This window comes from Agrobacterium tumefaciens (genome assembly GCA_025559845.1).
Lineage (GTDB): Bacteria > Pseudomonadota > Alphaproteobacteria > Rhizobiales > Rhizobiaceae > Agrobacterium.
Genome location: CP048469.1, coordinates 2567071 through 2682413 on the forward strand (window position 1 = coordinate 2567071; position 115343 = coordinate 2682413).

At 57.6% G+C, this 115343-nt stretch carries 98 protein-coding genes, 1 tRNA gene and 1 pseudogene (2 of these 100 only partly in view); 48 read left to right on the plus strand and 52 right to left on the minus strand.

The genetic code is table 11. The annotated features are described in order from the left end of the window. Window positions 1–1125, minus strand: partial view of a hypothetical protein gene (locus tag FY156_13010; GenBank protein ID UXS02320.1) — the beginning only. The gene continues 1161 nt to the left of window position 1, outside the view; the window shows 1125 of its 2286 coding nt (coding positions 1–1125); it begins with the start codon at window positions 1123–1125; the stop codon falls past the left edge of the window. Between the two features lie 70 nt (window positions 1126–1195). Further along, on the minus strand, window positions 1196–2494 hold the full coding sequence (locus FY156_13015) for an adenylosuccinate synthase (GenBank protein ID UXS02321.1): 1299 nt from the start codon (window positions 2492–2494) through the stop codon (window positions 1196–1198). Between the two features lie 245 nt (window positions 2495–2739). Between FY156_13015 and FY156_13020 the strand changes: the two genes are divergently transcribed. Further along, the gene (locus tag FY156_13020; GenBank protein ID UXS03143.1) at window positions 2740–3627 is read left to right on the plus strand and encodes a DMT family transporter; all 888 of its coding nucleotides are present in this window, start codon (window positions 2740–2742) and stop codon (window positions 3625–3627) included. 55 nt (window positions 3628–3682) lie between these two features. On the opposite strand, the gene FY156_13025 is transcribed toward FY156_13020, so the two are convergent. Beyond that, a complete protein-coding gene (locus FY156_13025; protein ID UXS02322.1) occupies window positions 3683–4216 on the minus strand; it encodes a transglutaminase in 534 nt (177 codons plus the stop codon). Between the two features lie 317 nt (window positions 4217–4533). Between FY156_13025 and FY156_13030 the strand changes: the two genes are divergently transcribed. Then, complete coding sequence (locus FY156_13030; GenBank protein ID UXS02323.1) at window positions 4534–5331, plus strand: creatininase family protein; 798 nt, start codon at window positions 4534–4536, stop codon at window positions 5329–5331. Between the two features lie 10 nt (window positions 5332–5341). Here FY156_13030 and FY156_13035 read toward each other — a convergent pair whose 3' ends face one another. Further along, on the minus strand, window positions 5342–6301 hold the full coding sequence (locus tag FY156_13035) for a LysR family transcriptional regulator (GenBank protein ID UXS02324.1): 960 nt from the start codon (window positions 6299–6301) through the stop codon (window positions 5342–5344). A gap of 186 nt (window positions 6302–6487) precedes the next feature. Here FY156_13035 and FY156_13040 point away from each other — a divergent pair, with 186 nt between their 5' ends. The 7 genes from FY156_13040 (at window position 6488) to FY156_13070 (ending at window position 13556) form a co-directional block, all read left to right on the plus strand. Then, a complete protein-coding gene (locus FY156_13040; protein ID UXS02325.1) occupies window positions 6488–7504 on the plus strand; it encodes an ABC transporter substrate-binding protein in 1017 nt (338 codons plus the stop codon). A 65-nt stretch (window positions 7505–7569) separates the two neighbouring features. Next, window positions 7570–8394, plus strand: a complete 825-nt coding sequence (locus FY156_13045) for an ABC transporter ATP-binding protein (protein UXS02326.1) — start codon at window positions 7570–7572, stop codon at window positions 8392–8394. After that, complete coding sequence (locus tag FY156_13050; GenBank protein UXS02327.1) at window positions 8394–9239, plus strand: ABC transporter permease; 846 nt, start codon at window positions 8394–8396, stop codon at window positions 9237–9239. Before FY156_13045 ends, FY156_13050 begins: the two co-directional genes overlap by 1 nt. After that, the gene (locus FY156_13055) at window positions 9239–10552 is read left to right on the plus strand and encodes a cytosine deaminase (GenBank protein UXS02328.1); all 1314 of its coding nucleotides are present in this window, start codon (window positions 9239–9241) and stop codon (window positions 10550–10552) included. Before FY156_13050 ends, FY156_13055 begins: the two co-directional genes overlap by 1 nt. A 1-nt stretch (window position 10553) precedes the next feature. After that, a complete protein-coding gene (locus FY156_13060) occupies window positions 10554–11969 on the plus strand; it encodes an FAD-binding oxidoreductase (protein UXS03144.1) in 1416 nt (471 codons plus the stop codon). A 222-nt stretch (window positions 11970–12191) separates the two neighbouring features. Next, complete coding sequence (locus FY156_13065; GenBank protein UXS02329.1) at window positions 12192–12773, plus strand: NAD(P)H-dependent oxidoreductase; 582 nt, start codon at window positions 12192–12194, stop codon at window positions 12771–12773. Window positions 12774–12971: 198 nt separating this feature from the next. Further along, window positions 12972–13556 carry a transglycosylase SLT domain-containing protein gene (locus tag FY156_13070; protein ID UXS02330.1) on the plus strand — a complete coding sequence of 195 codons (585 nt, stop codon included), beginning with the start codon at window positions 12972–12974 and terminating at the stop codon, window positions 13554–13556. Window positions 13557–13622: 66 nt separating this feature from the next. On the opposite strand, the gene FY156_13075 is transcribed toward FY156_13070, so the two are convergent. The 6 genes from FY156_13075 to FY156_13100 form a co-directional block, all read right to left on the minus strand. After that, window positions 13623–14006: a RidA family protein gene (locus tag FY156_13075; GenBank protein UXS03145.1), complete on the minus strand. Its 384-nt coding sequence runs from the start codon at window positions 14004–14006 to the stop codon at window positions 13623–13625. A gap of 89 nt (window positions 14007–14095) precedes the next feature. Then, complete coding sequence (locus FY156_13080; GenBank protein UXS02331.1) at window positions 14096–14710, minus strand: alpha/beta hydrolase; 615 nt, start codon at window positions 14708–14710, stop codon at window positions 14096–14098. Window positions 14711–14840: 130 nt separating this feature from the next. Then, window positions 14841–15785, minus strand: coding sequence for a ring-cleaving dioxygenase (locus FY156_13085; protein UXS02332.1), 945 nt, complete (start codon window positions 15783–15785; stop codon window positions 14841–14843). A 157-nt stretch (window positions 15786–15942) separates the two neighbouring features. Further along, a complete protein-coding gene (locus tag FY156_13090; protein ID UXS02333.1) occupies window positions 15943–17013 on the minus strand; it encodes a siderophore-interacting protein in 1071 nt (356 codons plus the stop codon). A gap of 78 nt (window positions 17014–17091) precedes the next feature. After that, window positions 17092–17805: a uracil-DNA glycosylase gene (ung, locus tag FY156_13095; GenBank protein ID UXS02334.1), complete on the minus strand. Its 714-nt coding sequence runs from the start codon at window positions 17803–17805 to the stop codon at window positions 17092–17094. Between the two features lie 15 nt (window positions 17806–17820). Next, window positions 17821–18216, minus strand: a complete 396-nt coding sequence (locus FY156_13100; protein UXS02335.1) for a lactoylglutathione lyase — start codon at window positions 18214–18216, stop codon at window positions 17821–17823. Between the two features lie 191 nt (window positions 18217–18407). On the opposite strand from FY156_13100, the gene FY156_13105 reads away from it, so the two are divergent. After that, window positions 18408–18770 (plus strand): DUF454 domain-containing protein, encoded by a 363-nt coding sequence (locus FY156_13105; protein ID UXS02336.1) that lies wholly within the window; start codon window positions 18408–18410, stop codon window positions 18768–18770. 26 nt (window positions 18771–18796) lie between these two features. On the opposite strand, the gene FY156_13110 is transcribed toward FY156_13105, so the two are convergent. From FY156_13110 to FY156_13120, 3 genes are read right to left on the minus strand one after another with little or no spacing between them, the layout of a single operon-like run. Beyond that, window positions 18797–19579: a heme ABC transporter ATP-binding protein gene (locus tag FY156_13110; protein UXS02337.1), complete on the minus strand. Its 783-nt coding sequence runs from the start codon at window positions 19577–19579 to the stop codon at window positions 18797–18799. Next, the gene (locus FY156_13115) at window positions 19579–20664 is read right to left on the minus strand and encodes an iron ABC transporter permease (protein ID UXS02338.1); all 1086 of its coding nucleotides are present in this window, start codon (window positions 20662–20664) and stop codon (window positions 19579–19581) included. Before FY156_13115 ends, FY156_13110 begins: the two co-directional genes overlap by 1 nt. Further along, window positions 20661–21554, minus strand: a complete 894-nt coding sequence (locus FY156_13120; GenBank protein ID UXS02339.1) for a hemin ABC transporter substrate-binding protein — start codon at window positions 21552–21554, stop codon at window positions 20661–20663. The genes FY156_13115 and FY156_13120 overlap by 4 nt, the downstream gene beginning before the upstream one ends. A 188-nt stretch (window positions 21555–21742) precedes the next feature. Between FY156_13120 and FY156_13125 the strand changes: the two genes are divergently transcribed. The 4 genes from FY156_13125 to purU all read left to right on the plus strand — a co-directional run bounded on the left by FY156_13125 (window position 21743) and on the right by purU (window position 24617). After that, window positions 21743–22090 (plus strand): antibiotic biosynthesis monooxygenase, encoded by a 348-nt coding sequence (locus FY156_13125; GenBank protein UXS02340.1) that lies wholly within the window; start codon window positions 21743–21745, stop codon window positions 22088–22090. Between the two features lie 10 nt (window positions 22091–22100). After that, the gene (gene hutX, locus FY156_13130) at window positions 22101–22625 is read left to right on the plus strand and encodes a heme utilization cystosolic carrier protein HutX (GenBank protein UXS02341.1); all 525 of its coding nucleotides are present in this window, start codon (window positions 22101–22103) and stop codon (window positions 22623–22625) included. Window positions 22626–22761: 136 nt separating this feature from the next. Beyond that, window positions 22762–23538 (plus strand): META domain-containing protein, encoded by a 777-nt coding sequence (locus tag FY156_13135; GenBank protein UXS02342.1) that lies wholly within the window; start codon window positions 22762–22764, stop codon window positions 23536–23538. A 194-nt stretch (window positions 23539–23732) separates the two neighbouring features. Next, entirely contained in the window at window positions 23733–24617 is an 885-nt protein-coding gene (purU, locus tag FY156_13140) for a formyltetrahydrofolate deformylase (GenBank protein UXS02343.1), read from the plus strand. A gap of 12 nt (window positions 24618–24629) precedes the next feature. Here purU and FY156_13145 read toward each other — a convergent pair whose 3' ends face one another. Continuing rightward, a complete protein-coding gene (locus FY156_13145; GenBank protein ID UXS02344.1) occupies window positions 24630–26024 on the minus strand; it encodes a sensor histidine kinase in 1395 nt (464 codons plus the stop codon). Further along, a complete protein-coding gene (locus tag FY156_13150; protein UXS02345.1) occupies window positions 26021–26701 on the minus strand; it encodes a response regulator transcription factor in 681 nt (226 codons plus the stop codon). The genes FY156_13145 and FY156_13150 overlap by 4 nt, the downstream gene beginning before the upstream one ends. Before the next feature lie 83 nt (window positions 26702–26784). On the opposite strand from FY156_13150, the gene FY156_13155 reads away from it, so the two are divergent. The 10 genes from FY156_13155 (at window position 26785) to dps (ending at window position 36099) form a co-directional block, all read left to right on the plus strand. Continuing rightward, window positions 26785–27852 (plus strand): ABC transporter substrate-binding protein, encoded by a 1068-nt coding sequence (locus FY156_13155; protein ID UXS03146.1) that lies wholly within the window; start codon window positions 26785–26787, stop codon window positions 27850–27852. Between the two features lie 299 nt (window positions 27853–28151). After that, entirely contained in the window at window positions 28152–29096 is a 945-nt protein-coding gene (locus tag FY156_13160) for a tripartite tricarboxylate transporter substrate binding protein (GenBank protein ID UXS02346.1), read from the plus strand. Continuing rightward, on the plus strand, window positions 29093–29587 hold the full coding sequence (locus FY156_13165; GenBank protein ID UXS02347.1) for a tripartite tricarboxylate transporter TctB family protein: 495 nt from the start codon (window positions 29093–29095) through the stop codon (window positions 29585–29587). The genes FY156_13160 and FY156_13165 overlap by 4 nt, the downstream gene beginning before the upstream one ends. 87 nt (window positions 29588–29674) lie before the next feature. After that, window positions 29675–31192, plus strand: a complete 1518-nt coding sequence (locus FY156_13170) for a tripartite tricarboxylate transporter permease (GenBank protein ID UXS02348.1) — start codon at window positions 29675–29677, stop codon at window positions 31190–31192. 132 nt (window positions 31193–31324) lie between these two features. Beyond that, a complete protein-coding gene (locus FY156_13175; protein ID UXS02349.1) occupies window positions 31325–31579 on the plus strand; it encodes a hypothetical protein in 255 nt (84 codons plus the stop codon). A 156-nt stretch (window positions 31580–31735) separates the two neighbouring features. Next, entirely contained in the window at window positions 31736–32674 is a 939-nt protein-coding gene (locus FY156_13180; GenBank protein UXS02350.1) for a siderophore ABC transporter substrate-binding protein, read from the plus strand. A gap of 75 nt (window positions 32675–32749) precedes the next feature. After that, entirely contained in the window at window positions 32750–33709 is a 960-nt protein-coding gene (locus FY156_13185) for an ABC transporter permease (protein ID UXS03147.1), read from the plus strand. Continuing rightward, on the plus strand, window positions 33702–34670 hold the full coding sequence (locus FY156_13190; GenBank protein ID UXS02351.1) for an iron chelate uptake ABC transporter family permease subunit: 969 nt from the start codon (window positions 33702–33704) through the stop codon (window positions 34668–34670). The genes FY156_13185 and FY156_13190 overlap by 8 nt, the downstream gene beginning before the upstream one ends. Further along, entirely contained in the window at window positions 34667–35425 is a 759-nt protein-coding gene (locus tag FY156_13195) for an ABC transporter ATP-binding protein (protein UXS02352.1), read from the plus strand. The genes FY156_13190 and FY156_13195 overlap by 4 nt, the downstream gene beginning before the upstream one ends. A 185-nt stretch (window positions 35426–35610) precedes the next feature. Beyond that, complete coding sequence (dps, locus tag FY156_13200) at window positions 35611–36099, plus strand: DNA starvation/stationary phase protection protein Dps (GenBank protein ID UXS02353.1); 489 nt, start codon at window positions 35611–35613, stop codon at window positions 36097–36099. 218 nt (window positions 36100–36317) lie between these two features. On the opposite strand, the gene FY156_13205 is transcribed toward dps, so the two are convergent. Further along, window positions 36318–36539, minus strand: coding sequence for a hypothetical protein (locus tag FY156_13205; GenBank protein ID UXS02354.1), 222 nt, complete (start codon window positions 36537–36539; stop codon window positions 36318–36320). Between the two features lie 308 nt (window positions 36540–36847). On the opposite strand from FY156_13205, the gene FY156_13210 reads away from it, so the two are divergent. Continuing rightward, window positions 36848–36922: transfer RNA gene (locus FY156_13210), tRNA-Gly, on the plus strand. A gap of 124 nt (window positions 36923–37046) precedes the next feature. Here FY156_13210 and FY156_13215 read toward each other — a convergent pair. Both FY156_13215 and FY156_13220 read right to left on the minus strand, forming a co-directional pair. Beyond that, window positions 37047–37880: an aldo/keto reductase gene (locus FY156_13215; GenBank protein ID UXS02355.1), complete on the minus strand. Its 834-nt coding sequence runs from the start codon at window positions 37878–37880 to the stop codon at window positions 37047–37049. 76 nt (window positions 37881–37956) lie between these two features. Then, window positions 37957–39138 (minus strand): MFS transporter, encoded by a 1182-nt coding sequence (locus tag FY156_13220; protein ID UXS02356.1) that lies wholly within the window; start codon window positions 39136–39138, stop codon window positions 37957–37959. A 156-nt stretch (window positions 39139–39294) separates the two neighbouring features. On the opposite strand from FY156_13220, the gene FY156_13225 reads away from it, so the two are divergent. Next, complete coding sequence (locus FY156_13225; protein ID UXS02357.1) at window positions 39295–40194, plus strand: LysR family transcriptional regulator; 900 nt, start codon at window positions 39295–39297, stop codon at window positions 40192–40194. A gap of 5 nt (window positions 40195–40199) precedes the next feature. On the opposite strand, the gene FY156_13230 is transcribed toward FY156_13225, so the two are convergent. Beyond that, window positions 40200–41099: a LysR family transcriptional regulator gene (locus FY156_13230; protein ID UXS02358.1), complete on the minus strand. Its 900-nt coding sequence runs from the start codon at window positions 41097–41099 to the stop codon at window positions 40200–40202. A gap of 141 nt (window positions 41100–41240) precedes the next feature. Here FY156_13230 and FY156_13235 point away from each other — a divergent pair, with 141 nt between their 5' ends. The 4 genes from FY156_13235 to FY156_13250 all read left to right on the plus strand — a co-directional run bounded on the left by FY156_13235 (window position 41241) and on the right by FY156_13250 (window position 47096). Then, the gene (locus tag FY156_13235; protein ID UXS02359.1) at window positions 41241–42038 is read left to right on the plus strand and encodes an alpha/beta hydrolase; all 798 of its coding nucleotides are present in this window, start codon (window positions 41241–41243) and stop codon (window positions 42036–42038) included. Window positions 42039–42091: 53 nt separating this feature from the next. Beyond that, a complete protein-coding gene (locus tag FY156_13240) occupies window positions 42092–43282 on the plus strand; it encodes an efflux RND transporter periplasmic adaptor subunit (protein UXS02360.1) in 1191 nt (396 codons plus the stop codon). A 124-nt stretch (window positions 43283–43406) separates the two neighbouring features. After that, window positions 43407–46601 (plus strand): efflux RND transporter permease subunit, encoded by a 3195-nt coding sequence (locus FY156_13245; protein ID UXS02361.1) that lies wholly within the window; start codon window positions 43407–43409, stop codon window positions 46599–46601. 291 nt (window positions 46602–46892) lie between these two features. After that, the gene (locus tag FY156_13250; protein UXS02362.1) at window positions 46893–47096 is read left to right on the plus strand and encodes a hypothetical protein; all 204 of its coding nucleotides are present in this window, start codon (window positions 46893–46895) and stop codon (window positions 47094–47096) included. A gap of 35 nt (window positions 47097–47131) precedes the next feature. Here the strand turns inward: FY156_13250 and FY156_13255 are convergent, their stop codons facing one another. Further along, window positions 47132–47977, minus strand: coding sequence for an endonuclease/exonuclease/phosphatase family protein (locus tag FY156_13255; protein UXS02363.1), 846 nt, complete (start codon window positions 47975–47977; stop codon window positions 47132–47134). Window positions 47978–47990: 13 nt separating this feature from the next. Further along, window positions 47991–49451 carry a cardiolipin synthase gene (locus tag FY156_13260; protein UXS02364.1) on the minus strand — a complete coding sequence of 487 codons (1461 nt, stop codon included), beginning with the start codon at window positions 49449–49451 and terminating at the stop codon, window positions 47991–47993. Window positions 49452–49670: 219 nt separating this feature from the next. On the opposite strand from FY156_13260, the gene pdxY reads away from it, so the two are divergent. Then, window positions 49671–50546 carry a pyridoxal kinase PdxY gene (pdxY, locus tag FY156_13265; GenBank protein UXS03148.1) on the plus strand — a complete coding sequence of 292 codons (876 nt, stop codon included), beginning with the start codon at window positions 49671–49673 and terminating at the stop codon, window positions 50544–50546. Window positions 50547–50618: 72 nt separating this feature from the next. After that, on the plus strand, window positions 50619–51260 hold the full coding sequence (locus FY156_13270; protein ID UXS02365.1) for a carbonic anhydrase: 642 nt from the start codon (window positions 50619–50621) through the stop codon (window positions 51258–51260). Window positions 51261–51284: 24 nt separating this feature from the next. Here FY156_13270 and FY156_13275 read toward each other — a convergent pair whose 3' ends face one another. Together FY156_13275 and FY156_13280 are read right to left on the minus strand one after the other, a co-directional pair. Continuing rightward, window positions 51285–52100, minus strand: a complete 816-nt coding sequence (locus FY156_13275) for a lytic transglycosylase (GenBank protein ID UXS02366.1) — start codon at window positions 52098–52100, stop codon at window positions 51285–51287. A 197-nt stretch (window positions 52101–52297) separates the two neighbouring features. After that, window positions 52298–53332: an aspartate-semialdehyde dehydrogenase gene (locus FY156_13280; protein UXS02367.1), complete on the minus strand. Its 1035-nt coding sequence runs from the start codon at window positions 53330–53332 to the stop codon at window positions 52298–52300. Between the two features lie 507 nt (window positions 53333–53839). On the opposite strand from FY156_13280, the gene FY156_13285 reads away from it, so the two are divergent. The 3 genes from FY156_13285 (at window position 53840) to FY156_13295 (ending at window position 58937) form a co-directional block, all read left to right on the plus strand. Further along, window positions 53840–55723 carry an MHS family MFS transporter gene (locus FY156_13285; GenBank protein UXS02368.1) on the plus strand — a complete coding sequence of 628 codons (1884 nt, stop codon included), beginning with the start codon at window positions 53840–53842 and terminating at the stop codon, window positions 55721–55723. Window positions 55724–55911: 188 nt separating this feature from the next. Next, window positions 55912–57483: a Re/Si-specific NAD(P)(+) transhydrogenase subunit alpha gene (locus FY156_13290; protein ID UXS02369.1), complete on the plus strand. Its 1572-nt coding sequence runs from the start codon at window positions 55912–55914 to the stop codon at window positions 57481–57483. Window positions 57484–57503: 20 nt separating this feature from the next. Continuing rightward, window positions 57504–58937, plus strand: coding sequence for an NAD(P)(+) transhydrogenase (Re/Si-specific) subunit beta (locus tag FY156_13295; GenBank protein UXS02370.1), 1434 nt, complete (start codon window positions 57504–57506; stop codon window positions 58935–58937). Between the two features lie 65 nt (window positions 58938–59002). Here FY156_13295 and rutF read toward each other — a convergent pair whose 3' ends face one another. The 7 genes from rutF to FY156_13330 form a co-directional block, all read right to left on the minus strand. Next, window positions 59003–59527, minus strand: a complete 525-nt coding sequence (gene rutF, locus FY156_13300; GenBank protein UXS02371.1) for a pyrimidine utilization flavin reductase protein F — start codon at window positions 59525–59527, stop codon at window positions 59003–59005. Window positions 59528–59553: 26 nt separating this feature from the next. Then, window positions 59554–60144, minus strand: a complete 591-nt coding sequence (locus FY156_13305) for a malonic semialdehyde reductase (protein UXS02372.1) — start codon at window positions 60142–60144, stop codon at window positions 59554–59556. A gap of 16 nt (window positions 60145–60160) precedes the next feature. Further along, complete coding sequence (rutD, locus tag FY156_13310) at window positions 60161–60949, minus strand: pyrimidine utilization protein D (GenBank protein UXS02373.1); 789 nt, start codon at window positions 60947–60949, stop codon at window positions 60161–60163. A gap of 14 nt (window positions 60950–60963) precedes the next feature. Beyond that, window positions 60964–61350 carry a pyrimidine utilization protein C gene (rutC, locus tag FY156_13315; GenBank protein ID UXS02374.1) on the minus strand — a complete coding sequence of 129 codons (387 nt, stop codon included), beginning with the start codon at window positions 61348–61350 and terminating at the stop codon, window positions 60964–60966. 27 nt (window positions 61351–61377) lie between these two features. Further along, window positions 61378–62118, minus strand: a complete 741-nt coding sequence (gene rutB, locus FY156_13320; protein ID UXS02375.1) for a pyrimidine utilization protein B — start codon at window positions 62116–62118, stop codon at window positions 61378–61380. Next, entirely contained in the window at window positions 62115–63206 is a 1092-nt protein-coding gene (gene rutA / locus FY156_13325) for a pyrimidine utilization protein A (GenBank protein ID UXS02376.1), read from the minus strand. Before rutA ends, rutB begins: the two co-directional genes overlap by 4 nt. 257 nt (window positions 63207–63463) lie before the next feature. Then, complete coding sequence (locus FY156_13330; protein UXS02377.1) at window positions 63464–64075, minus strand: biliverdin-producing heme oxygenase; 612 nt, start codon at window positions 64073–64075, stop codon at window positions 63464–63466. Window positions 64076–64302: 227 nt separating this feature from the next. Between FY156_13330 and FY156_13335 the strand changes: the two genes are divergently transcribed. From FY156_13335 to FY156_13375, 9 genes are all read left to right on the plus strand, one after another. Beyond that, a complete protein-coding gene (locus FY156_13335) occupies window positions 64303–65187 on the plus strand; it encodes a dihydrodipicolinate synthase family protein (GenBank protein UXS02378.1) in 885 nt (294 codons plus the stop codon). A gap of 12 nt (window positions 65188–65199) precedes the next feature. Continuing rightward, window positions 65200–65856, plus strand: a complete 657-nt coding sequence (locus FY156_13340) for a GntR family transcriptional regulator (protein ID UXS02379.1) — start codon at window positions 65200–65202, stop codon at window positions 65854–65856. A 54-nt stretch (window positions 65857–65910) separates the two neighbouring features. Then, the gene (locus tag FY156_13345; protein UXS02380.1) at window positions 65911–67239 is read left to right on the plus strand and encodes a sugar ABC transporter substrate-binding protein; all 1329 of its coding nucleotides are present in this window, start codon (window positions 65911–65913) and stop codon (window positions 67237–67239) included. Continuing rightward, window positions 67239–68177: a sugar ABC transporter permease gene (locus FY156_13350; protein UXS02381.1), complete on the plus strand. Its 939-nt coding sequence runs from the start codon at window positions 67239–67241 to the stop codon at window positions 68175–68177. Before FY156_13345 ends, FY156_13350 begins: the two co-directional genes overlap by 1 nt. Next, window positions 68177–68998 (plus strand): carbohydrate ABC transporter permease, encoded by an 822-nt coding sequence (locus tag FY156_13355; protein ID UXS02382.1) that lies wholly within the window; start codon window positions 68177–68179, stop codon window positions 68996–68998. The genes FY156_13350 and FY156_13355 overlap by 1 nt, the downstream gene beginning before the upstream one ends. 106 nt (window positions 68999–69104) lie before the next feature. Next, window positions 69105–70166 carry a sn-glycerol-3-phosphate ABC transporter ATP-binding protein UgpC gene (gene ugpC / locus FY156_13360; protein ID UXS02383.1) on the plus strand — a complete coding sequence of 354 codons (1062 nt, stop codon included), beginning with the start codon at window positions 69105–69107 and terminating at the stop codon, window positions 70164–70166. 77 nt (window positions 70167–70243) lie between these two features. Continuing rightward, complete coding sequence (locus FY156_13365; protein UXS02384.1) at window positions 70244–71206, plus strand: sugar kinase; 963 nt, start codon at window positions 70244–70246, stop codon at window positions 71204–71206. A gap of 156 nt (window positions 71207–71362) precedes the next feature. Next, window positions 71363–72421 carry a P1 family peptidase gene (locus FY156_13370; protein ID UXS02385.1) on the plus strand — a complete coding sequence of 353 codons (1059 nt, stop codon included), beginning with the start codon at window positions 71363–71365 and terminating at the stop codon, window positions 72419–72421. A gap of 20 nt (window positions 72422–72441) precedes the next feature. After that, window positions 72442–73308: a D-amino-acid transaminase gene (locus FY156_13375; GenBank protein UXS02386.1), complete on the plus strand. Its 867-nt coding sequence runs from the start codon at window positions 72442–72444 to the stop codon at window positions 73306–73308. Window positions 73309–73397: 89 nt separating this feature from the next. Here FY156_13375 and FY156_13380 read toward each other — a convergent pair whose 3' ends face one another. The 7 genes from FY156_13380 to FY156_13410 all read right to left on the minus strand — a co-directional run bounded on the left by FY156_13380 (window position 73398) and on the right by FY156_13410 (window position 81008). Beyond that, the gene (locus FY156_13380) at window positions 73398–74291 is read right to left on the minus strand and encodes a LysR family transcriptional regulator (GenBank protein ID UXS02387.1); all 894 of its coding nucleotides are present in this window, start codon (window positions 74289–74291) and stop codon (window positions 73398–73400) included. Window positions 74292–74380: 89 nt separating this feature from the next. Beyond that, window positions 74381–75892 (minus strand): beta-lactamase family protein, encoded by a 1512-nt coding sequence (locus tag FY156_13385; GenBank protein UXS02388.1) that lies wholly within the window; start codon window positions 75890–75892, stop codon window positions 74381–74383. Between the two features lie 37 nt (window positions 75893–75929). After that, window positions 75930–76670 carry an ABC transporter ATP-binding protein gene (locus tag FY156_13390; GenBank protein ID UXS02389.1) on the minus strand — a complete coding sequence of 247 codons (741 nt, stop codon included), beginning with the start codon at window positions 76668–76670 and terminating at the stop codon, window positions 75930–75932. Next, window positions 76667–77497 carry an ABC transporter ATP-binding protein gene (locus FY156_13395; GenBank protein UXS02390.1) on the minus strand — a complete coding sequence of 277 codons (831 nt, stop codon included), beginning with the start codon at window positions 77495–77497 and terminating at the stop codon, window positions 76667–76669. Before FY156_13395 ends, FY156_13390 begins: the two co-directional genes overlap by 4 nt. 3 nt (window positions 77498–77500) lie before the next feature. After that, window positions 77501–78403 (minus strand): ABC transporter permease, encoded by a 903-nt coding sequence (locus tag FY156_13400; protein ID UXS02391.1) that lies wholly within the window; start codon window positions 78401–78403, stop codon window positions 77501–77503. After that, window positions 78400–79413, minus strand: a complete 1014-nt coding sequence (locus tag FY156_13405; GenBank protein UXS03149.1) for an ABC transporter permease — start codon at window positions 79411–79413, stop codon at window positions 78400–78402. Before FY156_13405 ends, FY156_13400 begins: the two co-directional genes overlap by 4 nt. A 2-nt stretch (window positions 79414–79415) precedes the next feature. Further along, entirely contained in the window at window positions 79416–81008 is a 1593-nt protein-coding gene (locus FY156_13410) for an ABC transporter substrate-binding protein (GenBank protein ID UXS02392.1), read from the minus strand. A 238-nt stretch (window positions 81009–81246) separates the two neighbouring features. On the opposite strand from FY156_13410, the gene FY156_13415 reads away from it, so the two are divergent. Then, window positions 81247–82287 carry a membrane dipeptidase gene (locus tag FY156_13415; GenBank protein ID UXS02393.1) on the plus strand — a complete coding sequence of 347 codons (1041 nt, stop codon included), beginning with the start codon at window positions 81247–81249 and terminating at the stop codon, window positions 82285–82287. A 62-nt stretch (window positions 82288–82349) separates the two neighbouring features. On the opposite strand, the gene FY156_13420 is transcribed toward FY156_13415, so the two are convergent. Next, window positions 82350–82643 (minus strand): hypothetical protein, encoded by a 294-nt coding sequence (locus FY156_13420; GenBank protein ID UXS02394.1) that lies wholly within the window; start codon window positions 82641–82643, stop codon window positions 82350–82352. 280 nt (window positions 82644–82923) lie between these two features. On the opposite strand from FY156_13420, the gene mprF reads away from it, so the two are divergent. Then, on the plus strand, window positions 82924–85524 hold the full coding sequence (gene mprF / locus FY156_13425; protein ID UXS02395.1) for a bifunctional lysylphosphatidylglycerol flippase/synthetase MprF: 2601 nt from the start codon (window positions 82924–82926) through the stop codon (window positions 85522–85524). Continuing rightward, window positions 85521–86891, plus strand: coding sequence for a virulence factor family protein (locus FY156_13430; protein ID UXS02396.1), 1371 nt, complete (start codon window positions 85521–85523; stop codon window positions 86889–86891). The genes mprF and FY156_13430 overlap by 4 nt, the downstream gene beginning before the upstream one ends. Window positions 86892–86914: 23 nt before the next feature. Here FY156_13430 and FY156_13435 read toward each other — a convergent pair whose 3' ends face one another. The 5 genes from FY156_13435 to FY156_13455 form a co-directional block, all read right to left on the minus strand. Next, complete coding sequence (locus FY156_13435; GenBank protein UXS02397.1) at window positions 86915–90562, minus strand: tandem-95 repeat protein; 3648 nt, start codon at window positions 90560–90562, stop codon at window positions 86915–86917. Between the two features lie 81 nt (window positions 90563–90643). Continuing rightward, window positions 90644–91957 (minus strand): HlyD family type I secretion periplasmic adaptor subunit, encoded by a 1314-nt coding sequence (locus tag FY156_13440; GenBank protein UXS02398.1) that lies wholly within the window; start codon window positions 91955–91957, stop codon window positions 90644–90646. Continuing rightward, on the minus strand, window positions 91954–93729 hold the full coding sequence (locus FY156_13445) for a type I secretion system permease/ATPase (GenBank protein UXS03150.1): 1776 nt from the start codon (window positions 93727–93729) through the stop codon (window positions 91954–91956). Before FY156_13445 ends, FY156_13440 begins: the two co-directional genes overlap by 4 nt. Before the next feature lie 124 nt (window positions 93730–93853). Further along, window positions 93854–95449 carry a hypothetical protein gene (locus tag FY156_13450; protein ID UXS02399.1) on the minus strand — a complete coding sequence of 532 codons (1596 nt, stop codon included), beginning with the start codon at window positions 95447–95449 and terminating at the stop codon, window positions 93854–93856. Between the two features lie 56 nt (window positions 95450–95505). Next, window positions 95506–96846 carry a UDP-glucose/GDP-mannose dehydrogenase family protein gene (locus FY156_13455; GenBank protein ID UXS02400.1) on the minus strand — a complete coding sequence of 447 codons (1341 nt, stop codon included), beginning with the start codon at window positions 96844–96846 and terminating at the stop codon, window positions 95506–95508. Between the two features lie 539 nt (window positions 96847–97385). Here FY156_13455 and FY156_13460 point away from each other — a divergent pair. Beyond that, window positions 97386–98426 (plus strand): hypothetical protein, encoded by a 1041-nt coding sequence (locus FY156_13460; GenBank protein UXS02401.1) that lies wholly within the window; start codon window positions 97386–97388, stop codon window positions 98424–98426. A 21-nt stretch (window positions 98427–98447) separates the two neighbouring features. On the opposite strand, the gene FY156_13465 is transcribed toward FY156_13460, so the two are convergent. From FY156_13465 to FY156_13505, 9 genes and pseudogenes are all read right to left on the minus strand, one after another. Further along, window positions 98448–99746, minus strand: a complete 1299-nt coding sequence (locus FY156_13465) for a sel1 repeat family protein (protein UXS02402.1) — start codon at window positions 99744–99746, stop codon at window positions 98448–98450. Between the two features lie 43 nt (window positions 99747–99789). After that, on the minus strand, window positions 99790–102675 hold the full coding sequence (locus FY156_13470) for a sel1 repeat family protein (GenBank protein UXS02403.1): 2886 nt from the start codon (window positions 102673–102675) through the stop codon (window positions 99790–99792). A 32-nt stretch (window positions 102676–102707) separates the two neighbouring features. Further along, complete coding sequence (locus FY156_13475) at window positions 102708–103379, minus strand: hypothetical protein (GenBank protein UXS02404.1); 672 nt, start codon at window positions 103377–103379, stop codon at window positions 102708–102710. Window positions 103380–103384: 5 nt separating this feature from the next. After that, complete coding sequence (locus FY156_13480; GenBank protein UXS02405.1) at window positions 103385–104773, minus strand: hypothetical protein; 1389 nt, start codon at window positions 104771–104773, stop codon at window positions 103385–103387. After that, entirely contained in the window at window positions 104754–107708 is a 2955-nt protein-coding gene (locus FY156_13485; GenBank protein ID UXS02406.1) for a sel1 repeat family protein, read from the minus strand. The genes FY156_13480 and FY156_13485 overlap by 20 nt, the downstream gene beginning before the upstream one ends. Continuing rightward, window positions 107708–108778: pseudogene (locus tag FY156_13490) on the minus strand (alginate lyase). Before FY156_13490 ends, FY156_13485 begins: the two are co-directional and overlap by 1 nt. 83 nt (window positions 108779–108861) lie before the next feature. Continuing rightward, entirely contained in the window at window positions 108862–112692 is a 3831-nt protein-coding gene (locus FY156_13495) for a right-handed parallel beta-helix repeat-containing protein (GenBank protein ID UXS02407.1), read from the minus strand. A gap of 190 nt (window positions 112693–112882) precedes the next feature. Next, window positions 112883–113968 (minus strand): PilZ domain-containing protein, encoded by a 1086-nt coding sequence (locus FY156_13500; protein UXS02408.1) that lies wholly within the window; start codon window positions 113966–113968, stop codon window positions 112883–112885. Window positions 113969–113986: 18 nt separating this feature from the next. Beyond that, window positions 113987–115343, minus strand: partial view of a glycosyltransferase family 2 protein gene (locus FY156_13505; GenBank protein ID UXS03151.1) — the 3' portion only. It continues 149 nt past the right edge of the window; only the last 1357 of its 1506 coding nucleotides appear in the window; the start codon falls outside the window, past its right edge; the stop codon is at window positions 113987–113989.

The following is a 115343-nucleotide window of genomic DNA, read 5'->3' on the forward strand; positions in this document are numbered from 1 at the left end:
ATCATCCCAAGGGGTGCGCTCTTTATTGTCCTTGCCGTCCTTCGGTGCTTCGAAGGGATCATCATTGGCGCGCGGCATTGCCGACGTGCGCTCTGCCGGAAGGTCGATATCCGTGTCCTGGAAGTAGGTAGAGAAATCCTCCACCACGGCAGCTTTTTTCGGCGGCGTTTCAGGCTCATGCCGCGTTTCGGTATAGTCTTGACGTCCACCGAAGACCGGATCGTGATCGACATCGGCACGATGATCGGCGTAGCCGTGCTCGTCGCGCTTCTCGGGCTCGAACGCGACGACCGGTGCTGCAGCATAGGGGTGATGCCCAGCCTGGTTACGATCTTCGTATTCGTCCTCAGGCAAGTCTTCGGCGCCGTGAGGCTGCTGATCATCCTCAGTCGCCTCGTCAAGCTTGCGCCAGTCGTCCTCGTCAACGGGTTGCGCCCAATGTGCCGGAACGGATTCGTCAACAGGCGTGACCGCAGGCTCAGCCTCGACGGGATGATGATGCGCCTCTTCATAACGGTCCTCTTCCGACGCGTAGGCGGGCTCCTCATCGGAACGGGTGAAATAGGTGCCGATGACTTCCTGCTGCGGTTGCTCCTGCTCGGCAACGGCATGAACAGGTTCTGGAGCGTCATAAAGCTCTTCCGGCTCCTCGTAAGGAGCTTCGTTGGAGACCTCGGCGTGAGCGTGCTCTTCCTCAACCGGTGCTTCATCGGCGGCAGCGACCGGCGCGGCCTCAACCGGATGAGGCTCCTCGTAGACTGGCTCGACCCGATCCGCTTCGTATTCTTCAGCGTCAGCGGAATGCGCTACCGGTTCAGCGGCGACTTCTTCTTCCGGCTCTTCATAAGAAGGTTGATGCGCCGGCTCTACAGCCGGCGCAAAGCCTTCGTCTTCCTCTTCCAGCGCAGGCAAAGCTTCGGCGAATTCGCTTTCCACCTCAGCAATGGCGCTGTCGAGTTTGGTGATTTGCCGGCGCAGCAGTTCTTCCGGCGGGCGCGGCTTCATGTTTTCAAGCTGGCGCACGACGGCACCACGCGCCTTTTCGTAAACCTTCGCCCGGTTTTCGGGAGTATTGTTCGCCAAGCCATCCACGGCTTTGCGAATGACCGCTACAAAATCCGCCATAAGCACTTTCTCGTCGCGGCCGGCGACGTACCGGCCCGATATGGTTTATGAAACTTGATCGCTGAGGACATTAATCCTCAAACGGATCAGTCACAAGTATGGTGTCGTCACGCTCGGGGCTTGTGGACAGAAGCGCAACCGGCGCTCCGATCAGTTCCTCCACCTGACGGACATACTTGATTGCCTGAGCAGGCAAATCCGCCCATTTTCGGGCACCGACAGTGGATTCTTTCCAGCCTTCCAGCGTGATGTAGATCGGCTCGACACGGGCCTGAGCGCCCTGGCTTGCCGGGAGATGATCGATTTCCTGGCCGTCTAGCTTGTAGCCAACGCAGATTTTCAGCTCATCCAGACCGTCGAGAACGTCGAGTTTCGTGAGCGCGATACCGGTGATGCCGTTGGTCGCAACCGACTGGCGAACCAGTGCAGCGTCGAACCAGCCGCAACGGCGCTTACGACCGGTCACGGTGCCGAACTCATGACCCTTTTCTCCAAGGAACTGGCCGATTTCATCGTTCAGTTCGGTCGGGAACGGACCTTCGCCAACGCGCGTCGTGTAGGCCTTGGTGATGCCGAGGATGTAACCGAGCGAACCCGGACCCATACCCGAACCGGCAGCGGCCTGACCGGCAACCGTGTTGGACGAAGTAACATACGGATAGGTGCCGTGGTCGATATCGAGCAACGAACCCTGCGCGCCTTCGAACAGGATGCGCGCGCCAGCGCGACGCTTCTTGTCGAGCAGCAACCATACGGTTTCGCTGAACGGCAGAATCTTGTCGGCGATCGACGTCAGTTCTTCCATGATCGTTTCATGGGAAATTTCGGCCGCACCGAAGCCGCGACGCAGCGCATTGTGGTGCGTCAGAATGCGGTCAACCTTGACCGAAAGCGCTTCGAGATCAGCAAGATCCATGACGCGGATCGCACGACGACCAACCTTGTCTTCATAGGCCGGACCGATACCGCGACGGGTGGTGCCGATCTTCGTGCCACTATTGGAGGCCGCGTCTTCGCGCATGCCGTCCAGTTCGCGGTGCAGAGAAAGAATAAGTGTCGCATTGTCGGCGATACGCAGATTGTCGGTCGTGACCTTGACGCCCTGCACTTCCAGACGGCCGATTTCGGCAATCAGCGCATGCGGATCGACAACAACGCCGTTACCGATGACAGCCAATTTTCCAGGACGTACGACGCCAGAAGGCAGCAGCGAGAGCTTGTAGCTCACGCCATCGATGACGAGCGTGTGACCGGCATTGTGACCGCCCTGATAACGCACGACGACATCTGCCCGCTCGGACAACCAGTCTACAATCTTGCCTTTACCTTCGTCGCCCCACTGCGAGCCGACCACCACAACATTCGTCATTTCTTGCTTTCCTGCTGATGACGCTTACGCGCCCGGTAATTCGATGGGAAACCCAAACCCGCGAATGTATACTGTGTTGTCTTGCGGAAAGCGACCCTGTTTCTTGCGGCGAAATTTGCTTTTTCCGTGACAAAATGCGGATTTCGGCTTTATCTCCGCCGGCGGGAATGATCTCGCCGATGCAACCGGCGCGATTCTCACGCGTCGTTTCCGCGCACTCCACCGTCTCCAGCCGAAAGATCAGCGTGTCCTCGAAAGCTTACATCGCCCTCATCATCGCCACGCTCTGCTGGGGCGGCAACACTGTCGCCGGAAAACTGGCAATCGGCCATATCAGCCCTATGGCATTCACCTTCTTGCGCTGGGTATTTGCGGTCGCGATGATTTTCGCGATATCGCTGCCGCAGCTTATTCGCGATTGGCCCATCGTGCGCCAACGCCTGCCGTATTTCTTCGTGCTTGGCAGCGTCGGTTATACCGCGTTCAACGTCTTTCTTTATACAGCGCTCAAACACACCTCCGCCATCAATGCCGCTGTCATTCAGGCCGGTATTCCGATGGTCATCTTCGTCCTGAATTTTATGCTGTTTCGCACACGCGTTTTCGTCGGCCAGATCGCCGGCTTTTGCCTGACCATCGCAGGCGTTGGTCTGCTCGCCTCTCATGGCGACCCAATTTCGCTGCTGCAGCTCGACATGAATGTCGGTGACGCCATCATGCTGCTCGCCGTGCTGGCTTACGCAATCTATACCGTGATCCTGCGCTGGAAACCGGCAGTCGACTGGCGCACGCTGATGGCAATTCCGGCCTTTTTCGCGCTCGTCAGCTCTGTTCCGTTGATTGGCTGGGAAGTTTCGCAAAATACCGTGCTGTGGCCGGATCAGACCGGATGGGTTCTCGTTTTTTATGCCGCCATTTTCGCATCTCTGGTTGCGCAGATCCTGTTTATCAGGGGTGTGGAGCAGATTGGCGCCAACCGCGCAGGCCTGTTCATCAACCTCGTGCCCGTTTTCGGAACCCTTCTTTCAGTGGCCGTATTGGGCGAAACGCTGCACACTTATCAGCTCATCGCACTCTTCCTGACACTTGCCGGAATTGCTGTCGCCGAACGAAAAAAAACGCCGGCGTCCTGATCCTCTATCGGATCGGGAAAACCGGCGCAGTCAGGCAGGCATGAAACTGGATGGGTTAGAGCGCCGTTTCGCGCTCCCTGGATGTGAAAGCGGCGTTGCCGAGAACGATGTCACCCTTGTCGGTCGACACAATCAGAACCTTTTCAAGCGATCCATCGTCATTGAGAGCAAAAGCGATCCGGAGCGCATTCGACGACCAGCCAGCGCCCACCAGAGCAGAACGCTTGATCGTGGCGCAATCACCGCAATTGTCGGCGCCAACAGGCTGAATGGCTGGAACGTCGCTTCCAAAACCGGAAAAATAATCATCAAGCGCGCCCATCGTGCCGTTGATGTCACGGTTGACATTCAAAAGCTGGTCGCGGCGCTTTTCCGTCAAACGCATGGCAGCGGAGGAAACGCACTGACCCGCAACAAGCGTGCAGCCATCGAAACGATTGGAGGCGGAGATATCGATCTTCGCAAGCGCAGCCTTTTCAGCCGTGGCGAAACCGCGCGCAAAACCGGCGGCACCGGCTGCATCCGCATGGGTGGACATGGAAGCGACGACAATGCCGCAAATGGCGGCAGCAATAATCTTCTTCAGCATTTTCATACCCCGTTTCGGTTTCTGCCAGCTTTGTGCCGGTCTTGATCTGCGTTGCTTTTAATGAGGCGCTCTTTTTTGTTTTGGAGCGCTCCTTCGTCTGTAGTCCCACAATGGCACAGCACTCTTTTCAGCCGCTTTAAGCCGATAGCTACAATTTTATCTGTTTTCGATTTTTTGACATGCCACGCATTTTTCTTGCCCAGGCAATCTGAACGCGCACTGAAAAAGAGATCGGCATGTGCACAAATTGATGCTTTTCGCGCTCTACCGAAACGCCTACTCCGGTAAGGAACCACGACAACGGAGCGACAGACATCATGGCGACGGCTTTCTACTGGAACGAACTGAACACGCTGGATTTTGCAACGCTCGACCCGGAAAATACCGTTGCCATCCTGCCGATCGCCTCGACAGAACAACATGGTCCGCATTTGCCCGTCGCCACCGACGTCGCAATCGCCGAGGGCATGCTCTCGGAGTTTCGTGTCCAGAAACCTGCCGATTTGGCGGCACTGGTTCTGCCCACACAGCAGATCGGCAAGGCAAACGAACATATCTACGGACCCGGCACGCTTTCCTTCGATGCAGACCTTCTGATCCGCATGTGGACCTCAATAGGTCAGAAGGTTTCGGAAGCGGGCGTCAAGAAGATGGTCATCGTCAATTCCCATGGCGGTAATGTCGACATCATGAGCATCGTCGGGCGAGAACTGCGTGTGCGATACGGCATGGCAGTGGTCGGCACCCAATGGGGGCGCTTCGGCCATCCGGAAGGGCTGATTGGTGAGCATGAAATGAAATTCGGCATTCATGGTGGCGAGGTCGAGACATCACTGATGCTGCATTTTCGTCCTGAACTGGTGCGAATGGAAAAGGCGCAGAATTTCACATCGAAGGCCGAGTGGCAGAAAGAGCGCTCACGTTTCATCCAGCCGCTGCCACCACATGCCCTGGCCTGGATCGCCCACGACCTGAACGACAATGGCGTTGTCGGCGATGCATCGAAGGGAACCGCAGCCAAGGGCGAAGCGATCTGCAAACATCAGGTTTCCGGCTTCATCGAACTCTTGCGCGATCTCGCGAGTTACCCACTTTCGGCGCTCTATTCCCGCTAAAACAAGGTCTTCAACCCGCCTGTTCGCGTTGTTTGTCCTGCAAGGGCACATGTCCCTGCTTTTGCAGATCGGCAACCAGCGCCGAAAGCTCGGACAACAGGAATTCCACATAAAGGCTCGCCGCTGTATCGAGCGTCGAGCGTGAGCGGGCAAACAGCTTCATCGGCTGATGGCGCATGTGCGGTGTCGAAAATGGCCGAAACACCAATTCCCCACGCTTGCATTCGAGATAGACATCGAGCGGGTTGAGAAGTGTCAGCCCGGAGCCCGAGCGCACAAGCTGCTTCATCAACTCCACCGAATTGGTTTCCAGCAGCGGCTCAACCTGCATTGGCAACGGAGCCAGCACAAGATTGATGACATTGCGAAGGCTCGTGCCCGGCTGCGACAGAACCATCTTTTCGTGCACGATATCGGTGAGATCGAGGCTCTGGCGTTCGGCCAAAGGGTGATCGGGCGGCAGTACCACACCAACGGGCACATCGAACAAGGCAAGTGTGCGCAGTCCCGGTGCGGCCGGAATGTTGAAACCAAGGCCGATATCCGCCTCCCCCGTCAACACCGGATTAACAGTCGGCGTGCCGCTGTCATTGTGAAGCAGAACCCGTACGCGCGGATGTTTTTCGAGAAAATTGTGCAGGATCGCCGTTAACGGGCCGGCGGCAAGACCGGTAGTCGCCACCATTGTCACTTTTCCCGCCTGCGGCATCTTGAGACCGCGAATGCGGGTCTCAAGCCTTTCATAATCCTTCAGCACCTCGCGGATATGTTCGATGCACAACTCGCCTGCAGCCGTCAGTTTAAGGCCGCGTGGCAACCGTTCGAAAATAGGTGCACCGAACTCCTCTTCGATCGCGAGGATCTGCCGGTTAACGGCCGAGGACGCAACGTTGAGACGTGCTGCCGCCTTGCGGATGGAACCGCAGCGCACGATCTCGTCGATATATTGCAGCTTGCGCGAATGAAGCACGGCGGATCAACTCTGCATAAATTTTGACCGTATCGCATCATTTGTACGCTGACATTCAAACGATGCTTTTAAGGCATCAATGTGCACGAATTTTGATGCTTTTCAATGCGCGATACGCACGATCAAATGAAGACAACAAAACAGGCTCTCACGATGCCGCAAGGTTTAACAGGGGAACAACAAGACATGACCAATGGATTGACGAAAAACGTGTTTCTGGCGGGCATGGCGCTTTGTGGCTCCATTGCCGCAACGGCGCCGGCACTGGCGCTGGACGAAGTTTCCTACGGCACCAACTGGCTGGCACAGGCGGAGCACGGCGGCTTTTACCAGGCCGTTGCCGACGGAACTTACGAGAAACACGGCCTGAAAGTCACCATCGTTCAGGGTGGCCCGAATGCCGCCAACCGTTCACTGCTGATCGCCGGCAAGGTGACCTTCTACATGGGCGGCCAGCTTGGCGATATGGACGCGGTGAAGGAAGGCATCCCGCTGACCAGCGTCGCCTCCATTTTCCAGAAAGATCCGCAGGTGCTTCTCGCCCACCCGGATGCCGGCGTCGAGAAATTCGAAGATCTTGCCAAGCTCGACACCATCTTCATGGGTAAGGAAGGCTATGCCACCTATTTCGAATGGATGAAGAAGAACTACCCCGGCTTCAAGGACGAGCAATACAAGCCCTATACCTTCAATGCCGGCCCCTTCATCACCAACAAGGCATCCGCACAGCAGGGCTATCTGACGTCTGAGCCACACGAAATCGAAAAGCAGGCGGGCTGGGCACCAAAAGTCTTCCTGCTGGCAGATGCGGGCTTCACGCCCTATTCGACGATGATTACCGCGCAGACCAAGACGGTCGAAGAAAACCCCGAGATGGTGCAGCGCTTCGTCGATGCCTCGCTCGAAGGCTGGTACAACTACCTCTACGGCGACAACAAGGCTGCCAACGACCTCATCAAGAAAGACAATCCGGAGATGACGGACGAGCAGATCGCCTTCTCCATCGCCAAGATGAAGGAATACGGCATTCTTGAATCCGGCGACGCGCTTGAAAAGGGCATCGGATGCATTACCGACGACCGGTACAAGGCTTTCTTCGATGCAGTCGTGAAAATCGGCCTGGAGCCTGCCGATCTGGACTACAAAAAAGCCTACACGACGAAATTCGTCTGCAAGGGCGTCGGCATGGCGCTGAAGAAATAAGACTAGCCTGACCCGCCGCGTCCCAACGTGGCGGGTCTGTCCGGCATCACAATTCCAGAGTGAAGATGAGCGTTTCGTCCCCAGCCGCCACAAGCCTTCCGGCAGAATCCCGCAAGCGGCCTCTGGTCGTCATGAAGTCCGTTTCGAAGACCTTTTCCTCGGGTACAGTGGCCCTGTCCCATATGGATCTGACGGTTGAAGGCGGTGAATTCGTCAGCCTGCTCGGCCCATCCGGATGTGGCAAATCGACGGCGCTGCGCATCATCGCCGGTCTTGGTGACGTTACCACCGGTTCGATCGACTGGCCAAGCTCTCGTATCAACTCAAGGGGTTTGCCGGAGGGCGATATCAGCTTCGTGTTTCAGGAACCGACGCTGATGCCCTGGCAGACGGTATTCGGCAACGTGTATCTGCCGCTGAAACTACGTGGCGTGTCCAAGGCCGCCGCCCGAGAAGAAATCATGAAAACGCTGGCGACGGTCGGCCTGCAGGACTTTGCCGACGCCTACCCTCGCGAACTTTCCGGCGGCATGAAAATGCGGGTTTCCATTGCCCGCGCACTGGTGACCAAGCCCAAGCTGCTGCTCATGGACGAGCCCTTTGCGGCACTGGACGAGATCACCCGCCAGAAATTGAATGACGACGTGCTGAGGCTTTGGCGTGAGACCGGCATCACCGTCATCTTCGTTACCCATTCCGTTTATGAGTCTGCCTATCTGTCCAACCGCATCGTGGTGATGAAAGCTCGCCCCGGCCGCGTTCATGCCGATTTTCCGCTGGTGACAGCCATGGAGCGCGACGCCCATTACCGCACCTCGGAAGACTATCGCCTCGCCTGCGAAAAGGTTTCCACCATGCTTCTCGAAGCCATTGGCAACGGAGAACACTGATGTCCGCAACGCAGGAAGCGGCATTGCCGCAAGCAAAAGAAAAAAGCTTCCTTGAACGGCGTGGTGAACTCATTCTGCGAACGCTGGTCCCGATCGGTGTCGTCGCTGTGCTGGTTCTTGTCTGGTATGTGGGCGTCAAGGTCAGCGGCGTACCACCCTATATTCTGCCAGGCCCGGCGGCCGTCGTCGCCTCGCTCTTCAATGACTGGGGAACACTCGCCCCTGCCTTCTGGGTCACAACGAAGATCACCATGGCCTCGCTCGCACTGGCGCTGGCCGGCGGGGTCGGTATCGCCATCTTCCTGGTGCAATCGCGCTGGATCGAGATCGCCTTTTACCCGATTACCGTCATTCTTCAGGTAACCCCCATCGTTGCGATCGCACCGCTGATCCTGATCTATGCACCGAGCACCCAGGTCGCGCTGTTGATCTGTGCTTTCCTGGTCGCGTTTTTCCCGATCCTCTCCAACATGGTGCAGGGCTTGAAAAGCGTCGACCACAATCTTCTGAACCTCTTTGACCTCTACGGCGCATCCCGCTGGCAGACATTGCTTTATCTGAAACTGCCTGCTTCCCTGCCCTACTTCATGACGGGCCTGAGGATCGGCGGTGGACTGGCGTTGATCGCTGCCGTGGTTGCCGAGTTCGCGGCCGGATCGGCTGGTGCAGGTTCAGGGCTGGCCTTCCGCCTGCTGGAATCGCAATATCGCATGAATATTCCGCGCCTCTTCGCGGCACTTCTTCTGCTTTCCTGTCTTGGCGTAGCGATTTTCGCCATCACCTCCTTCATCTCATGGCTTTCATTGCACCGGTGGCATGAAAGCAGCCTGAAACGGGAAAACTGATGACTGCCGCCTTCATGACATTGCCCGATGCATCAGCCTTCGCTCTGACCAACGCCACCTTGCCTGCCGTGACGGTAGAAGGCTTCGAAGCGCGCGAGCGTGAGGGCCTTGTAAGCGCCGACCTGGTCATCGACGGGGGAAAGATCGCGGCAATCCTTCCGCCTGGCATGACGCCCGCCGATCTGCCGAAAGCCGATCTGCGCGACGGCATGGTCTGGCCCTGCCTTGTCGAGATGCACACCCATATCGACAAAGGTCATATCTGGGATCGCCGTCGCAATCCTGATGGCACGTTCATGGGTGCGTTGGACAATGTGCGAGCCGACCGTGAGGCAAACTGGTCTGCCGAAGATGTGCGAACCCGTATGGAGTTTTCGCTGCGTTCGGCTTATGCGCATGGCACAAAGCTGTTGCGCACCCATCTTGACAGTATAGCGCCCCAGCACCGTATTTCCTTCGAGGTTTTCGCTGAAGTGCAGGATGACTGGAAGGACCGGATCGCGCTTCAGGCCGTAGCTCTGTTTCCGACCGACCAGATTTTCGACGAGCGCTACTTCAACGATCTTGTGTCTGTGGTGAAACGTCACGGCGGCCTGCTTGGCGGTGTGCCGCAGATGTCTCCTGATCTCGACGCACGCCTCGATCTCCTCTTCCGCACGGCTGCTGACAACAGCCTCGATATCGACCTGCATGTGGACGAGACAGAAGACAGGCAGGTTCTGGCACTGAAAGCTGTGGCCGAGGCAAAACTTCGCAACGGCTTCGAGGGGGCGGTCACCGTTGGTCATTGCTGCTCGCTGGCGCGACAGGACGACGACGTCGCGAAAGCCGTAATCGACAAGGTCGCTGAGGCTGGCCTGAATGTCGTGTCGCTACCGATGTGCAACATGTATCTGCAGGATCGCCATGAAGGCCGCACACCTCGATGGCGCGGCGTGACCTTGTTCAAGGAGCTGGCTGCGGCCGGTGTCAGAACCGCCGTTTCCTCCGATAACACGCGCGACCCTTTCTATGCCTATGGCGACCTGGACCCGGTGGAGGTGTTCCGTGAAGCGGTGCGCATCCTGCATCTCGACCATCCGCTCGACGATGCCGCGCGTATTGTCACCACCTCGCCTGCCGACAGTCTCGGCCGCGCCGATATCGGTCGTATCCGCGTAGGCAGCCCCGCCGATCTCGTATTGTTCAGCGCGAGGCGTTGGAGCGAATTTCTTTCCCGTCCGCAGGCTGACCGCATCGTGATGCGGAATGGCATGGGCATCGACCGTCGCCTGCCGGATTACCGTGACCTTGACCCTATACTGGACCGATAAGATGGTAGACTACGCCAAGATCAAGCAGGAGCTGGAAGGCATCGCCGTTGAGGACAACCCAGCGCTGGTGAGACAGAAAAGCCGCGATTTCTACTGGTATTCACCGGTGCTGAAAGCCCAGCTCGACAACGTGATCGGCGACCTCATTGTCACCCCGACAAGCGAGGAGGAGGTGATCCGCATCCTGAAAGTGGCCTTCGCACATGGCGCACCGGTCACGCCGCGCGGCACGGGAACGGGCAACTACGGTCAAGCCATGCCGCTCTCCGGCGGTATCGTCCTGAACATGGCGGGCATGAACAAGATCAAGGAAATCAAGCCGGGTCGCGTCATTTGCGAGCCTGGCATCGTGATTGCCGAACTCGACAAGCAGACGAAAGCGCATTCCGGCCAGGAGCTGCGCTTCCACCCATCTACAAAGCAGACAGCCACGATCGGCGGTTTCATTGCTGGCGGATCGGGTGGCGTTGGCTCGATCACCTGGGGTGGGCTGCGCGACCTTGGCAATATCCTGCGCCTGCGGGTCGTGACCATGGAAGCCGAACCACGCGTACTCGATCTCACCGCCTGGGATCTGCAGAAGGTCAGCCACGCCTATGGCACCAACGGCATCATCACCGAAGTCGAGATGCCGCTTGCCACCGCCTATGACTGGGTGGACGTGATTGTCGGTTACGACGACTACATGGACGCGGTAAAATTTGCCGACGCGCTGGCTCATAAGAACGGCATTCTTCTCAAGGAAATCGCGCCGATCGCAGCCCCAATTCCTTTCGACTATTTCAATCGCCACAAGCCTTGGCTGAAGGAGGGGCAGTCGGTGGTGGTGCTCATGGTAGCACCGCATTCCATCGAGCCGTTCGTTGCCTTTACCGAAAGAATGAAGGGCGATATCCGTTTCCGCTCGGACACGGTCGAGAGCATGAAGGGCATTCCGCACGCCTATGAGCTGGCCTGGAACCACACCACGCTACGCGCCCTGAAGATCGATCCGTCCTGGACCTATCTGCAAGTGCAGTATCCTGGTCCGGATCACGTGGAAAAGGTCCGCAAAATGACTGAGATCTTCGGCGACGAAGTGATCGGCCATCTGGAGTTCATCAAGTTCGACGGCCACATCCAGTGCTCCGGCCTGCCATTGGTCCGCTACACCACGGAAGAACGCCTGGAAGAGATCATTCGCATCCATGAACAGAATGGCTGCCCGATCTTCAATCCGCATCGTTACACGCTGGAAGAAGGCGGCATGAAGCAGACGGACAAGGTGCAGCTTGCCTTCAAGAAGGAAACTGATCCCAAGGGCCTTCTGAACCCTGGCAAGATGATCGCCTGGGAAAATCCGAACTTTGATTTCAAGGCTGGAACCAATTACCTTTTCCCGGGACTTTCCGCCTTTGCGGAAGCACAGGAGGCCTGAGAAACAGGTAACGGCAACCACATATATTTCTTCCGAAGGTACTCCCGAACCCTCGCTCAACAGGCGCGGGTTTCGCACCTGACAAATGGTGGGGTGAACGGCGATGCGAAAAGAGCAAGATGCTCGAACAGCGGATCGTCATTTATCAGGAAAACGGCGCGGAAAAGTTTTCAACCTCATGCCGGGACGATGTTCGCCCGGCTGATGACATGGAGCTTTGTCATGCGCGTTCTCGTACTGCATTCACACCCGCTGGAAGAGAGTTATGGGCGGGCGCTTTTTCACCAGACTTGCGAAAGCCTGAAAAAAGCGGGCCACGATGTCGATGCCTGCAATCTCTATGAGGAGCGTTTTGACCCTGTTCTGTCCGCACACGACCGGCGCGTCTATCATGACGTTCCTCAAAACGCCGATCTGGTGCGGTCCTATTGCGAAAGGCTGCTTGCGGCCGAAGGGCTGGTGATCTGCACACCGGTCTGGAATTTCGGTTTCCCGGCAATGCTCAAAGGCTATTTCGATCGCGTATGGCTGCCAGGTGTATCCTTTGCGTTGCAGGATGGCAGGCTGACGCCAACGCTCCGACATATCCGCAAACTCGCAGCTGTCATGACCTATGGCGCCACACCCATGCGCGCCTTTCTGGCCGGCAACCCACCCAAACGCATCGTCAAGCGTGTACTTCGCGGGCAGATAAAGCTCGGCGCCCCGGTCAGATTTCTCGCGCACTACGACATGAACAATTGCACCGCCGAGACCCGCTCTGCCTTCATGGAAAAGGTCAAACGGGAAATGGAGCATTTCTGACGGAGCGGAGGAGACCGCTATCGGGAGCGTGAAAGAAGGCAGATGTAACCTCGCACTCCACGCTTTCGCCCTTTCCCCGACACAAGGATTTTCAGATGGTTAACAGATCCTCGATGCGCGGCATTTGAATTAACCTTGTCTTAAAACCCCACGTTAATCGTTACCAATTTAAAAACGACGGAACGAAAGGGTTCCGTGATGCGTGGCGTATTTGCCGTTGTTCTGCTGATGACTGTTCTGGCTGGCTGCGCGACAGCGCCGTCCCAGATCACCAATGCCTGTGCAATCTTCGAGCAGCGGAACGGCATCTTCAACAACTGGCAACGAGACGCGAAAGCCGCAGAACGTGAGTTCGGTGTACCAGTCCCGGTCATGATGGCGACGATTTATACCGAATCCAGCTTCCGGCCTTATGCTCGCCCGCCACGCACCAAGCTTCTTGGCTTCATTCCGTGGAAACGCCAATCGACAGCCTACGGATACGCACAGGCACTGGATGGTACGTGGGAAGTCTACAAGCGCGAGACGGGACGCTGGTCCGCCAGCCGCACCGATTTTACCGATGCCATTCACTTTGTCGGCTGGTATCACGCCAAGAGCCGCCGTGAGAACGGCATCGCGCTGAACGATCCCTACAACCTCTACCTCGCCTATTATTCCGGTCATGCCGGCTATTCGAAGGGAAGCTGGCGCAATAATTCCGGCGTCCAGAAAGCCGCTCGCCGTTCCGCCAATATGGCGATGCGTTACGAGTCCCAACTGCAGAAATGCGGCTATCGTTGATAGCAGCAGGGCGATCGTGTTGTGATCGCGAGGGCGGCTTGCGCCCTCAACGCTACGGCAAATTGATCAAACGACCTTGGCGGCCGTAACCTCCACTTCGACCAGAAACTCCGGGCGGGTAAATCCCGACACGATGATCAGCGTGGATACCGGCTTGGGGTCGAGCGTATAACGATCACGCACTGCCATATAGGGTGCAAAATCTTCTCGCTTCGTCACAAAACCAGAAATACGGATGACATCCGCAAAGGTCATGTCTGCGTCTTCGAGGATCGCCTTGATCGCTTCGAAACAAAGTTCGGCCTGAGCCGAGACATCAGCGGGAACGGCATCATCCAGACCAATGCCGAGTTGCCCGGAAGTGACCAGCAGCGACGCGCCAGGCGGCACCAGAAGACCATGATTGTAATTGCCGAAGGGCTTGCGCACGGACGGCGGATTGAAAGTCATTTTGCTCATGAAAAACTACCGGAACAGGGGGAGGAACTGTTCCGGCAGTATCGGCAAGGCGGGAGATCGTCGCAAGCCGAATATGAGTGTCAGGCCGAATAAGGCGCCACGAAATCGCGGATTGCGTCGATCTCGTTCGAACGGATCTCATGTCCGCCCGGATGCCAGATCGTTTCAACCGAACCACCCTGCGCTTTCAGATAGGTTTCAAGTGACTTTGTCAGAGGAACCGGGCAGATCGGATCACGCTCGCCGGCTGTCAGTAGTACCCGACGTGATGGTTTGGCGGCAGCCGGTTTTGGCGCGAACGGGATCAGCGGATGCATCAAAACCGCAGCATCGAAGAGATCGGGGTCTTCAATCAGCACATTGGCAAGAATGTTCGCACCATTCGAAAATCCGAGACCGATGACCGGTCCGGCCTGGTAGTGGTCACGGTTCGCTCTTACGAAATCAGCAAGTTTGGTCGTCGCACGCTGCAGGTCAATCATATCGTAGACGCCCTCTCCGGTTCGCCGGAAAAAGCGCGCCGCGCCATGTTCGGAAACATCTCCGAGTGGCGAAACAACCGTGGCCTGTGGCAAAAGCCGACTGCCAAAATCGAAAAACTGGTTTTCATCGCCACCCGTACCGTGCAGCACGATAAAAAGTGGTTGGCCCGCAGCCCCTGCCCGAGCTTTGTGAAAATAAGTGTCCTGGCCCATAAATAATATCCTTCCGTTTCCCGCCCCGATCGCTCAGGCTTGGCCACCCGTCCAGATGGCGCGCAGGCCCTCGGCCTAACCCGAGGGCGACGGTTTTCGTGTTTGTTTCCAACGATCGAAAAGCCGGTCCTTATGCCTCTTTTTCGTCGCCCAGCGGTTCGAGATGCTCTTCCAGAACGGAACGCAGATGCGCGTGCTGGGTCGGCAACTTCAGTGCTTCACCGAGATGGGCCGTGTCTTCGTCACGATCGAAACCCGGCTCGTTCGTTGCCACTTCGAACAACACACCGCCTGGTGTGCGGAAGTAGATGGCCCAGAAGTAATCGCGATCGATAACAGGCGTGACCTGATACCCCGTGTCCATCAGTGCCTTACGGACCTCGAGTTGCTTTTCGCGATTTTCGACAGCGAAGGCGATGTGATGCACCGAGCCCGCGCCGAGTTTGGCGCCGGAAATATTCGGCATGGTCTCGATATCGATGAAATCCGCACCATTGCCGCCGGGCATACCAAGACGCAACACGCCATCCTGACGATCAACTTCCTGATAACCCATGAACTTCAACAGCTCAGCGGTCGCACCTTCATCGCGCAGTCGAAGCGAGGCACCCTGGAAACCGCGGATTGCCTGATCTTCTCCGACGCCGTTGCCTGTCCACTGTGGACGCGCATCGTCGCGAACCTCAACAAGGGCAAAACCATCGCCATCAGGACCAGCAAAATGCAGGCGCCTGTTGCCGAAGGCCTCATCAGCCTTCAAGCCGTCAACACCAGCCTTGGAAAGGCGGTCCTGCCAGTATCCAAGTGAACCCTCGGGAACAGAAAACAGCGTGGTACCAACTTCGCCGGTGCCCGGACGTCCGCGAGCGATATGCGGGAACGGGAAATAGGTCATGACCGAGCCCGGCGTGCCGACTTCGTCACCGTAGTAGAGGTGATAGACATCCGGCGCGTCAAAGTTGACGGTCTTCTTGACCCGGCGAAGGCCAAGCGTATCGGTAAAGAAGCTGTTGTTCTGGCGCGCACTCGCAGCCATTGACGTGACGTGGTGCAAACCTTTGATCTGGTCAATCATAATAAACCCCTTTGGCTCACTGGCTCCCGAAACGGAGCCGTCCGTGTTTCATGAGCCAAAGATGGGGCAAGACGATCGGATCGTATAGAGAGAACAATCCGAACGGATTGTTCACAAAATAGCACCAAGCCGTAGCAGCAGTCTTGAACGCTGCCGTTCAGTGGTCGTCAGACGCACCCATCGTCCAATATCCGACAGACCGCAACGAGGCTTTGGGAATACCGACTTCATCCGTCAGAAATGCTTTGGCAGCACGTGCTTCGCTTTTTTCGCAGGCAACGAAAACATGCTGACCATCGTGGTTCTCTGCGAAGGCATGGCCGCGCAGAGCCTGCTCGATCAGACCCGATGTTCCCGCCGGCTTGCCACGACGATAGAGCCAGGTCCATTCGACGTCGGCAGCGCAGACGACATCCTGACGCTCTGCCTCGTTGTCAATCTCCGCATAGACGCTGAGCTTTTTACCAGCCGGCATCTCCGCCGCCATCCGCAACATCACCGGCAGCGCCGTCTCGTCACCAGCAAACACATAACGGTCGGCCTCCGGGCAAACACCACTGGCACCGATTATGCCGACAACATCGCCTGGTTTCGCCGTCGCACCAAAATGCGCACCCGGCATGTGGTCGCCCTCGTGCATGACGAAATCGATATGAACTTCACCACCCTCGATATCACCTGATCGGATCGTATAGATACGCCGGGTCAACAGATCATCGCCTTCCGGCCAGATGATTGCTCCGGTTTGGGAAAGATAAGGCCAGACCGGCGCACGGCCCTGGTCGGGAACCAGAAGCAATCGGACATGCATGCCGCTGGTGACCAGTTTCTCAATGCCGTTTTCGACAGACACCACCAGACGACGCATGTTGGGTGTCAGGTTATAGGCGCGTGCAATCTTGCCGACGAAGAGATTGGGCAATTCGCGCTGATCCGCGCCATGGCCGACCCAACGGAAATCGAGACCTGTCTCGCCGGAAAACTCAACGATATGCTCCGCCACCATGGCCTTTACGGACATCAGCACGTTTTCAGACACGCAGTTGACCCGCGCCGCAAACCGGCCGCCCTCCGCGCTGAAGCTGCCGTGACCGTATTCCGCCTTGAAACGAACCGTCGCGCCATCGCGGCGCATATCCATATGCTCGGCGAAATGGTCCTCAAAGGCATTTACGATGGCGAGCGGATCGGCGAGTGCAACAGAGGTTTCAGCGGATAGAAGAGACACGGAAAACAAATCCTTCACTTTGTAGTCCGGTTATCTTTAATGCCGACAACCGCAAAGCGCAAAGAGATTTATGAGCCTCTAAAGAAGGTTTTTTTCACCACCTGCCACATCGGGCAACTGCCAATCGATCGGCTCACGCCCATGCGACGCAAGAAACTCATTGGCCTTGGAGAAATGGTGATTACCGAAAAAGCCATTATGCGCAGAAAGTGGCGATGGATGTGGTGAGCGCAGCACCAGATGCTTCGCCTGATCTACGAAGGCAGCTTTTTTCTGGGCGTAGGAGCCCCACAGAAGGAAAACGACGTGATCACACTCGTCGTTGACGGCACGGATCACGGCATCCGTGAACTTTTCCCAGCCCTGGCCTTGATGGGACGCGGCGCGAGCCTCTTCAACCGTCAGAACGCTGTTGAGCAAAAGAACGCCCTGCCTTGCCCAGCTTTCCAGAAAACCGTGACGGACCGGGCGAATACCGAGATCGCTCTGCAGCTCCTTGTAGATATTCACCAGAGACGGCGGGATACGGACACCGGGCTGCACCGAGAAACAGAGCCCGTGCGCCTGTCCCTGACCGTGATAGGGGTCCTGCCCGAGTATGACGACCTTGACCTCGTCAAGCGGCGTGAGATCAAGCGCCCGGAAATATTCCGGGCCTTTGGGAAAGATATGTTTGCCAGCCGTTTTTTCGGCGAGCAGGAAGTCTTTCAGCTTCTGCATATAGGGGCTGGCAAATTCAGGCGAGAGAACGCGTTTCCAGCTTTCTTCCAGTTTGACGCCTGCTTCTGCCATGAAAGCCCCTCTTACTTACTTGAACCGGTTGCCGCGTTGCAGCACTTCAATCTTGTATCCATCCGGATCGCAGATGAAGAAATATTTTGCAAATGGAGCGCCTTTGTAATCGGCCTCGATGATCTTGCCAGCCGACAGGCCAAGCTCGGTAAAGCGTTGATGCTCGGCTTCCACATCTGCAACGCTGACAGCAAGATGACCGTAACCGTCGCCCAGAGCGTAAGGCACTTCTCGTCCCTTGTTGACCGTCAGTTCAAGCTCGAAATCGCCCTCGGCATTGCTGAGATAGATGAGAGTGAAATTCTCGAACTCGGCGCGTTCCGCAACCTCAAGTCCGAAAGCCTGCCTGTAAAACTCCACCGAACGTTTTTCGTCCAGCACCCGGACCATCGAGTGGATTAGCTTGGCCATGGTGTTTTCCTTCTTCTTACCGCGTCGTGGCCGGTTATGCTCCGGACATCGCGGCAACGGGATAAAGACAGAGTGAGGTGCTTTCAACCCTTAAAGACGTCAGGACAGTTGCATCCCCGCAGAACGTGATAACGCAAACGTCGCGAAATTCCACTATCATGAGTAGTGCGCTCATGATATCGGCATGACTTATGCGCCTCCTATATCTCTGTCTTGGCTGGCTTATGGTCGCAACCGGCATCGTCGGCGCGTTTCTTCCCGTTTTGCCGACCACACCCTTTCTGCTGCTTGCCTTGTGGTTCTTTTCGCGCTCCTCGCCGAAGCTCGAAAGATGGCTGCTCACCCATTCGAAATTCGGCCCGCCATTAAGGCAGTGGAAGGAAAAGGGTGCAATTGCCCGAAAAGCGAAAATTGCTGCAATATCAGCTATGTCCGTGAGCTATACCGCTTTCTGGTTTTTGAGCGATCCGCCACCGCTGCGTGCCTTACTGGTTGGCGCCGTGATGCTGGGCTCCGGACTTTTCATCATCACCCGGCCAGACCCGGACGCTTGAGCGTGCCGCCGGGCGGCAGCACTCCCTCAGCGATGCCGCGACTGTGGTAGTACGTAGGGGATATGAGCGGCGGGCAGCCGTCCGACAACACCACCAATGCCGTAAACCCGCGCGATCGTATCGTCGCTGATCGTCTCGAAGGACGGCCCGCTGGCTGTGACCCGCCCGTCGTGCATGACGATAAGTTGATCGGCAAACTCCGCCGCAAGATTGAGGTCATGGAGGATAGCAAGAACCAGGCCGCCTGCCGAAGCAAAATCGCGCGCCGTTTCCAGCACCGCGATCTGATGGCCAATATCGAGGCTGGCGGTCGGCTCGTCCAGAAACAGGGCGCGAACCTCGCCATTTTCGACCGGATTGGGAACCTGCGCCAAAGCGCGGGCAAATTGCACCCGCTGTTGCTCGCCTCCAGAGAGAACATTGTAGGATCGCTGCTCGAAGCCGCGAAGTCCGGCCTTGGCAAGCGCCCGTCGAGCCTGATCTTCCGGCTTCAGCGCGCCTTGCGCCACCGCTCCCATGCGGACGATTTCCAGCGCCGTGAAGGGGAAGGCAAGCTGCGTGTTCTGCGGCAACACAGCCCGGACCCGCGCCAGTTGCGCGGGCTTGTAGACCGAGATGTCGATATCGTTGTAAGCGACGACACCCTGGTCAGCGCGCATCTCACCTGAGAGCACCTTCATCAAGGTGGATTTTCCCGCCCCGTTCGGACCAATGATGACATTGACCTTACCTGGTTTCAGATCAACGCCGACACCATCCAGGAGACGGCGACCAGAGCGGATGAGCGTGATATTTTCAGCCCGGATCATCAAAGGTTCCTCATGAATGTGCCGCCACGACCAAGCAGCAGAAAGAGGAAGACAGGGGCGCCGATAAGCGCTGTCACAACGCCGATCGGCAGTTCGGCAGGTGCAGCAACGGTGCGGGCAAAACTATCCGCCAAAAGCAGAAGCGCGGCTCCGCCAAGCGCCGACGCTGGCAACAGAAAACGGTGGGATGGACCGATCGCCAACCGTAGCAGGTGCGGCACGACGATCCCGACGAAACCGATAGAACCTGCAGCGGCAACACTTGCGCCACAAGCCGCCGCAACCGCCAGAATGACGATGCGTTTCAGCTTCTGCACCGGAATACCCATGTGGAAGGCAGCGGCATCACCGAGGATTAGCGCATCCAGCCCCTTGGCAACGAAGGGGATGATCGCGAGGACGACGACGATAAAAGGTAAGGTTGCCAGCACTTTGGTCGGTGTCGAACCGCTGAGCGACCCGAGCGACCAGAAGGTGATGTCACGCAGCGCCCGATCGTCGGCGACGAAGATCATCAGTCCCGTCAGCGCACCACTGATGGCAGCAACTGCGATACCAGCCAGGATGAGCGTTGTGGTGGAGGTCGCACCATCCTTGGTCGCAATCAAATAAAGCACCCAGGTATTGAGGAGGCCTCCGAAAAACGCCATGAATGGCAGGAAATGCGGGCCGAAGAAAATGGCGACAGAGGCGAGTACGCCTTCACTCAGCGAAATGGCTGCAACGGCAAAAAGTGCGGCACCAGAAGTGACGCCGACGATACCGGGGTCTGCCAGAGGATTGCGGAAAAGTCCTTGCATCATCGCACCCGAGACGGCAAGTCCCGCCCCGATCAGCAGACCCAGTGCCGTGCGGGGCAATCGTACCGCTTCGAGAATGACCTTTTCGCGTGCGTCGAGCCCTGCTGCACCACCCGTCAGATACACCCAGAGTTCCTTGATCCCGACACCGGTCGGCCCGGTCACGAGCGACACGATACAGGAGACCACCAGAAGACAGACGAGCAGAACCAGAACGACGACCGCGCGTCGCGATCTGTCACCCGGTATATGCTCTTCGGCTGAACTCAAGGCGGCGACCGTCACGGCTTGATGACCTCAGGATAAAGCTTGCTCGCCAGTTCGCGACCGGCCGCTGGAGTGCGTGGACCAAAGCCGATCAGATAAAGCCCATCCATGCTGACGAGCGCCTTGTTGGCGGCGGCAGGTGTGGACTGGAATGCCGGCAGGGCAAAAATCTCGTTAGGGTTGGTGGCATGGCCACCACGCGACATGGTCAGCACCACATCGGGTGCTGCTGCGATAATGGCCTCATCGGTTAGTGGCTTGTAGCCGGAAATCTCCTGCGCAGCGTTGACGCCGCCTGCCATTTCGATGATCGCGCCAGCCTCGGTGTCCTTGCCCGCCGCCATTACGCGTCCACCGGCAGCGGAAAGCACGAAGAGAACGCGCTTCTTATCCTTGTCCGGCACAGATGAAATATCCTTGGCCAGCCCCTCGAGGGCAGCCTTTGTCTCGGCGGCCAGAGCCTTTGCCTTGCCCTGAAGACCGACGGCAGCGCCAACGTCTTCGATCTTCTTCGGAATGGCGTCTCCAACAGGAGGCGTATCCACCGTGACGAACGGCACTGCACTTGCCTTGAGAACAGCGATCACATCCGCAGGACCCGAACCATCTTCGGACAGGATAAGATCAGGTTGCTGGGACAGAATGCCCTCCGAGGAAAGCGCACGCATGTAGCCGATATCCGGCTTCGACATGGCGTCGGCTGGGTAGGAACTGGTGCTGTCGCGCGCCACGACACGATCCTGTGCGCCGAGCGCGTAGAGGATTTCCGTCACCGTACCGCCGACCGCAACGATGCGTTTTGCCTCCGGGTTCCCCTTGTCGGACGCCAGTGCGGCTGGCGCGGATGCCGCGATCACAGCGGGCAGAAAGGCAGCGAAAACGAAGGGGCGGAGGCGAGACGTCAGCATGGCAAAATCCTGAAAAAACGATGCGGCGCGACTTTCGTCACGCCTTTTAACTTGAGTTATTTGCACATGTTTATAATCCGCGCAATCTTTTAAGTGGAGTAAATTTGTTTCCTTTGTTGCTAGCCCCTTTTCAAGTGCGCAGGGTCCCGATATCCTGACTGAAACAGGAAGCTTAAAGGGAGAATTCCATGTTCATTGCCATGAACCGGTTTCGCGTCGTGCCGGGTTACGAAGATACGTTCGAAGCCATCTGGCGCGAGCGCAAGTCACATCTCAGCGAGTTGTCGGGCTACATCGAATTTCACATGCTGAAAGGCCCGAAGGCCGAAGACCACACGCTCTACGCGTCGCACACGGTCTGGGCCACCAAGGAAGACTTCCTGAACTGGACGAAATCTGAACAATTCCGCGCCGCCCACGCCAAGGCCGGCGAAAACCGCGGCAAGGTCGAATATCTGTCCGGTCCTCACTTCGAAGGTTTCGACGTCATCATTCACGAAGACAAGAACGGCGAACGCCGCTCGATCGCTGCGTGAGGCTGTAACGATGAGCGCTCTTGCCCAGGCAGCCGACGACCGTCAGGCGCGTGCCGCCGCAGCCCTCGCCGAAAAGCCGGATGGCATTGTCGAAGCGATCGCCGCCAAGGCCGAAGTAACACCGGCGGAAATTCTGGCAATTCTGCCGGAAGGCGCGGCAGTTTCCGCTCCAGCCGAAAAGTTCAACGATATCTGGAACGAAATCCGTAGCTGGGGCGAAGTCCTGATGATCGTGCAGACGCAGGATATCGTGCTCGAAGTTCCCGGCCATCTGCCGGAAGGAACGGAAGGCCACGGCTGGTTCAACATCCACGGCGATAGCCCGATCGGTGGCCACATCAAGAAGGATAGCTGCACGGCGATCACCTTTGTCGATCGCGGTTTCCATGGCCGACGCTCGTGTTCCGTCTGGTTCATGAACGCCGATGGCAAAGCCATGTTCAAGATCTTCGTCCGCCGCGACGAAAACAAGGAACTGCTTGCTGGCCAGCTCTCAAAGTTCGAAGCGTTGCGCGATACCTTCCGCGCTAACTAACGAACTCTTCGCAACCGCCGGGACACCCGGCGGTTTTTTTCTACCGGTTCATCCGTCGTTCAGCACCGTTTTTTATCATCCGCTGAAATGAGGTCGCCACGGCGGCCGATATCAGCACCAACTCGGAGCAAACACCATGAATGACCGCGTTTCCCTGCTTTCCCGCCGCAGTTTCACGGCACTCGCCGCCCTTGCCCCGCTGTTTGCCGCCGGTGGTGTCGCGGCAGCTCCCGCAAGCCTTAGAGGAACGGTTGCCTATCGTGAACGCATCGCCCTGCCGCCGGGCGCCACCGTGACCGTCCGGCTCATCGACGTCTCGCTGGCTGATGCGCCATCCCGTACCATTGCCGAAACAACAATTCGCCCACGCGGACAGGTTCCCGTGCCGTTCGTGCTTCGATACAACGACCGCGATATCCGCCCGCGCCGCTCCTATGCGCTGAGTGCGGAAATCCGCGATCGCGACCGCCTGCTGTTTACCACCACGACCCGCTATTCCGTACTGACGGGTGAACGTGATAACACCGACCTTGTCCTGCAGCGTGTGGCAGGTGGCCCGGACCGCCCCGAAACGGAAGCTGGCATCCAGGGCCGCTGGTTGGTTGAAGACATCAAGGGGGAACGCGTTCGCGGCCAGAAACAGGCGACGCTCGAAATCTCCAGAGAAGGCCGCGTCTCCGGCAATGCCGGTTGCAACGGCATCGGCGGCGAAGCCCGGATCAATCGCGACCGCATCGATTTCGGCCGTATGATTTCCACGCAGATGGCCTGCGCACCCGATATCATGCGGCAGGAACGGCAGTTCATCGACGCGCTTGAAGCGACCCGCTCCTTCCGTCTGGAAGCCCGACGCGGAACGCTGGAACTGCTCGACGGACGTGGTCGCCGCACCATGCGCCTGCGCCGCGCCTGAGAACACCCTTTGCACCGTGCTGGTCGGGACATTGCATGTCGTTTCCGGCACGGTGTGGCTGTCATTCGCACCTTATGAATTTGCTCTACCGCGCCGATGCGAAAGAGCGTTTCCATTTGGCACCAAAACGCTCTATGGAACGCGCCGGCCACTCTTGTCCGTTTGGGCCGCGAAGTTGTTGAGGAAAAAAGCGAATGACGACCTATGTTCTGACCGTAGCCTGCAAATCGACCCGCGGCATCGTCGCCGCGATTTCCGGCTATCTGGCGGAAAAGGGTTGCAACATCGTCGACAGCTCCCAGTTTGACGACTTGCAGACCGGCAAGTTCTTCATGCGCGTTTCCTTCATTTCGGAAGAAGGAGCAAGCCTGGAAGCAATCACCGACGGCTTCGCCCCGGTTGCCGAAAAATTTGGGATGGACGCCCGCATTTACAGCGACGGCCAGCGCGTGAAAACGTTGCTGATGGTGTCGCGCTTCGGCCATTGCCTAAACGACCTGCTCTATCGCTGGAAGATCGGCGCGTTGCCCATCGATATCGTCGGTGTTGTCTCAAACCACTTCGATTATCAGAAAGTCGTCGTCAATCACGACATTCCCTTCCACCACATCAAAGTAACGAAAGACAACAAGCCGAAGGCCGAAGCACAACTGATGGAACTCATCGAAAGCACCGGTACGGAGCTTGTGGTGCTGGCCCGTTACATGCAGGTGCTGTCCGACGAGATGTGCCGCAAGATGTCAGGCCAGATCATCAACATCCACCACTCCTTCCTCCCCTCGTTCAAGGGTGCCAACCCTTACAAGCAGGCGTACGAGCGCGGCGTGAAGCTGATTGGTGCAACCGCGCACTACGTCACCGCCGACCTCGACGAAGGCCCGATCATCGAACAGGAAACGGTACGCATTACCCACGCGCAGTCGGCCGAAGACTACGTTTCGTTGGGCCGCGATGTGGAAAGCCAGGTTCTGGCACGCGCCATTCACGCCCACATCCACCATCGCACCTTTATCAACGGCAACCGCACCGTCGTTTTCCCGCCGAGCCCGGGAAGCTACGCATCGGAGCGTATGGGCTGATAGATTGCGCGGTTAAGAGGGAGTCACTGCCTGGGGGAATATCACCCGCGCTCTCAGCCCTCGGCCGTCCGCGCCATCTTCCAGCTCCAGCCGGCCGCTAAACAGGCCAGCGATTTCCTCGACGATGGCAAGGCCAAGCCCCGCACCGGGGGCGACATTGCCATCGCCACGGGCAAAACGCTGCCGCACAGTGGCGCGGTTTTCGGCCGGAATACCTGGACCGTTATCCTCGACTTCGAGCCAGGCGGCGTCCACCTCCCTGCCGACACGCACGGTGACTTCCGCGTCCCGCCCTGCGTAGTTGAGGGCATTGCCGACCAGGTTGCCGATCAGTTCCCCAAGTAGAAGTGGCTCAGCGGCAATCAATGTAGCGCCCTCCCCTTCAAAACCGAGGTCAATGCCGGCGTCCGCCGCACGCGGCACGAAATCCGCAGTTACCTCCTGCGCCAAAGCGACAAGGTCAACGGCCGAAAATTGCTGTTTCTCACCGGAGCCGGCGGCATCGATATTGGCCATCCGCAGAAGCTGCGCCAGAATATGCTCGGCATGTGCGACCGATGCATCGCCCTTGCGTGCTGCGGCTTGTGCCTCTTCCAGATTTCCTGCACGTGCCGAAAGTGCCAGTTGCGTGCGGATGATGGCAAGTGGTGTGCGAAGCTGATGGCTGGCGTTGCCTGTAAAATGCCGGAGAGCATCGAGTGCCGATTGCAGCCTGACCATGAAGGAATTGACGGTCTCCACAAGGCTTTCCACTTCCACCGGCACGGATTGCTCAATGGGGTGAAGGTCGTTGGGGCTGCGCTCGGCAATCGCCTCCCCGAGACGATAGAGCGGTCTCAATGAAATCGTCACCGCCACCCAGACAATCACGGCAGCACCGACAATCATCAACAACAGGCGAACCGCAGAACGCAGGATGATGGCCTGCGCCAACTGGCTACGGGCGATCGTCGTTTCAGCGACGGTCACTGAAAACGGCACGGAATTGATGCCGGTCGAAGCAAAGCGCTGGATGGCGGCAATCCGAATGCGCTCATCACGGAACACGGCGTCCATGTAGACGGGCGTATCGCCGGTCAGCTTCTCGACCGAAGGCAACGACTGATAACCGGTCAGGAATTGCCCGTTCGGCCCGTCGACACGGTAAAAGACCCGATCCTGCGCTGCCGATGTCAGCATCTCCAGCGCGACATAGGGGATATCGACCTCGAGCGAACCATCCTCGGCTACGACCACACGTTCCGCGATCGCCAGTGCCGACCCGGACAACACGCGGTCGGACACGACATTGGCGGTATTCACCGCCTCGCGCCAGGTATCTGCCAGCGCAATGCAGCCGATGATGGCGGTTGAAATGAGAAGCCAGCCAAGAAGCCGTCGCCGGAGCGAATAGGCGGCCTGCTTCATTCAGCCATCTCCGGCAGCTTGTCGAGATAATAACCGATGCCCCGCGCCGTCTTCACTGTCAGCCCGTGAGGGCCAAGCCGCTTGCGCAGACGGCTGACATATTGCTCGATGGCATTGCCGGAAAGTTCAGCGTCAAATCCGGTGAGCGACTGAACGATCGCCTCCTTGGCGACCACCTTGCCTGCCCTCAGAAAAAGAACCTCCAGCAAAGCGACCTCTCGCGCCGGAATGTCCAGCGGCCGTCCTTCTGCCGAAAAAGTGCGCGACGTCAGATCAAAGGACACTTTGCCAAAACTGACCGAAGACGAACGCAAACCGGCGTTGCGGCGCAGAAGCACGCGAACGCGGGCCTCGAATTCGGCAATATCGAAGGGCTTGATCATGTAGTCATCAGCGCCGAGATCCAGTCCCTTGACGCGTTCTTCCGGCGTGCCCCTTGCCGTCAGGATCAGTACCGCTGCCTTGTCCTGCCGTGCCCGCATCGCACGCAGAACTTCGATGCCGTCCATTTCCGGAAGGTTGAGGTCGAGAATGACGAGGTCGAAACTCTCCACGGCAATAGCCGCATCGGCCGAGGCACCATCGGACACCACGTCCACCGCATAACCGCTGCCGCGCAGAAGGGCAGACAGCCCCTCCGAAAGCACCTGATTGTCCTCGACCAGCAATATGCGCAAATCTTTACTCCCGCAGCGTCGCCTGAACTTAACCAAGCGCTCGGCGCTTGTGAATGGCAAGCACGTGCGGCATGATCTTTTCCATGCGTATCGTCATTTCCCTCTGTCTCTGTCTTTGCTCCGGCCTGTCGGCAATGGCTGAACCGGTTCTTTTTCCTGCACTTTCAGGCAAAGCAGATGCGGTAACGCTGGTGGTGTATTCCTCGCTGGACGAGCCGCTTGCGACGCCCATGATCAAGGGTTTCCAGAAGGCCAATCCAGATATCACCGTCTCCTACGAGGACATGCTGACCGGAGAGATCTATGACCGGATCGTCAAGGAGACCGACGCGGGTCAAAAGACCGCAGACTTTGCCTTTTCATCGGCAATGGATCTGCAGGTGAAACTCAGCAATGACGGTTATGCGCAGCGCTCCGACCTGCCGATGAGCGCAAGCTGGCCTGCCTGGGCAAACTGGCGCAATACCGCCTACGCCCTCACATTCGAGCCCGCCGTTTTCGTCTACCACAAGCCGAGCTTCACATCAGAAAAGCCGCCTGCGACGCGTGCTGAATTCGTTGATTATCTGGAACGGCATGCCAACGAGGTGCACGGTCGCATCGCCACCTACGATATCGAACGCTCCGGCGTCGGTTTTCTGTTCATGTCGCGCGACCAGGAACAGTTCGGTGACATCTGGAGCGTCATCAAACGCATGGGTGCGGCTGGTGTGAAGGTGTATTCGACGTCATCCGCCATTCTGGAACGGGTGTCGGACGGCCGCTTCGTGCTGGCCTACAATATCCTCGGCTCCTACGCCGCAGACTGGGCGTCGCGCCATCCCGATGTCGGTATCGTTTTGCCGAAGGACTACACCGTTGTCATGTCGCGCATAGGTCTGGTGCCGGAAGCCGCAGCCCACCCCGAACTCGGCCGCCGCTATCTCGAGTTTTTCATGTCGAAAGAGGGCCAGACGATCATGGCCCGGCAGTTGCAGATACCTGCCGTCAGCCCTGAAGTGGCGGGAGAAAATACTGCCAATACCATGCAGGCGATCCACGGCGCGCAATTGCGACCTGTTCCCGTCAGCCCCGGGCTGATGGTCTATCTCGATCAGGTCAAGAGAAGCCGTCTGATCGAACGCTGGAATGAAGCACTCCGTTCGCAATAGATTGACCGAAAATCGTGCGCGACAGGTGGCGCGGTATCGTTTTGTAGACGTGCGGCGGAAATTAATAGAGAGTAAACAACCAGGGAATTGCGTTGCGTCAGTTAGATGACAGCTTTCTGTGGTGCTCTGCAATCCTTCTTCATTCCGTGGAGGCGGAAGAAGATGTGGGAGGAAATCTCAAAGATCGAAAATGCCAGCGCCGCTTAAGCCGCGTCAGGGTATCTGCGACTTTGCACCCCTTCCCGCATAAAAACATAACGACGCCCAAAACGAACAAGGGCATCCTGAGGAGGGTTAAAGTGAAACATTTTCTTATCAGCACATTCCTGGCAGGCGCGATCGCTCTTCCGGCGGCAGCCGCCGACTACATGATCATCGCTCCGGCAAATCCGGGCGGCGGCTGGGACCAGACGGCACGCTCGCTGCAAACCGTTCTCCAGGAAGAAGGCATTTCCAAAAGCGTACAGGTACAGAACGTACCGGGCGCTGGCGGCACCATCGGTCTGGCACAGTTTGCCAGCCAGCAGAAGGGCAACCCGAATGCCCTGATCGTTGGCGGTTACGTCATGGTTGGTGCGATCCTGACAAACAAGTCCCCGGTAACCTTGAACGAAGTGACCCCGGTCGCCCGTCTGACCGGTGAATACGAAGCCATCGTTGTACCCGCATCCTCCGACATCAAGACGATCAAGGATCTGATCGAGAAGCTGAAGAGCGATCCGGGCAGCGTATCTTGGGGCGGCGGTTCGGCTGGCGGCACCGACCACATCACTGCAGGCCTGATTGCCAAGGCGGCTGGCGTCGATCCGACCAAGATCAATTACATCGCCTATTCCGGCGGCGGCGAAGCGCTTGCCTCGATCCTCGGCTCGCAGGTCACGGCCGGTATTTCCAGCTACGGCGAATTCGAAAGCCAGGTTAAGGCCGGCACGCTGCGCCTGCTTGCAGTTTCCAGCGAAGAAAAGCTCGAAGGCATCGATGCTCCGACGCTGAAGGAAAGCGGTCTCGATGTCGTCGTTCAGAACTGGCGTATGGTCGCCGCTCCTCCCGGCCTGACCCCGGATCAGGAAAAGGCTGTTAACGCCGACATCGAAAAGCTCGCCAAGTCCGCCAAGTGGCAGGAAACGCTGAAGACCAAGGGCTGGATGGACACCTATCTCGCCGGTGACGAGTTCAAGGCACAGCTCGCCAAGGACACCACCTCCACAGAAGCGATCCTCAAAGACATCGGACTTGTAAAATGAGCCAGGGTTTTAACCCTTCCCGCGAACAAAAGCGCCGCCCTGACTGGGCGGCGCTGCTGATCGCCATCGCCCTCGTCGCCGTCGCCTGTGTGATCTTCTGGGATAGCGCACGCCTCGCCAGCGTTACCGGATATTCGCCGGTCGGTCCGGCCACCGTGCCCTACGCCATCGGATTCTGTCTGATCGGGCTGGCCATCTGGACAGCCATCGAGGCCTGGCGCAACGATTTCCCGGCCCGTGACAAGCAGGAAGTCGGACCCGTCGTCTGGGTCGTTGCCGGTCTTGCCGCGCAGATGCTGCTGCTGAAAGTCGCAGGTTTTTCGATTGCCACCGGTCTGCTGTTCGCCTTTACGGCCCGCGCATTCGGAAAACGCAAGCTCTGGTATTCTATCCCGCTCGGGATCGTTCTGAGCTTCATCGTGTGGTTCATTTTTGCGCGGCTCCTGCAACTTTCGCTGCCCGCCGGCCCGCTGGAACGGCTGTTCGTCTAACGGCCATTCCGACCAAATTTCGCGATCAAAGGGAACTGAGGCGCGGCATAAGCGCCATCGTTCCGCCCGACAGGGGGAAATCTGTCCATGAGTACGTTTGAATTCCTGCTGCACGGTCTTGAGGTTGCTGCCCAACCCATGAACCTGCTCTATGCGCTGATCGGCGTCACGCTCGGCACGGCCGTTGGCGTGCTGCCGGGCATTGGCCCGGCGTTGACCGTGGCGCTGCTGCTTCCCGTGACATACCGATTGGACCCTGCCGGTTCGCTCATCATGTTCGCGGGTATCTATTACGGCGGTATGTATGGCGGATCGACAACCTCGATCCTGCTCAACACGCCGGGCGAAAGCGCCTCGATCGTGACTGCCCTCGAAGGCAACAAGATGGCGCGAAAAGGCCGCGGTGGTCCGGCATTGGCCACGGCCGCCATCGGCTCCTTCGTTGCGGGCTTGATCGCCACCATCGCCTTGGCTTTCGTTGCGCCATACATCGTCAAGCTGGCGCTGGTATTCGGTCCGCGTGAGTATTTCGCGCTGATGGTACTGGCCTTCGTGACCGTCTCGTCCGCCTTCGGCGATTCTGCACTGCGTGGACTGACATCGCTCTTCATCGGTTTCACGCTTGCCATCATCGGCATCGACCAGTTGACCGGCCAGACCCGCATGAGCTTCGGCGTTCCCGACCTGCTCGACGGCATCGAAGTAACGACGCTTGCCGTCGCTATGTTCGCCATCGGCGAAACGCTGTTCATCGTCGCACAGGGTGCCAGCGGTCCCGACAAGGTGGAGGCCGTCAAGGGTTCGATCTGGATGAGCGCACAGGACTGGGCACGCTCCTGGAAAGCCTGGTTGCGCGGTACACTGATCGGCTTCCCCATCGGCGCAATGCCTGCAGGCGGCGCCGAAATTGGCACCTTCCTCTCCTACGCCACCGAAAAGAAGCTGACCAAATATCCGGAAGAGTTCGGTGAGGGCGCGATTGAAGGCGTGGCTGGTCCGGAAGCTGCCAACAACGCATCTGCAGCCGGCACACTCGTACCACTGCTGACGCTCGGCCTGCCGACCACAGCGACCGCAGCCATCATGCTGGCCGGTTTCCAGCAATATGGCCTGCAGCCCGGCCCGCTGCTGTTTGCGACCAATCCGCAACTCGTCTGGGGTCTGATTGCCAGCCTCTTCATCGCCAACCTGATGCTGCTGGTGCTCAACCTGCCGCTGATCGGCCTGTGGGTGAAGCTGCTGACCATTCCGAAGCCCTGGCTTTATGCAGGCATCCTGCTGTTCGCCACGCTTGGCACCATCGGCGCTAATCCATCGGTGTTCGAACTCGGCATGCTGCTCGCCTTCGGTGTTCTCGGCTACATCATGCGCATCTTTGGTTATCCGATTGCACCAGCCGTTGTCGGTCTGATCCTTGGACCACTTGCCGAACAGCAGCTTCGCCGCGCATTGGCCATCGGTCAGGGCGATCCGACTGTGCTTTTCACCTCACCGATTGCGGTCGGACTGTTCATCGTCGCAGCCGCCGCCTTCATCATCCCGCTCATCATGCGCATTCGTGGACGTGGTGAAGTTCTGACCCAGCTCGCCGCAAGCGAAGACTGATAAAAAACTCCCAGGGTGACTGGCCTCGTATCCGCAAGGATACGGGGCTTTTTTGTTGCGACAGCAAGCGAGTTTTCCAGCGCGCAAACCGCAGAAGAGTTGTAGAGTCCACCGCAATCGAAGGAGAATGATATGCGTCGGATCGCACTAATGATGATGCTCGCGCTTGCAGGCTGCACCACGGCCCCTGTTGAACCGATTCCGGGCAGCATCACCTATGGCGGGCAACCACGTACCAAATTGACGAAATCCCCGATCGGCAGCACCCTGAGCCATGAATTCATCATGGGTGACGGACGCTTGGCAATTGAAACCTACCGCATCCAGCCGGACCGTTCGCTGTCACTGGAAAACCGCGTGATCGTCGGTGATTGGCCTCCGCAATAACGACGTCAACCTCCCTTTTCCACTGAGCGCAATTCAGAATTATTCTAAAAGATAATTTTGATTTCCTGACGCTCTGGCAATAAAGCTGATTTTTGAAATCAGGTTAAGCTCCGGGCAGTCTCTGTTGCCGGTGCGGTATTTGCAAGGGAAACATCCGTGGCCATGAACTTCTCCTTCCCCGTCCGTCTTCTGGCAGCCGCCGCCTTCAGCATCGGCGCATTGACGGCTCAGGCGCACGCCGAAGACGTTACCATCAAGCACGCCCAGGGCGAGACTGTGCTGAAAGCAGCGCCGAAGAAGGTACTTGTCCTGGATATTCCGTCGCTCGATACCCTGAATGCACTGGGCTATGAGCCGGCAGGTGTTCTCGGCTCGAACCTGCCTTCCTACCTGAAGAAATATTCGGACGATAAGTACCTGAAGGTCGGCACGCTGTTCGAACCCGACTATGAGGCCATCAATGCGGCTGAAGCGGATCTGGTGATCGTCGGCGGCCGTTCGCGTGCCAAATACCCTGATGTTTCCAAGATCACGCCTGCCATCGACATGTCGGTAGATTCCAAGGACTTCATCAATAGCGTCAAGAGCAACGTCACAAAGCTTGGCGATATCTTCGGCAAGCAGGAAGAAGCGAAAAAGCTCGACGCCTCGATCGATGAAAAAGCCACCCGTTTGAAAGCCCTCGCGCCTGAAGCCGGAACAGCGATGATCCTCGTCACCAATGCGGGCAAGATTGGCGCTTATGGCCCCAACTCGCGCGTTGGCTGGCTACACCGGGAAATCGGCTTCAAGACAGTTGAAGAAAACATCGACGATCGTTTCCATGGCGGCGATGTCGTTTCCTTTGAATACCTCCTGGAGAAGAATCCGGACTGGCTGTTCGTGATCGACCGCGACGCTGGCGTCGGCTCCAGCAAGGAAGGCAATGCTGCCCAGCAGGTTCTTGATAATGAACTGGTGCACCAGACGAAAGCCTGGAAGAACGGCCATATTGTTTACCTCGATCCACAGGCGGCCTATATCGTTTCCAGCGGCTACACCGCATTGACGACGCTGATCGACCAGGTCTACACGGCGGTTTCCGCCAAGAAGTAACCGAGACGCAATATTCAGACTCCAGGCTCCAGCCGGTTCGACCGTCTGGAGCCTGCCGTGCATCAGAGACCCGCTTTGAAATATCTGGCACTCGCCCTTCTCGCCACATTCGGCCTTGCCGTCACCAGCCTTTTCGTTGGCGTCAGCGACGTGTCGATCACGGCGCTGATGTCGTCGGAGACAGAAGCCCGTGCGATGCTGGTATTGCTGGTCAGCCGCATTCCACGCACGCTTGCGCTTATCCTTGCCGGAAGCTCGATGGCAATCACCGGTCTCATCATGCAGATGCTTGTGCGCAATCGATTTGTCGAACCTTCGACAGCCGGCACGGCGGAATCGGCCAGCCTCGGCCTTCTGGTGGTCACCATGTTGGCGCCGGAAACCCCGATCTTCGGCAAGATGCTTGTCGCGGCAGCCTTCGCTCTGGCCGGTACAGCGCTTTTCCTCCGAATTTTAAGACAGGTGCCGTTGCGCGATGTTTTGCTGGTGCCCTTGATCGGCATCATGCTGGGCGGAGTCATTTCCGCCATCACCACCTTCTTCGCCTATCGTTTTGATCTTTTGCAATCACTCGGCGCATGGATGACCGGGGATTTTTCCGGCGTTTTACGCGGCCGATACGAATTGCTGTGGGTCGGTTTCGTTTTCGCCATCGCGGCCTATCTTGCCGCTGATCGCTTCACGGTGGCGGGCATGGGACGCGACTTTACCACCAACCTCGGCCTTAACTACCGGCGCGTCATGACACTGGGACTGACCATCGTTTCGCTTGTCAGCGCTGTCGTGGTCGTAACAGTCGGCATGATCCCGTTTCTCGGCCTGATCGTTCCCAACGTCGTGAGCATGATGATTGGCGACAACATGCGCCGCTCGGTTCCGTGGGTTGCGACGCTTGGCGCAATCTTCGTTCTCGTCTGCGACATCATTGGCAGAACAATCCGGGCGCCCTATGAAATTCCGATCGGTACGGTGGTCGGTGTGATCGGGAGTGCCATGTTCCTCTATCTGCTATTGCGGAAGCGTCGCCATGTCTGAGAGGAACACCGATACACGAGCGCGCATCGTCCTTCTGATCTTGCTGGCGCTTGCATTGATCTCCGCCGCCGCCTTCATGACACTTGGTGCGAAAGGAAGCTGGAGCTTCGTGCTGGCATTTCGTGGCGTAAAGCTCTGGGCGCTGTTGATGGTCGCTTACGCCATCGCCGTTTCAACGGTACTGTTCCAGACGGTCACAAACAACCGCATCCTGACACCCTCCGTCATGGGGTTCGATTCCCTTTACGTGCTGGTGCAAACGGCGTTGATCTTCGTTTTCACCTCCGCCACGGTGGTGTTGATCGATCCGCAGATCAAGTTTCTGGCTGAAACCGCCCTGCTCGTCACCTTTTCCGCGTTGCTTTATCGCTGGCTGTTCATAGGTGCCGAACGCAGCCTGCACCTTCTCGTGCTGGTTGGCATCGTCTTTGGTGTGTTCTTCCGAAGCCTTTCGGGCTTTATGCAAAGAGTGCTCGATCCGAATGAATTCGCCGTTCTGCAGGATTCGCTGTTTGCCAGCTTCAACTCCATCGATCCGACGCTTCTCGCCATTTCCGCCGTCATCATCGGCGCGGTGACGGTGATCGGCCTGCGCCTGATGCACACATTTGATGTTCTCTCCCTTGGGCGCGCCGCGGCCATCAGCCTCGGGGTTGATTACAAACGCACCGTCACGATCATCCTGGTGCTCGTATCGGTTCTGATTGCGGTTTCTACCGCCCTTGTCGGCCCGGTCATGTTCTTCGGCCTGCTCGTCGCAGCACTTGCACACTATTTGACGGGGAGCGGCAAACACGCCCATGTGCTGCCTGCGGCAATCCTGATCGCCATCATCTGCCTCGTCGGTGGTCAGGTGGTGCTGGAGCGGCTTTTCGCCTTTGACACAGCACTCTCCATCGTCATCGAGTTTCTGGGCGGCATCGTCTTCATTGGACTTATTCTCAAGCGGGGTGCGCGATGATCATCGCAAACGCGGTCAGCAAAGCCTATGGCGGCACCGTTGTCGTCAACGACGTTTCCATTTCCATTCCGGCCGGTGGCGTCACCTCCATTATCGGACCGAACGGGGCAGGAAAATCCACGCTTCTGTCCATCGTCGCGCGGTTGATGTCGATGGACAAGGGAACGGTGACCGTGGACGGGCTCGACGTCACAAAAACGCCCTCGGACACGCTGGCCCGGCGTCTCTCCATCCTGCGCCAGGACAATCACATCTCCTCCAGATTGACTGTTCGCGATCTCGTCGGCTTCGGCCGTTATCCTTATTCCAAGGGCAGACCCACCGTTGAGGACAAGGTACACATCGACAGGGCACTCGATTATCTGCATCTCGAATCCCTCGCTGATCGATTTCTTGACGAACTCTCCGGTGGCCAACGTCAGCGCGCATTCGTGGCCATGGTTCTGTGCCAGGATACGGATTACGTGCTCTTGGACGAGCCGCTGAACAACCTCGACATGAAACATGCCTCAAGCATGATGAAGATCATGCGCAAGGCGGCAGACGAGCTGAAGAAGACTGTCGTTGTGGTGCTGCACGACATCAACTTCGCCTCCTGGTACTCCGACCACATCATCGCGATGCGCGACGGCCATATCAATCGCCACGGCAGCGTTGAAGATATTATCCGGCCAGAGGTTTTGCGGGAAATCTACGACATGGATATCGATGTGAAGGAGATGGACGGCCAGCGCATTTGCCTGTTCTATGCGTGACACATCGCTATCGTAAGGAATTCTGGAATGACCACCGTTTCGGGTGGAACGCGGCGCAAGCCGGAGCGTTAGTTGAAAGAACAGGAAGGGGACACAGAGCGAAGACGCCCTATCTTTGCCTCCCCTTTCCAGAAAACCGAAGATTTCCAAAGCGGCATTCCGTCCGCACCCTTCAGGAGACATCGATGAAGACGCACAAGACGAAGAACGACCTGCCCTCTAATGCAAAGTCGACCGTGATCGGCATTCTCAACGAATCGCTCGCTTCGGTGATCGACCTGGCGCTGGCGACAAAGCAGGCGCACTGGAACCTCAAGGGACCGCAATTCATCGCCGTTCACGAACTTCTCGACGGTTTCCGCACGCAACTCGACGATCATGGCGATACCATCGCTGAAAGGGTCGTGCAGCTTGGCGGCACCGCCCTCGGCAGCCTGCAGTCCGTTTCATCTGCTACAGCGCTCAAAGCCTATCCAACTGACATTTATGCAATCCACGACCATCTGGGCGCACTCATCGATCGTTATGGTGACGTGGCGAACATGATACGCAAGGCAATCGACGATTCCGACGAGGCCGGCGATCCCACCACAGCCGATATCTTCACTGCCGCCTCGCGCGATCTCGACAAGGCGCTGTGGTTCCTCGAGGCACATGTTCAGGAAAAAAACTGAACCACATCCTGAGCAAGACATTATCCAGACACCAAAACGCCCGGACAGAAACCGGGCGTTTTTCATTCGATCACACTGCAGAGATACGCTCGCGTGAACCCGTGATCTGAAATGACCGTCAACACACCACCGCCGAAAATCGAAATCGATTTCCGGAGAGAACAATGGTTGATCTGCAATGTCGGAGCGTCATTCAGCGACCGACAGGACGCATACCGCTAATGCCGCCGCAATATGGCAAGGCCGATATCCCGCAGCATCTCATGGTCGAGAATACCGCGCTGCGCGCTGCGGATGAGTACCGCCGCGCACTCATTGGCGACATGACTGCTACGATCTTCAAGGCACTCAAAACATACGCCATCGAAAATGTTCTGCAGATCGGTAATCTGCTCTGGCGACAACTGCGCGCCAACTCTTTGAAAAGCCGCATACGACAAGGCTCATCCTCCCGATGACATGCCAAGTATCGTTCAACAAGTTTGTTTTTGATTTTTTCGTGGACAGGAAATTTGTACACCCGAACGAATCACTTGTCGAATCAGATTTTAACCAAATGTAAATGGGTGATTTTTCGATTTCCCCACATCAAAACGATAGCGCTCCAATGCGACAATCAGATGAGAATTTCCGATAAATCTGCAAAAGAAAGTGTTGCATTCCAAAATCGATTGAGCGATATAGCACCCGTCGCCGCAACACTGGTGACCCACGGTTCAGCTTACTACCCCGGACCGTTGGCTTATGAGCGGGTGTAGCTCAGGGGTAGAGCACAACCTTGCCAAGGTTGGGGTCGAGGGTTCAAATCCCTTCGCCCGCTCCAAATTCTCCCAGATTAAATATCAAAGAATTCAATGTCGTAGATACGCCTTCGGCATGTATGTTTCCCTGCCGTTCATTATCGGATGGCGGAAGGGGCAGACGCCCCTCCCTCCACATTTGCGAGACTAGGCTGCCTTGTCCCAGGCAGGTGCAAGGCCGTCGGGCGAAACGATGCGGCCTTCAGACGTGGCTAGGCCATGGATGGCAGCCATATCTTCAGTCGAGAGAGCGAAGTCGAAGATCGCGGCATTTTCAGCCACGCGGGCTTCAGTGATCGTCTTGGACAACGCGATCACACCGTCCTGTTGCACAAGCCAGCGCAACACCACCTGCGCCACCGACTTGCCGTGCCGGGAGGCGATATCCCTCAGAACCGGTTCATTGAAAACCTTTCCGTCCGCCATGGCAAAGTAACCAGTAATCGACAGGCCGGCCTGACGTGCCGCTGCAATCACCGCATCCTGATTAAGATACGGATGGTACTCGATCTGATTGGTGACAAGCGGCGCGCTCGACAGAGCAACCGCTTCGGCCATCAATGCTGTGGTGAAATTTGAAACACCGATATGACGGACTTTCCCTGCCTCTTTCACCGCATTCAGAGCGCCGATCTGTTCGGCAAGCGAAACGGCCTCATTCGGCCAATGCAGAAGAAGCAGATCAACATAGTCTGTTTTCAGCTTCGTCAGGCTCTCATCCACCGACGCTATAAAGGCATCGTGTTTGTAGTTTTCGACCCAGACCTTGGTCGTCAGGAAAATATCGCCGCGAACTATGCCGGAGCCGGAAATCGCCTCGCCGACCTCGGCCTCGTTGCCATAAATCTGAGCGGTATCCACGTGACGAAAACCGGCCTTCAGTGCGTGCGGAACGATCCTGAGAACATCGGCGCCCGGAATGCGGAAGGTTCCAAAGCCGAGTGCCGGAATAGCTGCGCCATTTGCGGTGACTGTATGCATGAGCTTGCTCCTAGAGATGGTCGCGGCAGTTTGCGCCGCGACGGTTGTGTTGAGATTGATGATGTTGGGTACGGGTTCAGGCAGCTTTCAGGACCGGAGCCGCGCGACGGTCGAGAGCACTGCTCCAGATTGTCAGCAGCAGGGCGAAAGCAACGAGGATCGCGCCGATCCACGGGGTCGCACCAAGGCCAAGTGGAGATTCGACCACAAGACCGCCGAGCCAGGCACCAATGGCGATACCGAGATTGAAGGCGGCAATGTTGAGTGCCGAAGCCACATCAACCGCACCAGGACGATGTTCCTTGGCAAGCTGCACGACATAGAGCTGCAGGCCGGGAACATTGGCAAAGGACAGGAAACCAAGCGCGGCAAGTGTAACAAGTGTCAGGATCGGCGATACGGCCGTGAAGGAAAACACCAGCAGGACGATAGCCTGCGCCAGAAACAGACCAATCAAAGCTTTGACCGGATTATGGTTGGCAATCTTGCCACCACCGATGTTGCCCGCTGCGATGGCGATACCATAAAGCACGAGGATCAGGCTGACACTCGGCTCAGAGAAACCGGTAATCTGCTGCAGGATCGGCGCCAGGAAGGTGAAGGCAACGAACGTCCCGCCGTAACCAAAAGCCGTCATGGCGAAAACAATCAGCAGACGACCGGAACCGAGAACCCGAACCTGATCGAGAAGGCTCGCAGGCGGCGCTTTTTTCAAAGTGTTCGGCAACAGAGCTGCGATACCGACAAAGGCAATGACGCCAAGGGCCGAAACAGCCCAGAAAGTGGCACGCCAGCCGAAGACCTGGCCGATATAGGTGCCGAGCGGCACGCCGGTAACGATCGCGACAGTCAGGCCCATGAACATCATGGCGATCGCAGAGGCACGCCGATTCTCCGGGACGAGGTCAGCCGCGATGGTAGAACCGACGGAGAAAAAGACACCGTGAGCGAAAGCGGCGAGAACACGGGCAATGAGCAGAAACTCGTAGCTGGATGACAGAGCCGCCAACGTGTTGCCGACGATGAACAGGGCCATCAGTCCAAGCAACAACGGCTTTCTTTCGATCCGGCCCGTCAGCGCGGTCAAAACCGGAGCGCCGAACGTGACACCGAGCGCATAAACGCTGACGATAAGGCCGGCCAGCGGCAAGGTTATGTTGAGATCCGTCGCAACCGTCGGCAACAACCCGACGATCACGAATTCTGTAGTACCGATCGCATAGGCCGCGATCGTCAAAGCAAAAATAGCCAAAGGCATGACGAATTCCCTTCCCTCGACCGATATCGAGAGCGCTGAAGACAGCCGCGCTGTCTGTTGGAACGATTGATGGGCGCAATATGAGGGAAGAGGACTTGCGTGATAATCAGCAAGAATGGATAAATACCTTGGAATTCAATTCATAGGTGAACAGTCATGGACAATCGCGCTGGGGAAATGGAAGTCTTTGCGACAGCCGCAGAGCTGGGAAGCTTCTCCTCAGCCGGACGCAGACTTGGGCTTTCTCCTTCTGCCGTCAGCAAACTCGTCACACGCATCGAAGACCGGCTTGGCACACGCCTGCTTCAGCGCTCGACGCGCCTTGTGACCCTGACACCGGAGGGCGAAATCTATCTCGGCAGAGCAAGGCGCATTCTGGCCGACATAAGAGAGACGGAGCAGATCGTCGCAAACGGTGGCAAGGTGGTGCCTCGTGGCCTTTTGCGGGTGAATGCTACGCTGGGCTTTGGCGAACGCTATCTGTTGCCGCTCGCACCGGAGTTTCTCTCGCTTTATCCTGAGGTGGAACTGGATATTTCGCTGACGGATGGTGTCATCAGCCTGATCGAAGAGCGGACCGATATTGCGATACGCTCAGGTGCGATGGAGGACTCTGCACTCAAGGCCAGAAAACTCCTGGAGGTCCGACGGATGATCGTCGCCTCCCCCGCCTATCTCGAAAAATATGGCGCACCGGCAAAGCCACAGGATCTGGCCCGCCATAACTGCTTCAGCTTCAACTTCAATCGCAACCTTAACGAATGGCCGTTCAGAAACCCCGACACGGATGAGGTTTATCGACTGCCTGTTTCCGGCAACGCATCGGTCAACAGTGGCATGGCTATGCGCCGCCTCTGCCTCTCGGGCTTTGGCCTTGGAAGGGTTGGAGAATTCCACGTGCGACCGGATATCGATGCTGGACTGCTGGTACCTGTTCTCGAAGACTATAATCCGCAGGACCTTGAAGTTATCCATGCGGTCTACGCTGGCCACGAGCACCTAGCTGCGCGCGTACGTGCTTTCATCGATTTTGTTGCGGATAAGGTCGCGGCGTAGTCAGATCAGATGTTGTTGTGAACCAGCTTTGCCAACCAGTCGACAAAAACGCGAACCTTGTTTGTGACATGTCGGGTTTGCGGGTAGACGACGTAGATCGGCATTGCCTCACAACGCCACTCTGGGAAGACCCGCACCAGTTCACCCTTTTCCAAAGCCTCCTTGACCATGAAAAGAGGAAGCTGGATCACGCCCATGCCCGCCAGTGCAGCGTTAAGATAGCTTCTGCTGTCGTTGACCGACACCACGTAACGCGGCGTCAATTCGACGCTACGGACACCGTTATCCAGTGACATCGGCATGATCTGGCCGGTCGTGGCATTCAGGTAACCGACCGAATAATGATCGTTTTCAAGATCCTCCGGCGTCTGCGGCATGCCGAAATTTTCGATGTAGAACGGGGCAGCAAAGGTCTCGAATTTGAGCTCGCCTACTTTTCTGGCAATCAGGGACTGGTCGCGTAGCGTTCCCACCCGAAGCGCGCAGTCGACGTTTTCGGCAAGGTAATCGACGAGGCGATCACCGACGCCAAGATCGATGCGAATATGTGGGTAACGCTGATAAAAATCGCACAGATTCGGAATAACCAGAAGATCTGCGAAGACACCTGCCATTTCTACCCGCAAGCGCCCGGACGGTTGCACCTGCGCACTGGACATGCTTCCATCAAGCTCTTCAATTTCCGACAGAATTTGCGCAGCACGCTCGTAATAAAGCGCCCCATCCGTCGTCAACATGACGCGTCGTGTCGTACGGTTGAGAAGCGTGGTCTGCAGGTGCGCCTCCAGCGCCTGCACCATGTTGGTAACGGTGGTTTTGGGCATGCTCAATGCCGTCGCGGCACGGCTGAAATTGCCGGTTTCCACAACACGCGTGAAAACGCGCATGGCCGAAAGTTGATCCATAATTCTCTCAGACGCTCGATTATTCGTGTTTTTGGAACAGTGAATTCAAGTTGGCATACTTGATCGATCTGAGCCGAACAATAATATGCATTTCAGGTTTTGCAACAGGATCTGGTTTCTGCCGGTCCAGGAATTGGTGTCATGGCGATGCGATGGGAGACATTAGGGTGCGGCCAGGCGGCCAGACAGCCCCTTCTCGCTCGACGTTATGAAAGCGCCAACCTGTGCCGCACGCCACCGGTGGTGCTTTATCTCAGAGGCGGTTCGTTTCTAGAAACGGATGCGGATCGGCCGGAACTTCCAGTCGCACGCGCGCTTGCGGAAAGCGGTGCCATTGTGGTGGAGGCGGACTACAGCAAGCCTTCGGGCAACGAGTTCCCGCTGGTGATTGATTGCGCCTTTGAAGCGCTCGATCAGGTCAGCAGGGACCGCAAGCATTATGGCAGCGCGAAATCGCTGCTGTTCGTCGCCGGCGAAGAAGCCGGTGGCAACGTCGCAGCCGGACTTGCACTGAAAGCGCGGGACCGGATGCCCGGCAAGCTTGCCGGACAGATTCTTTTGTCGCCAATGATCGACCCGATGATGACGACAGAATCTTTTCGCGACGCGGACAAGATCGGCATGCGCCAGCGTTGGGCGGATGGATGGAGCCACTACCTTGCCAAGGCGTGCGGCTTTTTCCACCCCTACGCCGCACCATGCCAGTGCACACGTCTCAACCGTGTCGCACCTGCACTGATATTCACCGCGGAGGATGATCCCCTTCGCGACGAAACAATCGGTTATGCGGAAAGGCTTGTGTCATCGGGCGTCGGCGTCCGGCAGCATGTCTTCCCCGCCGGAACCGGCTGGACAGGGCTCTATCGTGGAGAGGGAGGCAGATGGGTTTCGTCCGTCTGTTCGGAATTCACGAGCTTCGTCCAGGATTTGAAACACTGAAGCGTATTTATTCAAAATTCGATCGGCTCTGAGTTCGAGCCAAGGAGAAACCCATGACGCTGAACACGAAGCGCCGGGCCCTGACGGGCGCCGGTATAGGACTTGCTGTCTCTGTTGCTGCGGCAGCCCTCATATTCGACCTGCCTACAAGCCGCGATGCAACGGCTGCGTCTTCGCCCGAAGCACCGCCTGCGGTGCCGGTGACGGTTGCGACCGTCGAAAGCCGCAACGTCATGCGCTGGGAGGAATTCTCCGGCCGCCTCGAAGCTGTCGACCGGGTACAGATCCGCTCTCGCGTTGCCGGTCAGATCAAGGCCGTTCACTTCCGTGAAGGCGCGCTGGTGAAGGAGGGAGATGCGCTTTTCACCATCGACCAGGCCCCTTTTGAAGCCGCCGTCGCCGGTGCAGAGGCACAGGTTGCCTCGGCAGAAGCCAAGGTTAGCCTCGCAAGAACAGAGTTGGATCGCGGTCGTCGTCTTTCTGACAACCGCACCATCTCGCAAAGTGACCTTGATCAACGGCAAAGCTCGTTCGCTGACGCAGAGGCCCAGCTTCGTGCTGCCCGCGCCGCCCTGACCACAGCCCAACTCGACCTTGGCTACACCGAAATTCGTGCACCGGTCTCCGGTCGCGTCGGCAAGATCGAAATCACCGCAGGCAATCTCGTGGCTGCCGGCTCCACCTCAGCAGCGCTGACGACACTGGTGTCGGTCAACCCGATCTACGCCAGCTTCAACGCCAGCGAAGGGACCGTCGCAAGAGCACTATCCGAACTGCCGAAGACAGATGGCGCCCTGCCCGCTCTCGAGCAGATCCCGGTAGAGATCGGCACGCTGTCGGATGAAGGCACCCCGATCAAGGGCACCCTGCATCTGATCGACAACCAGGTCGATTCCGCAAGCGGCACCATCGGTGTACGGGCCGTCTTCGAAAACCCCGACGGCAGGCTCATTCCCGGCCAGTTCGTTCGGGTGAGAATGGGCGAACCGAAACCAGAAAACCGCATCGTTATCAGCGATCGGGCGATCGGCACCGACCAGGACAAGAAGTTCGTGTTCATCGTCGATGGCGAGAACAAGGTCAGCTACCGCCAGATCAAGCCCGGCGCTTCGGCCGACGGTCAGCGGATCGTCGAAAGCGGCCTCAGTGCCGGCGACACGATCGTCGTCAATGGTCTGCAGCGCATTCGCCCCGGCGCGACGGTCGCACCGCAGTCGGAAGAAAAGGTCGCGGCGACCCAGTAAGTCATAAAGGCGGCTCGCATTCGCGAGCCGCCGCCTCCCAACAGAAAATGCCCTGAAACTGGTAGCACGCGCTACCGGAATAGGGCTTTGCATTCCAGATTTTCACCCCGGAGAGGGCTTTGAAATGAACATCTCCAGATTTTTTGTCGACCGACCGGTGTTTGCCGCCGTTCTGTCGGTGCTGATTGTGGTGGCGGGCCTGCTCGGCATGCGCGCCCTGCCGATTTCCGAGTATCCGGAAGTCGTTCCTCCATCCGTCGTCGTACGCGCGACCTATCCGGGCGCTAACCCGAAGGTCATTGCTGAAACGGTGGCGACACCACTTGAAGAGCAGATCAACGGCGTCGAGGACATGCTCTACATGTCGAGCCAGGCAACCTCGGATGGCGTCTTGACGCTGACTGTTACCTTCAAGCTCGGTACCGACCCGGACAAGGCGCAGCAACTGGTGCAGAACCGCGTTTCGCAGGCAGAACCACGTCTGCCTTCGGAAGTCCGCGCGCTCGGCATCACCACGGTGAAAAGTTCGCCAGACTTCATCATGGTCGTCAACCTCGTCTCCACGACCGACGCCTACGACATCACCTATCTGCGCAACTACGCGACGTTGAACGTCAAGGACCGTCTTGCCCGCATCGAAGGCGTCGGCCAGGTGCAGGTCTTCGGCGCCGGTGACTATTCCATGCGCGTCTGGCTCGATCCGCAAAAGGTTGCCGAACATGATCTCGCCGCCAGCGACGTCTCTGATGCGATCCGTCAGCAGAACGTTCAGGCCGCAGCCGGTATCATTGGCGCTTCGCCAAGCCCTAACGGCGTCGATCTGCAATTGAACGTCAATGCGCAGGGCCGCCTGACCACGCCTGAAGAATTCGGCAACATCATCGTCAAGAGCGGTGCCAACGGTGAAATCACCCGTCTTCGCGACGTCGCGCGCATCGAACTTGGTGCGGCTGATTATACCCTGCGCTCTCTGCTCGATGGCAAGCCTGCCGTGGCCGTGGCCGTCCTTCAGGCACCCGGTTCCAACGCCATTGAAATCGCCGATAATGTCCGTGCAACCATGGACAATCTGCAACTGGCGATGCCGGACGGCGTGAAGTTCGAGATCGTCTACGACACGACAAAATTCGTACGTTCTTCCATCGAGAAGGTTGTCGACACACTCCTCGAGGCCGTTGGCCTCGTGGTACTCGTTGTCATCATCTTCCTGCAGACATGGCGCGCATCGATCATTCCATTGATCGCCGTTCCGGTATCGATCATCGGCACTTTCGGTGTGATGTACGCGTTCGGTTTCTCGATCAACGCGCTGACATTGTTTGGCCTCGTGCTGGCGATCGGTATCGTGGTGGATGATGCCATCGTGGTGGTGGAAAACGTCGAGCGAAACATCGAGAATGGTCTATCTCCGCGCGACGCGACCTATAAGGCGATGCGCGAAGTTTCCGGGCCTATCATCGCCATTGCGCTGGTGCTGGTCGCCGTGTTCGTACCATTGGCCTTCATTTCGGGTCTTTCGGGCCAGTTCTACCGGCAGTTCGCCTTGACCATCGCCATCTCGACGGTGATTTCGGCCATCAACTCGCTGACGCTTTCTCCCGCCCTTGCGGCACTGTTGCTCAAGGAGCACGGCGCACCCAAGGACTGGCTGACGCGCGGCATGGACAAGATCTTCGGCTGGTTCTTCCGTGGCTTCAACCGCGCCTTCGGCGCCGCCTCCAACGGTTACGGCCGGACTGTCGGCGGACTGGTATCGCGCAAGAGCCTAGTCATGCTGGTATACCTCGCCCTGGTTGGCGCGACCTACAGCATGTTCTCGACGGTTCCGAGCGGCTTCGTCCCCGGTCAGGACAAGCAGTATCTGATCGGTTTCGCCCAGCTCCCTGATGGCGCCACACTCGACCGGACGGAAGATGTCATCAAGCGCATGAGCGATATCGCCATGGAAACGCCCGGCGTCAGCAACGCCATCGCCTTCCCCGGCCTGTCGATCAACGGCTTCACCATCGGCTCCAACTCGGGCATCGTCTTTGCGGTTCTCGACGACTTCGAAAAGCGCAAGACACCGGAGCTTTCCGGTAATGCCATCGCCCTGCAACTAAACCAGAAATTCGCTGGTATTCAGGACGCCTTCATCGCCATGTTCCCGCCGCCACCGGTCAACGGTCTCGGCACGACCGGCGGCTTCAAGCTGCAGATCGAGGACCGTGCCGGTTACGGCTACCAGGCGCTTGACGAAGCCACCAAGGCGGTCATCGCCAAGGCCTATCAGACACCGGAACTGGCTGGCATCTTCTCCAGTTACCAGATCAATGTCCCGCAGCTCTATGCCGACCTCGACCGCGCAAAGGCGGAACAGCTTGGCGTCTCGGTGACGGATGTTTTCCAGACGCTGCAGATCTATCTGGGGTCACTCTATGTCAATGACTTCAACGCCTTCGGCCGTACCTACAGCGTGCGGGTGCAGGCAGACGCCCAGTTCCGCGCCCATGCGGAAGACATCGGACGTCTGAAGGTTCGCTCGGCAACGGGTCAGATGATTCCTCTGTCCACGCTGTTGAAAGTTGACGCGACGACAGGTCCGGAACGCACGAACCGCTACAACGGTTTCCTTGCGGCCGACATCAATGGTGGCCCTGCCCCCGGCTTCTCGTCCGGTCAGGCACAGGCCGCAATGGAAAAAATCCTCAACGAAACGCTGCCTCCCGGCATCGACTTCGAGTGGACGGACCTGACCTACCAGCAGATCCTCGCCGGCAATTCGAGCATCATCGTTTTCCCGCTTGCCCTGCTCCTGGTCTATCTTGTGCTGGCAGCGCAATATGAAAGCCTGACATTGCCGATCGCCATCATCATGATCGTGCCAATGGGTGTTCTCGCGGCGCTGACGGGCGTCTGGCTGACAGGTGGAGACAACAACATCTTCACCCAGATAGGCCTCGTTGTCCTTGTCGGACTTTCGGCGAAAAACGCGATCCTGATCGTGGAGTTCGCCCGAGAACTGGAGTTCGAAGGCAGGAAGCCGATTGCCGCCGCCATCGAGGCAAGCCGTCTGCGCCTTCGCCCGATCCTGATGACCTCGCTGGCCTTCATCATGGGTGTCGTTCCCTTGGTGGTCTCGACCGGCGCGGGCGCGGAAATGCGTGCCGCCATGGGTGTCGCCGTGTTCTCCGGCATGATCGGGGTAACGTTCTTCGGCATCTTCATGACGCCGGTGTTCTACGTGCTGATCCGCAAGCTTGCGGGTAACCGGCCGCTGGTTCAGCACAAGCAGGAAGAGGCAGCCAATTCGGACTACAAGCTCGAAAAGGCAGGCTGACACCGACCAAGAGCCACCGCCTGGCGCAGCCATGTTGCTGTGTCTGCGAAATGCCACGCATCTCAGCATGCGTGGCATTTTTTGTATTAAAACAACCCGTTTCTCTAAAATAGAATCTATTTCAACTGCTTAGACGAAAACAACGAACAAAGACCGGGGAGGAAAATCAAGATAACCAGAATAGATCCAGACGACACCATGTAATTCTCGATGTACATCTTTGTTTATACTTGAAATTTATGTTAGCCTCACGTCCATGATTCGAACTGAATGATTTGGTTCAGGAGCTGCATGATGGAGCACGACTACGAAAGCTGGGCGACGTCCGTCGCCTATTCGATCGTAATGCATGAAGGTCTGGATCTCGCCCTTTCCGCACAAAATCTGGACAAGGGAAAAACCAGAAGCAACCGGCACCGGTTGATGGAAGCTATCCGCCAGTCGTTGCTTGAAGCACGCTTGCACGGCCACACTGCGGCAGTGCCGGGCGTGTGACTTGCGATAGATCGCTGATCTCTGGAAAGCAGCGTTCAGCCTGCCAGCAAATCGGTCCTGATCGCGGCTTTTAGCGGCAGGTGGTCTGAGGCAATTCTTGCCAGGGCACTGTCATGCGCCTCTACCTGCTCCACCAGTCCCGCTCGGTTGGCAATGATCCTGTCGAGCGCCAGAACCGGCAGATTGGACGGAAAACTCGGGACCGCCGGCGGCATTCCGCCGAACGCGTCCCGCAACGTGTTCAGCGACGAACCGTTGCCGAGCCGCCATTCGTTAAGGTCGCCCATCAAAACAGTCGGGTATTCATCACGCTCTTCAAGCAACCCCAGAAGAGCTTGTGCCTGCCGGGCACGTGAATGCCGCAACAGGCCGAAATGCGCCGCGATAACCCGCAGGGTACCGCCGTGCTTCAGGTCGAGTTCCACCACCAAGGCTCCCCGTGGCTCCAATCCCGGCAGTTTCAGCGTATGGACGTCACGCACTGCGCCTTCGCGAAACAGCACGACATTGCCGTGCCAACCGTGAGCTTTCACACCCGCCTGAACCGGCACCGGAACAAGGCCACTCTCGCGCTCCAGCCGTGCGAGATCGAGAAGGCCGGTACGCTCGCCAAACCGGCTATCTGCTTCCTGAAGCGCAATGATATCGGCGCCAATTTCCTGAATGACGCGGCTCGTTCTCTCAGGGTCAAACTTTCGATCCCGCCCGACGCATTTGTGAACATTGTAGGATGCGATGACAGGAAAGGCATGATTTTTGGTCACAAGAGATGGCGCCAACCGTTTCTTGCGTTCACGCAGCGATTTGATCACGAAGGCCGGCAAGCCTGTGTTCTTCGCCACCTTCATCTCTGCATCTTCAGGCACATCTTTTCGTTTCATGCTGTCTTTCCGGTCAGAGGTAAGGCGAGGCAAGCCACAGGACGCGCTCCCCCAAACGGACAACGAATGGCCGCGCCATTAGTTCGGCCAATCGCACCGGAACGGCATTATCCCGCACCTTTCTGATGTATTGAGCCGTTTGTCCCGCAAAGTCCCTGTCCATCACTTCAAGATCGATTTCAAAGTTCAGCCGCAACGAGCGTGGATCGAGATTGGACGAACCGACGTAAGCCCAGCACTCGTCGATCACTACGAGCTTGGAATGGTTGAACGCCCCTGTCGCGCGCCAGATGCGGCAATAATTCTTCAGCATCTGGTCGAACTGCGCTGTCATGGCACGGTCCACCAGCACGAGATTATTGCTTTTCGGGACGACGATATCCACCAGAACGCCACGCCTCGCTGCAGTCGTGATCGCCGAAATAAGCTCTCGATCCGGGAGAAAATAGGGCGACATGATGAGAATGGACGATCGCGCGATAGAAAAGGCACCCATCAGCATCTTGTGGTTCGTCTCGATGCTCTTGTCCGGACCTGACGAAGAAACACGTGCGACAAGCTGCGAGCCCGGCGTGCTCAGGGGAATTGCCGGGTCCCACATGGGAATATCCAGCAACTCGCCAGTGGTGAAGCGCCAGTCCTCTGCCGCAATCGAAAAGAAATCGGCAACCACTGGACCGGTGATCTTGAAGTGCCTGTCCTGCGCCTGATGTTCCCCGGCGAACTCGGAGGTAAATCCCTCGCGAATGTTCATTCCACCGCTAAACGCGATGCTGCCATCCACCACGAGGATCTTTCGGTGCGTACGCAGATTGGCATAAGGCAAACGAAGCCCCATGATGACGTTACCGTTGAAGACATTCGCCGCGATGCCCTTGTCCCGTAGCGTTGGCAGAATACTGGGCACCGAATAGCGGGCGCCGACGGCGTCGACGAGAACGCGTACCTCGACCCCACGCGACTTTGCCCTTTCCAGAGCCTCGACAAAGCGAGCACCAATCCTGTCATTGTCGAAAATGTACGTCTCCAGAATGACCGAGCGTCTCGCCTGTTCGATGGCATCGAGCATGTGCGCATAGGCTTCGTCGCCAGTGACGAGCGTTTCTATACTGTTTCCGGTGGTCAAAGCATGACGCGTCACCCTGTCGCCCAACGTCTTCATTGCCTCGAAACGGCGCCCGAAACGTTCGGCAATCATCTGGCCGGTGGCATCAAATTGAGCCACCCGATCCATGATCTCGTCCTGCATAAAGGAACGCTGCTGCGTGAGGCTCGAGCGGCGGATACGGTTGATGCCGGCAATTGCGTAGATCACGGCTCCGACAATCGGCGAGAGCACGATAACGCCCACCCAGCCGAGCGCCGAGCGAACCTCTTCCTTGGTCATGGTGGCATGCACGGCCGCCACGGTCCCCATCAGAACCGAAAGAACAGCGAGAATATGCGGCCAGTAAGCGACAATCAAATCGAGCATGATCGAACTATAGTGCAGTTCGCCGATCCCGCAATGCAAGCGTGCATGACAGGCGAAACTGGCGCTGGACTTTCATTGCCATGCTATTACGGGATAAACCCTTGCGGGATTAGCGGTGGAAACTGGAGAGGCGATATGTCATGAGAGCGCATCTTGATCTTCGGGCAACGCGGCCGAAAGCAGTCGCGCATGCCAGCAGCGTTTGAAAGCAAGGCCGTGATGCAGGAAAATACCCAGGGCGCTGTCATCGTTATTTCCAGCCATGTGATGCGCGGATCGGTCGGCAACCGTGCCGCCGTCTTCGCTCTGGAAACGCTGGGCTTTCCGGTCTGGGCTGTCCCGACCATTGTCATGCCCTGGCATCCCGGCCACGGCCCCTCCACCCGGATGAGATTTCAGGACGATGATTTCGACAAGGCCATGACCGACCTCGAAAACGCGAAGTGGGTTGGCGAGGTCAAGGCCGTCCTGACCGGCTACTTCGGAAGTGCATCACAGGTCCGTTCCGTTGCCCGCATGATCCGCAACCTCAAGGAAAAGAACCCCGCACTGGTCTATGCCTGCGATCCGGTGATGGGCGATAAGGGCGGCCTCTATATTCCCGAGGAGACGGCCGCGGCCATCCGCGACGAACTCATCCCATTGGCAACACTCGCAACCCCCAATCGGTACGAACTCGCCTGGATGAGCGGCGCAGAACTCGAGACCAACAACGCGATCATGGATGCGGCACTGGCACTCGGTCCGTCGAAGATGCTCGTGACCTCGGCTGTGCCGATGATGGCTGGCGGCACCGGCAATCTCTACCTCAGCGGCAAACACGCACTCCTGGCCGAACACCGTGCCATCGAGGATGCGCCCAACGGCCTGGGCGATCTGATATCGGCCCTTTTCCTTGCCCGGCTATTGGAAGGCATGGATGATGAAAAGGCGCTGCAACTGGCCACAGCGAGCGTGTTTGAAGTCCTCGCCAGAACCAAAAAACGCGACATGAACGAATTGACGCTTGAAACCGATTCCGCCAGCCTTTCCACGCCAATGGCCATGGTACAAACGCGTCATCTCTTGCATCCTTCACGCAGCAGGCGCAAATAGCGCCCGGAGGATGGTCTTCAACGCACCGGGCTCGTCTCGCGATCCGGTCCAGCATAACGGTACTGCGATATCATGAAAGATTTTCCAGAAAACCTTCTGAACGGTTACAAGAACTTCATGGCCGGTCGCTACGCCGACGAGCGCGAACGATATCGCGTTCTGGCGGAAACCGGCCAGAAGCCGCAAACCCTGTTCATTGCCTGTTGCGACTCCCGTTCTGCACCGGAAACGATTTTCGATTGCGGACCGGGCGAGCTTTTCGTGGTCAGAAACGTCGCCAACATGGTGCCGCCCTTCGAGCCGGATGGTCAGTATCACGCGACGTCTGCGGCAATCGAATATGCCGTGCAGGTGCTGAAGGTGAAGGACATCGTGGTCATGGGCCATGGCCGCTGCGGTGGCATTCAGGCAGCCCTCGACCCCAATCTGGAACCGTTGTCGCCCGGCGACTTCATCGGCAAATGGATGAATCTGGTCAAATCGGCCGCCGAACAGATCCAGAGCAACGACGTCATGACACCTTCCGAGCGGCAAACGGCACTGGAGCGCGTCTCCATCCGCAATTCCATCGCCAACCTTCGCGCGTTCCCGTTTGTGAAAGCGCAGGAAACAGCCGGCAAGGTCAAGCTGCACGGCGCCTGGTTCGACATTTCGACCGGCGAATTGTGGGTGATGGATAACAAAACGGGCGACTTTCGCCGCCCGGAACTTTGATTGAAAAGAGGTTGACGGCCGGGATTACTGGCCGTCGATCGCCTTGCCGATGAAGGCAATTGCCTGCTGGTAAACACTGGCAGCGTTCCAGCCCTGAATGGCGGCGAAGTTCGTCTGGCCCTGCTGGTAACCCGCACCGCGCTGCCAGCCGTGACCGACCAGGAAGTTTGCCGTCGACGCCAATGCATCGGCGCGCGAGCCAACCAGATCGACGCGGCCGTCGCGGTCGAAATCCACACCGTAGCGTACGACGTTGAGCGGCAGGAACTGCGTCTGGCCGATCTCGCCGTGAGCTGCGCCCTTGGCGTTGACATTCAGGGAGCCGTTCCCCACCAGCTTGAGGGCAGCATAGAGCTGCTCGGTGAAATAGTCAGAACGACGGCAGTCGTAGGAGAGCGTCGCAACGGCAGACAGCGTGTGCTGGTTGCCCATGAAGCCGCCAAAACCGGTTTCCATGCCCCAGATTGCCAGGAGAGGACCTGCAGGAACGCCGTAGGCTTTTTCGATCGATGCGAACAATGCAGCATTGTTCTTCTTCATCGTCTTGCCGCGCGAAATGATCGCCTGGCCACCACGCTTCTGCATGAACTGGTCGAAAGACAGTTTGAAGCTGTGCTGTCCGCGGTCAGCGCGAATGGTCGCCTGATTGTAGGAAACGCCGGCAAAGGCACGGTCGAGCACGGAGGCGCTGACGCCACGGCCCACCGCTTCCTGCTTGAACGCGCCAACCCATGCGCCGAATCCGGCCGAGGTGTTACCACACTGCGCAGCCAGAACCGGCGTCGCGACCAAAACCGAAACCATGGCCGTACCGGCCAGGATTGCCTTCATAACCCGCATCAAAATCTGCCTTCGATATCCTTTTGGGAAACAGTCCCAAGAAAAAAAGTCTCTGTTATCGAGAACTGTGGCATCAAATTGCCTTTCGGCGAATGAGCCTGCAAATAAACTGGCCGTGATGACCCAAATTTGAGAAAACCCGCCCGTCCTCCACACAGAACAAGCGGGTTATACTTAACAAACCTTACAAAATGGTATCAGGCAGCCGCCTTGCGGGGCTTGATGAGACCACGGTTTACCAGCAGCTCGGCGATCTGGATGGCATTGAGAGCTGCACCCTTGCGCAGGTTGTCGGAAACAACCCACAGGTTCAGGCCATTCTCGACCGTCGCGTCTTCGCGGATACGCGAGATGTAGGTCGCATCTTCACCAGCGGATTCGACCGGAGTGATGTAACCACCGTTTTCGCGCTTGTCGATGACAAGGCAACCAGGTGCTTCGCGCAGGATATCACGCGCCTGATCGGCAGTGATCTCGTTTTCGAACTCGATGTTGACCGATTCAGAATGGCCGATGAAGACAGGTACGCGCACGGCCGTGCAGGTTACCTTGATCTTCGGATCGAGCATCTTCTTCGTTTCGGCCAGAACCTTCCACTCTTCCTTCGTGTAGCCGTCTTCCATGAAGACGTCGATGTGCGGAATGACGTTGAAGGCGATACGCTTGGTGAACTTCTTCGCTTCAACCGGATCGGCTACGAAAACCGCACGGGTCTGCTGGAAGAGTTCGTCCATGCCTTCCTTGCCAGCGCCGGAAACCGACTGGTAGGTGGAGACGACAACGCGCTTGATCTTGGCAACGTCGTGCAACGGCTTCAGCGCGACAACGAGCTGGGCTGTGGAGCAATTCGGGTTTGCGATGATGTTCTTCTTCGTGAAGCCTTCAACCGCATCCGGGTTGACTTCCGGAACGATCAACGGAACTTCGGAATCGTAACGCCATGCGGAGGAGTTGTCGATTACGACGCAACCCTGCTGGCCGATCTTCGGCGACCACTTCTTCGAAACGTCGCCGCCAGCCGACATCAGGCAGATATCGGTATCGGAGAAGTCGTAGTTTTCCATGTTGGAAACCTTCAACGTCCGATCGCCATAAGACACTTCCGTACCCTGCGAGCGGGCCGAAGCGAGCGCCACGACCTCATCGGCCGGGAAACCACGTTCTGCGAGGATGTTAAGCATTTCGCGACCGACATTGCCGGTGGCGCCTGCGATTGCAACTTTAAAACCCATGATCAAGCTCTCTTTCTATCTCTCCTCTTTTTGGTGAGGGGGAACCCGCAAAACCCGCGGCTTCCTTGATCCCCAGCCAAACCGGGGAGAGAGCGGTGGCCAGAGACGTCAGACGGTTTTAATCGTCGTTTTGGCCGTAATTCGGATGGAATGAGAAAAGCGCGGTTGATCGCCGGCGGATTGTGCCGGTCCTTCCATGACATTCATGTATGCGACATGTCTGCTCAAGGTCGTGCTCCTTCTTCGGGCACAGCTATTAGAAGGTTTCTTGTTTCTGTCAAGCGCAAAGGCACGTGCCAAGCGTTCGCACGGGACCTCGAATGCGGCTCGCCGCGACATTTCCGCAAAGGAAACATTAGACTAAAGTCATAATCCCAAAGCATCTCTCTATCTTGGGTTAATTTTCTGTCACTCTACCTGTCTGCGTACTGCGCCTTCTAGGGGGGACTCGGAGGAGAGAGACGGGTTCCGGCGGTACGCTCATTTGACATCTGTGGAGGACAGACAATGGCAAACGTTGCAGCCGTCAGCGGCTCCGCCCGTCCCATGACGGGTGAAGAGAAGAAGGTGATCTTCGCCTCTTCTCTTGGAACAGTCTTCGAGTGGTATGATTTCTATCTGTACGGTTCGCTCGCAATCTATATCGGCGCGAACTTCTTCAGCCAGTATCCGGAAACAACCCGTAACATCTTCGCGCTGCTTGCCTTTGCCGCCGGCTTCCTCGTACGCCCGTTCGGCGCACTGGTGTTCGGTCGTCTGGGCGATATCGTCGGCCGCAAATACACGTTCCTCATTACCATTCTCATCATGGGTTTCTCGACCTTTGTGGTCGGGATCCTGCCCGGTGCCTCGCAGATCGGCATTGCAGCCCCCATCATCCTCATCATTCTGCGCATGCTGCAGGGCCTGGCGCTCGGCGGCGAATATGGCGGTGCGGCGACCTACGTGGCCGAACATGCCCCGAACGGCCGCCGCGGCTATTACACCTCGTGGATTCAGACGACGGCAACACTCGGCCTGTTCCTCTCGCTGGTGGTCATTCTCGGCGTGCAGTTCGCACTTGGCCGCGAAGCCTTTGCTGCCTGGGGCTGGCGCATCCCGTTCCTGCTGTCGGTCATTCTGCTTGGCGTCTCGGTCTGGATTCGTCTGAAAATGAACGAATCCCCTGCTTTCAAGAAGATGAAAGAAGAAGGCAAAACCTCCAAGGCGCCGCTTAGCGAAGCTTTCGGCCAGTGGAAAAATGCCAAGATCGCCATCATCGCCCTGCTCGGCGCCGTCGTCGGTCAGGCTGTCGTCTGGTACACAGGCCAGTTCTACGCACTGTTCTTCCTGCAGAGCATCCTGAAGGTGGACGGGCAATCGGCCAACATCATGGTTGCAGCAGCCCTTATCCTCGGCACCAGCTTCTTCGTGATCTTCGGCTGGCTGTCCGACAAGATCGGTCGCAAGCCGATCATCATGGCCGGCCTCATCCTGGCGATGCTGACCTACTTCCCGCTGTTCAAGGCATTGACCTGGGCAGGCAATCCGGCACTGGCGGAAGCGCAGGCAACCGTTCGCGCCACTGTAACGGCTGCACCGGGAGACTGCCGGTTCCAGTTCAACCCGACCGGAACGGCAAAGTTTACCACGTCCTGCGATATCGCCACATCGTTCCTGACACGCAATTCCGTCCCTTATGACGTCGTTGCAGGACCGGCGGGCCAGCCGGCGACCGTCAAGATCGGCGATGCCACCATCACCAGCTTTGACGCAATCGCAGCCGGTGCAGATGCCGCTGCCAAAGACAGGGCCTTCCAGAAGCAGGTGAACATTGCCCTGCATGACGGTGGTTATCCGCTGGTCCGCGGTGCTGCCCAGGTGCCGGAAGCCAAGCTGGACGCCTTCATTGCCGCCAATCCGGAACTCGGCCTCAATGCCGACGCCGTTCGCGCCACCGAAAGGAAAATGGTCGCGACGGACAAGCTGGTAGCCGACAAGCTGCTGACTGCAGCCGAAACTGGTGGTGCGGCCGAAATGGCGGTCTTTACGATTGCCAATGGTGGGACCTTCTCGATGGTTGCCGACCCGGCGAGCGTCAACTGGGTGGTCATTATCGCGGTGCTGACCGTGCTCGTGATCTATGTGACCATGGTCTACGGTCCGATTGCCGCATTGCTGGTAGAATTGTTCCCGACCCGTATCCGTTACTCTGGCATGTCGCTGCCCTACCACATCGGCAACGGCTGGTTCGGTGGCCTTCTTCCAGCAACCGCATTCGCCATGAGCGCGGCCAAGGGCGATATCTACTACGGCCTCTGGTATCCGATCATCTTCGCAGGCATCACGCTGGTCATTGGCCTGCTGTTCCTGCCGGAAACCAAGGATCGCGACATCCACGCGATGGATTGATCGAGCTCGAACAGAAAATCAAAAAACCCGGCAAAACTGCCGGGTTTTTTGTTGCCACCGTACGAACCGTACCGAAAGTGACCTTTCCCGGTCGGTCATTCCGTCGCAGGTAGACGCCCACCAATTTGGAGACAACTGCGCGCGGAATAGGGTATGAGGCGCTATTGATCGGCAGAGGGAGAGCGATTTTGAAAATTGGGACACCCAAGGAAATTTATGAGGGCGAGGCCCGCGTCGGCATGACGCCCGACAGCGCCCTGGCGTTGCAAAAGCTTGGCTACGAATGCGTGATTGAGAGTGGCGCGGGCAAAGCCGCCGGTTTCACCGACGATGCCTATCGCGCCGCAGGCGTGACCGTGGCCGAGAGTGCGGATGCGCTTTATTCACAGTCAGACGTGATCGCAAAAGTGCGGCCGCCGGAAAATGGCGAAGTTGCGCGGCTGTCGGCTGACAAGACGCTGATCTCTTTCTTCTATCCCGCCCAGAACAAGGATCTGCTGGAACAGGCCAAGGCCAGTGGCGCGAATGTCATCGCCATGGACATGGTGCCGCGCATTTCCCGCGCCCAGAAGATGGACGCCCTGTCCTCCATGGCCAATATCGCCGGTTATCGTGCGGTGATCGAGGCCGGTAACAACTTCGGTCGCTTCTTCACCGGTCAGGTGACGGCAGCCGGCAAGGTTCCCCCGGCCAAGGTCCTGGTCATTGGCGCAGGTGTCGCTGGCCTCGCAGCCATCGGTACGGCAACATCGCTTGGCGCAATCACCTATGCTTTCGACGTGCGCCCGGAAGTGGCCGAGCAGATCGAGTCCATGGGCGCCGAGTTCGTCTATCTCGATTTCGCCGAACAGCAGGATGGTGCAACTACTGGCGGTTACGCCGCTCCCTCCTCGCCCGAGTTCCGCGAAAAGCAGCTAGAGAAGTTCCGCGAGCTTGCTCCGCAGATCGACATCGTCATCACCACGGCGCTGATCCCTGGACGGGACGCACCGAAACTGTGGCTGGCCGACATGGTCGCCGCCATGAAGCCGGGTTCGGTCATCATCGATCTCGCCGCCGAACGTGGTGGCAACTGCGATCTGACGGTTGCCGACCAGCGTGTCGTGTCCGAAAACGGCGTCATCGTCATCGGTTATACGGATTTCCCGAGCCGCATGGCGACGCAGGCGTCGACGCTCTACGCTACCAACATCCGTCACATGATGACCGATCTGACGCCTGCCAAGGACGGTCAGGTTGTTCATAATATGGAAGATGATGTCATTCGCGGCGCAACCGTGACCTATCAGGGCGACATCACTTTCCCGCCACCACCACCGAAGATTCAGGCCATTGCCGCGCAGAAACCGAAGGAAAAAGCCAAGGAGCTGACGCCGGCGGAAAAGCATGCCAAGGAACTGGCGGAATTCAAGGCGCAGACGAAGAGCCAGGTTGGCCTCTTGGCTGTCGGCACGGCCATCCTGCTTCTCGTCGGCGTTTACGCCCCTGCAAGCTTCATGAGCCATTTCATCGTTTTTGTGCTCGCCTGCTTTATCGGTTTCCAGGTCATCTGGAACGTCAGCCACTCGTTGCACACGCCGCTGATGGCAGTGACGAACGCCATCTCTGGCATCGTTATTCTTGGCGCACTCTTGCAGATCGGCTCCAGCAACTGGCTGGTGGTCATCCTTGCCGCTCTTTCCGTCCTGATCGCCACGATCAACATCGTCGGCGGTTTCCTCGTGACACGGCGCATGCTCGCCATGTTCCAGAAGTCCTGAGCCGTGCGGGGATCTCATAAATGACCATTGGTATTGTTTCCGCGGCCTATGTTGCCGCAGCCGTTCTGTTCATCCTCTCCCTTGGCGGTCTTTCCGGTCAGGAAAGCGCCAAGCGGGCCGTCTGGTACGGCATCGTCGGCATGGGGCTTGCCGTCATCGCCACGGTTTTCGGACCCGGCGTCGGACACTGGTTCATCGTGCTTCTGATGCTGGCAGGCGGTTCGGTGCTCGGCTACTTTGTCGCAAGCCGCGTGCAGATGACCGAAATGCCGCAGCTCGTAGCGGCACTGCACTCCTTTGTCGGTCTTGCTGCTGTCTTCATCGGCTTCAACGCCCATATCGAGGAAGCCCATGTTGCTGGCCTCGATGAGGCCGCGCGCGCAGCGCTCACCGGCTTCTCCGCCATCCTGGCGCACAAGACCCCCGTTGAACTGGCCATCATGAAGGTCGAGGTTTTCCTTGGTGTCTTCATTGGTGCCGTAACGTTCACCGGCTCCGTCATTGCTTTCGGCAAGCTGGCCGGCAAGGTCGACGGCAAGGCGAAGAAACTGCCAGGCGGCCACTTCCTCAATGCCGGTGCGGCCATTGCTTCGCTGCTGCTGCTGGTCATGTACTGCAATGGCGCCGGCATCTGGACACTGATCCTGATGACGCTTCTTGCCTTCTTCATCGGTTACCACCTGATCATGGGTATCGGCGGCGCCGACATGCCGGTCGTGGTTTCGATGCTGAACAGCTATTCCGGCTGGGCGGCAGCGGCCATCGGCTTTACCCTCGGCAACGATCTCCTGATCGTCACGGGCGCTCTGGTCGGCTCCTCGGGTGCGATCCTGTCTTACATCATGTGCAAGGCCATGAATCGCTCCTTTGTGTCGGTCATCCTCGGCGGCTTCGGCGGCACGACGGGTCCGGCGATGGAAATAGAGGGTGAGCAGGTTGCAATCGACGCCGAAGGTGTTGCCGCGGCGCTGAACGATGCCGACAGCGTCATCATCGTTCCGGGTTACGGCATGGCGGTGGCGCAGGCCCAGCAAGCCGTTTCCGAGCTGACGCGCAAGCTGCGTGCCGACGGCAAGACCGTGCGTTTCGCCATCCATCCGGTCGCAGGTCGTCTGCCCGGCCACATGAACGTGTTGCTCGCCGAGGCGAAGGTGCCATACGACATCGTGCTTGAAATGGACGAGATCAACGAAGACTTTCCGAATACGGACGTCGTCATCGTCATCGGCTCGAACGACATCGTCAACCCGGCCGCTCAGGATGATCCGAACTCGCCCATCGCCGGCATGCCGGTTCTGGAAGTGTGGAAATCCAAGCTGGTGATCGTCTCCAAGCGCGGCCAGGGAACAGGATACTCCGGCATCGAGAACCCGCTGTTCTACAAGGACAACACCCGCATGTTCTACGGGGACGCGAAAAAGTCCATCAACGACCTTCTCCCCCTCATCGAGTAAAACAAAAGGGCGTTTCCAGTTTTCGGAAACGCCCTTTTTCATGAAATCATAGTCTGAAACGCGCGTCAGAGAACGTGATAGCTGCGGTTGAAATACATCAGCGCCTGCTCGCGATCACTGATCACCATATCCACCACTTCGCAAATCAGGATGTCGTGCGTTCCACCGTCATGTGCGGTGCGGATACGGCAATCGAACGAGACGAGTGCGTCCTCGAGGACCGGTGCACCAGTCTGCAGCACATGCCAGCGTCCAGCCGCAAAACGCTGCTCCACCGGCGTCTTTCCACCGAACAGACTGCTCAATTCCTGATGCTGTGCGCCAAGCGTATTGACGCAGACGACGCCATTCGCCTTGACGGTGTTATAAGCGGAGGAACTGCGGTTGATGCAAACGAGCAAGGTCGGAGGATTGTCCGAAACGCTGCAAACGGCTGTTGCGGCAAAACCGGCTCGACCCGCCGCGCCATCCGTTGTCACGACATGCACCGCTGCCGCCAGTCGCGACATGGCGTTTCGATATTCAAGGCCAAGCTCTTGTGCAGTCTTCGCCTCCATGCGCATTTCCTTTTCCAGAGACACCATCTGCATCTAACCTATCCTTCCTTAACAGGCTCTCAAGCCAGGACGCAGGCGTCTTCGAAAGCAAAGCGCGGAAGGCGCCCGAACAGCTTCGACGGATCACCGTGGCCCAGATTGATGAGAAAGTTGGATTTCCATGTCGTGCCAGCGAAGAACGCTTCATCCACCTTGTTTTTATCGAAGCCGGACATGGCACCGGTATCAAGACCGAGCGCACGCGCTGCCATGATGAGATAACCAGCTTGCAAGGTTGCATTACGGAACGCCGTCTCCTCGGCCATGGCCGGGCTGGATGTGAACCAGGAGCGGGCATCGGCGTGGGGGAACAGCAGCGGCAGCTTTTCGTAAAACTCGCTGTCGATTGCGGCAATCACCGTAACCGGAGCGCTCATGGTTTTTTCGAGATTGCCGGATGAAAGCGCCGGTCGCAGCTTTTCCTTGCCTTCGGCAGTACGCACGAACACGAAACGTGCTGGCGAGCAATTGGCCGAAGTTGGGCCCATCTTCGTCAGGTCGTAAAGTTTCGTCAGAAGTTCATCGCTGACAGGCTCGCCATTCCAGCCATTGTGGGTGCGGGCTTCGGTGAAAAGCGCGGCAAGTGCCTGATTGTCCAGTGCAGTCGTCATTGAATTGAAGGTCCCGTCAGTTTGTTTGCGATGCCGGTAGCAGAAACTGCATGAGGCGTCTGTTGAAAAAATCCGGCTCGGTCACGTTTACCGCATGCGCTCCAAAATCCATGAGGCAGAGTTCGGCCTGCGGCAGCCCTTCCGCCAGTCGAACAGACCGGGTGTAGGGAACCAGAAGATCATCCCTGGTAGCGATAACAAGGGTGGGATTGCCGATGTCAGCCAGATGATCGTCGAGATCAAAGCCTCTCAGTGCCGCGATACGCCGCAGTACATTCGTCTTTCCCTGAAAATGCGACACACCATGCACGTCATCCTTTGCCAGACGCTCGGCGTTTTCCGACATCCACACCGCCGGATACAGGAACAGCGGCTGCGCCTTCACAAAGGCTTCGACACCGGACTTTTCAAGAAGTTCGATACGAACGTCAAAGCAACGGCCGGAATGCGGGTCCGCCTTGCTCCATGCATTGATCAGAACGAGCTTGTCGATCAGTTCGGGTTTGCGAAGAGCAAGATCGAGACCGACCAGACCACCAAGTGCATGACCCATGAAATGAAAAGTTTCGAGGTTCAGGGCTTTGGCAATCTCCAGAACATCATCGGCCATGGCCGATATACCGCCCTCCGACGCCTCGCCGCCCGTTCGACCCGTGCCACGATGGTCATAGGTGACGACACGGAAGTGTTCGGCAAGCAGCGCAATCTGCGGCGCCCAGTAAGCGCCCGATCCGCCAAGCCCGGAAGACAGGATAATCGTTTCTGCCCGCGGGAAAGCCCCGCCATGAACCTCGAAATGCATCATGATTGCGGGTGCCCTTATTTGCCGATATGGGCAACGGTGGCGATTTCCACCAGAGCGTCAGGCTTCACCAGACCGCACTGAATGCAGTAACGCGCCGGTTTGTCACCGGGAAAATACTCGGCATAGACCTTGTTGACGGCCTGATAATTCGCCCAGTCGGTGATGAAGATGTGGTTCATCGTCACGTCTTCCATGGTGCCACCAGCCGTTTCGATGACAGACTTGATGGTTTCCAGCACATGCCGGGTCTGCGCACCCGCATCACCCACGTGCACCACGTTGTTGTCCTTGTCGAACGGTAGCGTACCCGAGACGTAAACGACACCGTCCGCCAGTGTCCCCGGCGAGTAAGGGGCGATGGGCTTGGAGGTTCCTTCAGGCACGACGATCTTTTTCGGCATTACATTCTCCTCTTTTAGCGTTCGGGATCAGTCTTGGACGGGAGCGGCCTGGGAAATCACGCCGCAGAAATCATTGACGGTCGCGACCCAGCCGAAGAATTTTTCGACGTTGTAGACCGTGGCCTGCTGGATGTAGTCCGGCCCAAGATGATGGGTCGCATCTTCCAGCATGACACCGAAATATTCGAGATGGAAAGCATCACGAAGCGAACTCTCGACGCAGACATTGGTAGCGATACCAACGAAAACGAGATTGCGAATACCGCGTGCCCGCAGCACACTATCCATATTGGTATTGAAGAAACCGCTGTAACGCGTCTTCGGCACCAGGATGTCGCCCGGCTGCGGCTGCAGTTCATCGACGATGGCGTAATCCCAGGTTCCCTTGGCCAGAAGCTGACCCTGCAATTCGGGGTTGGCCCGCATATGCTTCAGGGCATTGGACTTGTGCCAGTTTGGCGAACCGGGGCCTCCCGCCTCGACATACTCCTTGTCCCAGCCATTCTGGAAGTAAATGACCTGAACGCCTGCGGCACGCGCCGCATCCAGCGTCTTCTTGATGTTGGCGATGGTGCCTTTCGCGCCAGAAATGTCGAACCCGGCGAGATCGACATAACCGCCTTCAGTCGAATAGGCATTTTGCATATCAACCACCACAACAGCGGTTTCGCTCGGATTAAGCGTGATCGGCTCCGGCCGGGCCGGAAGCGTGACGCTCTCCGACCGGCTTTTCGGCGCCCGGTATCCTGCCACGATGGCCTCGCTCATTCTGCTGCCTCCAATGCGGGCTTGATATGCTGACGGCTCTTCATCAGCGGCTGCACATATTTGCCGAATTTCTCGATGCCTTCGACAAAATCATCGAAGGTCAGCATGACGCCACCGGTGCCGGGCACTTCGCTCATTTCATCCAGCATCGCCGCGACTTCCTCATAAGAACCGATGATCGTTCCCATGTTGATGTTGACGGCCGAGACAGGGTTGGACATGTGCCGGACGTTGGTGTCGGAGCCCGACTTGGTATCGGCAGCGCTTTGCAAGCCGAGCCACTTGATCGCCTCCTCATCGGCACCGGCCTTGTAGTGTTCCCACTTCGCCCAGGCGTCTTCAGATTTTTCCTCGGCAAGAACCATGGTGAGGACAAAGGAACGCACGTCGCGACCCGTCTTTTCGTTGGCGGCCAGCAGCCGTTCATTGGTCGGCGCGAAGGCCTTGGGCGTATTGACGCCGACACCGAAACAAAAACTGTAATCGGCAAACTTCGCCGAAAAGGCCATGCCGGCATTGGATGACCCGGCGCAGATGAGCTTTACGTCGCCTTGCGGCACGGGCTTCATCCGGCAGTCTTCCATGGTGAAATACTTGCCCTTCAGGTCCGACTGCCCCGTGGTCAGCAGTTCCTTCAAAACAGTCGTATATTCATCGAGATATTCGTAACGATCGGCGAAATATTCGTCACCCGGCCACAGGCCCATCTGGCTGTACTCCGGTCGCTGCCAGCCAGTAACGAGATTGATGCCAAAACGGCCGCCGGAGATGCTGTCGATCGTGGTCGCCATGCGCGCCACGATGGCAGGGGGCATGACCAGAGTTGCGGCGGTGCCGAACAGCTTGATCTTGGAGGTGACGGCAGCCAGACCCGCCATCAACGTGAAGGACTCCAGATTGTAGTCCCAGAATTCCGTCTTGCCGCCGAAGCCGCGCAGCTTGATCATCGAAAGCGCGAAGTCGAAACCGTATTTTTCGGCCTTTAGCGTGATTTCCTTGTTCAGTTCAAAACTCGGCTTGTATTGCGGCGAGTTCTCCGAGAGCAGCCACCCATTGTTCCCGATCGGAATAAAAACACCAATTTCCATTTGGCTTGTCCTTCCCCTTTTTCACATCAGGCATGTCCTGATTTGACAATTGAGAAGCAGGTTCCGTGCCAAACAAAAAAATCTATACTATTCAATGGCATGGATGCTTGCCCTCAAATAATTTTTACCGAAAGATAAAAAATTTATCATTCGGTAAATAAACCTGCTCAAATCTTTAGCACGAATATCGGGGCCTGAACAGAAAAAGGGCGACCGATGAGGCCGCCCTTTATTTATGCCAATAATAGGTCAATGTTTTAGACGAGACGTTGCTCCGCATAGGCGTGAACCGCACGGAACGCCGCTTCGGCAGCAGCAATCACGCGCGCCTCTTCTTCCTCGCTCAGTTCGATTTCATCGAGTGCCGCCGTAAAGGTCCGCCAATGCAGGCCGCGCCCTTCCGGGGCCCCAGCCAGATGCCGGGCACCGAACTCTTCATTGAGGCCAAGCTTTGCGGCATCCTTGAGAAGGAAAGCGGCGCCAAGGTTGGAGCCTTCAACCACATAGAGCCAACCCATCGCTTCCGGCAGATCGAACGCGGTTTCGCTGGTGAAACGAGGGGTTTTCGTTTCGGGCAGTGTGCGCTCCAGGTCGGCGAGATCCTGCTCGATCATCGACAGACGACGACGGCCCTTGAGGTCCGGCAGCAGGCCGTCCAGCGTGTCGTTGGAGAAGAAGACATCCAGGTCGCGGTGAAACAGATATTGGGTCTCGACGAATTTTCCGTAGCTGTCCCTGCTCTCAAAAGGCTTCGCCGCCATGATGAAAGTGTCCAGCCCGCCATGCGCGCCGCGCGTTGCAGCCTTCAGGCGCTTTGCCCGGCTCTGCTCTGCATCTCCTGCCACCGTCGGCGTCTCCGCAATACTCATCACATTCATCCCTGTTGCCCGCTATTGGAACCGTGCAATAAAAATCTTTACTCTCATAGTCAAATTTTATTTTCGCGCATTCGCAGGCTTCTCCAGTTTAGCCGACCTTATTTTTCCTCACAAATTCAAATGGCTTGCCAGCACTGGTCCACACAGCTGCAGTTAGCGCTTTACAACTAACATGTCACTGCGTTATCAATTTGCAGTCACTTGGGAGGAGCATACAATTGACCCAGAAATTTGGCCTTTCGGCAGCGCTGACTACACCCTTTAAAACCGATGGATCGATCGACATTGACGCCATGATCGCGCACGCGCGCCGCTGCCTTTCAAGCGGCTGCAACAGCGTAACGCTGTTTGGCACCACCGGTGAAGGCAGCTCGATTGGCAGCGTCGAACGCCAAACCATCCTCTCGCGTTTTATCGAAGCGGGAATTGCGCCGTCCTCTCTCGTGACAGGCGTTCTGGTCGACTCCATCGAGGATGCCGCACTACAGTCAGCGGAAGCACTGAAGGCAGGCGCCCGCAATATTCTTCTCGCCCCACCCTCTTATTTCAAGAATGTCAGCGATGATGGGCTGTTCGCCTGGTTCTCTGCCGTTTTCGAAAAGATTGGCAAAGGTGCGCGCGACATCCTCGTGTACAACATCCCGTCCGTCACCATGGTAACGCTCTCTGTTGACCTGGTCGGTCGTCTGAAAACAGCCTTCCCCGGCATCGTGACCGGCGTGAAGGACTCGTCAGGAAACTGGCCTCATACGGAACGGCTGCTCAAGGAACATGGCGATCTGGCGATCCTGATCGGTGACGAACGCGATCTCGCCAAAGGCGTACGTCTCGGCGGTCATGGCGCGATTTCTGGTGTCGCCAACTTCCTGCCGCAGGAAGTCCGGACCATGGCCGTTGACGGCAAGGACGACAAGCGCATCGAAGATCTTGTTGTGGAACTTCTCAAATTTCCGGTAACGCCCGCCGTCAAGGTGCTGCTATCACACACGACAGGGGAAAATGTCTGGCTCGAGGTGCGCGCCCCGCTCGTGGCAGTTTCGCCTGAGGACAGAGGGCAGATTGGAGCGGCGTTCGATACGCTGTTCCGCAAGCAGGCGGCCTGAAAAGGATCTGGCATGGAAGACACCGGCGAACAGACAACCTTGAGGGAAAAGGCGTATGAGAGTTTTACGCATCACCTTCTTGCGCGCGATGTTCGCCCTGGCCAGTTCATCTCGCAACGCCGCCTTGTCGAACTGACGGGCCTGCCACTCGGAGCGATCCGCGAGGCTATCCCGAGGCTCGAGGCCGATGGCCTTATCAAGACAGTTCCCCAGCGCGGGTTGCAGGTCGCTCATATCGATATCAACCTGATCCGTGAGGCATTCCAGTTCCGAATCCTGCTGGAAAAGGAAGCGGTTGCCAACTTCACGCGAACTGCCTCTGACGACGCCATCGCGGCCATGCTGAAAGACCACCGCGATATTGCCAACGCAGCGGAAATGGGCAGTTCACCAGAACTGGACGAACGCGCGCAGGCGGTGGACTGGGGCATGCATGATGCCTTCATCGACTCGCTCGGCAACTCGATCATCTCGAATGCCTACCGGGTCAACTCGATCAAGATGCGCCTCATCAATCAGGAGCGTTTTCGCATCGCCGGTCACGTGAAGTCGGTAATGAAGGAGCACCTCGTCATTCTTGAAGCCGTCGAACGACGATCCGTCGACGAAGCCGTTGATCGGCTGACCGCCCATATCCGCAATGCAAGGGACAGGGCGCTGACCGTATAAAATTGAAAACCGGCCGGGGGTGAGGAGATTTTCGGCCACAAGAGGAGGAAAGACATGTCGCATTCATTGCTCAATCCCACACGTCGTGGGTTCCTGGCCGGCACCGCGGCGATTGGCGGTAGCGCCCTTTTCGGCGTTCGTTCGGCATCGGCTGCCGTCAACTGGAAGAAACACGCCGGCACGACGCTGGAAGTCAATCTGGTTAAAAGCCCGCGCAGCGAAACCCTGATCAAATATCTGAACGAGTTTGAGGAACTGACCGGTATCAAGGTCAACGCCGAAGCAACGCCCGAACAGCAACAGCGCCAGAAAGTTGTGATCGAGCTGTCCTCTGGCAAGCCAAGCTTCGACGTCGTGCATCTGAGCTACCACGTCCAGAAGCGGCAGTTTGAAAAGGGCAAGTGGCTGGCCGACATCAGCGGTTTCCTGAAAGATCCGTCGCTGACAGATCCTTCGCTTGCGGAAAAGGACTTCGCCGAAGCCGGCATGCTGTTCGCCAAGGACAGCGACGGCGTGCTGCGCTCGCTTCCATTCTCGGTGGATTACTGGATCGTCTACTGGAACAAGGACCTGTTTGAAGCAAAGGGCTTGAAGTATCCCGAGACCTTCGAAGAGCTGGTTGACGCTGCCGAAAAGATCACCGACCCATCTACCAACACCTACGGCTTCGTTGCACGCGGCCTGAAGAATGCCAACACGCCGGTCTGGACCTCGCTGATGCTGGGATACGGCGCCAAGCCGATCGTCGATGGCAAGATCAATACCGAATCCAAGGAAGCGGTTGAGGCGGCAAAGCTTTACCAGCGTCTGATGACGAAGGCAGCACCTCCCGGCGTCTCCGGCTTCAACTGGGCTGAAGCACAGTCCGCCTTCCTCCAGGGCAAGATCGGCATGTGGTTCGATGGCGTCGGCTTCGCACCGCCGATCGAAAACCCGGAAAAATCCCGCGTTGTCGGCAAGGTCGGTTACGGCGTCATGCCAAAGGGCCCGGCGGCACAGGCGGCCGGCACGTTCGGCGATGGTCTCGGTGTTGTGGAGGCAAGCAGCAAGAAGGAAGCCGCCTATCTCTTCTGCCAGTGGGCGATCTCGCATGAAATGGGCGCGCGTCTGCTTCAGGCCGGCGCAGGCGTTCCATTCCGCCAGTCCATCCTCGAGGACCAGAAGGTCCGCGAAGGTGTGAAGATGCCTGCCGCCTGGCTCGATGCCGTCGTCGGTTCGGGCAAGGTTTCCCAGCTCGCGCTTCCGGTCATCATTCCCGTAACGGAATTCCGTGACATCTACGGCGTCGGCCTCACGAACATGATCGGCGGAGCCGATCCGGCAGCCGAACTCAAGAAAGCGACCGAACAGTTCGCACCTGTTCTTTCACGTAGCGAGGGATAATGGTGTCCGTCAGCATCGAAAATACAGCAACGCGAACCAGCCAGGACAAGAGGAGCAAGCCCGCGAGGCTTGCTCCCAACTACTGGCCATTCGTCATACCGGCACTTGTCGTCATCGCCGCGGTGATCGTTTTTCCGTGGGTTTTCACCCTCTGGATGAGCGCCCATCGCTGGACGCTGGGACAGGAGCAGAGCTTTATCGGTTTTGAGAACTATATCCGGCTCGCCAGCGATGCCCGGTTCTGGGAATCGCTTTGGCATACGCTCGTCTATACCGTGCTGTCGGTCGTCGCTCCCCTGTTCCTCGGAACATTGGCGGCGCTGGTTTTCGATGCGCAATTTCCGTTGCGCGGATTTCTGCGCGGCGTCTTCGTCATGCCGATGATGGCGACCCCGGTCGCCATCGCACTGGTCTGGACAATGATGTTCCACCCACAACTCGGCGTGCTGAACTACCTGTTGTCATTCATCGGCATCGGTCCGCTGGAGTGGATCTACAATCAGTCGACCGTTATTCCCTCGCTGGTGCTCGTGGAGACCTGGCAGTGGACGCCGCTGGTCATGCTGATCGTGCTCGGCGGACTGGCCGCCGTGCCGCGCGAACCCTATGAAAGTGCCGAAATCGACGGCGCCAATGCCTGGCAGAAGTTCCGCTATCTTACCATGCCAATGATTGCGCCGTTCCTGATGATCGCCGTGATCATCCGCTCCATCGATGCCGTCAAAAGCTTTGACATCATTTATGCGATGACCCAGGGCGGCCCCGGCACGGCGTCGGAAACCATCAACATCTATCTCTACAACACGGCGTTTGCCTATTACGACATCGGATACGGCTCGGCCATGGCTGTCGTCTTCTTTATCGTCATCATCGCGCTGTCCTTCGTATTGCTCATGGTTCGTCAGCGCACCCAGTGGAACGAGATGGAGGACCGTTGATGAAACGCAAGACAATCGACCGTATCGCGCTGTTCTTCGTCGCGCTGGTGATGATCTCTCCGGTCATCCTGTTCTTCCTCTGGATGATTTCCTTGTCGCTGAAATTCGAGATCGACAACGGTGCCTATCCACCGATCCTCATTCCGGAACGCTTCGCATGGTCCAACTATGTGAAGGTCTTCGAGGAGAACAATTTCTTCCTCTACTTCTGGAATTCCGTGCTGGTCACGGGGGCGGCCACCATTCTCGCGCTCGTCATCGGCGTTCCGGCAGGCTATGGCATCGCCCGCCTGAAGGCGGAAAAATCGGCGGTGGTCATCATGATCGCCCGTATGACGCCCGGCCTTTCCTTCCTCATTCCGCTGTTCCTGCTGTTTCAATGGCTGAACCTGCTCGGTACGCTCTGGCCACAGATCATCATCCACCTGGTGGTGACGGTTCCGATCGTCGTCTGGATCATGATCGGTTATTTCGAAACCACGCCGAAGGAACTGGAAGAAGCCGCAAGCATCGATGGCGCGTCCTCATGGCAGGTCTTCCGCCTTGTGGCACTGCCGATCGCCAAACCGGGTATCGTCGTGTCCTTCATCCTCGCGGTGATCTTTTCGTGGAACAACTTCGTGTTTGGCATCGTGCTGGCCAGCCGTGAGACACGCACCCTGCCGGTTGCGGTCTACAACATGTTGTCCTTCGAACAGGTGAGCTGGGGTCCGCTTGCCGCTGCAGCGCTGATCGTGACGCTGCCGGTGCTGTTGCTGACGATGTTCGCACAAAAGCAGATCGTGGCAGGCCTCACCGCCGGCGCCGTCAAGGGCGGCTAAGAACACAGTTAGAGCACAGATGCTCTAACCCTTTGTTTTAACGCAATTCCGAACGCAAACCGCGATACGCTTTTGCTCGAATTGCTAAAGTTACGGGATCAAAACGATGGCACCGGTCAATATCCAGAATGTCCAGAAGCGCTTCGGCTCGGTCAATGTCATCCACGGCATCGACATCGATATCAGAGACGGCGAGTTCGTCGTGCTCGTCGGCCCCTCCGGCTGCGGCAAATCAACCCTGCTGCGCATGATCGCCGGCCTTGAAGAGGTGAGTGATGGCGAAATCCACATCGGCGCGCGCGAGGTCAGCCACCTGCCCGCCCGCGACCGCGATATCGCAATGGTGTTCCAGAACTATGCGCTCTATCCGCACATGACCGTCAAGGACAACATGGGCTTCGCACTCAAGCTCAAGAAGGTCGATCAGAAGGAGACAGAAGCCAAGGTCAACAAGGCCGCCGCGATTCTCGGGCTGGACAAGCTGCTCGACCGTTATCCTCGCCAGCTCTCCGGTGGCCAGCGCCAGCGTGTCGCCATGGGCCGCGCTCTGGTGCGCGATCCGCAGGTCTTCCTGTTCGACGAACCGCTTTCCAACCTCGATGCCAAACTGCGCGTCCAGATGCGCGGTGAGATCAAGGCCATGCATCAGCGGATCGGCACCACCACCATTTACGTTACCCATGACCAGGTTGAAGCCATGACCATGGCCGACAAGATCGTCGTGCTGCACGATGGCGTTATCGAGCAGATCGGTGCGCCGCTGGAACTCTACGATAACCCCGCCAATCTCTTCGTTGCCGGTTTCATCGGTTCACCGGCCATGAATTTCGTTCGTGGCCGCGTCGAAGAAGGTGTGTTCCGGACGGCCAAGGGTCTTACCCTTCCCTTGCCGGCAACCGCCAACCTCGCAGTGCTTGGTGGTCGGGATCTGGTTTATGGCGTGCGCCCCGAACATATCCGTGCTTCGTCCGACGGCAGCATCGAGGGCAAGGTTGAGCTGGTGGAAGGCACCGGCTCGGAGATCTACGCCAAACTGGATTGCAAGGGCGACGATATCGCCTGCCTGTTCCGTGAACGACTGGATGTGAAGTTCGGCGACACAATCCGTATTGCCATCGACCCTTCCACGGTCCATCTGTTTGACAGGGAAAGCGGCAAGCGCATCTGAGCGCTTGCCAGGCATTTTCAGGAAAGGTTTTCCGTGCAGACAATGCGGAAACCAGGCAATCGAGAATGGTGACGGGCATGAGCAGTGAAGACAACAACAGCAAACACGTGTTGTGCGTTGGAGCCGCCGTGCTCGACACGCTGTTTCGTGTCCGTGATATGCCACGCGGTGAAGGAAAGGTGCTTCCCTACGACATGCTGCAGATTGCCGAAGGCATGGCTTCGAGCGCAGCTTACACCGTGCACCGCATGGGTGGCCGTGCCAGCCTTTGGGGGGCCGTTGGCAATGACGAGACAGGAGAACGCATTCTTCGCGATCTCTCCGAAAGCGGCATCGACACCAGTGGAATGACAACTGCCACCGGCGCACGCTCGGCGCTTTCCACCATCATCATCGATGATCGCGGTGATCGGCTGATCGTACCTTTTTACGATCAGAAACTGCATGAGACGAAACGCTCCTGTACCCCTCAGGACATCGCACCATTCGATGCGGTTCTCGTCGATGTGCGCTGGCCTGAACTGGCGCTCGACGTGCTGACCGTGGCACGCGCACTCGGCAAACCGGCCATTCTGGATGGAGACGTTGCGCCCGTGGAAACACTCGAAAGACTGGCACCGGCCGCGACCCACATCATTTTCTCGGAACCGGCAGCCGCAAGCCTGACCGAGACGAACGACGTACCGGCCATGCTGCCGCTTCTGCATGCCCGTTATCCGCAAACCTTTATCGCCGTCACCGCCGGTCCGGCCGGCTGCTGGTGGACAGAACCCAACGATCCGACGGTTCATTTTCAGTCGACCATGGCGATCGATGCGGTCGACACGCTGGCAGCGGGAGATGTCTTTCACGGCACTTTCGCACTTACCATCGCCGAAGGGATCGAAAGCCGCGCGGCGATACAACTCTCCTCCGTGGCTGCCGCACTGAAATGCATGGTTTTTGGAGGGCGAACCGGAACCCCCAGCCGGAGCGAGGCGGAAGCGGCTTTGGAACAGTGGCTGGCAAGCACGGAACAGGCTCACCTGCGCGCCTCCTGATCGGCTCGGCGAACCCGGCAACGGCATACGCCGTGAGCATAAAACTATTCCATTTTTGCGATGCCGTTTCGTGGTGAACTAGGCTAACGTCCGGTCGTACAAAGCTTTTTCGAAAGTGTTGCACGCACCCTTCCTGCCGACATCACGAGCCTCGACATGCCTGAAAGCAACCGCCCCAGACTTCGCGATATCGGTTTCAAGCCGGGCCATTTCGCCACGGGTCCGATGAATGCCATCACGGATGTCGCAGATGTTCGCATCGGACATGTAACAATCATTGAGGGCGAGACGATCCGCACGGGTGCCACTGCGATCCTCCCACATGGCGGAAATCTGTTCCAGGACAAGGTCCCTGCCGCACTTGGCGTTTACAACGGATTCGGCAAGTTCGCAGGCGCAACACAGATCGAGGAACTGGGCGAGCTCGAAACGCCCGTTGTCCTGACCAATACACTCGCAACCGGCAGAGCCATTGAGGCGATCAATCGATATACGCTTGCCCAACCAGGCAACGAGAAGGTCGTTTCGCTCAACGCCGTCGTCGGTGAAACCAACGATTCCCGCCTGAACGACATTCGTGCCGGCCGTCCGACCACTGAGGAAGTGACCAAGGCACTCGAAAACGCCGTCACCGGACCTGTCGTGGAAGGCAGCATCGGTGCGGGCACAGGCACGGTTGCCTTCGGCATGAAGGGCGGAATTGGCACAGCTTCGCGCATCGTGCCGATTGCAGGAAAAAACTACAGCCTGGGTGTGCTGGTTCAATCCAACTATGGCGGCCACCTTATTGTCTGCGGCAAGCCTTATCTGTCTCCCGAACACAAGGACAAGGATGGCTCCATCGTCATTGTCCTGGCAACCGATGCACCCCTCTCGTCGCGTAATCTCAAGCGTTTGGCGGCCAGAAGTTTCGGTGGACTGGCGCGCACCGGCGCAGCGCTCAGCAATGGCTCGGGCGACTACGCGCTGGCATTTTCGACAGCCGAGGCTGTTCGCCGCACGCCAGCCCGCCGCAAGTCTGTGGCCGATTATCCGGACCTTTCCAATGACGTGATTTCGCCGCTCTTCGAAGCCGCCATCGAGGTGACGGAGGAAGCAATCCTCAACTCGATGTGTTCGGCAACCACGACGACAGGGATCAATGCCGCAACCGGAAAGCCATCCACAATCGACGCCATTTCCATCGAAACACTTTCCACCCTTCTTTCAGACTGACTTTTCCAGACGGAGTTTTCATGACATCCCCCACCGGTCGTATCGTTTACTTCAATGGTGCATTTCTGCCTGAGGCAGAAGCGCACCTGTCCATCTTCGACCGCGGCTTTCTGTTCGGCGACGGCATTTACGAGGTTACCTCGGTTCTCGAAGGCAAGCTGATCGACAGCGATCTGCACATGGCTCGACTGGAACGCAGCGCCCGTGAGATCGACGTTGCGCTGCCGGTCACGACGCAGGAAATCGTTGAGGCCGAGAAGCGGCTGGTTGCTGAAAACAACATCACCGAAGGTCTGATCTACCTGCAACTGACGCGCGGTGCGGAAGACCGCAACTTCCTCTTTTCAGCGGATCTCAAGCCGACGCTGGTCATGTTCACACAGGCCAAGAAACTGCTTGGAACCGGCGCTGAGGAAAAGGGAATCGCGGTCAAATCCGTGCCTGACCAGCGTTGGGAACGTCGCGACATCAAGACCGTGTGTCTCCTGCCGCAGGTCATGGCAAAGCGTATCGCCAAGGCGGAAGGCTGCGATGAAGCCTGGATGATCGAAGACGGTTTCGTAACCGAAGGCGCGTCCTCTACCGCTTACATTATCACCGGCGACCGCAAGATCGTTACGCGCGGCAACAGCAACAAAACCCTGCCGGGATGCACACGCCTTGCCGCACTTCGTCTGGCTCAGGAAGAAGGCTATACCCTTGAGGAACGCCCCTTCACGCTGGAAGAAGCGCTCAACGCCGATGAAGCATGCCTGAGCAGCGCCTCGAACTTCGTTGTTTCCGTAACGAAAATCGACGGCAAGGCTGTTGGCACTGGCAAGCCCGGCCCGATGGTTCAGCGCCTGCGTGATCTCTATCTCGAGAACGCCCGCCGTACGGCAATCTGATATACGCAAATCGGACCGAAACGCTCGAGGCTGTTTCGGTCCGATGTTTGATCTCGACAGTAAGCACGCGCTCTAAAATCGAGACACGTCTAATCGGCAACGGCCCAGATGCGTTCGACGATCGGACGGCGATTTTCTCTGGAACGATAAAGCCGGATATCAACGCGAATATCCCAGCTTTCATCGGCAGCACGCACGAGAACGCCACTCTCCAATTCCTGCCGCATCAGGCTTTCCGGAACCCAGGTCACGCCCCAGCCGGCCATTGCCATGGCTTTCAGACCCACCGACATGCTGCCCTCATGCACACGCTCGAATTTCGGCAGGCGCGCGCTCAACAGGTCATGCAACAGCGGCCCGAAAAACGATGCCTTTTCATAGTCCAGATAGGCAAAAGGCTGCGTTTCAGCGGTATCGATACGGTGGAGTGGCAGCCCCTTCGCATCGGGCGCAGATACCGGGATGATGTTTTCATTGCCGAGCACCCGAAACTCAAACATCTGCGCGTCGAGCATGACGGGTACTTCATGATGCGCGTAGGTCAGCAGGAAGTCACTGTGACCATCCACCAGTGAATTGAGGTTTTCTTCCATGCTGCCGGAATCCGGTCGCAATGCGGAGAACAGCGGCCCTACCTGATCGTTCACCCGCTTCAGCCAATCGGGGAAAAACGTAAAGGAAAGTGTGTGCAGCGCAGTCAACCGCACCGTTTTGGCATCGGCACCGTCTTCCTGCAGCAAGGTACGACGAGCATGGTAGAGCTGCTTCAGCGTCTCCTGCGCGACGGGCACAAATTTCACACCCGCTTCAGTCAGTCGTGACGGATAGGAGGCACGATCGACCAGCGTCGCGCCAACCCATGCCTCAAGCTGCTTGATGCGGCGGCTGAAAGCCGATTGCGTTACGTGACGCTCGTCGGCCGCCTTCGAAAAGTTCAACGTTCCGGCAAGCGCCAGGAAATCCTCAAGCCATTTGACTTCCAACGGCCTATTCTCCCAACAAAGATAACTGCCCGGTCTCCATGCGAAGACCGGCATTTATTAGGATCATTCCGGCCGCTTTGAAATCCCTTTTAGGAGATGCGCGAATATTCGATCATTCGCGCCCGGCTCGAAACGAGTTCAATGCGATTGTCATCAAGCCGGTTCAGGCAGATCCGCTTCGTCCACGGACCGTCAACCAGTGTGAAGAGGAAACGGCCATTGCCGAGCGCCATCAACGGCATCGACCGGCGGGTCGGGCCGACACCCATCGTCAAAACCGCACCGGAAATTTCAAACTCCGCGCCTTCACTCGACGACCAGCGACCGGAGAGCGCCTGTGGCACCGGATGGTTTTCGACCGGCACAAACCGCCGTGGGGCGTGGCCAGCCTCACCAACAATGGCATCGCCTTCCTGTCTCAGCCGCATCGGGGACGATGCGGAGCGGGACGAGACCCAGCCATCACCATCGTCATAGAGTGTGTCGTCGCCGTCGATGAAGGTTGAGGTGCTTCCCTTGACTTCAAGCCACCAGGGACCGTTGTCCGTGACATACATACCGTCCGGCAAAGTGCTGGAGGCAACCGGCAAGGGTAGTCCTGTCAACGCCGCCATGCTCTCCAGCGCAATCTTGAAACCGTTGGTATCCTCGCGATTGGAGACAACCACAAAACCTGTCCCATTGTCCGGATCGAGCAGGAAATAAGTTTTGTAGCCAGGATGCGATCCACCGTGACCAACGAAACGTCGTTCACCCAGATGCGACCAGCGCAGGCCGAGACCGTACTCGCTCATGCGGCCATCCGCCAAAGAGCGCTCCGCAGAAAGCTGGCTCAGAACATTGTCAAAGCTACCCTCACCGCGCATCAAACCCTGCAGCCAGCGGGTCAGGGCGTCCGCGCTTCCGGCGAGGCTGCCTGATGCGGAAATATGCAGGCCAGCGGCCGAAAGCTGCCAGCCGGTCTCGCCCTTCCAGTAACCGGGCACAAGACCATTGACGGGGTCGTTCCAGACGTCTGGCGCCTTCAGGAAGGTGTCGAAGGGTGCAGCAATCTGTTCCTGTACGAAATCATCGAAACGGAAACCATTTCGCTCCAGGGCTGCCTCAACGAGGCGATACCCGGTGTTGGAATAGGATACCTCGCTGCCAGCCGCAAAGTTAAGACGTGTGAGGCGCGACAGATATTCCAGAAGCGGACCCGCCTTGGTTTCGGTAAAGACGGACAGGCCGAGAAGCGAGAGGCATTCACGGGTATCCGGCAGACCGCCGCTCATGTCCAGCGCTTGCCCCACCGTCACATCACTGAGCGGGGATTGCAGTTCCGGCAGATGCTTTCCGAGAGGATCGTCAAGGCCGATCAGATCGGAATGCGCCAGCACCATGGCGCAGAAAACGTGCTTGGTAACGGATGCGTAACGCACCACGCTTTGCGGCGTGAAGGGCGCGAAGGTCGAAAGGCTCTCGACACCACCCGAATGGGCAAAGCGGATACCCTGCAGATCAAAGCCGATGACCGCACCGCCGGGCTCGTTGCCTGCCCATTGCGATACAAAACCCTGTGCGATTGTGGACGCGCCGTTCCAGTCGAATTGCTGTGACATGTTTCCGTCTCGTATTTCCGAAAAAAGAAAGCCGGCATCAAGCCGGCTCTTCCAATCTTATGCTGAGGCTGCGCAATTCAGCCGTATGCTCATGTTTCGTCCGGCCTTCACGCAGATCTTCCGCGCTCAACTGCTCCACCATCTCGCCGTTCAGCATCACACCCACCTGCGGGCAAAGATGCGCGATAACCGCGAGATTGTGGCTGACGAGGATATAGGTGAGGTTTCTCGCCGCACGCAGATCCGACAGCAGGTTGAGGATTTCCGCCTGCACCGAAACGTCGAGCGCCGATGTTGGTTCATCGAGCAGCAGAACCTCGGGATCAGCGATCAGCGCGCGGGCAATCGCGACACGCTGACGCTGGCCACCGGAAAGCTGGTGCGGAAAGCGGAAACGTACGGCCTGCGGCAAAGCCACGTCCGACAAGGCTTGCTGGATGCGCTTTTCGATATTGTCCATGCCGTGAACCAGCGGAAGCTCGCTCAGGATACGGTCAATGGTCTGGCGCGGATGCAACGAACCATAGGGGTCCTGGAACACCATCTGCACCTGCCGGAAAAATTCCGGCGTGCGCTTCAACGGTGCATCCTTGCCGCCGAAGGCGATACGACCTTCCCAGCTTTCATTCAGACCCGCCATGGCACGCAGGATCGTGGACTTGCCCGAGCCGCTCTCACCGACGATGCCAAAGCTGCCGCCCTTTTCCACGGAAAAGGAAACGCCCTTCACCACTTCGCGGTCGCCGAACTTGATACGCAGTTTTTCGACATCAATCATTGGCTGGACCACGCTGCATCACGGTTGAGAACGGGAAGACGCTCGCGCGGATGCGTCAGCGAGGGAATGCAGTTCAACAGACCCTTTGTGTAGGGATGTTCGGCCTTCAGAAGTTCCGAAGCCTTCAACTCCTCCATCACGCGGCCGGAATACATCACCGCAACACGGTCGCAAAAATGCGAGACGAGCGGCAGGTCATGGCTGATGAGGATGAGGCCCATGCCGCGTTCCGACACCAGTTCCTCGATCAGACGCAGAATTTCCGCCTGTACCGTGGCGTCGAGTGCACTGGTCGGCTCGTCGGCGATCAGAAGCTCCGGATCGGGCGCCAGCATCATGGCGATCATGACGCGCTGGCCCATGCCACCGGAGACTTCATGCGCGTAGGAACCGGCGACCTGACGCGGATTGCGGATCTTCACCTGATCCAGAAGCCCGATCGCCGCTTCCATCGCCGCACGCTTGCTGCCACCCTTATGGGTCCGCCAGGCTTCAGCAACCTGAGTGCCGATCGTCTTGACCGGATTGAGCGAATATTTCGGGTCCTGCAGAATGAAGCCTGCGCGCTTGCCGCGGATCTGGCGCATCTGCTTTTCGCTGGCCGACAAAACGTCGATACCATCGAAGGAAAGGTTGTCCGCCTTGATATCGGCAATTGGTGGCAAAAGCTTCATCAGCGCCCGTGCCGTCAAGCTTTTGCCGGAACCGGATTCGCCGACGATGCCGAGCTTTTCCGTGCCGAGTTTCATGGACACACCGCGCACCGCCTCGAAGCGACTGGTGCGGGTCTGAAACGCGATTTTCAGGTTTTCAATTTCGACCAGCATGGCTCATTGTCCCTTCGGGTCGAGCACGTCGCGCAAGCCATCGCCAAGGAAGTTGAAGGCAAGCGAAACGAGAAAGATGGCAATACCTGGAATGGTGGCGACCCACCATTGCTCAAAGATAAAGCGCTTGGCGGTAGCAATCATCGCGCCCCACTCCGGAGACGGTGGCTGCGCACCCATGCCGAGGAAGCCAAGGCTGGCGGCCGTGATGATGATCGAGCTCATGTCGAGCGTGATGCGCACGATCAGGCTCGGCACGCAGAGCGGCGCGATATGGCGGGCAATGATGCGCCAGGCCGAGGCACCGGTCAGGCGGTAGGCCGCAACGAAGTCGCTGCCACGAACAGTCATGGTCTCGGCACGCGCCAGGCGCGCATAGGGCGGCCAGGCGGTCAGTGCAATCGCCAGGATAGCGCTTTCGACACCGGGCTTCAGAGCGGCAACGAAAGCCAGCGCCAGGATGAGACGGGGAAACGCCAGGAAGACGTCCGTCACGCGCATCAGCACGGTATCTACGACACCGCCGAAGTAACCGGCGATACAGCCGATCGCCAATCCGATGGGCGCCACGAGAACGACAACGGCGATAACCATGCCGAGCGTAACGCGACCGCCGTAAAGGATGCGCGAGAGAATATCGCGCCCAAGCTCATCCGTACCGAACCAGTGTTCGGCGCTTGGGAACGCAAGGCGATTGCCGAGGCTCTGCGTCGCCGGATCGTAAGGTGCAAGCACCGGCGCAAGCAGCGACAGCACGATGAACAGCAAAATGATCGTCAGTCCGATCACCGCCAATGGATTGGATTTGAGGCTGAGCCAGATGCGATAGCGGTTTCCCCACGCCGCTTGGCGACGGGAATGCGGCGTCTCATCGAGTGCCCAGTTTCTGAAAGTAGCAAGCATCATCGAACGCGCGGGTCCATTACTCGGTAAAGTACGTCTGCGAGCAGGTTGAGGGCGACATAGATGAGGCCGATCAACAGGGTTGCCCCGACGACAGGGTTCATGTCTGCGTTCATAAGCGACACGGTGAGGTATTGGCCAAGCCCAGGCCAGCTGAACACGGTTTCGGTGACCACAGCGCCTTCGAGAAGGCCGGCATAGGTGAGCGCAAGAACCGTGATGAGCTGCACGGCAACCGTCGGGAACGCATGTCCCCAGATGACGGTCATAGCCGAAAGCCCCTTGGCGCGGGCGGTGATGACATATTCACCCTTCAGCGCGTCAATCATGAAGGCGCGCGTCATGCGGGTGATATAGGCCATGCTGAAATAGGCAAGAATGCAGACCGGCTGAACCATATGGGCGATGGCGTCGTAGAACGCATCCCAATCGCCAGCCAGCAACGTATCGACGCTCAGCAGCCCGGTAACCGGATCGATCATCCCGTCGAAAATGATGTCTTGCCGGCCAGGTCCCGGCGCAACGCCAAGCGTTGCGTAGAATACCAGCAGCGAGATCAGGGCCAGCATAAAGACCGGCACGGAGTGACCCGCCAGACAGACGACGCGGATGACCTGATCGGTCAGCTTGCCCTGACGAACGGCGGCCCAGACACCGAGCGGAATGCCGATCAGCGCCGCAATGATAAGCGCAGCCGTGGCAAGCTCGAAGGTGGCGGGGAACACGCGGGTAATATCCACCCAGACCGGGTTGCGGGTCAGAATGGAGTTGCCGAAATCGCCGTGCAGAACCTGCGAAACATAGTGGAAGAATTGGACGACCAGCGGCTGATCGAGGCCCATTTCGGCCCGGACCCGCACAATGACGTCCTCGGGCGCGTTGTCGCCGACCGCCGCAATCACGGGATCGACGGGCATGACGCGCCCGATCATGAAGGTGATGACCATCAAACCGAACAGCGTCAGAATGACGCTGCTCAGTGTCGACGATATGCTTTTAACGCGCTTGTTCAATGTCACGCTTTCTTCGCATCGTGGTAGGAATTGCCCTCGGACAGAACGCCGAGTTCGAAACCGGAAACGCCCTTACGGAAAGCTGCCGTCTTCGTTGTCTGGAACATGAACACGAAGGGGCTGTTTTGCATGTGCTCGCGCTGCAGGGCTTCGTAAAGCTCGACGCGCTTTGCCGGGTCCTTCTCGTCGCGGGCAGCTTCAGCCTTGGCGGCGAAATCGTCGCTCTTGAAGCGCGAACGCCACAGGAACGGCTTCGACTTGGCGTCGTCGGCATTGTTCTTGTTGATGTTGAAAACATCAGCATTGGAATGCGGATCGAAGTAGTCGGTACCCCAGGCAGACAGAGCCATCTGGTGCTCACGCGCACGCATCTTGGTCAGAACCTGACGGTTTTCAGCCGACTGCAGACGCACCTTGATGCCGATATCGGCGAGGTTTGCCTGGATGGCCTGCGCCAGATCCGGGTAAGGCTGCGCGGAATAGTGATCCATGCTGATCTCGAAACCATCGGCAAGACCGGCTTCCGCCATCAGAGCCTTGGCCTTCTCGACATCGCGCTGGTACGGAACGTCGTTGACGGCGCCCGGGAAGCCCTTCGGCTCGAAGCTCTGGTGAACTTCATGGGTCAGCGGCACGATGTTTTCCTGCATGCCCTTGTAGTCCAGCGCCCACTTGATGGCCTGCCAGACCTGCGGCTTCGCAAGGTTTTCATTTCCCTGGTTCAGCGAAATCAGAACCAGCGATGCGATGCTCTTGCGCTCAAGCACGATGTTTTCATCGTTCTGAACGGTGCGAAGCTGCTCGGACGTCAGGTCGCGTGCAATATCGATATCACCCTTCTGCAGCATCAGAAGCTGCGAGGACGGGTCCGTCACATGACGCAGGATGATGCGCTTGAGGTTACCTTTGTAAGGGCCATTTGGATTGAGCGTCAAAGCCACGCTCTCGCTCGGCTTCCAGGACTGCAGCATGAAATCGCCAGAACCGGCGCTGTTCTTCTGCAGCCAGCCATTGCCGAGGTCTTCGCCGTTGGCGTTCTCGAGTACAGCCTTCTTTTCGACGATCGCGCCGATATTGGCCGACAGGCAGTACAGCAGGAAGGAGATTGCCGTCGGCTGGGCAGTCGTCAGCTTCACCGTCTTGTCGTCAGTGGCAACGATGGTGGTTTCGGCGTTGTCAGGCGTGAAACCAAACTGGCTGATGATGAAGGCCGGGCTCTTGTTCATCTTGACGGCGCGCTGCAGCGAGAACGCGACGTCCTCAGCCGTAACCTTTGCACCGCTGGAGAAGGTTGCCTCTTCACCGATCGTGAAGGTGAAGACCTTGCTGTCAGCATCGGCTTCCCACGCGCTTGCGATCACCGGATCGACCTTGGTGGAATCTTCACGGTTGGCGCGCACCAGCTTCTGGTACATGTTGCTGATGATTTCGCCACCAACGGCTTCGAAACCTTCATGCGGATCGAGGCTCGTCATGTTGTCCAGCTGCTGCGCGACAACGAGAATGTCCTTTGGCGTGTCAGCGAAGGACAGGCGGGCATAGGACAGGAATGGTACTGCAGCGCCAGCGATCAGCAGGTTGCGTCTAGAAATCATCAGAAAATCCCCTTTCGGACCTATTATCGAGAAAAAGATCGGAGCTTTGCCCCAATCCAGTCGTTATTTTTCTTTTTTTCGCGATTACCACGACGGATTGAGGCCACACCAATTCCAAATTTGGCAGGCCCTATGCAGGGATTGCATCTGCCCGCACCTTGAAATTTCGCCCGCGAAGGCAGACAACGCTGGCATCTCCACTTCCTTTGCTTCCGAAATTTTCCAAGGTGATGCGAACATGACAAGCGAAACGGCCGTTCCCGTATTCGACGGACATAACGATGTGCTGCTGAGATTGTGGCGCTCAGGCAATCCGTCGCCGGAGACGCTTCTGGTGGACGGTGACACCGTTGGCCATATCGATCTTCCGCGTGCCAAAAAGGGCGGTCTGGCGGGTGGCCTCTGCGCAATCTATGTTCCCTCGCCCAGCATGGAAAAAGATGCAAATGGCGATTTTCTCGCACCTGAGCAGGGCGACGCGCTTGCCGCGACACTCTCCATGGCGAGCCTCCTGTTCCGTGCCGAGAAGAAGTCCAACGGTGCGCTGAAGGTCTGCCGGACTGCCGCAGATATTCGCGACGCCATGGGAACCGGTGCATTCGCATCGGTCTTCCATATCGAGGGCGCCGAAGCGATCGCCGGTGATCTGGATGCGCTCTACGTTCTGCACCAGGCTGGCTTGCGTACCCTTGGCCCGGTCTGGAGCCGCCCGAACATCTTCGCCTACGGCGTTCCGTTCCGCTTCCCTTCCACCCCGGATATTGGCCCTGGTCTGACGGAAACCGGCAAGCGGCTGATCAAGACCTGCAATGAACTGAAGATCATGGTCGACCTGTCGCACATGAACGAGCAGGGCTTCTGGGACATCGCAAAGATCACCGACGCACCACTCGTGGCGTCCCATTCGAACGCCTATGCGCTGTGCAATCACAGCCGTAATCTCACAGACCGCCAACTCGACGCGATCCGCGATACGGGTGGACTTGCCGGCATCAACTTCGGCGTTCTTTTCCTGCGTCAGGACGGTGTGAAAAACCCGGATACCGATCTTGGCGAACTGGTGCGCCATGTCGATTATATCGCCAACCGCATCGGTATCGATCACGTTGCACTTGGTTCGGATTTCGACGGCACGACAATCCCGGCATCAATGAAGGACGCTGGCGATCTGCAACTGCTGGTCAAGGCGTTACGCAACAGTGGTTATGACGATGACGCCCTTGCCAAGATTTGCCACGGCAACTGGGTTCGCGTGCTGGAAAAAACCTGGGGCGCTTAAGACGCCCGAGGTTAATCTCAATTGCTCCGACGCAGATGCGCCGGAGACAAGGGCGGCAAGGCTCAGGCCTTTGCCGCTTTCTTTTTGCCCGTTGCGCGAAACGCGAGAAGGCCGCCAACCAGAGCGAACATCGCCCACTTGAGCGGCAATGCATCCGCCGTCTCGCTGCGGATCGGCAGGACGGTGACAGTGCCGGGGCTCGATTCATATCCGGTCTGCCCCTTGGCCTTTGCATCGGCAATCTGCTGTGGCGAAACAACCCATTCCGCTCCCCGCATCTTGTCGTACGTCATGAAACCACCGCCGGCGACTACGGCAACAACGAGTGAAATCACGATTCTTGTGGGCATGTTCATAAGCATCTCCTTCAACTGAAAGGAGCGTGTAGTCGCATCAAACAACACCACCAAGCAACCAGCACGTTTAATTTTGCACAGTTTGGGACAATGGCAAAAAACGCGCATCTCCTGGTTGCTTTTTATCGCTCAATCTGGCGAAATCCCTTAAAAACCAAGCCCAAAGTACACATCGACAGTTTACGCGTTTCTGCTAATCACATTTCCCGAATGACACCGAAATGGCGACACAATCCTGTGGTTCGCCAGTCATCACATCGGCGCCGGCAAGCAGGGCAACATGGCAGACAAGAGCGAAGTAGCGCAGACCGAAACAGCGGAAGCAGAAGCTGAAGGCTTTTTTGCCAGACATCGCCCCTACATCACGGCAGCGGCAATTACGCTGATCTTCGTGATGATGACCGTCGCGATCTATCAGCTCACATCTGAGGTCCGCTATGACGACGTGATCGCGGCCTTGATGGGGACATCGATCACCTCGATCCTGCTGGCAATCCTCTTTACGGCGCTCAGTTTCCTGGCACTGATCTGGTATGATGCCAATGCCATTGAATATATTGGCAGAAAAGTTCCGTTCCATTCCATGGCAGCAACGGCCTTCGCCGCTTATGCCATTGGCAATACGGCAGGTTTCGGCCCCCTCAGTGGTGGGGCTATCCGCTTCCGCGCCTATTCGCGACTGGGCCTTTCCCCGGGTGAAATCGCCCGTGTCATTGCCTTCGTCACCCTCTCTTTCGGGCTTGGTCTGCTATCCGTCAGTGCCATTTCCACATTCATCGTCGCACCGCGAATTGCCGCCATCATCAATGTCGATGCTGCTGTGTTGCGCGCTGCGGCACTTGCCATCATCGCCATTCTGGTGCTTGGCGCCTATTTCGGCCGCAACGGCAAAGCCATTCGTTTGGGAAGCTGGCGCTTGCGCCTTCCAGACAGCCGCACCTCCTCACGCCAGTTTCTTGTCTCGGCCCTGGATATTGCAGCGTCGGCATCCGTTCTCTACGTGCTTTTGCCGGAAACCCACCTCGGTTGGCCGACATTTTTTGCAATCTACGCGACCGCAGTCGGTCTCGGCGTGCTCAGCCACGTTCCGGCGGGCCTTGGCGTTTTCGAGACCGTGATGGTTGCCGGCCTCGGCAATGCCATCAGCATTGATCAACTGCTGGGCAGTCTCGTCCTCTACCGTGTCATCTACCACGTCCTGCCGCTTGTCGTCGCCATTCTGGTGATGATCGCTTCCGAAATGAAGCAGTTCGCAGCCAGGCCGCTCGTCTCGGATATCGGCCAGCTCGCCGTCAGGCTCGCTCCGCCCTTGCTTTCCGCCTATGCAATGCTCCTCGGCGCGATGCTGATCTTCTCGAGTGTTACGCCCACGCCGGACAGCAACCTTGATTTCCTTGCGAATTTCGTCCCCCTGCCGATCATCGAAGCCGCCCACTTCCTGACAAGCATCATGGGCCTCATCCTGGTCGTTTCATCGCGCGGTCTGGGTCAGCGCCTTGATGGAGCATGGTGGATTGCACTCGTAGCGGCTTCTGCCGCCCTCGTATTTTCACTTCTCAAGGCCATCGCCGTCTTCGAAGCGGCTTTCCTCGGCATTTTCATCGCGGCACTCGTCGCCAACATGCGCAGCTTCAACCGGCACGCATCGCTCATCAAACAGGCGCTGGGGCCAAGCTGGCTCGGCGCCATGACTGTGATCGTCGCCGGCGCAGCCACGATCCTGCTCTTTGTTTATCGCGATACTGACTACAGCCACGCATTGTGGTGGCAGTTCGAGTTCTCAGAGGAAGCACCGCGCGGATTGCGTGCCGTGTTGGGTCTGGTTCTGGCCTCTTCGACCATCGCGATCTTCAGTCTCATGCGCCCGGTCCGCTACAAGCCGGATGCCATCCAGGCGGATGACATCGTCAAGGCGACAAGTATCGTCATGCAGCAGGACGAAGCCGATGCCAATCTGGTGCGCATGGGCGACAAGCACGTGATGTTTTCTGAGACCGGAAACGCTTTCATCATGTACGGCATTCAGGGCCGTTCATGGATTGCCTTTACCGATCCGGTCGGCGATGAAGAGGACTTTCCCGATCTCGTCTGGGAATTTGTCGAAGCTGCACGCTCAGCCGGTGCACGCGCCGCCTTTTATCAGATTTCCCCATCGCTTCTGTCGCACTGCGCAGATGCGGGCCTGCGCGCCTTCAAGCTCGGGGAACTTGCTCTGGTCAACCTGACGGCCTTCGAGTTGAAGGGTGGAAAGCTCGCCAATCTGCGACAGTCGCTCAGCCGCGGCGCGCGCGACGGGCTGAGTTTCGAGGTCATCGATCCGCCGCAGGTCCCGGATATTCTCGACGAACTGAAACAGGTATCCGACGGATGGCTGACGCACCACAATACGCGTGAAAAGCGTTTCTCGCTTGGCGCTTTCGAACCCGACTACATTCTCTCGCAACCTGTCGCCGTGTTGCGAAAAGACGGAAAGATTACGGCCTTTGCCAACGTCATGGTGACGGACACGAAGAAAGAGGCCACCATCGATCTCATGCGTTTTTCGGTCGACGCGCCGCGCGGCTCGATGGATTTCCTGTTCGTCAGTATCATGCAACATCTGCGCGAAGCCGGTTATGAAAGCTTCAACCTCGGCATGGCACCCATGTCAGGCATGTCGAAGCGCGATATCGCACCGGTCTGGGACCGCATCGGCGGAACGCTGTTTGAGCACGGCGAGCGCTTTTACAACTTCAAGGGTCTGCGCGCCTTCAAATCCAAGTTTCACCCGAAGTGGGAACCACGCTATCTTGCTGTGCAAAATGGCGCCGATGCCGCGCTGGCACTGATGGACGTCACCGTTCTCATCAGTGGAGGGGTCAGAGGAGTGATTGGCAAATGAGAAAAACCATCCTGCTGAAATCGGCACTTGCAGCCGTTGCCCTTCTTTTCCCGAGCATGGCTTTTTCGCAGGACAAACCGGCTTATGAGACCGGAATGATCCCGGCCGATCACATCATGGTGCCCGATGGCGACATCCTTGCCAGCATCTTCCTGATCTCGGATGCCAACGGCTGGACCGATGCCGATGAGGCACGTGCCAAGGCGCTGGTCGAAAAAGGCGCGGCCGTGGTCGGTATCGACTTTCGCGACTATATCAAGGCGCTCGAAGCCGACGAAGACGAATGCATCTACATGATCTCGGATATCGAATCCTTGTCTCAGCAGATCCAGCGCACGGCTGGCACAAGCAGCTACAAGCTTCCGATTGTGACGGGGATCGGCGAAGGCGGAACGCTCGCGCTGGCAATGATTGCCCAAAGCCCGCCTTCGACCGTTCGTGAAGCAATCGCCGTCGATCCCAAGGCAGGTCTGCCGCTCCAGAAAATCCTCTGCACACCGGCGAGCAAGGACAAGGTCGGCAATGAGACCGTTTACGGCCTGACCGATGGCGCTCTGCCCGCTCCTGTCAGCGTATCCTTTACGCCAGAGGCGGATCAGAAGGGTCGCGACCATGTCAACGACCTGTTGAAGTCGCATCCTGATATCGACGTCGAGGATGTAACCGACAAGGCCGCCGACGTGTTGGCGCAATCCCTGTCCGATGAGATCGACGCCGCGAGCGATTCCGGTTCACCGCTTGGCCTGCCGATCACCGTGCTGGAAACCAAACCCGTGATGGATACGATGGCGATCATCTATTCCGGCGACGGTGGCTGGCGCGACCTGGACGAGGAAGTGGGCGGCGCATTGCAGAAGGAAGGTGTTCCCGTCATCGGCGTCGATTCACTGCGCTATTTCTGGAAGGAAAAGAAACCGGAAGAGATCGCCAGCGATCTCGGCCGCATCATCGATACCTACCGCAAGGAATGGAAGGTGCGGAATGTGCTGCTGATCGGTTACTCTTTCGGCGCGGATATCCTGCCAGCAACCTTTAATCTGCTACCGGATCGCGACAAGTCGCACGTCGTGCAGCTGACCCTGATGGGCCTTTCCGACGAAGTCGATTTCGAGATTTCGGTCGGGGGATGGCTTGGCATGTCCGGTGAGGGCAAAGGCGGTAAGACCGTCGACGATATCGCCAAGATCAACCCGAAACTTGTTCAATGCATCTACGGAACCGAAGAAGAGGAAGACGACCCCTGCCCTCGCCTGAAAGCGCAGGGCGTTGAAACCCTCGGCATCGAGGGCGGACATCACTTCGACGAGGATTACGAGGCGCTTGCCAGGCGCATCCTCACCGCGCTCAAGACGCGGTTGCCGAAATGACGATGTGACAGTCGGCGGCAAGACTACGCGAACAGGCCGTCTGACACGACGAAACCGCTTTTCTGCAGATCGCTGAGTGTCGTATCAAGGAACTGGATCGAGCCGCCATCCGGCGTTGCGACAAAGAGTTCGTTTGCCGAAACCACCGTCACTGCGGCCAGCAAAGCAGCCTTGGATGCAAAAAGGTCGCTGCTGAACACAAGTGTATCGTCGGCACGCAACTGATCCACGATATCGGCGCCGTGGCCGCTGCTGAACCAGAAGGCATCCGCCCCTGCCCCACCTTTCATACGGTCGTTGCCAGTTCCGCCATAGAGCACGTCGTTGCCTTCATTGCCCTCCATCGTATCGTTGCCAGCACCACCAACAAGCACGTCATCACCCAGCCTGCCCTTGATGACGTCGTTGCCGCCTCGTCCTTCGATGATATCGTTGCCTGCCAGGCCGGAAATCGTTTCGTTTGCGTCAGTGCCCACGATGGTCGGCGTACCATATCCGAGCCCGCTGCTGGCCGGAGCCCCTTTGACTGTCAGGGCCAAAGTTGCCGTCGCCGTCGCACCCTGGCTGTCACGGATCGTGTACTGGAAATTATCTGTCAGACTGGAGCTTTCAGAAAGGCCGGCAACCGAAGGGTTGCTTTCGTCCACATCGTAACTCCAGCTTCCATCCGCTTTGAGAACAAGCGTTCCAAAACTGCCGGTTATCGTAGTGCCTGCTGCCGTGACGTTGACGGCGGCGCCAGTGCCGCTGGCAGACAGAACGGACAATGTATCGCCGGTATCGACGTCACTATCGTTGCCGAGTACCGTTCCAGTCGCATTGGTCGCACCAGCGGTGGCCATGGCCGCATCGTCAGCGGCAACGGGCGCATGGTTGGTTCCCTTGATCGTAAACACCAGATTGGCCGTCGATTGCAGCCCGGTTTCATCACGAATGGTGTAACTGAAGGTTTCGGTCAGGGTGGAGCTACCCGAAAGTCCTGAAACCGCCGGATTGGATGCATTGGGGACGTAGCTATAGCTTCCGTCGGGATCGATGACCAACAGGCCATAGGTACCTGTCAACGGTGTATCGTTCTCGGTGACGATAACACTCGACGAACCATACACCACCCGGGTCACAGCCATGAAATCGCCGGTATCAGGATCTGAATCGTTGGTAACGACGTTGCCACTGGCGCTGGCATTGGCGGCCACCGTGCCGCTGTCATTGATGGCTACTGGCGCATCGTTGCTGCCAGCAATCGTAACCGTCAGGCTCGCCTTGGCCGTACCACCGCGACCATCCGAGATGGTGTATTCGAAGCTCTCGACCAGATTGTCGAAATAGAGTGCGTTGACGACCGGGTTGGTCGCAGATGGCGTAAAGCTATATGCACCGTTCGCCGCAATCGTCAGCGCACCATAATTGGTCTGAATGGTTTGCGCTGAGCCGAGGGAATAGGTGACGCCCTTGACCACGATCGAGGCAACGGACAGGACATCCCCATCACTGTCCTGATCATTGGTCAGGAGATTACCCGACGCCGTGTTGCCCGGACCGTCTTCCGCAACCGTTTTGAGGTCACCGGTCGCAGTTGGCGCGGTATTGGCAGGCCCGGACGGAGCCGAGGGTGTGACAATGAATTGCGCTGCCTTCACGCTCGAAGCCGTAATCGCGCTCAGGGTCGCAACCGTCGCAAAGGCACCGGGACCAGCAGCACCGTCCACATCAACCTCGACAAGCGTGTCGGCACCCGACTGCGTGACGCGAATGTAGCCCGACGCAAAGGCATTTGCGCCGGTCGTGCCCGTAGGCATTGCCAGAATACCGGAAAGATCGAAGAAGTCGTCGGATCGAAAGTCGGAAACGATGTCGCCTATCTCGCTCATGCTATTGATGACGAAGGTATCCGTACCCGCGCCACCTTTCAGCGTATCGACGCCGGCGCCGCCAATCAGCCGATCGTTGCCCTCATTGCCCTCCAGATAGTCATTCCCATCGCCACCGATCAGAATATCGTCTCCGGTGAGCCCCTTGATCGTGTCGTTCCCCCCAAGACCTGCAATGACGTCAGCGCCCGCGGTACCACGTAGCGTATCGGCTCCCGCCGTTCCGCTGATCGTCGGCTCGGGTTCGCCGCCGGTAGACGAGGCGCGAACGGAAACCGTCAACGATGCGGAAGACTGGAGACCAGCAGCATCACGGACGGTATAGGTGAAGACCTCCGACAAAGAAGCGGAGCCGGAAAGTGCCGCAACCGCGGGGTTGCTCTGATTTGGTTGGTAGACCCAGCTTCCATCGCTTTTCAGGATCAGTGATCCATAGCTCCCGACAAGGGTGGTTCCGCTGGCCGTTACACTCTGCGTCGTGCCTCCCGTCGCGCTGGCGGATAGCACCGAAAGTGCATCGCCTGCATCCGGATCAAGATCATTGGTCAGCAGATTTCCGTTGCCCGAAACGGTTTTGACAACCGAGGCCGTGTCGGCAACTGCCGTCGGAGCGTCGTTCAAACCGGTGATCTTCACTGTCACGACAGCGCTTGCTGTGCCGCCGCGTCCATCCGAAATGCGATAGGACAGAGTATCCTCGGCTGTCTGCCCCGCGCCAATCGCATTGGTGGCAGCCAATGTCGGGTCCACCTTGTAATAATAGCTGCCGTTCGGGCTTATGTAAAACGTGCCGTATTTGCTGGCCACGGCAGTTTCCGTCATCTGAATGGCCGTTGCCTTGGACCCGTAAGTCGCCTGCGTTACCCGCAGGGCATCTCCGTCCACATCGCTGTCATTGGCGAGCAGATTGAAGGTACTGCTTATCGTTGTCCGGTTTTCCGTAACGGTAATGTGGCTGTCGGCGACGGCAACCGGCGCTGTATCGCCAGGCTCCATCACCTCATCCGGGTCTGGTGAGGGACGTGGCCCGGAAATGGTACCAGTGAGCCCCTCCGTGTAAGCGATGTAATTTGCGAGTCGACCGCCGACCACTTCGTAGGATTCGTTATCGGTATGGACCTGATCCTTCAGCGGCAGATCCTCGGTAATCGAACCGATATAGATGTCGTCGCGACTGGCCGCGATTTCGCGCTGCGCCTCCCGCACGATATCCTGCCCGCCGTTCCAGCGGGCGTCTGAGCCGGTATAGGCGGTGTCGGCAACTTCCTGTATGAACACGGGTGCCGAAGGATCGGTCTGCGCGCGAATATAGTCCAGCACCTCAACCGTCGCTTCCTTGTAGGTCTCGACGTCGCTCGTACCGTCCATGATGCGCTTGGCATCAGCCTCTCCCTGCGCCCAGACGATTTTCAACTCTACGGTATAACCTTGCGCCTCCAGCGCGGCGATCGAAGCATTGATCCCCTGTATCGCGGCGACAGCGAGCGATCCGGGTGTATTCGTGTCTGGATACCACCAAAGAAGGTCTGCCCCAGGTGCGTCCGAGGCATTACCATCGACGCCACTTGCCCCCTTGGCGAAATCCTGCACGACCACGTTATTGGCAGTCGCAAATTTTGACGACGTTCCCGTGCCCTGGATCACTGTTTTCAGTGTCGATGCCGAAGCCCCACCGGAACCAAGATAGGACGACAGGTCGGCAGCAAGGACCGAAGCACCGGAATCGTTGTCACCATAAAGGTTGAACATGTTGTCGGCATTCGATTGACCCATGAATGCGATAAACTGAATGACTGCCATGGTCCCCTCCGGGCAAACGCCTTTTCGTTAAACTGACTGACTTGTCTGGTACCGGTCGGAACTGATGTCTCCAGTCCCGGCTCAGTCCTCCCTGAAAACATGATTGAGCTGATCCGTCAGCGGCTTGACGAGGTAGGAAATCACCCGCCTTTCCGCCGCTGGCATCAATACCTCTGCCGGCATTCCCGGATAAAGCTTCAGGCCTCCCAGCCCCTCTAAGCTCTTTGTCTCCGGCCTGATCCGAACCGCATAAAACGGCTGCCCCGTTCTCTGATCGGTCAGCACATCCGGCGAAACGGACACGATTTCACCGTTCACCTTCGGTGTGGTCGTGCGGTCAAATGCGGTAAAATGCAGCTCGGCTTTCTGGCCCGGCGCCACCTGGTCGATGTTGCGCGGTGAAATCTTTGCCTCCACCATCAGGCCATCGTCGCGCGGTGCAACGAGCATCAAGGTTTCTCCCGGCTGGACCACACCGCCAACGGTATGCAGCGCCAGCTCAAAGATGCGGCCACTGACCGGCGAACGAATATCCAGCCGCCCGAACTGTTCGATCACCTCGATACGTCGCGCTTCCATCTCAGCGATCTTCGCCTCGGTCTCGGCAAGATCCTTGGCGTTCTCCCCGCGCCGGTTCTCATCGAGCTGGAGAATTTGCAGCTCTACTTCGCTGATGCGACCCTCGGCCTGCGCTCTCGATGCCAGCCTTTCGCCAAGATTCCCCTGCAGTTCGGCACGGCGTTGCTTGAGCGACGTCAGGCGTTGCAATGTGACAAGCTGTTGCCGATACAGCCCTTCGACAGAGGAAAACTCCTCATCGACCGCTGCAATCGACGCCTTCAAGGCATCGATCTGCACGTTTTCACCATTGATCTCGTCGGCAAGCTGTCCTTTGCGTTCGCCGAGTTGCCGCTTCATGCCTTCAAGGCCATCCCGCCTTGTTTCAAGCAGATTGCGCTCCAGCAAGACAAGCTGACCATAGGCGGGTCTGGCCAACCCTTTCTGTGCAAGAAAATCGGGCTCGAAGGTCTCCCCGTCGGCAAGCTCTGCTTTGAGCCTGGCCGCACGCACCAGAAACTGTACCAGCGCATTTTCTATTATCGCCAGGTTCGCCTCGACAGTCGTACGACTGAGGCGCAACAGCACATCTCCAGCAGCAACCTCACTTCCCTCGTGCACCAGCAGTTCCGAAACCGTCCCGCCGCTCAGGTGCTGCACTTTTTTGACGTTGTTCTCGATGACGATAAAACCCTGACCGCTGACGGCTCCCGCCAGCTTCGTCGTTGCCGCCCAGCCACCAACGCCACCGAACAGTGCAAGGCCGAGCCCGATGACAATGGCGATGTGACGGCGGATGGAACGCCGCCAGAAGGCGGCTGAAAGCTCTTCGCTCATCGCTGCATCTCCAGCTTGCCTGTCGCCCCGACAACTTTCAGAACTTTTCCGGCGTGGGCCGCCGGTTCCCGACGAACAACCTGCCCCATGATCGCTTCACGCGGGCCAAAGGCTGCCATCTTGCCCTCGTTCATGACCAGAACCGTGTCCGCTTGTGCGAGAATGCCGGGCCTGTGGGTGATCACCACGGCAATTCCCCCACGCGCCTTGATGCCGTTGATGGCACGAGACAGCGCCTCTTCCCCTTCGGCATCGAGATTGGCATTCGGTTCATCGAGAACGACGAGGAATGGCTCGCCAAATAGCGCGCGCGCCAGAGCAATGCGCTGGCGCTGACCGGCAGAAAGCACCGGAAACAGCGGATCGATCTGCGTGTCGTACCCGTCAGGCAATTGCAGAATGAGATCGTGCACACCCGCCGCGCGTGCCGCTGCAATGACCTCTGCAGACGAAATCTCCTTGCGGAAGCGGGCAATATTCTGAGCTATGGTTCCCCCGAACAGTCCGACCTCCTGCGGGAGATAACCCATGTGGCGACCAAACCGGTCAACGTCCCACTGATCGATCGTTGCTCCGTCAAAACGCAAGGTTCCAGCGCAGATTGGCCAGATACCAAGCAGCAGACGGGCAAGCACGGTTTTGCCGGAACCGCTGTGGCCGATAACCCCCAGAACCATCCCCGCAGTCAACGAAAAACCGATATCGGATATGACAGGTTTTTCGGCACCTGGTGGGGCGCCTGAGACAGCTTCAAGCGCGACGGTGCGTGATGGCAACGGCAACTCCGTGGCGTTCGACTGGTCCGCGACATCCCCAACGACGATTTTGAGGCGAAGCCAACTGTGCCTTGCCGCAGCAAAACTCCGCCAATGAACAATAGCCGATTCAACCGGTGCCAGCGCTCGTGACGTCAGGATCGATGACGCAAGAATAATGCCGCCAGACGCATCGCCCCGGATGACAAGAACAGCCCCGGTCGCCAGGACCCCAGACTGCAAGGCAACACGGAAGATTTTGGTCATTGTCGCGTAGCCATTGGCAACGTCTGCATGGCGTGTCCCAGACCGACGAAACGCCGCATTGTAAATGGCCCACCGCTCCGCAACGTCGGCCGTCATGCCCATGGCCTTGAACACCCCGAAATTCAGACGGACAGAATCGGAAAAGGCCCGACGCATCGTTGTCAGCGCTGCCAGGTCACGCTGCGATTGCTGCAGACCGACATGCGCAAGTGCCGTCAGCACCATCAACACCGCCACACCCGCCAGCGCCACATAACCGATGACCGGATGCAGCAGAAAGCAGATGGCGAGATAGACAGGGAGCCACGGAAGATCAAAGAGCGCCGATGGACCGGGCCCGGAGAGAAAACCACGCACCGTATCAAGATCGTCGCTTGCCGAAACCAGTTCCGGCTTGCCACACACAAGCAGCGATCGGCGGTAAAGAACCTGATCCAGCGTGACTTCAAACAGACCGCCGAGACGCGACAGCATTCGGCTTCTGACGATTTCGAACGCCCCCTGGCAGACGAACAATAGTCCGGCCAGCAGAGACAGCGCAATCAACGACTCGATGCTGCCGCTCGGGATGATGCGGTCATAGACCTGCAACATGAAAAACGGGCTCGTCAGATACAGCAGATTGATGAAACCGCTGACAATGGCAACGACCACAAACCCGCTCCTGCACCGGGCAAACGCCTGATGCAGGAGCGGGGTGCGGGCATGTCCCCCACCCGTCTGACGATAAAACGCGCCGTCTTTGGGCATACTCATTCGCCTGCTCTGTTATTACACGAAATTCTACAGTGGCCGGCGCGTCGCAAGCAGAGCCGCATGAAAGCGTCAGCCCAAAGCCAGGCGCGCTCATACCATTGTCAGCACCACGCCATTCTCAGTTGGCGGGATGGGGCTCATCATCGAGAGTGCTGTCCGGCACCATGTTGAGATCGAAGACTGGCAGGCCCGCTTCGACGGAAATGATGTCGAGGAGCGTGTCTGCGGTAAAGGCTTTCGGCGCGACAGCCAAGTTCCGCTCGCAACTGCGCTGACGGGTGACGACAATCGTGCTTTCTTTTGCAGCACCGTTGTAAAGCGACAGAACCTCTCCTTCGCTCGGCGCAATACTGGCCATCGGCACCAGATGGCGTACGAAACCATTGCGTATGATATCGATTTTGCCCGACGATATCGCCCAGTTCTCCCAATATCCCTCAGGAACGCGCAACGCGATCATGGCGTTGCTGCGCAAGGTGACTGTGAACACCGAGAGATCACCCTGATCACTCAGTAGTCGCACCTTGCCCCAGCCATAAAGCTGTTCGCGTGTGGCACGCGATTCCGGCATCTTGTTCTGCTTCAGCAGATTGACGGCATCCTTGACCTTCTGGGCCTGTGACATCTTGGCGACCAGTACCGCATCGTCATCGTCGATTACGATCAGGTCTTCCAGCCCGATCAGCACAACCTTCCTGCCACCGCGGGCATAGGCAAGCGTGTTGCTGGAGCCAATCGACACCACCGGTCCGGACAAGGCATTGCCGTTTTCGTCCTTGTTGCGATCGATTTCATGCAGGGCCGAAAGAGAACCAATATCGGACCACCCGATACCCTCGCACCGCACAACCGCGCCACGCGCAGTCCTCTCCATGATCGCCGTATCGACCGGAACATCCGCAGGGGCTGCGCGGAACGCCAATTCTTCGAGCATCACGGCCGGTACGTCGGCGAACATATCGACGGTGGCTTTTTCAAACGCCTCCTCAGCCGCCTGCAGGGTTTCGGGCGCATGCCGCGCCAACTCTTCCAGCATGACGCCAGCCCGGAACATGAAGATCCCGGCGTTCCAGCAGAACCCTTCCTCGACGTAACGTTTTGCATTCTCGAGCGAAGGTTTTTCCAGAAAGTCTCCAGCGCTGATGGCGAACCCTCTGACCTCACCGTCAATTTCAAGCGCCTCACCAGGACGTATGTAACCGAAACCCGTCTCGGGGTGCTCCGGTTTGATACCGAAAGTCACGATGCGATCGGCAAAACGTGCGACAGGCAAGGCGGCTGCCACTGTCTTGTTGAACAATGCAGGTTCCGCGATGATGTGGTCGGAAGGTGCCACGAGCAGCACGGCATTGCTTCCTGCCGCATCCATCCGTGAAATGGTGACCGTCAGCGCCGCGATCGCTGCCGCAGTGCCCTGCATCGACGGTTCGACGATAAGCCCATCAACGGCAAATCCACCGCTGGCGACCTGCTCTTCCGCATGAACCAGTGTGTCACGTGCACACATCAGCCACGGCAGACTGTAACCAGGCACCGCGAAACGGCGCAGCGCCTGCTGGAAAAAGCTGTCCTGCCCGTCACCACCCAGCGTGAGAAACTGCTTCGGTTTGTTCGAGCGGGAGAGAGGCCAAAGCCGCGTACCGGAACCGCCGATCATGATGGCAGGAACGATCCGGATATTTTCCTCTGAAACAGCGGTCAAAACCTGACGCATGTCGCTTCCTCATAACTCATAAAATATATTTTATAAAAATGGGAGGCCTGACGGCCTCACCAGCAAAGGCCGTGATAAACGATCTGGCCACTTCTGTTGGGCACTTCGACGCGTGCCAGATCCACGACGACCAGCGGTTTGCCCGCCGCTTCGATCGCGCCCGTCAGACCGGCATATTTGTGACCGACCACGACGATATCTGCATTATCAATGACATCATTGATTGATGGGCGTACACGCGGGGCGATATGGCGAAGATAGTTGCGGCCTTCACTTTCATCTTGAACAACATTTGGATCAAAGATCGAGACGTCTTTGCCGTTGCCAATGAAGTTCTCGACAAGGCTTAGCATCGGGCTCTCCCGCATATCATCGGTATCGGTCTTGAAGGTGATACCGATAAAGCCAATGCGATCCTTGCGCGCGTCATTGATCAGCTGCTTGGCGCGATCAATCTGGACCTGGTTTGCCGCCTTTGCGGCATCGAGCATCGGCGTCGCAACATTCATCCGGCGTCCGAAGGCCGAAAGCGCACGCAAGTCCTTCGGCAGGCATGAGCCGCCATAGGCAAATCCAGGCTTCATGTACGCCTTGGAAATGTTCAGATGCGTATCGGCACAGACAACATCCATGACGACATGACTGTCGATGCCTTTCGCCTTGCAGAGATTACCAACCTCGTTGGCGAAGCTGATTTTCACCGCATGCCAGCAGTTGTTGACGTATTTGACAATTTCGGCACTGCGCATGGGAATGACATGCGGGACAACGCTGATATGCGCGACCATTGCCTTGAGAACATCGATGGAGCGCGTATCGTCGCCGTATTGACCGAAAACAATGGCGCCTGGCTTGTAATAATCCGCGATCGCTGAGCTCTCACGCAGGAATTCAGGATAATAGGCAACGCCGAAGTCCACCCCGGCAATCTTTCCAGATGCTTCCTCAAGCGCCGGAATGACAATTTCCTCCATCGTTCCAGGCAGAATTGTCGAACGCATGACAACAACGTGGAATTCAGTCTTGCGGCGCAAGGCACGGCCGATCTCGACCGAAACCTGACGAACGTAGTCTGTGTTCAGCGTGCCGTCGAGAAGGCTGGGTGTACCGACGCAGCAGAGCGACACGTTTGTGTTTTCGACAGCGTCTTCCGCCGAGGTCGTCGCCGTCAGCATGCCGTTCAGATTGGCTTTTTCCAGAAATTCGGCAAGGTCGGGCTCGATAATCGGCGCCTCGCCACGGGCAAGGCACGAAACCTTGAAGCTATCGGGATCAACCGCCACAACACGGAAACCGTCGTTGCTCAGACATGCGGCTGAAACACAGCCCACATAACCGGCCCCGAAAACACTGACCCTAAGACCCATTGCACTGACGTTAATATCAATTTTGGTCATATGAACCCCCGAAAGCGGCTAAGCAGGACACTCAAAAAACTTGAAAAAAATTCTGCGAATTCAAAAGGCAAACCCCTTCCAGCATGGAAAGAGGTAAAGCTCGAAAGGCATGGCAAGATCGGGCCCGATGAGGCCGCAGCATATGAAATTATATTTTCTGGGACGCCTGTCCGAACTCCAGGGAGAAAACGGCGGCAGGCGCAAGAGCATAACAATGTATCTTAAGCTGCACGAAACACGGCATCTGCCTAAAAACCGGCAATCGCCCAATTCAAAAAAATATACATGCAAAGCAAAAATCACGGACGACAAACGCAAACTCTTGTCGACGCCCAATTAATTACAAATATATTAAACAGGAAGCGATTATTACAGTCAATTAATATTTGAAAAGAAATACAAAAACTTTACGAAACTTAAACAATACTTCAAACAATTTCACAGGCCGTTGCTTTCAGGCATCACCCGGCCTGTAGCATTAACCCGACGTTTCCTTCGATTTGCTTCAATGTTCACCTACCGTTGTCGGGAAGTGAGCCGTGTTGCGTTTTGCGTTGATTGCCTTTTCTGCATCCTTTCTGTTCAGCTTGCCCATGCTGGGCGTTGACCGTGATTCAGCCCGAAGTGTTGCAGTCGACAAAACCTTGAATGACAGCGCGGCACCTCAAAGCCTCCCCACCGTCCAGGTGAAACTGGAAAGATCCGGAGGCACTGCGGTCGCGAGCGGTGCAAAAACCAGGGATATGAGCTGTGGTGTCGCCATTTCTCAAATCGAAACGCCGCCCAGAAAAATTGCAACGATATCGAAATATCGCACGACCGAGATCACCGGGGACGCTGAAGGCGAAAACGTCTCGCACATCGCCGTATTCAAGCCGATCTGGCGCTCCATTCTTGAGCTTGAAACCATCGAAACACGCTTTGGAGCTGACTGCGCGATGCGTGTTCTGTCTCAATGGGCCACGTCGCAAGCGCTGACCGATGCCACAACCGCTGACGCCAATCTGACGCGTGGGCGTGTGCTCGCCGAGATATCCGGATTGATCGCAGCCTGGGAAGTTACCGCTGATCGCGAAAAGCAAGACGTTGTTGTTCAATGGCTGAGCCAGATGGCGGACGACACGATGCTGTTTTTCGACAACGAGGCCGGGCCCAAGAGTGCCCGCAACAATCATCGTTATTGGGCAGCGCTTGCTCTTGCTTCCATCGGCAGCCTGAGTGGGGACCAAGCCAAGATCGAGTGGGCGCGCCAGTCCTATCGCATCGGAGTCTGCCAGGTAACGGAAGACGGGACCCTGCCACTTGAAATGCAACGGGGCGCTCTCGCCCGCAATTACCATCTCTACGCATTTCGTCCATTGGCGGGCACGTATGTTGCCCTGCGAAAAATTGGCCAGCCGCTCGATGACATCTGCTCCGGATCGCTGCAGAGACTGGAAAATGCGACGTTGAATGGTATCGATGATGCCGCGTTGTTTGAGGCTGCGACGACAAAACACCAAACCGAGCCGCCACGCGAGGAGACCTATCCAAGCCATTTGCGGCTGGAAACGCTGACACGCAAACTGCGGGAAGGATGACGCGACCACCATCATCGTCGTTTACCTTGTCATGCTGTCAAGCGAGATGAGAGCGGAGCGGGCCAGCAGATATCCGCCATCCGCCGACTTCGTCAGCCAATATTTGGCCTGCCCGATATCTTTGACGACGCCGGTTGCCTGGGCATACATCAGGCCGAGCAGATATTGTGCTTCGCTGTCTCCTTGTGTGGCAGCCAGTTTTCGATAGGCCGCAGCCTTTTCAAGCGAAGGGCTGGTGCCGCGCCCCACGAAATAAGCCTCGGAAACAGCGCGAATGGCATCCATGTTACCCCTGTCGGCATAGGGCTCGAGGATTTTCAGGATAGCGTCGTGCATGGCAACAGGTACACCTGACCGGTTCAGTGCCTTGGCCAGAAAAGGAACGGCCTTTTCGTCACCGGCCCTGGCGGCTTCCGCGAACATGTCGACACCTTTCTGGATATCCGCCGGCTCGTTGCTGTTCCAAAGCGTACGGGCAATCTTGCCCTCCTCGGACACCGGACTGCTCTGCGGTGCAGTGGCGATAATGGCCTTCGCCTTTTCCCGTGCCGCCAGGCTGAAGCGCGTGTCGGACAGTTTGTTGGCCGCCGAAAGGCTTCTTTTCGGTGCAAGATCGATTGCCGAGAGCAGAAGCTGTTCGCTGCGCGCCGTCGCATCGGGATCTGTGCTTTGCATCAGCAGAGATGCGGTTTCGATATATCGCCCTGCACGACGTTCCGGCTGCAACCTGTCCAACATGGCAATTGCCTCGTTCACGTTCCGCGTCACGCCGCGCCCTTCCAGCAAGGCGAGAGAGGTTTCTTCAATGCCACGCAGATTGCCGACCAATGCAGCCCACCTGTACCACTTGTAGGCAAGTGCATCATTTTTAGGAATATCAGTGCCGAGTTGCTGCATGCGCGCCCACGCCACGACACAGCTGGATGAGCCGCGCATCGCCTCCTTCGCCAAGAGGTTCATGACCTTTCCAGCATTCGGCCCAAATGAATAATCGTTGTTGACAATCCCCTTGGCCAGAAGGCGTACGGCCTCGCGATTTCTGGGTGCCGCAGCCATCAGCAAGGAAAACCCGAGATCAGCATTGCGAAGGTCACGACGAGGATCACTCAGAGCAGCCGTGGCAATTTCCAGTTGCTTGGCAAGCGGGAGTTTTTTCGCAGCTTCAAGCGAAGGCAGCCGCACCGTCTGCGCAGGCTGTGGATTAGCCACCACTGCAGCACGTGCGGTTGGAACAGGCACATTGCTTGCTTTTCCCGCGGCCATGGCCACCGTCGCGACCGGCAAAACCGTAATCAAGGCCAATATGACAGAAGGTTTCATCGAACGATCCTTTCTCCGGCATCGGGTGCGTTCGGAGGTTGTGCTATTGGGTGATGGTGGCGGCCTTGCCCAGCCACCGTTCCGCTTCCTGCGGATCAGGCGGGACGCCATAACCAATCTGCAATGCGATGGCGTAAGGTTCGAAAGCCTTGGGGTAACCTGAGATCGCCGCCCGTGCGAGCCATCCAGTGCTATCCGCCGCCGAGAGCGGAAAACCGCTGGTGCCGGTTGCGAAGGCATCGGCAACCATGACCATGGCGGCACCGTCGCCGGTTTCGGCAGCTTTCATCATCCACACTCTGGCTTTTTCGGAATAAGCACCGTCCTCTTTCGCCATGATCGAAAGAATACGCGCCAGGGCCTGAATCGCATTGCCGGAACCACCCTTTGCGGCATCCTCAAGGGCTGGCAATGCTTCAACGATGATTGGATTGGTGGATGTTTCGGGCGCCTCGTCTCCCACCAATTGCTCTACAAGGGTCTTCAAGGCTCCATCGTCTCCGGCTCGAACCGCAGCGAGCAACCATTGTGTCGCTTTACCAGGGTCGGCATGGGGCGAGAGAAGGAACATCCGGCCGGACTCACGCATGGCCTCCACCTTGCCGGCCTCGGCAGATTTGACCATCGTGGTCAGCGCCAGTTCCGGGTTGAGAACACCGCGTTTGTTGTCGTTCAGAAGGTTGGCGAGCTGATAAAGCGTGCTTGCATCGTCCGTTTCTGAGGCGAGAGCCCGATCGACCAGTTCTCGCGTCTGCCTGGCGTAATTCGCATCGCGTGATATCGCATCGGCCAAAGCAACCTCGTCCTTCGCGCTGCACAGCGGCTGTTTCAAGGCGAGGTCAAACATGGTGCGGCGAGACTTCTGGTCACCCGCACGTTCGGCGGTCTTCAGTATAGCTCGGATGTCACCGTCATCCACGGCCTGCCCTAGCCAGATATCCGCCGTTCTGCCACCGCCTTTTTTGGCATCGACACCGAGATCGGCAAGCTGGATCATGGAAGCAGTATGCCCCAGACGCGCAGCCTCAACGAGAAGTTTGATCCCTTCGTCCGGTTGAGGCGCAAGACCTGCCGCACCCTTCAGATAAAGCTTGGCGAGGTCGTAACGAACCGAGGTGTCGCCACTCGACAGGCCATCCTTCAGAAGATCAACAGCTGCCTTCACATTTGTCTTGTCAGCATTTTCAGAAGAAAGCTGAAGTCTGGCCAAAAGAACGAGCGCCTGACCACGGGCCTGGCCTGCTGCCAATGCTTTTTCGTACCACTGGCCGGCCTCACGCGTATCGATATTGGTACCAACGCCATCGCGGTATGCCAGTGACAAAAGCACCATCGCGCGCCGGTCGCCGAGCGCGGCCGCGCGACGAATATTGCGGAAGTACATCAGTTTTCCGTCATCGCCGGCTTGCTCCGTGAGGGCCTGCTTGGCGACAGCAATCAGGCTGGGACGATTCCCCCCAGCGGCCGCTCTTTCCTGCCAACGGCGTCCAATGTCGGCGTTGCGCTCAACACCAATGCCGCAGCTATAGGCGTCTGACAGCGTTGCCATAGCCTCGCTCAAGCCGTTATTGGCGGCACGCCGCAATATTGCGATCGGATTGACGCTTTTTGAAATGTTGTGCGAGCTGTCGACCATCAACTGGTAGAGCTCAAGAGCGGCGGTATCAGACCCCAAAGCCACGGCACGTGTGAGATAATCCACGGCCTTTTCGGTATTGCGTGCCGTTCCCGTACCACTGGCATAGGCGCTGCCCAATTGCTTCAGGACATCGGTATCGACAACGGGATTGCGCGCAGCCTGTTCGAGGTAGCCAACCATGGCGGCGTAGTTCGGTTTTCCACCAAAATCCCCATGCGAAATCTGCGCGAGAAGCTCGAAGGCTCTGACATTGCCACGCTCGGCTTCCTGTTTCAGCGCCTGTGTCGCCTTTGGCAGTGCATCCTTGAGATCGAGATTCGCCAGCAGCAGACGGGCGAGCGAAATACGGCTACCCGCGTGTCCCCTTGCAGCGGCCGTTTCCAACAATTCCACCGCCTTGTTGCGGTCCACAGGCACACCATCGCCAATCATGTAGCGTTGCGACAGGCGTTCAACCGCGACGAAATTCCCCGCTTTTGCTGCGGCCATCAACCATTTTGCGGAAAGCTGCGGATTGAAGAGACCGAATTCTTCATTGGCATAGATGCCGGAAAACAGGGTGAGAACGTCGCACTCACCGGCACCAAGCGACTGACTAAGCTTGTCGATCGCCTGATTGAAAAGCAGTTGCGGCGCCTCTTCCGAGGGCGCCAATTCCGGATTGTTTCGATAAAGTCTGGCAAGCAGCAAGGCTGCATCCGGGTCACCGTTCTGAGCGCCCATCTTGAGGTATTTTTCACCCTTCAGCTTGTCCTGCGGCACCACTTCACCCGTGGCGTAAAGGCGTCCCAGAAAGGTCGCGCCTTCCATAAAGCCACGCGCTATCGCCTCGTCCTGCAGCGCCAGACCACGGCCGAGATCAGGCGACCCGGATGTCGCATCGAACATCAGACGACCCAAAGTGTGCGAAGCGCGGCCCGCCAGTTCATAATTGGCGTTTTTCAGATATTCGAGCATGCGGCGTGCAAGTACCTTGTCGCGTGGCGCGTTACCGGTCCCACCAATGTAGGCCTGCGCGTCCAGCAACATGTCGTCAAGATTGCTCTTTACCGGCCCACCGTCCCATTTGCTCCAGTCGTAGGAAAGGTTGCGCTGCTGCGCTCTGACCTTGCAGATCGGCGCGTAATCAAAATCGGGGCTTGGCATGAGCCCATCCTGCAACGGCAAGGCCACCTGCGCCTGCGCGGGCTGCGCGGCAAAAACGGCCGCAGCAATCAACAGCCCCGCGCTGAGCACTTTCTTTCGGTGCCGGCTGAACAGGAACGCTTTTCCGATTTTGAATATTGCCATGGACCTGACCCCTCTCATCTTCCGACCTTCGTTCAGGCTTTCGCCGCAACGGATGTGAGAACGATATCGTTCGGCCCGCTGCCCAGAACAAAGATGGACGTAACGGAACGACGTTTCAGCGTTGTCTTTTCGAACGTTTTGGCAATCGCCCCGGCAATCTCGACATTCAAATCGATGGCAACGGCGTTAACCTCCAGCGAGATACCGCTCATCGGTGACACGGCCTTGATAACGGGCGAGCGTTTGGCGAGCGCGGTCAGCGAAACCGGTGCGTCAGTCAGATTGTAAAGCGCAAGTGCGCACTTCGCCGGATCGGCCGTAAAGGCATCGGCAACCACCACCGGCTCTTTTCCAGCAGCACCAGAAAGGATGGTCAGGTATTGCCCTTGCCCGACCGGAAGCGCCATGGATTGTCCTTTGACCAGCAGGGTGTAGTCTCCAGGCGCGCGTGCGACATAGTCGGAGACGCCGCTTGCGGAAACTTTGAAAGGCTTCTCGCCGATGGTTGCCGTGGCGGCGGCCGCGGGATCGGACGCAGCGATACGCACAAAGCTCCAGTCTTTCGGAATATCCGCGTCATAAATGCCGGCATCGTCGCCGGCAGCAAAGGCAGACGGGCTGACTGCGAACGTGCCGGAAACGGCAGCAACCAGATGAATGAAACGGCGGCGATCCGCGTTGAAAACAATCTCATCCGAAAACATCTTCTTCAGCCCTGCTTTTTGACAAATTGGTCGGGAACGCGGCAAAGACGGGCTGTCACCGTGACATCGCCGAAATTCCCGTTGACGGAAACGCCGGTAATGGGTGTCGGAAACTCGTCATTCAGCATCAGGTAAAACGTGCCGTCATCGACAAAGCGGGGAAAACCGCCAAGTGTGAGAGTGTCTTCATCGCCATCGCGATACCGCACCGTCACCGTCATCTGGTTCAAACCGGCCTGCGACGCAGCGAACTCCAGATAGGCGTCTCCGTAGTGGTCTGCCTTCAGGTCTTCCGCACCAAGCAGCACGGTTTCGCCGGCGATCTTCTTCGGCCGCGAACTCTCGATGGTGTCCTTGCCTTCGCAGGAACCGTAAACTGCCGCCAGCAATTGCCGTGATGCCTGAAACATCGTCTGATCCACGGCGTAGTAGGACGGAGCTTCCCACACGATCAACGGCGTGGGCTTTTCATGAAAGCTTTTAGAAAACAGCAACGTCGCGAGAGACGAGATGAACTGCGCGCCGTTTTCAGCGTAGTTGGTGAAATCCAATCCCGTTTCCTGCGCCAGAAACCCCGCGAAATTGAATTCAGGTGTTGCGCTGAAGGAGGAGCCGACAAGCGCCACCGGTTCGGAAGTTTCAGCAGCATTGCCCAGGAGATCGCTGGCATCATCAGCGGATCGGGTCGTCTGCCAGACTGTTTCCTTCTCGGGCTCGACAGCATTGCCACACAGGGCCTGAATCTCATGGCCCATCGGCGCGATATAATCGAGACTGCCGATTGCTTTGGTCTCGAAATTGTATGTCGAGAGCGACGGATATTCCGGCAGCTTTTTTATCGTTTCGGCAGCGGCGATAGCGGCCAGATGCGCACCTGTTGACGTCCAGTGATGGTCGCGCGCAAAAAAGAAATTACCGCGGGCCTGATGATCGTCGATTGCCTTGAGAACATCGACAGTGGTTATGCCGTGTTTTTGCAGTTGCGCGACATAATGCCGAAACTCCTGCTCCGCAACAGGGGCATTATAGCGGGACTGGATCTCATCACTGTCATCAAGTTTGGATTGTTGTACGATACCGCGGGATGGAAGCGGCAGGAAAACGAGTTCCGTTCCCTTGACGCGCAAGGCATCGGAAATGGCGCGCAGAGAGACCATCGTTTCCGACGTTCTGACGAAGAACTCCTCGAAATCCGTATTGGTGCGGAAAAATACGCCATCGCGGCCTTCGGCCAGATTGAACGCGGTTTTCTTGTTACCGATGTCAGGGCAAACCATGCCAGCAAAGGCAGGTGTTGCGGTGACGACAAATAGCGCACTCGCAAAACCCAGGATCGCGAGGCTCATCTCACCCATGTCGTGACGATCATGGAATTTACGGCTCGTCGTTTTCATCGACCACCTCCATTTTTGGAACTTCGAAATGGGGATCGGCTGCCGCCATCTTCACCAGAATTTTATTCGCCTGATTGTGTTTGAGTGCCTGCGCACGCTTCAGCCAGATGAGACCTTCCGCCTGAAGTGCTGGGGAATTGTCGGCACGAAGCGTAAGCGCCGTCTGGAACATCGCAGAAGGGTCGTTGGCGGCTGCCGCCCGCGCCAGCCATTCATTCGCCTTTTCAGCGTCTCGATCCACGCCCTGCCCCGACTTGTACGCCTCGTAGAGCCGATACATGGCAAGCGGCCCTTCCTCGGTACGGGTAGCTGCGGCCTTTTCCAGCCAGGCAATACCCGCCTCGCCGTCGTGCGGCACACCAAAACCGGACAGAAGCGACAGTCCGACGTCAATCATCGCCGCAGCGTCGCCGCGCTTTGCACCCTTGTAGTTAAAGGCGAATGCAGCTTCCGGATCAATCGGCGCCGCAAACCCCGAGCTTTCCAGAGCGGCAAGGTCATGCCAGGCACGATCAAACCCGGCATCGGCCGACGCCTGCAGGTTTGCTCTCGCCAGCTCTCTGTCCTGCGGCACGCCCGCTCCCCAGAGATAGGCAAGGCCGAGTTCTCGTTGAGCCGAACGACTGCCCGCATCGCTTGCCGTTTGCAGATATGCGGCAGCCCGCGTCTTGTCGATCTTGACACCCATACCCTCCGCAAACATGCGGGCGAGCTTCAGATTGATCGACGGATTTTTCGGCTGCAAAGCAAGGACACGATCGTAATAGCCCAAAGCGCGCTGCGGATCGGCAGGCGTATGAACGCCATCCAGCAGCAGATCAGCCATCATGATCGTGGCTTCGATATCGCCATAAGCAATACCTGTTTCCAGCACACGCCGGGCTTCATCGATGTTACGCTCGCTTTTTTCACCATCAAGATATGTCGAGGCCAGCATGGATGCCGCTCCCGGATATCCCGCACCCGCCATCTCCTTCGCAAGATTGACACCACGCAGGTTCAGGAGAGGGTCCGGCGATTTCAACAGGGCCGCAGCCAGCAGGAGACGATCAGCAGGTGGCAGGTCTGGTATGTTTGCGGCGAGTTCCAGGAACTCCTTGGCTTTGGCGCTCTCGCCGTCTTGCACGGAGAGAACATCATGGAGATCGATTGCCGCAGAGAAGTTTCCGGCGCGTGCTGCAGTTTCAAGAAGCGGAATGGCCTCTGCCAAACGGCCATTGGTCTTGAGAAAACGCGCCATCTCAACCGAAGCTTCGACATTGCCTTTGTCGACCGCCCGTTGAAAAATGGCATAGGCTTTTTCAAAGGCATCCGGGCCACCGATGCGCATATGCAGATTTGCAAGCTCTATAAGCCCATCTGTTCTGCCCTTCGTTGCCGCTCTTTCCAACAGTTCCGTCGCCTTGCTGACATCCACAGGAACGATCTGCCCTTCCGCATAAAGCTTGCCGAGCTTTAGCATCGCCGCATCGCTTCCTAGGGCATCGGCCTTTTCCAGCCATCCCAAGGAGAGAGCTTTCTGCTCGGCGTTGGGGGAAAGAAGTGCCGCGTCTGCCAATCGGTTCAGCACACGAACGGAAGGGCGAACAGCAAGCGCCTTTGAGTACCATGCCATGGCATCATCGACATCAACTGCCTGCCCGACACCGTGGAGGCTGAAATCACCCCGCAACACGATTGCGTTGATGCTGCCTGCGGCAGCGGTTGCCGCAAGCCCGTTGCGCGCCGTCGTCAGCCGCTCGTCTGTCCTCAGCTCGGGCTTTTCGAGAAGCAATTGCGCAAACTGGACCGTTCCGTCCTTGGATTGGCGCCCTACCGTCAGTCCGAAAACATCGAGCGCCTTGCGTGCATCGGCAATCACACCGTCTCCGTCACGAAACATGGTGCCGATGCGCATCAGCGTGTCGACATCGCGCGTCTCACCACCCATGACCTGAGAGAACAGATCATCAGAAAGCTTTTGGCGATTTTCCAACGTGTTCTGGAGCTGAACCGAGAAGTAAAGGACAGCCTTGGCATCCTTGATGCCGGCGAGACGCCGCATCCACTTGTCGAATGTGGTCTGGTCAATATTGATATCGCCGCTTTCGGTGAAGTCCTTGACCAGTTCTTGCGCTGCTTCAACATCGCCCGTCTCAGCCGCCTGATCGAGATAACGTGCTGCCTCCGCGGGATTGAACAGGCTGCCCACGGAATCCATCTGCAGACGTGCAATCCAGAAGATCGATCGCTTGTGACCGAGTTCAGCTGCTTTTTGATACCAGTCGAGCGCCGCCCTCAATGCCGCATCGGAACTCGCGGTTTCGCGATAATAGGTCGCAAGGTCATAAGCGGCCCGCGCATCGCCGGAGGCTGCGCGCCGTTCGAGCAGCCCGATACCGAAACGAGCCATGGATTGAGCCTCTGTCTCAGGCGTACCAGCCAGGCCTGCAAGTTCGAATGCAGCGGCGCCATAACCGAGCCGCAGCGCCATTTGCAACCGGGCCTTCGCCTCGGGCGCATTCATCTGGCGCTCCACCATCGTTCGCCCGGCAATGTAGGCTGCCTCTGCCACCCCGGAACGTCCGGATTGTTCCAGGAGCGACAGGGCCCTGTTGATGTCGAACGATCCTCCCTCTCCCGCAAGCAGCATCTTTGCCAAGGTCAGCTTGGCTTCGGACTGGTGCGGACCAGGAATCGTCAAAGCGGCTTCGAGCACCGTCCGGGCTTTACCAAAATCCGAAACGAGCAGGGGGTTCTGCGGATCAACAGGCACACCGGCCCTGAGCAGGCGCGCATAATCCAGCATTCCCTGACCATCGCTGCGCTGCGACAGCGCGGTGGCAATCTCAATGAGTTTTCCCGGCGCTTCCGGTTCCGCAGCCGATGCTGGGACAACAGAGAACAGAGCCGTTCCGGCCAAAAGGGCGAGGCTAAGAAGGTGGCGGTTCTTCATCAGTTCCCCCAGAAACATGTGGCATTGCCGCCAACAAATTCATCGATCAATGGGCGCTCTGGCGCGGCATCCTTCTGCAGGAGAGCAACCGCGCGCTGCATGGAAATGTTTTCAGCCGGTACGGCAGCCAGAGCCTCAAGGAATGCAAGGTAGTGTCGGCCATTGCCGCGATTTTCGAGGAAACCGACATCCTGATGAAGATAATCGCGGCTTGGACCGGGAATGTAATTCTCTGCTGCATAAGCGTTGACGAGAACCGGGTCGTTTATGCCGTTGAGCCAGTAACCGAAGATTGTCCAGATCGACCGTTTGACGGGATTGGCATCACTGGATGTTTTCACATAGAGGTTTTCGCCACGACCACGGGCAACCTCCGCCATCACCACCATGCTCGTCAGAGACTGGCGCATATACCAGAGTGCCCGCGCACCCCGGCGCGTTTCAAGCGGCAGGCCACCATTGCTGCGCGCCTCATCGAGAATGGAAAGAAAGCGAGACTTGCCTTTCTCATAGAGACCTTCGTCCCGAATGATACCACCCCATGTCATCAGTACGCTGTCTGCCAGATACCGATGGTTGTTGATGTCTACATCACCATTGAATGTCTGGTCGACGCGACGAACCAGCGGATCGAGCCACGTCTGAATTTTCGTGCGCTCTAATTCCGGCAGATCATCGCGAATAATCGAAAAAGCGGTAATGGTCGGCAGCAGGGAACGCTTCAGCGCATAATAGGCGTCATGCCCGACTTCCGTTTTTTCAAAGGCACCGCGGTCCGCCCAGCTGTTCAAAATCGTGCGCAACATCTTGGTGGACGCAGCATCGCCACCAAGCGAACGTCCGGACAAAACCATCAGAGCCCAGGCGAACTGGGACCCGGCACGATCGCTGCCATAACCGGCCGTGGGACGAAACCCTTCGACGATTTCCAGATCGAGCCATTTCGGATCTGCCTTGATAGCGAGGCATTGTTTGCGCAACCGCCCCGAACCATCGGCGGCGATTGCTGCCTTGCGGGCCGCAACGTCGAACAGACCGTCATAGGCCGGAGCGGCAGCGGCAGCCGAAGTGACGGTGAGAACAACAGCAAGGGCAGCCCCAGCACCGCTTTTTAGCATCGTCTTTACGCCTGGGAGCCTGAAAAAGTCTCTCATCAGCTTCGCCCTCCCGTCCCGTTGAAGTTTTCGTACTGAACGGAGTTTGAAACATTGGTGCAGGTATCGGTCAGCGCGTCCTCGGCAAAGATTGCCGATTGGCCATCACCATTGAAGAAGCCGGAATCGCGGAACCGGCAATGATAGGCCTCAGGTCGTTTCGGGCGGCACACCGTCGAGGTTATCAACACGCTCTCACGTTCGTTGAAGCGCAGCATGTGTCCTTCCATGGCCCTGCCATCGCCATCGATCAGCCGACCAACCTGGTTGAGGTAATCATTGCCGGAAAGGCTGAAACCGGAGGCACCGTCCACTTTGATACCGCCGCCATTGCCATGAATGCGGTTACCACTGGCTGCAAATGTCGTCAGAGGCAGATAGGGATCGAACTCAAAGTCACGCAAGGCATTTGCCGGTGATGCGCGCAGGTTGCTGATATAACCGTGGATGGCGTCCTGCGCGTTGTTTTCCAGAACGTTTTCATGAACGCCAACTTCCCAGCTATTGCGGATTTTGATGCCAGCGCGTTTGTTATCGAAGAAGCGGTTGCCAACGGCCAGATTGCAACTGCTTTCGAAGAAAGTCAGGCCATCCTGCTTGTTGTCGAAAGCGGCATTGGCGTAGATGAAGTTATCGACGCTGTCGCGGTCGATCATGAAACCCGAGCCGGTGTTGGTATGGGATACATTTCCAACGATCCAGGAATAATTGACCTCACGCGAAACGATGATGCCGTGTTTGGCTTTGGTGTCGTACGTGGTGTTAAGGGCGATCAGAAGCCGGTGCGACCGGTCGTGCGGGTCGATCGCGTAAAGCACGTTATCGCGATATTCATTGCCCACCAGGCTGACTTCGTCCGCCTCATAGGAATAGAATCCGTACTCGAAATTGTGGAAGAAGTTGTCCGCAACGATACCCGTCGGCGCACGCGGTTCGCTGATCTGCTGTGCCACCGTTTTAGGGCCTGCGGAAAAGGCCAGTCCGAAAGACTTGGGCGCAGCATAACCGAGCGAATCGAGTACGGAACCGCCGATCATCAGCCGTGAATTGCTCCAGCCGATGATGTAGGGTCGGAAAACGTGGCGTTTTTCCTTGTCAGAATACCGTGGTGTTCCGGTCGCCTCATCCCATGACGTAACGGTTGTGTCCTGAACATAAAGCGTTCCAGCCACGGAGATGAAACTGCCGGCCGTCGCCGAAAGACGGTACGTGGCTGCTTCCTGACCTGACAGGATCAGCGTAGCGCCCTCTGCCACCAGAACAGGAGCACGCAATGTCACGATGTCATTTTCACGGGTCACCAGCGGAAAGCCGCTACTTTTATCAAGTTCGCTGGCAAGGCTGCCAAGCGTATAGACACCGCTCTGAATGACAATGATGCGTGGATAAGGAATTCCCTGCGCTTCGGCTGCAAAGGACAGCCCCGTATTGCCGGCAGCCAGATCTTCCATGAACTTGTCGCTATAGGGACTGAGATTGGCAAGCGTGACAGCAGCGTGGCCGGGCTGCGGCAAGGGCATGCCCTCACGCACGGTTTTTACGCTGACGGAAATGTCGGGATAGGTGTAACCTTCTGGAAGGCTCATCTTGCCATCTTGTCGAGCAAGGGTCAGTCGTCCGTCGCTGAAGGCAGCAGCCGGTGCGATTGGCGCCGATCCCTCTGGTTTCGGTGCCTGCTGCATGACCCGGTAGTCAACCGGGGACCCTTTGCCCCAGCCGAGATTTCGCACATCCAGGGAGCGGAAATTGGCTTCCGCAATGGACCGCGCCGTACGGACGCGAAGCATATGATCCTTTATCGTCGCTGCCTGGACCGACGCAAACTTCAGCATCGCTGGATTGGCAGCAGCCGCAACCAGAACCTCAGCCTTGAGCGCCTCGTCGCCATTGGCACCTTTGAATGAGGCGAGATAGGTGAGAGCCCTGTCACCGGCCCCCTCCAGCGCTGCACGTTTGCCGATAATTCCGGCGGCCCGTGCCTTGATTTTTTCATCGTCAATGCGGTCGACCAACTGCTTTGCAGCATCGGTTTTTCGCGCGTCGGTCAAAGCCTCGACAATTTTAAGATAACCCTTGTCGCGGTTATCTTTTTTGTCTTCACCGGCAGCGACCTTGACCGCCTCGTCAACCAGTACATCGAAATCGCTTGCTTTGTTGTCATTGGCAACCGAAGCGAGCCGTAACAGTGCCTCTATCCGGAATTCCGTGTCCTGAATGGACAAGGCGACTGACTTGGCGTCGTCCATTTCGCCTTTTTTGGCGAGTGTGCGGGCCAGCTCAGACTGGACGCGCCCCTTGTCACGGCTGTTTACGATGATTTCGATTGCATTCTTGCCAGCTTCGATGTCGCCTTCACGCACCTTTACGCGGGCAATACCCGAAACAGCCTTGTCGCGGTCATTGCCGCCCTGGAGATAGGGAAGCAAATTCTCCGCATCTTTGACCTTGTCGGCATCCGCCAGGCTTTTCGCGAGATTGGCAAGCATATTGCCACCATCGCGCACTGTCCGCAGTTCCGGCACCAGCGCCACGGCATCATCCAGTCGTTCGAGACTGATCGCGCTTTCTGCCGCTGCCACAACCGCAACACCCCGCTCGGCGCCAGACAGGCGCGCAAGAACGGAATTTCCATTGGCGTAAGAAGCATCTGCCATCTTCGTCAGATCGTTTTTGGCGAAAACGGTTGCAAGCGTAAAATCAAGCTCGGCACGCAACGCGCTTTCCGGCAGATATTCCGCCAGTTTCGCCGCATCGAGCCCACGCCCGGCCTCAATGCGCTGCTTGACGATCTTCTCGATCAGATCTTCCTGATCGCTGTTGTCCGCAAGGCTGGTCGTCAGCACCGGCATCCATTCGAGTTTGCCTTCCTTCAACGCCAGATCAGCGACGTTACCGACAGCCTTCTTGCGCGCTTCGGAATCTTCAGGGTTGATTGCAAGCGCCCACAGCAATGCTGTTTCCAGATCGCCTTTCTTCAGCGCGTTGGCGCTCTGAGCCAGAATACTCTCTGCGGCGGCCGCACTGACGGGCTTACCTTCGATCTGCTTGCCTGCAAGGAGACGCAAAGCCAGATCATAGCGGGCATAGCCGCGCATACGCGTCGGCCACATGCGCGAGATAGCCTTGTCGGCGATGGCGGACGACAGATTGGGATCAATGATCGTCGCGGTCTGCGCCAAGGTATTCAACGCCGCATTTTTCGCCGTCTCGTCCTTGATGGACACCACACGGTCGGCCGCTTTTTCCACCAGGCTGATGGCGCTGGATTTGTCGCCCGCCGCAACGACAGCCGCATATCCACTGAGAGCGGCAACCTGCAGTTCGGGCAGGGAAAGAGCATCAATCAGCTCCATCATGCGGACCCGCATCTCGGTTCTCTGTTGCGGATCGGCAATGCGGCCCGCCATCTGCTGCTGCAATGCGGAGATACTGGCGGAAACCAGGCTGTCGGCATCGATGCCATCGGAGGCAAGCGTGTTCAACGCGGTTTTCGCCTCAGCGGCGTCTGCCGCCGCCCAGGATTTCAGCTGGGTCAAGCCAGCACGTGCCGCGTCGAGAAACGACAGGCGCTGCCTGGCATCTGACGCACCATCGGCCTTCAGCACGTTTGCAGAAATGTCAGACAGGACGGCATCGACCTTGCCTGCCGCCGGGGGCTGCGGTGCTGCAGCCTGTTGGGCAAAAGCAACCGACGAAACAGCAGACCAGTTGCCGGTCGGAAACACGAGGCAGACCGACAACGCCAATGCGCGCAATGATCCCTGTACTACCGTCACATTCGGTAGCCACTGGCAGTGGGGACGTGATGAGCGGGTGATGTCGCGTGTCATCATTCTTCCTTCGTCAGGTCAATGTCGTAAAGCGGCTCGATACTTGCGTGCAGAGAATTTGAGGCAGGCAACAGAAGTCCATCAGAGACATCGACCTTGTCCTGCCCATGAATTTCCTGCGATTGGCATGCGATGCGGCGGCCTATGGTGGCCCTGCGGCGGCGGGAAGCGCGCTGCCTCCCGCATCCCGTCATTTCGGCAAGAATTTGCTCTTCAGGTCCGCAAACCGCTGGTTCAGACCGAACCAGGGTCCGTTGTCGAAACGAACGGAAGCGGGTGTGCCGATCGCGGACGAAAGATCATGTCCACCGAGATCGATCCTGACCGCGACCCGATCGCTCGTCGCAGCGGACTGTTCGCTGACCTTCGGCAGTTGAGATACGGTTACGTCATGCAGAACCGTGCCTTGCGGCAAGTCCACACTGACGTGCGGCGCGTTGTAGAGCGCCATCAGATGCGAGCGGTCCACCATTGCCACGACATGCGGCTTGGCATCCGCATTGCGAAGCCCCAACACCTGAGCCCCCACCTTGACCTGTGTGTCGACTGCAGGACCTGTCGACTCGGCAACGCAATCGCATGACGCAACCACTGACGTGCTTTGCCCGCTTTCGGTCAGAACGGTCAAAATCCGTTCGCCGCTTTTAACAGGTCCGGTCACAATATTGGTGATAATGCCGTTGGCTGGCGCCAGAACTGGTGTTGTGTCAACCGTCACCACGGCGCTGTCGGCTTCGAAGACCCAAAGTCGCTGATAAAGACTGCTTGCCAGAAAAGCGGCGAGCGCCAGCGAAAGGGCCAAAGTGGCAACAATACCAACAGCCTGACGAACCTTGCTTGCGCCGGGAGCGGCCTCGGCTGATTTTCGCGGCCGCAGCTTCACGTCTCCCGAGGCACGCTTGGCGAAGTCCAGAAGATCGTTGCCTTCAACGATTTCACCGCTGATGTAGGAATCGTGAATGTAACGCAACATGCGTTGTGCCGCAGCAGACGTATCGACATATTTGAAACCGGTACGCCCGGTTTCGGCGCTGGAATGGCGAACTTCCGCTTTCACAGGCAGAAGCACATCGAAGCCATCAAGCGGGATCTGCAACTGCAGGGGCAGCACTTTTCCTTCTTCGAACGTTGCGCTGCCCGTTGCAACTCCCACGCCACCCAAGGACCAGTCGATTGACGAATATCTGTGCTGATCAATGACGCATTTTAGCGGTAACTTGTAGCGCGCATGCTGACGTTGTTCATCCGCTTCGAAACTCACGACGCTCATATTCATTTTGGGCTCCTTCGCGGGTCAACGCATACCGAAAATCGCGGTCGTCGCCCCAATGCCTGGGACTGACAATTGGCCGACGAGCAACGATATGAGGGTTACAAACAGGGTAATCGATAAAACATGCATGTATGTGGAAGAGGCGTTTTTCAACGCGACGGCCCGGCCCGCACCACTGGAGGACAGCGTTGTTTTCTGCCGCGTCCACTTCTGGCGATCGAGGTGAAAGAAAATATAGGTTTTGATGATCGAGCCAAAGACCTGATTGAAATAGATAAAAAATGGATAGAAGATCGACACCCGTGGACGGGAATTGAATAACATCAATGTCATGATGTAGCGGGTCAGCAGAACCCAGGCGATATAGGCCGGAAAAATGAACGGGTTATCGAACAGCCCGATCAGAATGACCATCACCAGACCGGCAAGCGATGTCCACATCGAGATGCGTTGATCGAAAATCGTCCACCAGGTGAAATAACCGATACGCCACGGACCGAGTGCCAATGCACGGCTGTTGGTGCGTAACATGTTGCCGAACCAGCGCGTCATCAATTGCGCTGCAGCCTGGAAAAATCCGGATGTCGGCGGATCTTCAACCGTTGCGACGCTAACGTCAGGCAGATAAAGCATCTGATAATTGTTGCGCAGCAGCCAGTACCAGCTCGACTTGTCGTCACCGGTGAGAAACTTCAACCTGCCAAGACGCCAATGCTCGATATAGTCCGACTCCACCTGACGGATAAACTCGGGATTGGTGATGACGGACGCGCGGAACATCGACATCCGGCCGGTCAGCGTCAGCACACGCCTGGAAAGGCCGTTGGACGACATCAGAATGTGGCGTTGTGCAAAACGCAGCGAATACCAGATGTGAAATGATGATTTCCCACGGACCCGCGACGTCTCGTCCGTTGTCAACGCACCAACCCGACCATCCGCGAAGAAACCGGCACACCGGTCGACAAGATTTTCAGGCACGATGGAATCGCCATCGATCACGGCAACCACATCGTCGGCACGAGGCTCCAGCTTGGAGACCGCCCGGAAAGCATAGGCCAATGCATCACGTTTGCCGCTGCCATTGATGCGGGTGATGACCAACCGGACACTGGTTTTTTCGCCACAGATAAGTCGGTGCATGGAACGGATCAGGCGCTGATCCGACATTTCTACGATCGACGCGACAACAGTCGCTCCACCGCGAGACGAAAGAGCGGCGCGGAATGCGGCACGGTAGACTTCCGCCGTTGTGTCGCCGTCGATACGAAAACTCGTTACGATGAGATAGGCATGTGGCGCCTGGCCGTTTTCCGCACTCTGCAGAAGATGGCGATCCGCACGGAGACGCATTTTGGGGAAAACGACGCTGCGGTAA

Excerpts from the sequence above, each read along its gene's own strand:
- FY156_13155 (UXS03146.1), top strand. The coding sequence starts at position 26,785 with ATGCGTATCGTCATTTCCCTCTGTCTCTGTCTTTGCTCCGGCCTGTCG.
- FY156_13175 (UXS02349.1), top strand. The coding sequence starts at position 31,325 with ATGCGTCGGATCGCACTAATGATGATGCTCGCGCTTGCAGGCTGCACC.
- FY156_13385 (UXS02388.1), bottom strand. The coding sequence starts at position 75,892 with ATGTCACAGCAATTCGACTGGAACGGCGCGTCCACAATCGCACAGGGT.
- FY156_13215 (UXS02355.1), bottom strand. The coding sequence starts at position 37,880 with ATGCATACAGTCACCGCAAATGGCGCAGCTATTCCGGCACTCGGCTTT.
- FY156_13440 (UXS02398.1), bottom strand. The coding sequence starts at position 91,957 with ATGAGCGAAGAGCTTTCAGCCGCCTTCTGGCGGCGTTCCATCCGCCGT.
- FY156_13420 (UXS02394.1), bottom strand. The coding sequence starts at position 82,643 with ATGAACATGCCCACAAGAATCGTGATTTCACTCGTTGTTGCCGTAGTC.
- FY156_13045 (UXS02326.1), top strand. The coding sequence starts at position 7,570 with ATGAGCGTTTCGTCCCCAGCCGCCACAAGCCTTCCGGCAGAATCCCGC.
- FY156_13080 (UXS02331.1), bottom strand. The coding sequence starts at position 14,710 with ATGGGCCAGGACACTTATTTTCACAAAGCTCGGGCAGGGGCTGCGGGC.
- FY156_13015 (UXS02321.1), bottom strand. The coding sequence starts at position 2,494 with ATGACGAATGTTGTGGTGGTCGGCTCGCAGTGGGGCGACGAAGGTAAA.
- FY156_13055 (UXS02328.1), top strand. The coding sequence starts at position 9,239 with ATGACTGCCGCCTTCATGACATTGCCCGATGCATCAGCCTTCGCTCTG.
- FY156_13475 (UXS02404.1), bottom strand. The coding sequence starts at position 103,379 with ATGTTTTCGGATGAGATTGTTTTCAACGCGGATCGCCGCCGTTTCATT.
- FY156_13245 (UXS02361.1), top strand. The coding sequence starts at position 43,407 with ATGAACATCTCCAGATTTTTTGTCGACCGACCGGTGTTTGCCGCCGTT.
- FY156_13400 (UXS02391.1), bottom strand. The coding sequence starts at position 78,403 with ATGATGCTTGCTACTTTCAGAAACTGGGCACTCGATGAGACGCCGCAT.
- FY156_13225 (UXS02357.1), top strand. The coding sequence starts at position 39,295 with ATGGACAATCGCGCTGGGGAAATGGAAGTCTTTGCGACAGCCGCAGAG.
- FY156_13275 (UXS02366.1), bottom strand. The coding sequence starts at position 52,100 with ATGCGGGTTATGAAGGCAATCCTGGCCGGTACGGCCATGGTTTCGGTT.
- ugpC (UXS02383.1), top strand. The coding sequence starts at position 69,105 with ATGGCACCGGTCAATATCCAGAATGTCCAGAAGCGCTTCGGCTCGGTC.
- FY156_13330 (UXS02377.1), bottom strand. The coding sequence starts at position 64,075 with ATGAGTATTGCGGAGACGCCGACGGTGGCAGGAGATGCAGAGCAGAGC.
- FY156_13450 (UXS02399.1), bottom strand. The coding sequence starts at position 95,449 with ATGCGTCAGGTTTTGACCGCTGTTTCAGAGGAAAATATCCGGATCGTT.
- FY156_13120 (UXS02339.1), bottom strand. The coding sequence starts at position 21,554 with ATGCTGACGTCTCGCCTCCGCCCCTTCGTTTTCGCTGCCTTTCTGCCC.
- mprF (UXS02395.1), top strand. The coding sequence starts at position 82,924 with ATGGCAGACAAGAGCGAAGTAGCGCAGACCGAAACAGCGGAAGCAGAA.
- FY156_13165 (UXS02347.1), top strand. The coding sequence starts at position 29,093 with ATGAGCCAGGGTTTTAACCCTTCCCGCGAACAAAAGCGCCGCCCTGAC.
- FY156_13260 (UXS02364.1), bottom strand. The coding sequence starts at position 49,451 with ATGCTCGATTTGATTGTCGCTTACTGGCCGCATATTCTCGCTGTTCTT.
- FY156_13345 (UXS02380.1), top strand. The coding sequence starts at position 65,911 with ATGTCGCATTCATTGCTCAATCCCACACGTCGTGGGTTCCTGGCCGGC.
- rutF (UXS02371.1), bottom strand. The coding sequence starts at position 59,527 with ATGCAGATGGTGTCTCTGGAAAAGGAAATGCGCATGGAGGCGAAGACT.
- FY156_13470 (UXS02403.1), bottom strand. The coding sequence starts at position 102,675 with ATGGCAATATTCAAAATCGGAAAAGCGTTCCTGTTCAGCCGGCACCGA.
- FY156_13395 (UXS02390.1), bottom strand. The coding sequence starts at position 77,497 with ATGCTGGTCGAAATTGAAAACCTGAAAATCGCGTTTCAGACCCGCACC.
- FY156_13230 (UXS02358.1), bottom strand. The coding sequence starts at position 41,099 with ATGGATCAACTTTCGGCCATGCGCGTTTTCACGCGTGTTGTGGAAACC.
- FY156_13415 (UXS02393.1), top strand. The coding sequence starts at position 81,247 with ATGACAAGCGAAACGGCCGTTCCCGTATTCGACGGACATAACGATGTG.
- FY156_13065 (UXS02329.1), top strand. The coding sequence starts at position 12,192 with ATGCGCGTTCTCGTACTGCATTCACACCCGCTGGAAGAGAGTTATGGG.
- FY156_13355 (UXS02382.1), top strand. The coding sequence starts at position 68,177 with ATGAAACGCAAGACAATCGACCGTATCGCGCTGTTCTTCGTCGCGCTG.
- rutB (UXS02375.1), bottom strand. The coding sequence starts at position 62,118 with ATGAGCGAGGCCATCGTGGCAGGATACCGGGCGCCGAAAAGCCGGTCG.
- FY156_13025 (UXS02322.1), bottom strand. The coding sequence starts at position 4,216 with ATGCTGAAGAAGATTATTGCTGCCGCCATTTGCGGCATTGTCGTCGCT.
- purU (UXS02343.1), top strand. The coding sequence starts at position 23,733 with ATGACGACCTATGTTCTGACCGTAGCCTGCAAATCGACCCGCGGCATC.
- FY156_13495 (UXS02407.1), bottom strand. The coding sequence starts at position 112,692 with ATGACACGCGACATCACCCGCTCATCACGTCCCCACTGCCAGTGGCTA.
- ung (UXS02334.1), bottom strand. The coding sequence starts at position 17,805 with ATGGCAGAAGCAGGCGTCAAACTGGAAGAAAGCTGGAAACGCGTTCTC.
- FY156_13220 (UXS02356.1), bottom strand. The coding sequence starts at position 39,138 with ATGCCTTTGGCTATTTTTGCTTTGACGATCGCGGCCTATGCGATCGGT.
- rutD (UXS02373.1), bottom strand. The coding sequence starts at position 60,949 with ATGATGCATTTCGAGGTTCATGGCGGGGCTTTCCCGCGGGCAGAAACG.
- FY156_13285 (UXS02368.1), top strand. The coding sequence starts at position 53,840 with ATGGCAAACGTTGCAGCCGTCAGCGGCTCCGCCCGTCCCATGACGGGT.
- FY156_13235 (UXS02359.1), top strand. The coding sequence starts at position 41,241 with ATGGCGATGCGATGGGAGACATTAGGGTGCGGCCAGGCGGCCAGACAG.
- FY156_13105 (UXS02336.1), top strand. The coding sequence starts at position 18,408 with ATGCGCCTCCTATATCTCTGTCTTGGCTGGCTTATGGTCGCAACCGGC.
- FY156_13410 (UXS02392.1), bottom strand. The coding sequence starts at position 81,008 with ATGATTTCTAGACGCAACCTGCTGATCGCTGGCGCTGCAGTACCATTC.
- FY156_13085 (UXS02332.1), bottom strand. The coding sequence starts at position 15,785 with ATGATTGACCAGATCAAAGGTTTGCACCACGTCACGTCAATGGCTGCG.
- FY156_13170 (UXS02348.1), top strand. The coding sequence starts at position 29,675 with ATGAGTACGTTTGAATTCCTGCTGCACGGTCTTGAGGTTGCTGCCCAA.
- FY156_13500 (UXS02408.1), bottom strand. The coding sequence starts at position 113,968 with ATGAATATGAGCGTCGTGAGTTTCGAAGCGGATGAACAACGTCAGCAT.
- FY156_13190 (UXS02351.1), top strand. The coding sequence starts at position 33,702 with ATGTCTGAGAGGAACACCGATACACGAGCGCGCATCGTCCTTCTGATC.
- FY156_13305 (UXS02372.1), bottom strand. The coding sequence starts at position 60,144 with ATGACGACTGCACTGGACAATCAGGCACTTGCCGCGCTTTTCACCGAA.
- FY156_13435 (UXS02397.1), bottom strand. The coding sequence starts at position 90,562 with ATGGCAGTCATTCAGTTTATCGCATTCATGGGTCAATCGAATGCCGAC.
- rutA (UXS02376.1), bottom strand. The coding sequence starts at position 63,206 with ATGGAAATTGGTGTTTTTATTCCGATCGGGAACAATGGGTGGCTGCTC.
- FY156_13485 (UXS02406.1), bottom strand. The coding sequence starts at position 107,708 with ATGAAGAACCGCCACCTTCTTAGCCTCGCCCTTTTGGCCGGAACGGCT.
- FY156_13110 (UXS02337.1), bottom strand. The coding sequence starts at position 19,579 with ATGATCCGGGCTGAAAATATCACGCTCATCCGCTCTGGTCGCCGTCTC.
- FY156_13040 (UXS02325.1), top strand. The coding sequence starts at position 6,488 with ATGACCAATGGATTGACGAAAAACGTGTTTCTGGCGGGCATGGCGCTT.
- FY156_13250 (UXS02362.1), top strand. The coding sequence starts at position 46,893 with ATGATGGAGCACGACTACGAAAGCTGGGCGACGTCCGTCGCCTATTCG.
- rutC (UXS02374.1), bottom strand. The coding sequence starts at position 61,350 with ATGCCGAAAAAGATCGTCGTGCCTGAAGGAACCTCCAAGCCCATCGCC.
- FY156_13455 (UXS02400.1), bottom strand. The coding sequence starts at position 96,846 with ATGACCAAAATTGATATTAACGTCAGTGCAATGGGTCTTAGGGTCAGT.
- FY156_13145 (UXS02344.1), bottom strand. The coding sequence starts at position 26,024 with ATGAAGCAGGCCGCCTATTCGCTCCGGCGACGGCTTCTTGGCTGGCTT.
- FY156_13100 (UXS02335.1), bottom strand. The coding sequence starts at position 18,216 with ATGGCCAAGCTAATCCACTCGATGGTCCGGGTGCTGGACGAAAAACGT.
- dps (UXS02353.1), top strand. The coding sequence starts at position 35,611 with ATGAAGACGCACAAGACGAAGAACGACCTGCCCTCTAATGCAAAGTCG.
- FY156_13255 (UXS02363.1), bottom strand. The coding sequence starts at position 47,977 with ATGAAACGAAAAGATGTGCCTGAAGATGCAGAGATGAAGGTGGCGAAG.
- FY156_13240 (UXS02360.1), top strand. The coding sequence starts at position 42,092 with ATGACGCTGAACACGAAGCGCCGGGCCCTGACGGGCGCCGGTATAGGA.
- FY156_13430 (UXS02396.1), top strand. The coding sequence starts at position 85,521 with ATGAGAAAAACCATCCTGCTGAAATCGGCACTTGCAGCCGTTGCCCTT.
- FY156_13340 (UXS02379.1), top strand. The coding sequence starts at position 65,200 with ATGGAAGACACCGGCGAACAGACAACCTTGAGGGAAAAGGCGTATGAG.
- FY156_13350 (UXS02381.1), top strand. The coding sequence starts at position 67,239 with ATGGTGTCCGTCAGCATCGAAAATACAGCAACGCGAACCAGCCAGGAC.
- FY156_13270 (UXS02365.1), top strand. The coding sequence starts at position 50,619 with ATGAAAGATTTTCCAGAAAACCTTCTGAACGGTTACAAGAACTTCATG.
- FY156_13075 (UXS03145.1), bottom strand. The coding sequence starts at position 14,006 with ATGACTTTCAATCCGCCGTCCGTGCGCAAGCCCTTCGGCAATTACAAT.
- FY156_13445 (UXS03150.1), bottom strand. The coding sequence starts at position 93,729 with ATGCCCAAAGACGGCGCGTTTTATCGTCAGACGGGTGGGGGACATGCC.
- FY156_13365 (UXS02384.1), top strand. The coding sequence starts at position 70,244 with ATGAGCAGTGAAGACAACAACAGCAAACACGTGTTGTGCGTTGGAGCC.
- hutX (UXS02341.1), top strand. The coding sequence starts at position 22,101 with ATGAGCGCTCTTGCCCAGGCAGCCGACGACCGTCAGGCGCGTGCCGCC.
- FY156_13125 (UXS02340.1), top strand. The coding sequence starts at position 21,743 with ATGTTCATTGCCATGAACCGGTTTCGCGTCGTGCCGGGTTACGAAGAT.
- FY156_13195 (UXS02352.1), top strand. The coding sequence starts at position 34,667 with ATGATCATCGCAAACGCGGTCAGCAAAGCCTATGGCGGCACCGTTGTC.
- FY156_13480 (UXS02405.1), bottom strand. The coding sequence starts at position 104,773 with ATGAAAACGACGAGCCGTAAATTCCATGATCGTCACGACATGGGTGAG.
- pdxY (UXS03148.1), top strand. The coding sequence starts at position 49,671 with ATGCAGGAAAATACCCAGGGCGCTGTCATCGTTATTTCCAGCCATGTG.
- FY156_13060 (UXS03144.1), top strand. The coding sequence starts at position 10,554 with ATGGTAGACTACGCCAAGATCAAGCAGGAGCTGGAAGGCATCGCCGTT.
- FY156_13050 (UXS02327.1), top strand. The coding sequence starts at position 8,394 with ATGTCCGCAACGCAGGAAGCGGCATTGCCGCAAGCAAAAGAAAAAAGC.
- FY156_13030 (UXS02323.1), top strand. The coding sequence starts at position 4,534 with ATGGCGACGGCTTTCTACTGGAACGAACTGAACACGCTGGATTTTGCA.
- FY156_13295 (UXS02370.1), top strand. The coding sequence starts at position 57,504 with ATGACCATTGGTATTGTTTCCGCGGCCTATGTTGCCGCAGCCGTTCTG.
- FY156_13070 (UXS02330.1), top strand. The coding sequence starts at position 12,972 with ATGCGTGGCGTATTTGCCGTTGTTCTGCTGATGACTGTTCTGGCTGGC.
- FY156_13135 (UXS02342.1), top strand. The coding sequence starts at position 22,762 with ATGAATGACCGCGTTTCCCTGCTTTCCCGCCGCAGTTTCACGGCACTC.
- FY156_13375 (UXS02386.1), top strand. The coding sequence starts at position 72,442 with ATGACATCCCCCACCGGTCGTATCGTTTACTTCAATGGTGCATTTCTG.
- FY156_13465 (UXS02402.1), bottom strand. The coding sequence starts at position 99,746 with ATGAAACCTTCTGTCATATTGGCCTTGATTACGGTTTTGCCGGTCGCG.
- FY156_13390 (UXS02389.1), bottom strand. The coding sequence starts at position 76,670 with ATGATTGATGTCGAAAAACTGCGTATCAAGTTCGGCGACCGCGAAGTG.
- FY156_13280 (UXS02367.1), bottom strand. The coding sequence starts at position 53,332 with ATGGGTTTTAAAGTTGCAATCGCAGGCGCCACCGGCAATGTCGGTCGC.
- FY156_13370 (UXS02385.1), top strand. The coding sequence starts at position 71,363 with ATGCCTGAAAGCAACCGCCCCAGACTTCGCGATATCGGTTTCAAGCCG.